101 protein-coding genes and 2 tRNA genes (2 of these 103 cut by a window edge) are annotated in these 115343 nt (G+C 70.6%); 49 read left to right on the forward strand and 54 right to left on the reverse strand.

Annotation, left to right across the window (positions count from 1 at the left end; all coding sequences use genetic code 11):
* A protein-coding gene (locus tag G401_RS0118645) for an alpha/beta hydrolase (RefSeq protein WP_211240774.1) crosses the window boundary here: on the reverse strand, positions 1-112 show its start. 887 nt of this gene lie to the left of the window's left edge; only the first 112 of its 999 coding nucleotides appear in the window; the start codon lies at positions 110-112; the stop codon falls past the left edge of the window.
* Positions 113-227: 115 nt separating this feature from the next.
* On the opposite strand from G401_RS0118645, the gene G401_RS57130 reads away from it, so the two are divergent.
* From G401_RS57130 to G401_RS0118670, 5 genes are all read left to right on the forward strand, one after another.
* Positions 228-1097: a single-stranded DNA-binding protein gene (locus G401_RS57130; protein ID WP_027343704.1), complete on the forward strand. Its 870-nt coding sequence runs from the start codon at positions 228-230 to the stop codon at positions 1095-1097.
* A gap of 148 nt (positions 1098-1245) precedes the next feature.
* Entirely contained in the window at positions 1246-2196 is a 951-nt protein-coding gene (locus G401_RS0118655) for a cobalamin biosynthesis protein (RefSeq protein WP_027343705.1), read from the forward strand.
* Positions 2193-3749: a cobyric acid synthase gene (locus G401_RS46670; protein ID WP_051366821.1), complete on the forward strand. Its 1557-nt coding sequence runs from the start codon at positions 2193-2195 to the stop codon at positions 3747-3749. Before G401_RS0118655 ends, G401_RS46670 begins: the two co-directional genes overlap by 4 nt.
* Positions 3746-4375: a uridine kinase family protein gene (locus G401_RS46675; protein WP_051366822.1), complete on the forward strand. Its 630-nt coding sequence runs from the start codon at positions 3746-3748 to the stop codon at positions 4373-4375. The genes G401_RS46670 and G401_RS46675 overlap by 4 nt, the downstream gene beginning before the upstream one ends.
* A 10-nt stretch (positions 4376-4385) precedes the next feature.
* Positions 4386-5756, forward strand: a complete 1371-nt coding sequence (locus G401_RS0118670) for a dipeptidase (RefSeq protein WP_027343706.1) — start codon at positions 4386-4388, stop codon at positions 5754-5756.
* A gap of 54 nt (positions 5757-5810) precedes the next feature.
* On the opposite strand, the gene G401_RS0118675 is transcribed toward G401_RS0118670, so the two are convergent.
* Together G401_RS0118675 and G401_RS0118680 are read right to left on the reverse strand one after the other, a co-directional pair.
* The gene (locus G401_RS0118675) at positions 5811-6425 is read right to left on the reverse strand and encodes a hypothetical protein (RefSeq protein ID WP_034592147.1); all 615 of its coding nucleotides are present in this window, start codon (positions 6423-6425) and stop codon (positions 5811-5813) included.
* A gap of 10 nt (positions 6426-6435) precedes the next feature.
* Positions 6436-7233, reverse strand: a complete 798-nt coding sequence (locus G401_RS0118680; protein ID WP_027343708.1) for an SURF1 family cytochrome oxidase biogenesis protein — start codon at positions 7231-7233, stop codon at positions 6436-6438.
* A gap of 288 nt (positions 7234-7521) precedes the next feature.
* Here G401_RS0118680 and G401_RS0118685 point away from each other — a divergent pair, with 288 nt between their 5' ends.
* Positions 7522-8088, forward strand: coding sequence for a GNAT family N-acetyltransferase (locus tag G401_RS0118685; RefSeq protein ID WP_034592149.1), 567 nt, complete (start codon positions 7522-7524; stop codon positions 8086-8088).
* 189 nt (positions 8089-8277) lie between these two features.
* Here the strand turns inward: G401_RS0118685 and G401_RS0118690 are convergent, their stop codons facing one another.
* Positions 8278-10503: a transglycosylase domain-containing protein gene (locus G401_RS0118690; protein WP_157545862.1), complete on the reverse strand. Its 2226-nt coding sequence runs from the start codon at positions 10501-10503 to the stop codon at positions 8278-8280.
* Between the two features lie 69 nt (positions 10504-10572).
* Here G401_RS0118690 and cobC point away from each other — a divergent pair, with 69 nt between their 5' ends.
* From cobC to G401_RS46680, 4 genes are all read left to right on the forward strand, one after another.
* Complete coding sequence (cobC, locus tag G401_RS0118695; protein ID WP_027343711.1) at positions 10573-11631, forward strand: Rv2231c family pyridoxal phosphate-dependent protein CobC; 1059 nt, start codon at positions 10573-10575, stop codon at positions 11629-11631.
* 13 nt (positions 11632-11644) lie between these two features.
* The gene (gene cobT / locus G401_RS0118700) at positions 11645-12694 is read left to right on the forward strand and encodes a nicotinate-nucleotide--dimethylbenzimidazole phosphoribosyltransferase (protein WP_027343712.1); all 1050 of its coding nucleotides are present in this window, start codon (positions 11645-11647) and stop codon (positions 12692-12694) included.
* Positions 12695-12778: 84 nt separating this feature from the next.
* Positions 12779-13924, forward strand: coding sequence for a uroporphyrinogen-III C-methyltransferase (cobA, locus tag G401_RS0118705; protein WP_245601768.1), 1146 nt, complete (start codon positions 12779-12781; stop codon positions 13922-13924).
* A gap of 114 nt (positions 13925-14038) precedes the next feature.
* The gene (locus tag G401_RS46680; protein WP_051366823.1) at positions 14039-14962 is read left to right on the forward strand and encodes a polysaccharide deacetylase family protein; all 924 of its coding nucleotides are present in this window, start codon (positions 14039-14041) and stop codon (positions 14960-14962) included.
* A gap of 106 nt (positions 14963-15068) precedes the next feature.
* Here G401_RS46680 and G401_RS0118715 read toward each other — a convergent pair whose 3' ends face one another.
* The 9 genes from G401_RS0118715 to G401_RS0118755 all read right to left on the reverse strand — a co-directional run bounded on the left by G401_RS0118715 (position 15069) and on the right by G401_RS0118755 (position 27550).
* Positions 15069-16616: an asparagine synthetase B family protein gene (locus G401_RS0118715; protein WP_027343714.1), complete on the reverse strand. Its 1548-nt coding sequence runs from the start codon at positions 16614-16616 to the stop codon at positions 15069-15071.
* Between the two features lies 1 nt (position 16617).
* Positions 16618-17436 carry a hypothetical protein gene (locus G401_RS46685; protein WP_051366824.1) on the reverse strand — a complete coding sequence of 273 codons (819 nt, stop codon included), beginning with the start codon at positions 17434-17436 and terminating at the stop codon, positions 16618-16620.
* Positions 17433-18890, reverse strand: coding sequence for a murein biosynthesis integral membrane protein MurJ (murJ, locus tag G401_RS46690; protein WP_051366825.1), 1458 nt, complete (start codon positions 18888-18890; stop codon positions 17433-17435). The genes G401_RS46685 and murJ overlap by 4 nt, the downstream gene beginning before the upstream one ends.
* Positions 18891-18909: 19 nt before the next feature.
* Positions 18910-20067 (reverse strand): YncE family protein, encoded by a 1158-nt coding sequence (locus G401_RS0118730; RefSeq protein ID WP_027343715.1) that lies wholly within the window; start codon positions 20065-20067, stop codon positions 18910-18912.
* 50 nt (positions 20068-20117) lie between these two features.
* A complete protein-coding gene (gene otsB, locus G401_RS0118735; RefSeq protein WP_027343716.1) occupies positions 20118-22649 on the reverse strand; it encodes a trehalose-phosphatase in 2532 nt (843 codons plus the stop codon).
* Positions 22646-24040: an alpha,alpha-trehalose-phosphate synthase (UDP-forming) gene (locus G401_RS0118740; protein WP_027343717.1), complete on the reverse strand. Its 1395-nt coding sequence runs from the start codon at positions 24038-24040 to the stop codon at positions 22646-22648. The genes otsB and G401_RS0118740 overlap by 4 nt, the downstream gene beginning before the upstream one ends.
* A gap of 63 nt (positions 24041-24103) precedes the next feature.
* Complete coding sequence (locus G401_RS0118745) at positions 24104-25873, reverse strand: NAD+ synthase (RefSeq protein ID WP_027343718.1); 1770 nt, start codon at positions 25871-25873, stop codon at positions 24104-24106.
* Positions 25874-26014: 141 nt separating this feature from the next.
* Complete coding sequence (locus G401_RS0118750; RefSeq protein WP_027343719.1) at positions 26015-26767, reverse strand: hypothetical protein; 753 nt, start codon at positions 26765-26767, stop codon at positions 26015-26017.
* 45 nt (positions 26768-26812) lie between these two features.
* Complete coding sequence (locus G401_RS0118755; protein WP_027343720.1) at positions 26813-27550, reverse strand: hypothetical protein; 738 nt, start codon at positions 27548-27550, stop codon at positions 26813-26815.
* Between the two features lie 119 nt (positions 27551-27669).
* Between G401_RS0118755 and glnA the strand changes: the two genes are divergently transcribed.
* The 3 genes from glnA to G401_RS46695 all read left to right on the forward strand — a co-directional run bounded on the left by glnA (position 27670) and on the right by G401_RS46695 (position 30477).
* Complete coding sequence (glnA, locus tag G401_RS0118760; protein ID WP_027343721.1) at positions 27670-29022, forward strand: type I glutamate--ammonia ligase; 1353 nt, start codon at positions 27670-27672, stop codon at positions 29020-29022.
* A gap of 160 nt (positions 29023-29182) precedes the next feature.
* Positions 29183-29503 (forward strand): PadR family transcriptional regulator, encoded by a 321-nt coding sequence (locus G401_RS0118765; protein WP_027343722.1) that lies wholly within the window; start codon positions 29183-29185, stop codon positions 29501-29503.
* Positions 29503-30477, forward strand: a complete 975-nt coding sequence (locus tag G401_RS46695; protein WP_051366826.1) for an HAAS signaling domain-containing protein — start codon at positions 29503-29505, stop codon at positions 30475-30477. The genes G401_RS0118765 and G401_RS46695 overlap by 1 nt, the downstream gene beginning before the upstream one ends.
* Here the strand turns inward: G401_RS46695 and G401_RS46700 are convergent.
* Positions 30467-31336, reverse strand: coding sequence for a hypothetical protein (locus G401_RS46700; protein ID WP_051366827.1), 870 nt, complete (start codon positions 31334-31336; stop codon positions 30467-30469). The two genes, G401_RS46695 and G401_RS46700, sit on opposite strands and share 11 nt — an antisense overlap.
* Positions 31337-31394: 58 nt before the next feature.
* Here G401_RS46700 and G401_RS0118780 point away from each other — a divergent pair, with 58 nt between their 5' ends.
* On the forward strand, positions 31395-32195 hold the full coding sequence (locus G401_RS0118780; RefSeq protein ID WP_084557360.1) for a fumarylacetoacetate hydrolase family protein: 801 nt from the start codon (positions 31395-31397) through the stop codon (positions 32193-32195).
* 54 nt (positions 32196-32249) lie between these two features.
* Here G401_RS0118780 and G401_RS0118785 read toward each other — a convergent pair whose 3' ends face one another.
* A complete protein-coding gene (locus G401_RS0118785) occupies positions 32250-32930 on the reverse strand; it encodes a DUF1345 domain-containing protein (RefSeq protein ID WP_034592153.1) in 681 nt (226 codons plus the stop codon).
* A gap of 116 nt (positions 32931-33046) precedes the next feature.
* On the opposite strand from G401_RS0118785, the gene G401_RS0118790 reads away from it, so the two are divergent.
* Together G401_RS0118790 and G401_RS0118795 are read left to right on the forward strand one after the other, a co-directional pair.
* A tRNA-Gln gene (locus G401_RS0118790) sits at positions 33047-33118 on the forward strand.
* Between the two features lie 106 nt (positions 33119-33224).
* Positions 33225-33297 (forward strand) — tRNA-Glu (locus G401_RS0118795).
* 102 nt (positions 33298-33399) lie between these two features.
* Here the strand turns inward: G401_RS0118795 and G401_RS0118800 are convergent.
* Positions 33400-33870 (reverse strand): GNAT family N-acetyltransferase, encoded by a 471-nt coding sequence (locus G401_RS0118800; protein ID WP_027343725.1) that lies wholly within the window; start codon positions 33868-33870, stop codon positions 33400-33402.
* A 43-nt stretch (positions 33871-33913) separates the two neighbouring features.
* Positions 33914-34615, reverse strand: coding sequence for a hypothetical protein (locus tag G401_RS0118805; protein ID WP_027343726.1), 702 nt, complete (start codon positions 34613-34615; stop codon positions 33914-33916).
* A gap of 164 nt (positions 34616-34779) precedes the next feature.
* Between G401_RS0118805 and G401_RS0118810 the strand changes: the two genes are divergently transcribed.
* Entirely contained in the window at positions 34780-35622 is an 843-nt protein-coding gene (locus G401_RS0118810) for a hypothetical protein (RefSeq protein WP_027343727.1), read from the forward strand.
* A 106-nt stretch (positions 35623-35728) separates the two neighbouring features.
* On the opposite strand, the gene G401_RS0118815 is transcribed toward G401_RS0118810, so the two are convergent.
* Complete coding sequence (locus G401_RS0118815) at positions 35729-36415, reverse strand: IclR family transcriptional regulator (protein ID WP_027343728.1); 687 nt, start codon at positions 36413-36415, stop codon at positions 35729-35731.
* Positions 36416-36464: 49 nt separating this feature from the next.
* Here G401_RS0118815 and leuC point away from each other — a divergent pair, with 49 nt between their 5' ends.
* From leuC to G401_RS0118830, 3 genes are all read left to right on the forward strand, one after another.
* Positions 36465-37913 carry a 3-isopropylmalate dehydratase large subunit gene (gene leuC / locus G401_RS0118820; protein WP_051366828.1) on the forward strand — a complete coding sequence of 483 codons (1449 nt, stop codon included), beginning with the start codon at positions 36465-36467 and terminating at the stop codon, positions 37911-37913.
* Between the two features lie 11 nt (positions 37914-37924).
* A complete protein-coding gene (leuD, locus tag G401_RS0118825) occupies positions 37925-38512 on the forward strand; it encodes a 3-isopropylmalate dehydratase small subunit (protein ID WP_027343730.1) in 588 nt (195 codons plus the stop codon).
* Positions 38513-38700: 188 nt separating this feature from the next.
* Positions 38701-39363 carry an HU family DNA-binding protein gene (locus tag G401_RS0118830; RefSeq protein ID WP_027343731.1) on the forward strand — a complete coding sequence of 221 codons (663 nt, stop codon included), beginning with the start codon at positions 38701-38703 and terminating at the stop codon, positions 39361-39363.
* Between the two features lie 76 nt (positions 39364-39439).
* On the opposite strand, the gene G401_RS0118835 is transcribed toward G401_RS0118830, so the two are convergent.
* Positions 39440-40105 carry a TetR/AcrR family transcriptional regulator gene (locus G401_RS0118835; RefSeq protein ID WP_034592155.1) on the reverse strand — a complete coding sequence of 222 codons (666 nt, stop codon included), beginning with the start codon at positions 40103-40105 and terminating at the stop codon, positions 39440-39442.
* 111 nt (positions 40106-40216) lie between these two features.
* Here G401_RS0118835 and G401_RS0118840 point away from each other — a divergent pair, with 111 nt between their 5' ends.
* A complete protein-coding gene (locus G401_RS0118840; protein WP_027343733.1) occupies positions 40217-40573 on the forward strand; it encodes a DoxX family protein in 357 nt (118 codons plus the stop codon).
* A 42-nt stretch (positions 40574-40615) separates the two neighbouring features.
* On the opposite strand, the gene G401_RS46705 is transcribed toward G401_RS0118840, so the two are convergent.
* The 4 genes from G401_RS46705 to cofC all read right to left on the reverse strand — a co-directional run bounded on the left by G401_RS46705 (position 40616) and on the right by cofC (position 45107).
* Positions 40616-42664, reverse strand: a complete 2049-nt coding sequence (locus G401_RS46705; protein ID WP_245601770.1) for an RNA degradosome polyphosphate kinase — start codon at positions 42662-42664, stop codon at positions 40616-40618.
* Positions 42665-42829: 165 nt separating this feature from the next.
* On the reverse strand, positions 42830-43027 hold the full coding sequence (locus tag G401_RS0118850; RefSeq protein ID WP_027343734.1) for a hypothetical protein: 198 nt from the start codon (positions 43025-43027) through the stop codon (positions 42830-42832).
* 4 nt (positions 43028-43031) lie between these two features.
* A complete protein-coding gene (locus tag G401_RS0118855; protein WP_027343735.1) occupies positions 43032-44507 on the reverse strand; it encodes a CYTH and CHAD domain-containing protein in 1476 nt (491 codons plus the stop codon).
* 9 nt (positions 44508-44516) lie between these two features.
* Positions 44517-45107 carry a 2-phospho-L-lactate guanylyltransferase gene (cofC, locus tag G401_RS46710; protein ID WP_245601772.1) on the reverse strand — a complete coding sequence of 197 codons (591 nt, stop codon included), beginning with the start codon at positions 45105-45107 and terminating at the stop codon, positions 44517-44519.
* Positions 45108-45288: 181 nt separating this feature from the next.
* Between cofC and G401_RS46715 the strand changes: the two genes are divergently transcribed.
* From G401_RS46715 to G401_RS0118875, 3 genes are all read left to right on the forward strand, one after another.
* Positions 45289-45978, forward strand: a complete 690-nt coding sequence (locus tag G401_RS46715) for a lysophospholipid acyltransferase family protein (protein WP_407636886.1) — start codon at positions 45289-45291, stop codon at positions 45976-45978.
* Positions 45975-46967, forward strand: a complete 993-nt coding sequence (locus tag G401_RS0118870; protein WP_027343736.1) for an NAD(P)H-dependent glycerol-3-phosphate dehydrogenase — start codon at positions 45975-45977, stop codon at positions 46965-46967. The genes G401_RS46715 and G401_RS0118870 overlap by 4 nt, the downstream gene beginning before the upstream one ends.
* A gap of 63 nt (positions 46968-47030) precedes the next feature.
* Complete coding sequence (locus tag G401_RS0118875) at positions 47031-48137, forward strand: cystathionine gamma-lyase (RefSeq protein WP_027343737.1); 1107 nt, start codon at positions 47031-47033, stop codon at positions 48135-48137.
* A 557-nt stretch (positions 48138-48694) separates the two neighbouring features.
* On the opposite strand, the gene G401_RS0118880 is transcribed toward G401_RS0118875, so the two are convergent.
* Complete coding sequence (locus G401_RS0118880; protein WP_027343738.1) at positions 48695-49834, reverse strand: D-alanine--D-alanine ligase family protein; 1140 nt, start codon at positions 49832-49834, stop codon at positions 48695-48697.
* Positions 49835-49920: 86 nt separating this feature from the next.
* Here G401_RS0118880 and G401_RS46720 point away from each other — a divergent pair, with 86 nt between their 5' ends.
* The gene (locus tag G401_RS46720; protein ID WP_051366831.1) at positions 49921-50487 is read left to right on the forward strand and encodes a hypothetical protein; all 567 of its coding nucleotides are present in this window, start codon (positions 49921-49923) and stop codon (positions 50485-50487) included.
* Here G401_RS46720 and G401_RS0118890 read toward each other — a convergent pair.
* Together G401_RS0118890 and G401_RS0118895 are read right to left on the reverse strand one after the other, a co-directional pair.
* Positions 50400-50939, reverse strand: coding sequence for a DUF3515 family protein (locus tag G401_RS0118890; RefSeq protein WP_169734210.1), 540 nt, complete (start codon positions 50937-50939; stop codon positions 50400-50402). The genes G401_RS46720 and G401_RS0118890 overlap by 88 nt on opposite strands.
* Positions 50936-51169, reverse strand: coding sequence for an Lrp/AsnC ligand binding domain-containing protein (locus G401_RS0118895; protein ID WP_027343740.1), 234 nt, complete (start codon positions 51167-51169; stop codon positions 50936-50938). The genes G401_RS0118890 and G401_RS0118895 overlap by 4 nt, the downstream gene beginning before the upstream one ends.
* 48 nt (positions 51170-51217) lie before the next feature.
* Here G401_RS0118895 and G401_RS0118900 point away from each other — a divergent pair, with 48 nt between their 5' ends.
* The 5 genes from G401_RS0118900 (at position 51218) to G401_RS46725 (ending at position 56618) form a co-directional block, all read left to right on the forward strand.
* Positions 51218-52156 (forward strand): thiamine-phosphate kinase, encoded by a 939-nt coding sequence (locus G401_RS0118900; protein ID WP_027343741.1) that lies wholly within the window; start codon positions 51218-51220, stop codon positions 52154-52156.
* Between the two features lie 58 nt (positions 52157-52214).
* Positions 52215-52655, forward strand: a complete 441-nt coding sequence (locus tag G401_RS0118905; RefSeq protein WP_034592156.1) for a GNAT family N-acetyltransferase — start codon at positions 52215-52217, stop codon at positions 52653-52655.
* An 89-nt stretch (positions 52656-52744) separates the two neighbouring features.
* Positions 52745-53497, forward strand: coding sequence for an ABC transporter ATP-binding protein (locus G401_RS0118910; RefSeq protein WP_051366833.1), 753 nt, complete (start codon positions 52745-52747; stop codon positions 53495-53497).
* Positions 53497-56010, forward strand: a complete 2514-nt coding sequence (locus tag G401_RS0118915; RefSeq protein WP_027343744.1) for an ABC transporter permease — start codon at positions 53497-53499, stop codon at positions 56008-56010. Before G401_RS0118910 ends, G401_RS0118915 begins: the two co-directional genes overlap by 1 nt.
* Complete coding sequence (locus G401_RS46725; RefSeq protein ID WP_064741795.1) at positions 56010-56618, forward strand: VanZ family protein; 609 nt, start codon at positions 56010-56012, stop codon at positions 56616-56618. The genes G401_RS0118915 and G401_RS46725 overlap by 1 nt, the downstream gene beginning before the upstream one ends.
* Here the strand turns inward: G401_RS46725 and G401_RS0118925 are convergent.
* Positions 56582-57250, reverse strand: a complete 669-nt coding sequence (locus G401_RS0118925; RefSeq protein ID WP_027343745.1) for a response regulator — start codon at positions 57248-57250, stop codon at positions 56582-56584. The two genes, G401_RS46725 and G401_RS0118925, sit on opposite strands and share 37 nt — an antisense overlap.
* Positions 57247-58425: a sensor histidine kinase gene (locus G401_RS0118930; protein ID WP_027343746.1), complete on the reverse strand. Its 1179-nt coding sequence runs from the start codon at positions 58423-58425 to the stop codon at positions 57247-57249. Before G401_RS0118930 ends, G401_RS0118925 begins: the two co-directional genes overlap by 4 nt.
* 123 nt (positions 58426-58548) lie before the next feature.
* Between G401_RS0118930 and nicT the strand changes: the two genes are divergently transcribed.
* Positions 58549-59718, forward strand: a complete 1170-nt coding sequence (nicT, locus tag G401_RS46730; protein WP_245601773.1) for a Nickel transporter NicT — start codon at positions 58549-58551, stop codon at positions 59716-59718.
* Here nicT and G401_RS0118940 read toward each other — a convergent pair.
* Both G401_RS0118940 and G401_RS0118945 read right to left on the reverse strand, forming a co-directional pair.
* Entirely contained in the window at positions 59690-60268 is a 579-nt protein-coding gene (locus tag G401_RS0118940) for a TetR/AcrR family transcriptional regulator (protein ID WP_027343747.1), read from the reverse strand. The two genes, nicT and G401_RS0118940, sit on opposite strands and share 29 nt — an antisense overlap.
* 35 nt (positions 60269-60303) lie before the next feature.
* On the reverse strand, positions 60304-61545 hold the full coding sequence (locus G401_RS0118945; protein ID WP_211240775.1) for an alpha-L-fucosidase: 1242 nt from the start codon (positions 61543-61545) through the stop codon (positions 60304-60306).
* Positions 61546-61645: 100 nt separating this feature from the next.
* Between G401_RS0118945 and G401_RS0118950 the strand changes: the two genes are divergently transcribed.
* Entirely contained in the window at positions 61646-62434 is a 789-nt protein-coding gene (locus G401_RS0118950; RefSeq protein ID WP_027343749.1) for an AraC family transcriptional regulator, read from the forward strand.
* Here G401_RS0118950 and G401_RS46735 read toward each other — a convergent pair.
* Positions 62396-62920 carry a potassium channel family protein gene (locus tag G401_RS46735; RefSeq protein ID WP_051366836.1) on the reverse strand — a complete coding sequence of 175 codons (525 nt, stop codon included), beginning with the start codon at positions 62918-62920 and terminating at the stop codon, positions 62396-62398. The two genes, G401_RS0118950 and G401_RS46735, sit on opposite strands and share 39 nt — an antisense overlap.
* Positions 62917-64200: an ion channel protein gene (locus G401_RS0118960; protein ID WP_084557332.1), complete on the reverse strand. Its 1284-nt coding sequence runs from the start codon at positions 64198-64200 to the stop codon at positions 62917-62919. Before G401_RS0118960 ends, G401_RS46735 begins: the two co-directional genes overlap by 4 nt.
* Before the next feature lie 101 nt (positions 64201-64301).
* Between G401_RS0118960 and G401_RS0118965 the strand changes: the two genes are divergently transcribed.
* Complete coding sequence (locus G401_RS0118965) at positions 64302-65471, forward strand: AAA family ATPase (RefSeq protein ID WP_027343751.1); 1170 nt, start codon at positions 64302-64304, stop codon at positions 65469-65471.
* 148 nt (positions 65472-65619) lie between these two features.
* Here the strand turns inward: G401_RS0118965 and G401_RS0118970 are convergent, their stop codons facing one another.
* From G401_RS0118970 to G401_RS0119025, 12 genes are all read right to left on the reverse strand, one after another.
* On the reverse strand, positions 65620-66489 hold the full coding sequence (locus tag G401_RS0118970; protein WP_027343752.1) for a transglutaminase-like domain-containing protein: 870 nt from the start codon (positions 66487-66489) through the stop codon (positions 65620-65622).
* Positions 66482-67225, reverse strand: coding sequence for a hypothetical protein (locus tag G401_RS46740; RefSeq protein ID WP_051366837.1), 744 nt, complete (start codon positions 67223-67225; stop codon positions 66482-66484). Before G401_RS46740 ends, G401_RS0118970 begins: the two co-directional genes overlap by 8 nt.
* Positions 67226-67290: 65 nt before the next feature.
* Complete coding sequence (locus tag G401_RS0118980; protein ID WP_027343753.1) at positions 67291-67629, reverse strand: hypothetical protein; 339 nt, start codon at positions 67627-67629, stop codon at positions 67291-67293.
* A gap of 32 nt (positions 67630-67661) precedes the next feature.
* The gene (locus G401_RS0118985) at positions 67662-69056 is read right to left on the reverse strand and encodes a serine/threonine-protein kinase (RefSeq protein ID WP_027343754.1); all 1395 of its coding nucleotides are present in this window, start codon (positions 69054-69056) and stop codon (positions 67662-67664) included.
* A gap of 96 nt (positions 69057-69152) precedes the next feature.
* The gene (locus tag G401_RS0118990) at positions 69153-70217 is read right to left on the reverse strand and encodes an ABC transporter ATP-binding protein (RefSeq protein WP_051366838.1); all 1065 of its coding nucleotides are present in this window, start codon (positions 70215-70217) and stop codon (positions 69153-69155) included.
* Between the two features lie 10 nt (positions 70218-70227).
* On the reverse strand, positions 70228-71376 hold the full coding sequence (locus G401_RS0118995; RefSeq protein ID WP_245601775.1) for an ABC transporter ATP-binding protein: 1149 nt from the start codon (positions 71374-71376) through the stop codon (positions 70228-70230).
* Entirely contained in the window at positions 71373-72362 is a 990-nt protein-coding gene (locus G401_RS0119000) for an ABC transporter permease (protein ID WP_027343757.1), read from the reverse strand. Before G401_RS0119000 ends, G401_RS0118995 begins: the two co-directional genes overlap by 4 nt.
* 110 nt (positions 72363-72472) lie before the next feature.
* Positions 72473-74218, reverse strand: a complete 1746-nt coding sequence (locus G401_RS46745) for an ABC transporter substrate-binding protein (protein WP_211240776.1) — start codon at positions 74216-74218, stop codon at positions 72473-72475.
* Positions 74219-74267: 49 nt separating this feature from the next.
* Positions 74268-75275 carry an ABC transporter permease gene (locus G401_RS0119010; RefSeq protein ID WP_027343758.1) on the reverse strand — a complete coding sequence of 336 codons (1008 nt, stop codon included), beginning with the start codon at positions 75273-75275 and terminating at the stop codon, positions 74268-74270.
* A gap of 378 nt (positions 75276-75653) precedes the next feature.
* Positions 75654-77348: a DUF7927 domain-containing protein gene (locus tag G401_RS0119015; protein ID WP_169734211.1), complete on the reverse strand. Its 1695-nt coding sequence runs from the start codon at positions 77346-77348 to the stop codon at positions 75654-75656.
* A gap of 76 nt (positions 77349-77424) precedes the next feature.
* Positions 77425-78129 (reverse strand): DivIVA domain-containing protein, encoded by a 705-nt coding sequence (locus G401_RS0119020; protein ID WP_027343760.1) that lies wholly within the window; start codon positions 78127-78129, stop codon positions 77425-77427.
* A 136-nt stretch (positions 78130-78265) separates the two neighbouring features.
* Positions 78266-78523, reverse strand: coding sequence for an acyl-CoA-binding protein (locus tag G401_RS0119025; RefSeq protein ID WP_027343761.1), 258 nt, complete (start codon positions 78521-78523; stop codon positions 78266-78268).
* A 407-nt stretch (positions 78524-78930) separates the two neighbouring features.
* Here G401_RS0119025 and G401_RS0119030 point away from each other — a divergent pair, with 407 nt between their 5' ends.
* Entirely contained in the window at positions 78931-79233 is a 303-nt protein-coding gene (locus tag G401_RS0119030) for a DUF4193 domain-containing protein (protein WP_027343762.1), read from the forward strand.
* Positions 79234-79353: 120 nt separating this feature from the next.
* Here the strand turns inward: G401_RS0119030 and G401_RS0119035 are convergent, their stop codons facing one another.
* Positions 79354-79704 (reverse strand): DUF2203 domain-containing protein, encoded by a 351-nt coding sequence (locus G401_RS0119035; protein ID WP_084557336.1) that lies wholly within the window; start codon positions 79702-79704, stop codon positions 79354-79356.
* Between the two features lie 23 nt (positions 79705-79727).
* The gene (locus tag G401_RS46750) at positions 79728-80237 is read right to left on the reverse strand and encodes a gluconokinase (RefSeq protein WP_034592162.1); all 510 of its coding nucleotides are present in this window, start codon (positions 80235-80237) and stop codon (positions 79728-79730) included.
* A gap of 110 nt (positions 80238-80347) precedes the next feature.
* On the opposite strand from G401_RS46750, the gene G401_RS52920 reads away from it, so the two are divergent.
* The 5 genes from G401_RS52920 to G401_RS55925 all read left to right on the forward strand — a co-directional run bounded on the left by G401_RS52920 (position 80348) and on the right by G401_RS55925 (position 85641).
* A complete protein-coding gene (locus G401_RS52920) occupies positions 80348-81046 on the forward strand; it encodes a hypothetical protein (RefSeq protein ID WP_027343764.1) in 699 nt (232 codons plus the stop codon).
* Positions 81047-81246: 200 nt separating this feature from the next.
* The gene (locus tag G401_RS0119050) at positions 81247-82680 is read left to right on the forward strand and encodes a M1 family metallopeptidase (protein ID WP_027343765.1); all 1434 of its coding nucleotides are present in this window, start codon (positions 81247-81249) and stop codon (positions 82678-82680) included.
* 376 nt (positions 82681-83056) lie between these two features.
* Complete coding sequence (locus G401_RS0119055) at positions 83057-83500, forward strand: HNH endonuclease (protein WP_027343766.1); 444 nt, start codon at positions 83057-83059, stop codon at positions 83498-83500.
* Between the two features lie 56 nt (positions 83501-83556).
* Positions 83557-84657, forward strand: coding sequence for an ABC transporter substrate-binding protein (locus G401_RS0119060; protein ID WP_027343767.1), 1101 nt, complete (start codon positions 83557-83559; stop codon positions 84655-84657).
* Positions 84658-85488: 831 nt separating this feature from the next.
* Positions 85489-85641, forward strand: coding sequence for a hypothetical protein (locus G401_RS55925; RefSeq protein ID WP_157545864.1), 153 nt, complete (start codon positions 85489-85491; stop codon positions 85639-85641).
* Between the two features lie 172 nt (positions 85642-85813).
* On the opposite strand, the gene G401_RS46760 is transcribed toward G401_RS55925, so the two are convergent.
* Positions 85814-86566 (reverse strand): tryptophan 2,3-dioxygenase, encoded by a 753-nt coding sequence (locus G401_RS46760; RefSeq protein WP_034592165.1) that lies wholly within the window; start codon positions 86564-86566, stop codon positions 85814-85816.
* 102 nt (positions 86567-86668) lie between these two features.
* Here G401_RS46760 and G401_RS0119070 point away from each other — a divergent pair, with 102 nt between their 5' ends.
* Positions 86669-87115, forward strand: coding sequence for an Lrp/AsnC family transcriptional regulator (locus G401_RS0119070; protein ID WP_027343768.1), 447 nt, complete (start codon positions 86669-86671; stop codon positions 87113-87115).
* On the opposite strand, the gene kynU is transcribed toward G401_RS0119070, so the two are convergent.
* Entirely contained in the window at positions 87108-88382 is a 1275-nt protein-coding gene (gene kynU, locus G401_RS0119075) for a kynureninase (protein ID WP_027343769.1), read from the reverse strand. The genes G401_RS0119070 and kynU overlap by 8 nt on opposite strands.
* Before the next feature lie 52 nt (positions 88383-88434).
* Here kynU and G401_RS0119080 point away from each other — a divergent pair, with 52 nt between their 5' ends.
* Positions 88435-89055 (forward strand): GNAT family N-acetyltransferase, encoded by a 621-nt coding sequence (locus tag G401_RS0119080; protein ID WP_027343770.1) that lies wholly within the window; start codon positions 88435-88437, stop codon positions 89053-89055.
* Positions 89056-89174: 119 nt separating this feature from the next.
* Here G401_RS0119080 and G401_RS46765 read toward each other — a convergent pair whose 3' ends face one another.
* Entirely contained in the window at positions 89175-92399 is a 3225-nt protein-coding gene (locus G401_RS46765; protein WP_051366839.1) for an efflux RND transporter permease subunit, read from the reverse strand.
* 118 nt (positions 92400-92517) lie between these two features.
* Here G401_RS46765 and G401_RS46770 point away from each other — a divergent pair, with 118 nt between their 5' ends.
* The 3 genes from G401_RS46770 (at position 92518) to G401_RS0119100 (ending at position 96834) form a co-directional block, all read left to right on the forward strand.
* Positions 92518-92985 (forward strand): MarR family winged helix-turn-helix transcriptional regulator, encoded by a 468-nt coding sequence (locus G401_RS46770; RefSeq protein ID WP_034592167.1) that lies wholly within the window; start codon positions 92518-92520, stop codon positions 92983-92985.
* 86 nt (positions 92986-93071) lie between these two features.
* Positions 93072-95324, forward strand: a complete 2253-nt coding sequence (locus G401_RS58350) for a glycosyl hydrolase family 18 protein (protein ID WP_084557339.1) — start codon at positions 93072-93074, stop codon at positions 95322-95324.
* Positions 95325-95349: 25 nt separating this feature from the next.
* Positions 95350-96834: a carbohydrate binding domain-containing protein gene (locus tag G401_RS0119100; RefSeq protein ID WP_064741797.1), complete on the forward strand. Its 1485-nt coding sequence runs from the start codon at positions 95350-95352 to the stop codon at positions 96832-96834.
* Between the two features lie 95 nt (positions 96835-96929).
* On the opposite strand, the gene G401_RS0119105 is transcribed toward G401_RS0119100, so the two are convergent.
* On the reverse strand, positions 96930-97637 hold the full coding sequence (locus G401_RS0119105) for a Clp protease N-terminal domain-containing protein (RefSeq protein ID WP_027343773.1): 708 nt from the start codon (positions 97635-97637) through the stop codon (positions 96930-96932).
* 219 nt (positions 97638-97856) lie between these two features.
* Complete coding sequence (locus G401_RS0119110) at positions 97857-101171, reverse strand: carbohydrate binding domain-containing protein (RefSeq protein ID WP_027343774.1); 3315 nt, start codon at positions 101169-101171, stop codon at positions 97857-97859.
* A 247-nt stretch (positions 101172-101418) separates the two neighbouring features.
* Here G401_RS0119110 and G401_RS46775 point away from each other — a divergent pair, with 247 nt between their 5' ends.
* Positions 101419-102621, forward strand: a complete 1203-nt coding sequence (locus G401_RS46775) for a cation:proton antiporter (RefSeq protein WP_211240777.1) — start codon at positions 101419-101421, stop codon at positions 102619-102621.
* A 662-nt stretch (positions 102622-103283) separates the two neighbouring features.
* Here the strand turns inward: G401_RS46775 and G401_RS0119120 are convergent.
* The 3 genes from G401_RS0119120 to G401_RS0119130 all read right to left on the reverse strand — a co-directional run bounded on the left by G401_RS0119120 (position 103284) and on the right by G401_RS0119130 (position 108427).
* Complete coding sequence (locus G401_RS0119120) at positions 103284-104144, reverse strand: sigma-70 family RNA polymerase sigma factor (protein ID WP_027343775.1); 861 nt, start codon at positions 104142-104144, stop codon at positions 103284-103286.
* A 126-nt stretch (positions 104145-104270) separates the two neighbouring features.
* Positions 104271-106376, reverse strand: a complete 2106-nt coding sequence (locus G401_RS0119125) for a glycosyltransferase family 39 protein (protein WP_169734212.1) — start codon at positions 106374-106376, stop codon at positions 104271-104273.
* Between the two features lie 110 nt (positions 106377-106486).
* On the reverse strand, positions 106487-108427 hold the full coding sequence (locus tag G401_RS0119130; protein ID WP_245601777.1) for a penicillin-binding transpeptidase domain-containing protein: 1941 nt from the start codon (positions 108425-108427) through the stop codon (positions 106487-106489).
* A 164-nt stretch (positions 108428-108591) separates the two neighbouring features.
* Between G401_RS0119130 and G401_RS0119135 the strand changes: the two genes are divergently transcribed.
* From G401_RS0119135 to G401_RS58595, 4 genes are all read left to right on the forward strand, one after another.
* Positions 108592-113472: an NAD-glutamate dehydrogenase gene (locus tag G401_RS0119135; protein WP_084557341.1), complete on the forward strand. Its 4881-nt coding sequence runs from the start codon at positions 108592-108594 to the stop codon at positions 113470-113472.
* Positions 113473-113675: 203 nt separating this feature from the next.
* Entirely contained in the window at positions 113676-114143 is a 468-nt protein-coding gene (locus G401_RS52925; protein WP_051366840.1) for a hypothetical protein, read from the forward strand.
* A 33-nt stretch (positions 114144-114176) separates the two neighbouring features.
* Positions 114177-115037, forward strand: a complete 861-nt coding sequence (locus G401_RS0119145; RefSeq protein ID WP_027343779.1) for a DegV family protein — start codon at positions 114177-114179, stop codon at positions 115035-115037.
* Between the two features lie 130 nt (positions 115038-115167).
* Positions 115168-115343: the 5' end (the start) of a helix-hairpin-helix domain-containing protein gene (locus tag G401_RS58595; RefSeq protein ID WP_051366841.1), read on the forward strand. The gene runs 1321 nt beyond the window's last position; the window shows 176 of its 1497 coding nt (coding positions 1-176); its start codon is at positions 115168-115170; the stop codon falls past the right edge of the window.

Here is a 115343-nt window from a genome sequence, read left to right on the forward strand (position 1 = left end):
TCGGCCCCGGGGCGCGGTGGCGCACGAGGGTCGCGACGACCTGGCCCTCGTCGTCGTCGGGCAGCTCGATCGTGTGCTGCTCGTAGGGTGCGCCCAGGATGTCGGTCTCCACGTCGTCAACGGTACCGCCGGCTGAAGCGATGAAGTTCTCCACACGCGTCCGTCGTCCACAATTTCGATGATCGTCACTTGTTCGTCAGCCGCCCCGGTACGCCAGGCTCATCGGCATGAATGAAACCTACGTAACGCTCTGCGGGAACGCGCTCACCGCACCGGATTGGCGGCGTACGACAGGGTCGGGGCAGCTCGTGGCGAGCTTCAAGGTGGCCGCCTCGACGCGCCGGCTCGACCGGAACACCGGGCAGTGGAACGACGGGCACGGGCTGCGGATCCGGGTCACCTGCTGGCGGGGGCTCGCGGGCGGGGTGGCTGCCAGCGTCATGGTCGGCGATCCGGTCATCGTCTACGGGCAGATGTTCACCCGCGACTGGGTGGACGCCGCCGGGGTCAAGCGGACCCTCTACGAGATGGAGGCGCTCGCCGTCGGGCACAACCTCGCCCGGGGCCGCGCCCGCTTCGCCCGCAACCGGCCCGTCTCCGCCAGCGCCGTCGAGGAAGACCCCACCGAGCCGCTGCGCCTGGGCGGCCAGGACACGGAAGCCGCGCCGGAACAGCGGATCGGCCTCGCGCCGGACGATCCGCTGAACGCGCTCGACGAGCCCGGATTCGGCGGCTACGCGCTCGGCGACGACCTGGCCGAGTTCGACCCGGCCGCGATCCTGCGGGACGGCGGCTTCGGTACGCCGGACAGCCTGGCCGGCCTGAACGCGGCCACCGGCGCCGGCGCGATCGGCGGCATGACCGGCGGCATGACCGGCGACACCGCCGACGACACGGACGACGGCGACGTGTCCGGCGACGGTGACGACGACACGGACGACGACACGGACGACGACAGCGACGACGTCCCCGGGGACACCGACACCCCTGGGGACGGCGGAGGTGAGGCGGACGGCGACCTCCTGCACGCCGGCCACCTCACCGACGCGTTCGCGGGACCCGGTACGCGACGCAGGCGTACGCCTGCGCGGGTCTAGCGGACGCGCCGGGCCGGAGTGCTCCCTCGCCGGCCCGGATCGCCTACGGGTGGCGCCCGCCGGGGCTCGGAGCTGCCGCCCGTAGGCTGATCACGAGGAACGGCCGATCGCTGGGAACGCCTGATCGCCGAACGAGAGGAGAGCCGTCGTGCGAACGGTCGACGCCGCCGGAATGGCCGCCGGGTACGCCTTGGACGCCCTCGTCGGCGACCCGCGCCGCTACCATCCCGTCGCCGGGTACGGGCGGGCCGCGACCGCGCTGGAGCGGCTGCTCTACGCGCCCAGCCAGGCCGACGGGGCGATCTTCACCGGGGTGGCGGTCGGCGTACCGGTGCTGGCCGCGGTCGCGGCGGCGCGCGCGACCCGCCACCGGCCGGTGGCCCGGTTCGTGCTCGTCACCGCCACGACGTGGGCCGTGCTCGGCGGGCGATCACTGCGCCGCGAGGCCGAGCACATGGCCGACGCCCTGGAGGGCCATGACCTCGCCGCCGCCCGCGAGCGCATCACGCACCTCGTCGGCCGCGATCCCGCCGCGCTCGACGCCGCCGGACTCGCCCGGGCCACCGTCGAGTCGGTCGCCGAGAACACCTCCGACGCCGAGGTCGCGCCGCTGTTCTGGGGCGCGGTCGCGGGCCTGCCCGGCCTCGTCGGCTACCGCGCCGTCAACACGCTCGACGCCATGGTCGGTCACAGATCCCAGCGGTACGCGCGTTTCGGCACCGCGTCCGCGCGACTCGACGACGCCGCGAACCTGATCCCGTCGCGGCTGACCGCCGTCCTCACCGCGCTGCGGGCGCCGGTGGTCGGGGGCGGCGTACGCCGGACGGCCGACGTCTGGCTGCGGGACGGGTCGCGGCATCCCTCGCCGAACTCTGGTCAATGCGAGGCGGCCTTCGCCGGCGCCCTGGGCGTACGCCTCGGTGGCGAGAACGTCTACTTCGGACGGACGGAGACCCGGCCGCATCTCGGCGACGGCGGGAAGCCCGCGGCCGGCGACGCCCGGCGGGCCGCCCGGCTCAGCGCGGCGGTCGGCGTGGCGGCACTCGGTGTCGCGGTCGCGGGACGCCTGCTGTTCGGCGGCCGGCGGAGCGGTCGATGAGCGGCGGGCTGCTCGTCGCCGGGACCACGTCCGACGCGGGCAAGAGCGTGGTGACCGCGGGGATCTGCCGCTGGCTGGCCCGGCAGGGCGTCCGCGTGGCCCCGTTCAAGGCGCAGAACATGTCCAACAACTCGGCCATCGCGATCGGCGCGGACGGCACCGGCGGCGAGATCGGCCGGGCGCAGGCGTTGCAGGCGGCCGCCTGCGGCCTGGAACCGGATGTGCGCTTCAATCCCGTGCTCCTCAAGCCGGGCAGTGACCTGTCGAGCCAGGTCGTCCTGCTCGGCGAGGCCGTCGACCACATCACCGCGGCCAACTTCCGGGAGCTGAGGCCGCGGCTCGCGCGTACGGCGTTCGAGACGCTGGCGAGCCTGCGGGCCGAGTACGACGTGGTCGTCTGCGAAGGCGCGGGCAGCCCGGCCGAGATCAACCTGCGCGACACGGACTTCGTGAACATGGGTCTCGCCCGGGAGGCCGGGCTGCCGGTGATCGTCGTCGGCGACATCGACCGCGGCGGCGTCTTCGCCTCGTTCTACGGCACGCTCGCCCTGCTCGACGCGGCGGATCAGGCGCTCGTGTCCGGCTTCGTGGTGAACAAGTTCCGCGGCGCGCTCGATCTGCTCCGGCCGGGTCTGTCCACTCTGGAGAGTCTCACCGGCCGCCCGGTCCTCGGTACGCTCCCGTTCGACCTCGATCTGTGGCTGGACGCGGAGGACTCGCTCGCGTACGGCCGGGTGCTGGGCCGGCCCGCCGCACCCGTCGGCGACCAGTGGCTGCGCGTCGCGGTCGTACGCCTTCCGCGCATCTCCAACGCCACCGACGCCGAGGCGCTGGCGCTCGAACCGGGGGTGAGCGTCCGGTTCACGATCGAGCCGGCCGAGATCGCCGAGGCCGACCTCGTCGTGCTGCCCGGTTCCAAGTCCACAGTGGCCGATCTGGAATGGCTGCGGACCAACGGAATCGACGCAGCCGTACGCGAGCACGCCGCGGCCGGCAAACCGGTGCTCGGCATCTGCGGCGGCTACCAGATGCTCGCGAGGACGATCCGCGACACCGTCGAGAGCCGGGCGGGCGAGGTCGGCGGGCTCGGCCTGCTCGACGTCGACGTCACCTTCGAGGAGCGCAAGGTGCTCGGCCGGCCGCACGGCGAGGCGTTGGGCGTACCGGTGGCGGGCTACGAGATCCACCACGGCCGGGTCGTGCGGATCGGGGAGGGGCTGAGTCCCTTCGTGGGCGAGGACGGCACCACCGACGGATCCGTCTTCGGTACGCACTGGCACGGCGCCTTCGAGTCCGACGCGTTCCGCCGGGAGTTCCTGCGCCTGGCGGCCTGGCTGGCGGGCCGGCCGGGATTCGTGGCGGCCGCGGACGTGTCGTTCGCCGCGGCCCGGCAGGCGACCGTGGACCGGCTGGGGGACATGGTGGCCGAGCATCTCGACACGGACGCGTTGTGGCGGCTCATCGCGCAGGGAGCACCGGCGGGGATGCCCGCCCTGCCACCGGGCGCCACACAGACCACCGTTCACAGTGGCGCGGGCGAGGGCCGGGCATGACCGGTCCGGGCTGGTTCAGATATGTCCTCCGCCTGGGTCCGGAGACGCCTGGCCGCCTCGCGGAGGACGTCCTCGCGAAACCGCCCCGGGCTGGGCTTACGCGGATCGTCGCCGTGGACGGCCAGAGCGGCGCGGGCAAGACGCGCTTCGCCGCCGATCTCGCGGCCGCCGTCCGCGACCGCGGGCACACCGTCGACGTCGTACACACCGACGACCTGCTCGACGGCTGGGACGACCAGTTCACCTTCTGGGACCGACTCGTGGTGCAGGTGCTGACGCCGCTGCGGGCCGGCCACGCCGGGCACTACTTCCGCTACGACTGGATCGCCGGCCGGTTCGTCGACGAGCCGACCACGGTGGCGGCCGCCGACGTGGTCATCGTCGAGGGCGTCTCGGTGTCCCGGGCGGCCATGCGGGCGGTCGCCGACCTCACCGTCTTCTTGCAGATCCCGGCCGAGCTGGCCTGGGAGCGCCTGATCGCGCGGGACCCCGCCGACGCGCTGCCCTTCCTGCGCGCGTGGAAGGCGGCCGAGGGACCCTTCTTCACCGCCGACGGGACGTTCCCGGAGGTAGACGTCATGATCGATGCCAGGTTGCCGCATGAACGGCGAAGGCCGACCCCATAGGATCGAGGTCATGACAACACCCTCCTTCAGCGACGAGGAGCTGCGCACGGCGATCGCCCGCGAGCTGCCGGGCGTCCGCGCCGATCTCGAACGGCTGGCCCGTATCCCGGGCATCGCCTTCGAAGGCTTCGACTTCACGCCGCTCGAGCGGTCCGCCGAGGCGGTCGCCGAATTGCTGCGCGGGCTGGGCCTGCAGACCCAGATCGCGCGGATCGGTGACGGCCACCCGGCCGTGATCGGCGTCAAGCCCGCCCCGCCCGGCGCGCCGACCGTGCTGCTCTACGCCCACCACGACGTCCAGCCCGTCGGCGACCTGTCCCGCTGGGAGAGCGACCCGTTCGAGCCCGTCGAGCGGGATGGCCGCCTCTACGGCCGCGGCTGCGCCGACGACAAGGCCGGCATCATGGCCCACGTGGCGGCGCTGCGCGCCTTCGGCTGCGGCACGGCCGACGATCGCGTACCGGTCGGGGTCGTGGTGTTCGTCGAGGGCGAGGAGGAGTTCGGCTCCGCGTCCCTGCCGGACCTGCTGGAAGCGCACAAGGACACGCTGTCGAGCGACGTCATCGTCATCGCGGACTCCGGCAACTGGGACATCGGCGTACCGGCGCTGACGACCTCGCTGCGCGGCATCGTGAACCTGTTCGTCGAGGTCAAGGTGCTCAAGCAGGCCGTGCACTCGGGCATGGCCGGCGGCGCCACCCCGGACGCGCTCATGACGATCGCGCGGCTGCTGGCCACGCTGCACGACGACAACGGCGACGTCGCCGTCGACGGTCTCGTGTCGACCTCCGCCGCGCCGCTGGACTACCCCGAGGACCGGTTCCGCGAGGAGACCGGCATCCTCGACGGCGTCGAGCTCATCGGCACCGGCCGGATCGTCGAGCGGCTGTGGACCAAGCCCGCGATCTCCGTGCTCGCCATCGACGCGCCGCCGACCGCGGGCGCGCCCAACGCCGTGATCCCGACGGCCAAGGCCAAGATCAGCGTACGCCTCGCGCCGGGGGACGACCGCCGCCGCGCGTACGCGACTCTGAAGGCGCACCTGGAGAAGCACGCGCCCTGGGGAGCCCGGGTGACGGTGAGCTTCGAGCACGACGGCGACCCCATCGTGATCGAGGCGACCGGGCCGGCCTACGACGCCGCCCGCTCGGCGTTCAAGGCGGCGTGGGACGGCACCGAGCCGGTGGACATCGGCGTCGGCGGGTCGATCCCGTTCATCGCGACCTTCAAGGAGGCGTTCCCCGACGCGGCGGTCCTGGTGACCGGTGTGGAGGACCCGTTCTCCAAGGCGCACGGCCCCAACGAGAGCCTGCACCTCGGTGAGTTCGAGAAGGTCTGCCTGGCCGAGGCCATGCTGCTGCGCAACGTCGCGGCGCTCTGACGCGCGAGCGTTCCGAGCCCGGTGCCCTCGTGGAGGGGACCGGGCTCGCCGCGTCTACAGGGCGGCCAGCGACCGCACGTAGTTGATCTGGCTGTTCAGGCTCGCGGCCTGCGCCTGATTCGCGACCGGGATGTAGGCGACGTAGTGCCGCCCGCCACTGGTCACGCTGACCACCGACTGTCCTGTGTAGTACGTCTCCCGGGCCAGCAGGAACAGGAAGTTCAGCAGCGGCATGCAGAAGAACGTGAGGATCGTCAGCACGATCGCCCAGGTCGGGATCTTGGTGTGGGCCTGGCGCTGGTCGGTGACGAGCCACTGGGAGCGGCGCAGCGGCATCTCGCCGGCCGGCGTGTAGATCGTCGTCGAGCTGACCGCGATCTCGCCGATCCGCGCCACGATCGGCGGCGGCGTGCCGGGTGCCGGAACCGGTGCGGGGACGATCGCGTTCGACGGCCGGGCCGGCGGCGGGGCGGCAGGAGCCGGCGGCTGCACGGGCGGAGCCGGCGGCTGTACGGGTGCGACCGGTGCGGCCGGCGGCGGCGCGTACGGCCCGATGGCGTACGCGGGCATCGTGTCGGCGTACGGGTCCTGGGGTGGCAGGTGCCCGTGCGGCTCACCGTGCGACGGCGGTATCGGCTCGGTGGGCAGCGGGAGGGTGGGCTCGGGCATGCCTCACAGGTTAAGCGACGGGCGCCGCCGTGCGAGAGGCCTCGGTGGGCGTACCCGCGAGACCTTCCAGGTGCTCCTTGCGCAGCAGGTAGCCGAACCCGAACAGGGTCAGGCCGGCGAAGAGCCACCACTGCACCACGTACGCGGCGTTCTGCCAGGCGTTCTCGTCGTCGACCGGGATCGGCTGCGACGTCGCGCCCGGGCTTCCGTCGACCGCCAGGAGGTAGCCGTCGTAGACCGCGTACTTGTCGAGGAACCGGGCGACGGGTCCGGTCGCCACCCGGCGGATCTCGGTCCGGCCGTCGACCTGGACCGTGTCGGTGCCACCGCTCTCGGACGGGTGCACCCGGGCGGTGATGGTCACGGACCCGGTCGGCGCCGCCGGGACCGAGGGCGCGACGGTCGGCCCCTTCGGGCTCGGCGGGATCCAGCCCCGGTCGACCAGGAAGGTCGTACCGTCGGCGGTCACCAGCGGTGTGATCACCTCGAAGCCCACCGTGCTGTCCACCGTCCGGTTGCGGACGAGCAGCTCACCGGCACTGTCATAGGTGCCGGTGACGGTCACCCGCCGCCAGGCCGCGTCGTCGGGCAGGGCCGGTCCGACCGAACCGGGCCCGTCCGCCGGGCGGGGGAGCAACCGGTCCGCCGGGACGGCCGCGCCGGTCTCGCCCGCGTGGATCCGATCGTTGATCGCCGACCGCTCCTCGTAGCGGTGCAGCTGCCACCGGCCGAGGAAAACCATCGTCGCGGCGAGCGCGAGGGCGGCCAGCAGCAGCCCGAGCCACCGGGGGGTCAGCAAGGTACGCACCGGTCGAGCGTACCGACACGCCGGAAATTGCCGGACGGTGCCAGGGCTCGGCCGTCAAGACGTCGAGATATGTGACCCGTATCACCGATTGCCAGTACTCTCACAGCGCACCTTAGGCTGACCTACCGGCATCGTCCGGAACAGTTGGGTAAGGTGCCCAGTGGCCTCCCAGGTCGCCGGTCTGCCAAGGCCCGACGGGTCTTCGAGGCCACTCGAAGTCATGGGCGTACAGCGTCACCCATCAACGGCCTGGCGGCCCACGGCGCACCCCGAGCGATCGGAGCTGGCATGTCGGAAGTTGCGATCAGGCGCTTCCCCACCCTCACGGTGGCGACTCCACGGCTGGACGTGCGCCCCCTCGACGCCGACGACGCGAAGCCCGTCGGCGAGGTGTTCGGCGACAAACTGGTCCAGCGGTGGCTGCCGTTCCCCAGCGAGTTCGGCCAGATCGAGGGCCGGGCGTGGTGCACCGAACTGGCCACCGAGCGGCGCGACAGCGGCCAGGGCGACCACTACGGGATCGTCCGGCGCGAGGACGGCGCCTTCATCGGCTGCCTGTGGACGAAGCGCACGGACTGGGCGTCGCGGGTGACCGAGGTCTCGTACGCGATCTCCTCCGACATGCGCGGCTTCGGCTTCGCACCGGAGGCGGTGGACGCGCTGAGCCTCGCGCTCGTCCTGGAGCACGGCTTCCAGCGGATCGAGCTGCGAGTGGCGCCCGGCAACCTGCCCTCGCGCCGGGTGGCGGAGAAGGCGGGCTTCATCTACGAGGGGCTGCTGCGCAACGCGGGCTTCGTCCACAGCGGCCGGGTCGACCTCGAAGTCTGGTCCCTGGTCGCCGCCGACCTCAAGTAACCCCGGCGCACGCCCGACCCCCGCGCACGCCCGACCCCGCGCACGCCCGACCCCGCGTACGCCCGACCCCGCGTACGCCAAGATCCCGCTTGGATCAGGGAAATCACCCGAATCTTGGGCCATGATTCGGGTGACAACCGTGATCCAAACGGGATCTTGCCTTCGGGCCGTCTTCGGGCCGTCTTCGGACTACCTGGGCTTCTTCTTGGGCTTGGCCGGCGACTTGGGCGCCTCGACATACTTGGCCCCGCCGACGATCGCCCCGGACGGCGGCGTGAAGTAGTGCACCGGAGTGTTCGCCAGCGCGTCCTTGAGCGTCAGGACCGCCGCGTTGATCGGCACGTTGTAGTTCCAGTCGCCGACGACGTTGAACGGATTGTCCGGGTCGGCCATGAAACTCGCCGCCGCCAGCTCCGGCGTGAACCCGACGAACCACGCCGCCCGGGTGTCGTCCGTCGTACCGGTCTTGCCGGCGATCGGCCGTCCGAGCAGGTTGTACGGGAGGCTGCCGGTCGTGTTCCAGCTGCCGCAGCTGGCGCGGGCGGCGCCGTAGCCGGTGACGCAGCGGGCGGCGTCGGTGGCGGCCCGGGCGACCTGGGGGTCGACGACCTGCTTGCACTGCGGCGCGGCGGCCATCACCGAATCCCCGTCGGCGTTGGTGTACGTCGCCGGCGTACCGTCCGGCTTCCAGATCTCCATGACCGGGCGGGCCTTGCAGTAGAGGCCGTCCCCGGCGACGGCCGCGTACGCGGTGGCCATCTCGAGCGGCGTCGTGTCGGCCACGCCCAGGGTGAACGCGCCCCAGGTCCGGCTGCGCGGGTAGGTCGCCATCATCGTGTCGACGTCGTTGTGCCACGTCAGGCCCAGGCTCTCGGCCATCTTCACGACGTTGTCCGCGCCGACGGCCTGTTCCAGCTGGACGAAGTACGTGTTCACCGACTTGCCGAAGCCGGTCCACATGTTCTGCGTACCGGTCATGGCCGCGGAGGCGTTGGACGGGCACCAGTGGCCGCCGCCGCACGAACCGCGTTCACCCCAGCCCGCGAAGTACTTGGAGACATAGGTGTTCGGCGCGTAGAACGACTGCGTCAGCTTCATGCCGGACTGCAGCGCGGCGAGCATCGTGAACATCTTGAACGTCGAACCGGCCTGGTATCCGGCGGGGGACAGGCCACCGCCGTCGAGCGGGTTCACGGTGTTGGGATAGTTGCCCTTGATGTTGGCGTTCGCCTTGTTGTAGTCGGAGTTCGTGCCGTTCTGGGACTGGTCCAGCGAGTAGTAGCGGTTGATCCCCATCGCCTTGATCAGCCCGGTACGCGGCTCCACCAGCACCACGCCGTTCGCGAACACGCTGCTCTTGCTGACGCCGATGTTGCGTTGGGCGGCCGCCTGGATCCTGGGATCGATGCTCGTGACGACGCGGTAGCCGCCGCGGCGCAGGTTGCTCTCGCGTTCGGCCGCGTTCTTGCCGAAGGCCGGTTGCTCCATCCACCACTCTTTGAACACGTCGCAGAAGTAGCCGAAGCTGTTGATGTTGTTGGGGATCGAGACGCAGTCGTTCGGCGGGTTCGTGATCTTCAGCTTGATCGGCTGCTTCTCCGCCGCCGTCGCCTCGCTCGCCTGCAGGTAGCCGAGGTCGACCATGCGCTTGAGGACGTAGTTGCGCCGCTCGGTGGCCGGACCCGGGTCGGAGTTCGCGGGGTCGTAGAGCGAGGGCGCCTGCACCAGGCCGGCCAGGGTCGCCGCCTCGGACGGGGTGAGGTCCTTCGGGCTCTTCGAGAAGAAGATCTGCGACGCCGCGAAGATGCCGTACGCGCGGTGCCCGAAGTACGCGACGTTCAGGTACCGCTCGAGGATCTCCTGCTTGCTCAGCTGCTTCTCGAGCTCGATGGCGAGCCGGATCTCGCGGATCTTCCGGCCGGAGGTCTGCTCGGTGGCGTCCTTGACCTCCTCGGGCGTCTGCGCCCCGTCGCGGAGAGTCGCGCGGACGTACTGCATCGTCAGGGTGGACGCGCCCTGCGTGACCTCGCCGTTGTTGTGGTTGGCCACGAACGCGCGGGCGATGCCCTTCACGTCGACGCCGTTGTGCTCGTAGAAACGGGCGTCTTCGGCGGCCACGATCGCATGCTGGATGTTCTCCGACATGTCGTTGATCGACGTGTACTTCCGGTGCTCTTCATAGAACGTCGTCAGCAGCGTCTTGTTGTCGCTCGCGTACACGTAGGTGGTCTGGGCGGGCGGCTGGACGTGCAGGTCGCTCGGCAGCGAGGTGTACCAGTCGACACCGGATTTCACGCCCAGCCCGCCGACCGCGGCCAGCGGGTAGGTCACCGCGGCGACGATCACGCCCGAGATCAGGCCGGCGCGGAGGATGGGAGCTAGTCGGCCGCCAGCGGCGAGGGTGCGCTTCATCACTCGTCCAAGGTAGGACATGTCACGGTATGAAGTGATTGAAAGCGACAAACGGCGCGGAGGAAACAACGCCTGGGTCAACTTGTCGACACAGCATCTGGTTACCCTCCGATCGTGGATCTCCACCATCACGGTGACGCCGAGGTCGGCGACGGTCTCATCGACCTGGCCGTCAATGTGCGTACCGAGCCAATGCCCGACTGGCTGTCCGGACCGCTCCTGCGATCCCTGTCGCAGCTTTCGGCGTACCCCCGCGACGACGCGGCGCGCGAGGCCGTGGCCGCCCGGCACCGGCGCGCGGCGGGTGAGGTGCTGCTGACCGCGGGCGCGGCACAGGCATTCACGCTGGTCGCTCAGGCTCTGCGGGTACGCGTACCCCTGGTGGTCCATCCGCAGTTCACGGAGCCGGAGGCGGCGCTGGCCGCGGTGGGCCACGACGTGCGGCGGCTGGTGCTGGAGCCGCCGTGGGTGCTGGACCCGGCGGCGGTGCCGGACGAGGCGGATCTGGTGGTGCTCGGCAACCCGACCAACCCGACCTCGGTGCTGCACCCGGTCGAGACGATCGAGCGGCTGGCCCGGCCCGGCCGGGTGCTGCTGGTGGACGAGGCGTTCGCGGACACGGTCCCCGGCGAGGCCGCGTCCGTGGCGCACCGAGCTGACATCCCCGGCCTGCTGGTGCTGCGGAGTCTGACGAAGACGTGGGGCCTGGCCGGGCTGCGCATCGGCTACCTGCTCGGCGCGCCCGAACTGCTGAAACCGTTGCGCCGCATGGCTCCCCTGTGGCCGGTGAGTACGCCGGCCCTCGCGGCCGCCGTCGCCTGCTCCCAGCCGGACGCGCTCGCGGCGGCCGACGCGTACGCGGTCCGTCTGGTGGCCGAGCGTGCCCACCTCGTGGGAGGACTGCGTGACATTGGTATCACCGTCCCGGGCGAACCCGCGAGCTCTTTCGTGCCGGCGTACCGCCCCGGCGCCGAACAGATCCGGGCGGAGCTGCGTGTACGCGGCTGGGCCGTCCGCCGGGGCGATACATTCCCAGGGCTGGGCGCGGACTGGCTGCGCATCGCGGTACGCGACACTGCGACGACGGACGCGTTCCTCGCGGTCCTGAAGAGGGTGATGGCGGATGACTGAGCCGACGAGCGAGTTGCTGAACCGGACGATCGCGTCGATCGTGCCGCCCGACGTCGCCGCGATGGAGGCGGCCCGGGCGTTGCAGGGGCGGCTGACGAAGCCGGCGGGTTCGCTGGGCGTCCTGGAGGAGCTGTCGATCCGGCTCGCCGGGCTGGCGCGTACCTGCCCGCCGCCGCTGCTGGATCCGGCGACGGTCGTCGTGTTCGCGGGCGACCACGGGGTCCACGCGCAGGGCGTCACGCCGTGGCCGCAGGAGGTCACCGCGCAGATGGTCGCGAACTTCCTGGCCGGCGGCGCGGTGGTCAACGCGTTCGCCCGGCAGGCCGGTGTGCACGTGACCGTCGTCGACGTGGGCGTCGCGGCCACTCTCGAAGCCGGCCCGGGCCTGATCCTCGCCAAGGTACGCCCCGGCACCCGCGACCTCGCGGTCGAACCGGCGCTGACCCGGGCGGAGGCCCTGCAGGCGATCGAGGTCGGCATCACGGTCGCCGACCAGCTCGTCGACGCGGGGACGAGGGCGCTGCTGACCGGCGACATGGGCATCGCCAACACCACGCCGTCGGCGGCGCTCATCGCCACGTTCACCGGCGTCGACCCGGGCCGAGTGACCGGTCTCGGCACCGGTATCGACAGCGCCACCCACACGACCAAGATCGACGTGGTCCGCCGGGCGCTGGCCCTGCACTCGCCCGAGCCGACCGATCCGGTCGGCGTCCTCGCGGCGGTCGGCGGCCTGGAGCACGCCGCCCTCGCGGGGCTGATCCTCGGCGGCGCGGCGCGTGGCGTACCGGTGGTGCTGGACGGGGTCATCGCCGTCTCGGCGGCCCTGGCGGCCGTCGCCCTGGCCCCGGCCGCGCTCGGTGCCCTCGTCGCCGGGCACCGCTCGGTCGAGCCGGGCGCCACCGTCGCACTGTCCCATCTGGACCTCGAACCCCTGCTCGACCTCGGCCTGCGGCTCGGCGAGGGGACCGGCGCGGTCCTCGCGCTGCCGATCGCCGCCGCGGCCGTCCGGGTCCTGCACGAGGTGGCCACCTTCGACACCGCGGGCGTCAGCGAGAAATGACGTCCGGGTGCGGCTTCGTACGACTGCCCCTCTCGACACCGGAGTGAGCGAGTGAGTTCCCCCGATTACCCTCTCGGCCTTCGGTTGGCCGGTCGCCGCGTCGTCGTGGTCGGCGGCGGCGCGATCGCCACCCGGCGCGTACCGGCGCTGCTCGACGCGGGCGCCGACGTCGTGCTCGTCTCGCCCGCCCTCAGCCCGGCTCTGCAGGGCCTCCTGCCCCGCTTCACCTACCACGAGCGCGTCTTCACACCGTCCGATCTCGACGGTGCGTGGCTCGTGCACTGCGCCGTCGACGATCCGACCGCCGGCGCCGCCGTCTCCGCCGCCGCCGAGGAGAGGCGCATCTTCTGCGTACGCGCGGACGACCGGCATGCCGCGACGGCGTGGACTCCGGCCGTCACCCGGCACGGCCAGGTGACCGTGGCCGTCCTGGGCGGCGGATCACCTCGCCTGTCGATGGGCGTACGCGACCGCATCGCCGGCCTGCTCAGCGAGATCTCCGCCGACCGCCTGGCCGGGACCGTGGCCCTCGTCGGCGGTGGCCCGGGCGATCCCGAACTGATCACCGTCAAGGGCCGCCGCCTGCTCAACGCCGCCGACGTCGTCGTGGCCGACCGGCTGGCGCCCGGCGTACTGCTCGACGAGCTGCGGCCCGAGGTCGAGGTGCTCGACGTCGCGAAGCTGCCCTACGGCGCGGCCGCCGCCCAGTCCTTCATCAACGAGACCCTGGTCGACCGGGCCCGCGCCGGCAAGTTCGTCGTACGCCTCAAGGGCGGCGACCCGTTCGTCTTCGGCCGCGGCGGCGAGGAGGCGATCGCGTGCTCGGAGGCCGGCGTACCGGTGCTGGTGGTGCCCGGCGTGACCAGCGCGATCTCGGTTCCGGCCCTGGCCGGCATTCCGGTCACCCATCGCGGCGTGACCCACGAGTTCACGGTGCTGTCCGGGCACGTGGCCCCCTCGTCGCCCGAGTCGCTGGTCGACTGGCCGGCGCTGGCCCGGGCGCGCGGGACGATCGTGGTGCTCATGGGCCTGCGGCACCTGGCGGAGATCGCCGACGTGCTCATCCGGGGCGGCCGGAATCCGGAGACCCCCGCCGCGGCCGTCCAGGAGGGCAGCACCTCCCAGCAGGTGGTCGTCCGCGGGACCCTGGCGAGCATCGCGAGCGCCGCCGCCGACCTGCGTACGCCGGTCGTCACGGTCATCGGAGAGGTCGTGACGGTCCTGGGGTGAGCGTGCGGGTTTTGCGAGTTTGATCCAAGTCTGGGAACTCTCACCGTTAAGTCCGATATAACACACTAAGGGCGACGAATGGCGTTGCGGGGTGTGTGAGGCGGTGCGTGCGCGGTGCGCAGACTCGGGTGGCTCAAGTGGGGCGGTGTCCTCGCGATCATCGCGGTGCTGCTCGGCAGCGGGCACATGCTGGGGCAGATGTCGTCCAAGTCGCGCACCAAGCCGCCGGCCGCCGGTACGCACAGGAACGCGACCGCCGACGGCATCACCGACACGGCCCGGCAACCCGAGGCGGCGAAGCCCCGGCTCGTGGCCGCGCCGCCGCTCGCACCCCGGTCGGTTCCGATCACCGGACCCGACCACCCGCCGCTGCCGCGCGAGCCCAGCGGGCCGTACGGCAGCCGGATCACGACCGGCTACCCCGACGTGGCGCTCACGTTCGACGACGGGCCCGACCCGGACTGGACGCCGCAGGTGCTCGACCTGCTCGCGCGCTACCACGTGAAGGCGACGTTCTGCCTGATCGGGGTCAACGTCGTGCAGTTCCCCGCGCTGGTACGCCGGATCGTCGCCGAAGGCCACACGATCTGCAACCACAGCTGGATCCACGACATCGCCCTCGGTACGCGTACTCCTGAGTGGATCCAGGCGGACCTGCGGCGGACGAGCGACGCGATCCACGCGGCCGCGCCCGACGCGAAGATCTCGTACTACCGCCAACCCGGCGGGGCCTGGACGCCGGGGATCGTGGCGATCGCGACCCGGCTCGGCATGACGCCGCTGCACTGGCAGGTCGATCCGCGGGACTGGATGAAGCCGGGCACCGGAAGCATCCTGTCCACGATCCTCGGTGACACCCACCCCGGCTCGATCGTGCTCATGCACGACGGCGGGGGCAACCGTTCGCAGAGCGTGGCGGCACTCCGCACGATCCTCCCGAACTTCGTGGCCCGGTTCCACCTGGAGGCGCTGCCGCCCGGCGTGGACCCGCCGAAGCTCTACGGCATCCAGCTCCCGCTCCACGCCGGCCAGCAATAGCCGCCCTGATGATCCGGTTTGGATCAGGGAAATCACCCGAATCATGGACCAAGATTCGGGTGGAAAACCTGATCCAAGCCGGATCATGGGAGCGGGAGGGGCGCTGTCAGGAGGGGCGGCGGGGCGGGAAGGCGTTCCAGCGCAAGGCTCCCAGCAGGTCCCGGGCGTGCTCCCAGACCGTGTAGTCCGGCGCCACCGTCGCGAGCCGGTCGAGGTCGTAGCCGCTCCGCGCGAGCAGCGTGTCGAAGTCCCGGCGTACCGGTTCGAGCAGGTCGTAGCCGTAGGACCGGTGCAGCCGGGCGAACAGCGGCTTGTACAGCCGGGCCCGTTCGTGCAGCCCCGACGAGTAGGACATCGGGTTCTTGGGCCGGTTCAGGATGTACTCCGGCAGTTCGCCCCGGAACGCCTGCCGCAGGATCCACTTCTCCACGCCGTCGCGTACCTTGACGTCGACCGGGAGGCGGAGCGCGAGGCGTACCAGGGCGAGGTCGAGGAACGGTACGCGTGCCTCCACCCCCTGGCCCATGCTCGCCCGGTCCACCCGCTGCAGCTCGGTACGCGACAAGTTGCGGATCTTGTGCAGGAACAGCCGCCGGGCGGCCACCGGCGGTACGCGGCGGTACATGGAGTAGCCGCCGAACAGTTCGTCGGAGCCGTCGCCGGTGAGCACCACCTTGACGCCGGCCTCGTGGACCCGGCGGAACAGCGGTACGGAGACGACCGCGTTGATGATGTCGCCGTACTCGGTCAGCTCGCCGAGCCGGATCGCCTCCCGGATGTCGGGCAGGCGGATGTCGCCGGGGCGCACTTCGATGATCTCGTGGCGTACGCCGAGGTCGGCCGTGAGCCGCCGCGCGTACGCGAGATCCGGGCTGTCCGGCGCCCCGATCGTGAAGGCCACGCAGTCGGGGTGGACCTTGCGCACCTCGTGCAGGGTCAGTGAACTGTCGAGCCCGCCGGACAGGATGACGCCGACGGTGAGATCGGTGTCCACGCGTACGCGGATCGCGTCCACGACGGCCGCGCGGACCAGCGCGACGGCCTCGTCGAGATCTTCGATCAGCGGCTCGTCGAAGCCGAGGTCGATGTAGGGCGCCAGCGCCGGACCGTCCACCGCGGACGCCCAGCCGTGGTGGCCGGGCGGCACCTCCCGGATCGGGGCGCCCGCCGGTACGAGGGCCTTGGCCTCCGACGCGATGTGCAGCCGGTCGCCCGTGCGCGACCAGTACAGCGGCTTCACGCCCAACGGGTCCCGGGCGAGGTAGACGCGGCCGGTCGGGCGCTCGACGGCGGCGAAGGCGTACTCGCCCCGGAAGTGGCGCACGGCTTCGGCGCCCCAGTGCCGGAACGCCTCCAGCACGACCTCGGTGTCGCTCTCGGTGCCGAACAGCCGGCCCGCCGCGGTCAGGTCGGCCCGCAGCTCACGGTGGTTGAAGATCTCACCGTTGAAGCACAGCAGCCAGGTGCCGTCGGGCGAGGTCCACGGCTGCACCGCGTGTTCACGGTCGACGATCCGCAGGCGCTGCGTACCGGCGAGCAGGTCGTCGGCGCAGGCCACCTCGGAGACCTCGCCGCGGGCCGCGAGCGCGCCGAGCATGCGGTCGAAGAGGTCCGCGTCGGCGCCGGCCCCGAGGACGAGGGCGATTCCGCACATGTCAGGCTCCTGCCTTCCCGCCGGCAAGCGCCGCCGCCGCGTCCGGGCTCACGCACACGTGCCACGCCTGGCCCTCGTCGATCACGTTCAGGTCGCCGGCGGCCTGCCGCTCCCGTAGCACCGCGGCCAGCTCGCCGGCCACGCCGAGGCGCGCGTACCAGGCCATCTCCAGGTCGGCGGCGTATCCCGTGCAGTGCGCGCTCGGCGACAGCGCCGCGTACCCCAGGCTCTTCAGCCGCTGCTGATGCTCCAGGCTGCGGGTCAGGCTGGTCACCCACAGCGGCCGCGTGAAGGCGGCGGCCATCTGCTCCACCAGCTCCGCGACCTCCATCCGCGTACGCGTGGACAGCAGCCCCGAAGTCCGCGGAGTGTGGTCCGGGAGGGCCCGGCGGGCGACGGCGCGGACGGCCCGCCCGGCGTAGGTCCGCGGCTGCCGTCGATAGTGGACGATCCCGCGCGCGCGGAGCGGGGCGATGTCGGTCAGCTCGGCCGCCGTGGCGATCTCGTCGTCCGTCGCGTAGGGCCGGACGTCGCCCCACCAGGCGGCGTCGATCTGCGCGTACCACCAGATCCGCAGGAACGCGAGGAGATCCGCGGCGGAGCTGCGCCGGTTCGGCTGGTAGGCGTGTACCTCGGTGGCGAGGCGGTCGAGGGCGGCGAGGGCGCCGCCCGGCGTGGCGGTGAGGACGATGGCGAGCTCGGCCGTGTCCTCGACCCGGTCGCGGGCGACGATGTCGATCTTGTGGTGGTCGCCGCTCGCCGCGTGCGGGGCGAGGTCGAGCAGCAGGTCGGCCACGGCCTCGCGGTAACGGGCGATCACAAACGGAGATTCTGTGGCAAAGAATGCGAATTGTCCATTTCTTGCGGCTGGGCGCGCCGGAATCGACGGCCGAGTACGCCCAGCTCAGCCGCCACGGCTCGGGCCACGGCCGCCGGCCCGGCCGCTCCTCGCAGCGGCCGCACGAGATTCCCCGCGTACCAGCCGGCCACTGTGGACAATCCCGTCACCGCGCCGAGGGCGGGCACGACCCAGCCGGCCGGCAGCAGCAGCGGCGCGGCCAGGAACAGCGGCACCCGTACGCCGGTCATGACGAGATTGAGCACGACCGGCGTACGCGCGTCCTTGAGCGCGTACAGCGCCTGCCGTTGCAGGGTGCTGACAGCCAGCGGGACGAGGCCGAACGCGGCGACGGCCAGCGTGACGCCGACCGAGCGGGCCTGCCCGGCGTCGACGCGGCCGCGGGCGAAGGCGAGTTCGGCCAGCCACGGGCCGAGCGTCACGAAGACGAGGGTGACGGGAAGCAGGGCGAGAGCCGACCAGGCCGCGCCGCGCCGCAGGTCCGACCGCAGCGCCTCGGCGTCGGCGTCGGCCGCGTGCCGGCTCATCCGGGGCAGCAGGGCCGACTGCAGGGCGACCGCGAGAACGCCGTAGGGCATCTGGAACAGCAGGTTCGCGTTGGCGTACACGGCCGAACCCGTGCCCGACGCGCGGCCGGCCGTGTTGGCGGCATAGGTCAGCACGAGGAAGCCGAGCTGGCTCAGGGCGCAGTCGGCCAGCACCCAGGCGCCGAGCCGGCCGGCCTCGCCGAGTCCGGTGCCGCGCCAGTCCCAGCGCCACCGCCACCGCACGCCGGCCCGCCGCAGGAACGGCAGGACGACGGCCGCCTGTATCCCGATGCCCAGAGCCGTTCCGAGGCCGAGCAGCCAGGCGCCGCTGCCATGGCTCGGAATGTCACCCCTCCGCAGGAGAATGACGCCCGTGGCGATGACGACGAGGTTGTTGGCGACCGGAGCCCACGCCGCCGGGCCGAACAACCCGCGGCTGGCGAGGACCGCCCCGGCGAGACCGCCGATCGCATAGAACACGATCTCCGTCAGCAGGAGCCGGGCGAGCAGCGTACCGAGGGCTACTTGATCGGCGTTTCCGGTGATGCCGTAAAGCCGGACCAGCGCCGGTGCGCAGAGGATCGCGATCACCGTCACGGCTGCCATCGCGACCGTGACGAGCGTCAGCAGCCGCTGGGCGTACGCGACCCCGCCGTCGGCGTCCCGGGTGGACGCGTGCACCAGCAACGGGACCGCGGTCGCGGCCAGCATGCCGCCGAGGAGCAGCTCGAAGACGACCGTCGGCAGCACGTTCGCGGTCGCGTACGCGTCCCCGGCCGCGCCCACGCCGACGGCCGCCGTGATGACGAGGGTGCGGGCGAAACCGGTGACGCGGGAGACGGCACTGCCGGCCGCGAGGACGCCCGCCGCCCGGCGTACCGAGATCACTGGAGGATCACTGGGGGGATCACCGGATGTTGCTCGTGTGCCCCAGCGAGTACCGGCCCGGCTGCGGCCAGACGAGCAGCCCGTGCGGGCCGTCGCCGACCGGGATGCGGGCCTTCAGATGACCGGTGGTCGTGTCGAAGGCGTACACCTCGCCGTTGTAGCGGCCGGCCAGCCACAGCGTCTTGCCGTCGGCGGAGACCCCGCCCATGTCCGGCGAGCCGCCGCCGGGGATCACCCACTTGGTGACGGGTTTGCGGGTGGCGACGTCGATGACGGAGATGGTGCCTTCGTCGCGATTGGACACGAACACCCGCTTGCCGTCCCGGCTGAAGTAGATGCCGTGCGCCCCGGCTCCCGTCGGGATGAAGCCGGTCCGCTTGTGTGCCTGGTTGTCGAAGACGTAGACGCCGTTGGCGTGCATGTCGGCGGTGAAGAAGGCCGAGCCGTCCGGCAGCAGCCGGGTGTCCTGCGGCATGCCGTCGGCCACCACGTCCAGCGGGATCTCCCGGATCAGGTTGCCGGTGGCCACGTCGATCACCATCATCCGGTTCGCGAACTCGCAGCTGACCAGCGCGATCTTCTCGTCCGCCGAGAAGTCCATGTGGTTGATGCCCGCGCAGGCCGGGAAGTGCACGGACTTCACCCGCTTCCACGTCGTCGGGTCGTAGAAGTCCAGCCGCTGGTACGCCTCGGCGACGACCCACGCGTACTTGCCGCCGGGGGTGAAGTAGAGGTTGTAGACGTCCTCGACCGGGATGATCTTCCCTGGCTTCCCGGTACGCGGATCGATCGGCCGGACCGACCCGCCCGGTACGCGGCTCGCCGTCACGTAGAGCGTCCGCATGTCGTAGGACGGCACGATGTGCTGCGGCTCGCCCCCGCCCGCGAAGTGGTCGACGATCTTGTAGGTCGCCGGGTCGATGACGTAGACGTCGTCGCTCAGCGTGTCCGGCACGTAGATGAGCGCCTTGTCCTGGGCGACGTCCGGCCGGATCCGGCCGGCTTCGGCCGCGGCGTACACATTGAATGGTCCGCTGGGACTCGGACTGGGGCTCGGCGCGACGGAGACCGCGACGGCCGTGTTCGGCGCGCGGTCCGCGGGCTTCGAGCAGGCCGCCGGCAACGCGGCGAGCGGCAGAGCGGCGGCGAGAGCGAAAAGTGTGGTGAGGCGGCGCACGCCTCACCACACTAGTTACTCAAAAGGGATATGTATCCCGAACCGGCAGATTAAGCATCAAGCAACATCGCGCACCGGATCAGTCCCAGGTGGCTGTACGCCTGCGGATGGTTGCCGAGACCGCGCTCGGAGTCCGGGTCGTACTGCTCGGGGAGCAGCCCCGTCGGCCCGGCCGTGTCCACCATCAACTCGAACAGCTCCTCGGCGTCGGTACGCCGTCCCGTCCGCAGGTACGCCTCGATGAGCCAGGCGGTGCAGATGTGGAAGCCGCCCTCCCGGCCCGGCAGGTTGTCGTCCCACCGGTAGCGGTAGACGACGGGGCCGCTGCGCAGGTCGGCCTCGATGGCCAGGACCGTGGACAGGAACCGGGGGTCGTCGTCCGCCAGCAGCCCGGACAGCCCGATCCACAGCGACGAGGCGTCCATCTCCGGGTGCCCGTACGCCACGGTGTAGGCCCCGGCCTCCTCCATCCACCCCTGCGTGAGGACGTTCTCGGCGATCTTGTCGCGGAGCGCGACCCACTCGCTCGTGTCCTGCTCGCCGAAGTGCGCGGCGACCGCCAGGGCACGGTCGACCGTCATCCAGCACATGACCTTCGAGTAGACGTGGTGCCGGGGGGCGATACGCGCCTCCCACAGGCCGTGGTCGGGCTCGTGCCAGCGGCGCTCGACCGCCTGCACCATCGCCTCCAGGACCCGCCACTCCTCGTCGCGTACCTTGCCGCGCTTCTCGACCACGGCCGCGAGCAGGTCGGCGATCGGGCCGAACACGTCGAGCTGCAGCTGCGCGTCGGCCGCGTTGCCGACGCGTACCGGGCGGGAACCGGCGTAGCCCGGCAGCGTGTCGATGACCGCCTCCGGCCCCAGCGGCAGGCCGTCGATCCCGTACAGCGGGTGCAGGCGCTCGGGGTGCCCGCCGGTCCGCTCCACGCAACCGTCCACCCAGCGCAGCAGGGCCTCGGCTTCCTCCAGCGAGCCGAGGTCCACGAGCGCGCGGGCGGTCATCGAGGCGTCCCGCAGCCAGCAGTAGCGGTAGTCCCAGTTGCGTACGCCGCCCAGCTCCTCGGGCAGCGACGTCGTCGCCGCGGCGAGGATGCCGCCGGTGGGCTTGTGGCACAGCCCGCGCAGGGTCAGGGCGCTGCGCATCGTCAGGTCGCGGTGCTTGGTCGGCAGTTTCAGCGTCGCCGCCCACTCCCGCCACGGCCGCTCGGCCGACTCCAGCCGGTCGTTCACGCCCAGCGGATGCATCTCGGACACCTTGGTGGAGATCAGGCGGAGGTCCAGCAGGACGTCGCCGCCCATCGCCGCCAGGTCGACCAGGGCCCGCGCGGCGCCCCGGTCGTCGTCGATCTCCCAGTCGATCCCGGGCGAGTGCAGGGCCGACGGCTCGTTCGAGCCGAGGACCAGCAGGCCGCCGTCGCCGACGGGCTGCAGGCTCACGGCCACCTGCCCGAAACCGGGCCGCGGCGCGAATTCGATCACCACGGGAACGTTTCCGGTCAGCCGACGCAGCAGCGAGCCGTCCGCCAGCCAGTCCGTCACGGTCAGGCCCGACCAGCGGGTCTCGACCGTCATCGTGCCCGGCCGGTAGCGCTGCCCGAGCGGCAGGCCGCCCTTCTGCGGCGCGATCGAGAAATGTCCGGCCGGCGTACCGCCGACGAGATCGGCGAAGATGGCCGAGGAGTCCGGCCGCGGGTGGCACAGCCAGGAAACCCGGGCATCCGGGGTCACCAGGGCCACCGTGTTGCCGTCGGCGATCATCGAGTGCCGCTCGATCGGCACCGCCCGCTCGCCGAACAGCCAGTGCCGCCGGGTTTCCAGCAGAAGCCCGAGTACGCGGGCCGCCTGCATCGGATCGGCCACCCGGAAGTGCGCCTTGGTCTCGCCGGGGCCGATCTTCACGCCGAGATCCGGCCCGTGCAGGTGCGCGAAGGCGTTCTCGTCGGTGACGTCGTCCCCGAGGAAGATGACGGCGCTCGCCGACAGCTGCGTACGCAGCGCGTCGATCGCGGTGCCCTTGTGTGTCGAGATCACCGACAGTTCGATGACCTCCTTGCCGGACGTCACGTGCACGTCGGGCCAGGCGGCGGGTCCATTGCGGACCTCGTCCAGCGCGGCGGCACTGACCGCGGGGTCGAGGCCCCGGGTGTGCACGGCGATCGACGCGGGCTTCGCCTCCAGCCGGATGCCCGGATGCTTCTGGGCGATGGCCGTCAGCTCCGACTGCAATCGCGTACGCAGTGCGACGAGCTCGGGGGCGAGCCGTTGCACGAAGCCGACGTCGAACTCCGATCCGTGCGAGCCCACGAGATGCACCTCGCTGGGCAATCGGGAGAGCGCCGCCAGATCGCGGAGCGCCCGGCCGGAGACGACGGCAACTGTCGTCTGCGGGAGGGCGGCCAGTGACCGGATCGCGGCCACGGCCTCGGGCAGGGGTTTCGCCGCCGTCGGGTCCTCCACGATCGGCGCGAGCGTGCCGTCGTAGTCGCAGGCGACGAGAAGCAGCGGCACCCGGGCGATCCGGGTCACCGCCGCTCGCAGATCGGGGTCGAATCCGTCCACGATGGTTTGAGCAGAATTCATGTCAGGCTGCCTAGCTCGGTGAGGAACGATCGCGCCCAATGGGACACGTCATTGCGGCGCAGGTGTCGTTGCATGATGGACATCCGCTTGCGAGCTTCGTCCGAATCGACGTGGACGGCCCGCACCAGCGCGTCCTTGACTGCGTCGAGATCATGGGGATTACAGAGGAACGCCTGGCGCAGCTCGGAGGCCGCGCCCGCGAACTCGCTCAACACGAGCGAACCGCCGGCGTCACCGCGGGCGGCGACGTATTCCTTGGCGACGAGGTTCATGCCGTCCCGCAGGGGAGTGACCATCATGACGTCAGCCGCACGATACAGCGCCACCAACTCGCTGCGACTGTACGACTGGTGCAGATAATGCACCGCGGGTACGCCGACGCGGCCGAAATCGCCGTTAATCCGACCCACTTCCCGCTCCACCTTGACGCGGAGGGCCTGATAGTGCTCGACGCGTTCCCGGCTGGGCGTGGCCACCTGGACCATCACCGTGTCGGGTACGCCGACCCGGTTCTCCTCCAGCAGCTCGCGGAACGCCTTGAGCCGGTGCTCGATGCCCTTGGTGTAGTCCAGGCGGTCGACGCCCAGGATGATGGTCTTCGGATCGCCCAGCTCGGCGCGGATCTGCTCGGACCGCGTGAGGATGAGCGGGTTGTCGACGAGGCGGTCGATCTCCTCGATGTCGATCGAGATGGGGAACGCGGCCGCCTTGACGCGTCGCCCCTCGTGCTCGATGACGCTGCCGGAGGTCTGGCAGCCCAGCACGTGGTGGGCCAGCCGGACGAAGTTCTGGGCGGCCAGCCGCTGCTGGAAGCCCACGAGGTCGGCGCCGAGCAGGCCGCGCATGATCTCCGCGCGCTGCGGGAGTTGCATGAACAGCTCGATCGGCGGGAACGGGATGTGCAGGAAGAAGCCGATGCGCAGGTCGGGCCGCAACCGCCGGAGCATGTCCGGGACCAGCTGCAGCTGGTAGTCCTGGACCCACACGGTCGCGCCGGGCGCGGCCACCTCCGCCGCGGCCTCCGAGAACCGCGCGTTGACCTCGCGGTACGAGGACGCCCAGCGGCGGCGGAAGATCGGCGGTTCCACGGCGTCGTGGTACAGCGGCCAGATGGTCGAGTTGGACTGCCCCTCGTAGTAGCGGGCGATCTCGTCGGCGTCGAGCGGCACCGGATGCAGGTTGATGCCGTCCACCATGAATGGCGCCGGTGCCGGGCCGGCCGAGCCCGCCCAGCCGATCCAGGTGCCGTCCCGCTGGACCAGCACCGGATGCAGCGCGGTGACCAGGCCGCCCGGGCTGCGACGCCAACGGCGCTCACCCGACTCGTCGCTGGGCATCTCGTCGACCGGTAGTCGATTAGCGACCACCACGAACGAGCTTTGTCCCGTCATACCAAGGATCCTATCGTGGCGATCTTGTCCTATTTATTCCTGTCCGCCCTATGGACTCGCAGGTCAGCTGCCCTCTCTCCGGCGACTCGTGATCGGCAGGCGGCGATCGCGTCCGAACGCCTTATAGCTGATCTTGGTGCCGGGGGCGGACTGGCGCCGCTTATACTCGGCGGCGTCGGTCAGGCCCAGCACCCGGTCGACGGTCGCCGGGTCGTGTCCGGCCGCGACGAGCTCGTCCCGGCCAAGGTCACGTTCGACATACCCGGCGAGAATCGCGTCCAAAACCTGGTAGTCCGGCAGTGTGTCGGAATCCAGCTGGCCCGGGCGCAGCTCCGCGCTCGGTGGCTTGGCGATCGAGTTCTCCGGGACGGGTGGTAGCCGGCCCGCCGCGGCCGCGGCCGCGTTGCGCCATCGGGCCAGCTGCCAGACCAGCGTCTTGGGCACGTCCTTGAGCGGGTTGAAGCCGCCGACGCTGTCGCCGTAGAGCGTCGAGTAGCCCACCGCCAGCTCGCTCTTGTTGCCGGTCGTCAGGACCAGATGCCCCTCCTGATTGGACAGGGCCATGAGGACCACCCCGCGGCACCGCGCCTGCAGGTTCTCCAGGGCGACGCCGGCGAGGTTCAGGTTGCTCGCGAACGCGTCGACCATCGGCCCCACCGGCACCACCCGGTAGTCCAGGCCCGTACGTTTAGCCAGCTCAGCGGCATCGTCCTGAGAATGATCCGAGGAGTACGCGCTGGGCATCCCCACCCCGACGACGTGCTCGGGACCGAGGGCGTCCACCGCGATCGCGGCCACGACGGCGGAGTCGATCCCGCCCGACAGCCCCAGCACGACGGAGCGGAAGCGGTTCTTCTCGGCGTAGTCGCGCAGGCCGAGCACGAGGGCGGACCACACCTCGGCCGTGTCGGAGAGGTGCTCGGCCACGCCGCCGTCCACGCGTACGCCGGGCGCGCTCCAGCCGGTCGACAGGTGGACCCGGCGCAGGGCCAGGCCCAGGGCGGCGGCCGGCGTACGCCGGTCGGGGTCGGCCGCGGGCAGGTCGACGTCGTGCACGAGCAGCTGCTCGGCGAACTGCCCGGCCCGGGCGAGCAGGGTCCCGTCGGCCGCCACGATCATCGAGTCGCCGTCGAAGACGAGTTCGTCCTGGCCGCCGACCATGTTCACGTACGCGACCGCGGCCCCCGCCTCCTCGGCGCGGCGGGTGACGAGCGGCAGGCGTACGTCGGCCTTGCTGCGCTCGTAGGGGGAGGCGTTGATGTTGACGACCAGGGCCACCCCGGCCTCCCCGGCGGCGGCGAAGGGCCCGCCCGGCTGCCAGATGTCCTCGCAGATCGTGAAGGCGACGTCGACCGCGCTCCCGTCGGCGTACGCGGCCCGCACGACGGTCAGCGTGTCGCCGGCGACGAAGTAGCGGCTCTCGTCGAAGACCCCGTAGTTGGGCAGGTGGTACTTGTCGTAGGTGACCGCGACCCCGCCCCGGTGCAGCAGGGCCAGCGAATCCCGGGGGCCGTGCCGGGCGACCGTGTCGGCGCCCAGCCGGGCCGGTCCGTCGGCGTCGAGATAGCCGACCACCACCCCGAGCTCGCCGTGCCCGTCGTCGGCCAGCTGCGCCGCGAGCTGGGCCAGGGCCGATCGCGAGGCGCGCACGAAGGAGTCGCGGAAGGTCAGGTCCTCGACGGGATACCCGGTCAGCATCATCTCGGGGAACGCGACCAGGTGAGCCCGGGCTTCGGCGGCCCGCGCCGACCACTCCCGGACCAGATGGACGTTGCCCGAGATGTCGCCGACGGTCGGGTTCACCTGAGCGAGGGCGACGCGCAGTGCCGGCATGGCTACATTCTGCCGCCGATCCGGCCGCTGGGGGCCGGAGTCGGCAGGTGCCCAAAGTCACTCAGATTGGCCTGTCAGGTGGATTTACCACCATAGACCCACATTAGCGAAGGAATACGGCAACCCTCGCGTATCGTGCGTTCAGCGCTGGACGCCGAGTTCCTCACGCAGGTCGTCGGCGAGCAGGGCCAGCTTCGCGTCGGTCGTGCGCACGCGGTCGCGGACCACGGTCGCGGCGACCAGGTAGCGGCCCGCCTGCCGGTCGACGACCTGGAAGAACAGGGTCGCGTCCTCGCCGTCCAGGACGAGCCGCTCCAGCTGGCCGGAGTGCGGCGACGCGAAGGTGCCGACGAAACCGTCGAGGGCCCGCTCGATCCGGGCTCCGCTGTCGTCGTACGCCGTCCGGCGGCCGGCGACGTCGCTCGCGCCCACCCGGCCGTCCTCCAGCAGGTCGACCGCGAAGACCTTCCGATGCCCGGCGCAGTACATGACGTAGTGCAGATCGTCGGCGTCCATCCGGGCGCCGACGAGCGACGCCATCCGCTCGTGCGACTCGGGCCGGAAACCGTCGAACCGGCGTACGCGGATCTCGGGGCGGCGGGCGGCCCGGCGGGCGCTCAGGGCCCGGGCGGCGGCCCGGCGGCGCTGCTCGTCGAGGATGAAGACGCCGACGAGGGCCGTCACCAGACCGGCCGCGGCGACGAGCGACCCGGCGACCGGATGCGCGGCCGCGATGTCGGTGACCGACGGAAGCACCGCCAGCAGTACGCCGTAGACCGTCAGGAAGACCCCGGTCGCCAGCAGCAGTACGCCGGTGGCGAGATGGGTCGCGGCGGGACGCGTACCGGCCGCGTTCAGCGGGATTCGCCGGTTCCAGGTCGGCAGCATCGTCATGGCCCACACACCTTGCTCAGGCACGCTCGTTCGGCGTGAGTGCCGTCATCGTAGGGGTGATCGGCTCTCCGTGGGGTGCCCCGTGTCGGCCAGATTTCCGGCACCCGTTCCGAGGACGTCACGCAATGTTCCGTCCAGCAGATCGTGCAGGTCACGTTGCAGATCAGGGAGGCTGTGGCCGGTCTCGGGGCCGCCGGCCCGCAGCACCGAGACCACGTCGCCGACCCGGCCGACCGCCAGGAATCCCGCATCGTCCCCGTCGATCGTCATCCGCACCGTGTACGCCTCGCCCAGCAGCAGGTCCCCGGCGTCGACCGCGGTCAGCCGGACGCGTACGCGCGAACCGTCGGGCCGTCGGGCGGTGAAGGAGCGGCACGCTTCGGCGGTCTGGCGCAGCTTGGTGACGGCCTCCTCGGCACCGCCCCCGAGCAGGATCTGCGTCGCGCGCCCGGGTCCCGGCGACGGGCTGGCCCCCGGATGCAGCCAGCTCAGCACCTCGTCGGGGGCCGCGATGAGCCGCTCGCACGGCGACGTGACCGGCTTTCGGCGTACCGGCGGAGGGCTTGCGGCGGGCCGGGACGAGGCCGCCAGGACCGACCCTTCCAGCTGTGCCGTACGCAGCCGGGTCGGCCCCGCAGACGGTGCGCCGACCACGGGCGGCGGTGCGTGCGGGCGCAGGCCGACAGCGGCGAGGACGCTCAGGGCGGCGACCCCGACGACCCCGGCGGCGGCGCCGGTGAGGGCCGCGTTGCGGCGGGCCGGCGGCAGGAGGCGGGCGGACACATCACGATCAACGTGCGATGGTGTTCATGGGGTGCGAGCGGCCGATGTAACACACGCGTAACGTCATCGGTGTTGACTCGGCGCGATACGGACGGCAGCACCAGAGGGGTCTTGAGACAGTGGATCGTCAGCAGGAGTTCGTGCTCCGTACGCTGGAGGAGCGCGACATCCGTTTTGTCCGGTTGTGGTTCACGGACGTCCTCGGCACCCTGAAGTCGGTGAGCGTCGCCCCGGCCGAGCTGGAGGCGGCCTTCGACGAGGGGATCGGCTTCGACGGCTCGGCGATCGAGGGCTTCGCCCGGGTCTACGAGTCCGACATGGTCGCGATGCCGGACCCGACGACCTTCCAGGTGTTCCCGTTCGAGGGCGGCGCCAGCGGCGAGAGCGCCCGGATGTTCTGCGACATCCTGCTGCCCGACGGCAACGCGAGCTGGGCCGACCCGCGCCACGTCCTGCGCCGGTCGCTGTCGCGCGCGGCCGAGAAGGGCTTCACCTTCTACACCCACCCCGAGATCGAGTTCTTCCTGCTGGAGGACCGGCCGAACGACGGCTCCGCGCCGATCCCGGTCGACGCCGGCGGCTACTTCGACCACACGACGCACGCCGTCGCGCGCGACTTCCGCCGCCAGGCCGTCCTCGCGCTGGAGCGGATCGGCATCTCGGTCGAGTTCTCCCACCACGAGGTCGCGCCCGGGCAGCAGGAGATCGACCTGCGCTACGCCGACGCGCTCACCACGGCCGACAACATCATGACCTTCCGGCATGTGATGCGGGAGGTGGCGCTGTCGCACGGCGTACAGGCGACGTTCATGCCCAAGCCGTTCACCGAGCAGCCCGGCAGCGGCATGCACACCCACCTGTCGCTGTTCGAGGGCGAGCGCAACGCCTTCCACGACCCGGCCGACCCCTACAAGCTGTCCGATGTGGCCCGCTCCTTCATCGCCGGCATCCTCACCCACGCCCGCGAGTTCACCGCGGTCACCAACCAGTGGGTCAACTCGTACAAGCGGCTGTTCCCGCAGCAGTTGCCGGACCGGATCACCGAGGCGCCCGCGTACGTCTGCTGGGGGCACCGCAACCGGTCCGCCCTCGTGCGGGTGCCGGCCTACGGCAAGCCGAACTCCGCCCGCGTCGAGGTCCGCTCGCTCGACTCGGCGGCCAACCCCTATCTCGCGTACGCGGTGCTGCTGGGCGCGGGCATGCGCGGCATCGAGGCGGGCTACGAGCTGCCGCCGGGGGCCGAGGACGACGTGTGGGCGCTGTCCAACGCGGAGCGCAAGGCGATGGGGTACGAGACGCTGCCGGAGAACCTCAGCGAGGCGATCGACGTGATGGCGGGCTCGGAGCTGGTGGCGGAGGTGCTCGGCGAGCACGTCTTCGACTTCTTCCTGCGCAACAAGCGGGCGGAGTGGGAGGAGTACCGGCGCGAGGTCACGCCCTACGAGCGCCGCCGCTACCTCGGCGTCCTCTGAAACTTTCCGCTTCCGCACCAGGTTTCAAGATCCCGTTTGGATCAGGTTTTCGCACGTAATCTTGGGCCAAGATTCGGGTGATCTCCCTGATCCAAACGGGATCTTCGCGTACGGGGTGGTGTGTTGACGGTATTTCGGTTTGCACAGTAGTGTGCGATGCGTGGATACCACCCAACTGCTGAAGGGTGTCCTCGACCTGGCCGTGCTCGCCGTCCTCCGCGAGGAGGACGGCTACGGCTACGACATCCTGCGGCGCCTGCGCGCGGCGGGGCTGGAGGAGATCGGCGACGCCTCGGTCTACGGCACCCTGCGGCGGCTCTTCGCCGCCGGCTATCTCACGACGTACGTCGTCCCCTCCGAGGAGGGGCCGCACCGCAAGTACTACGCCCTCAACCCGGCCGGTCGCAGCCAGCTCAAGCAGGGCCGCGAGATCTGGCGGGGATTCGCCTCCACCATGGACAGTCTGTTGCAGGAGAGCTGATGAACGAGGACATCGCCCGATACACCGCGGCCGTGACCGCCGCGCTGTCCGACCTGCCGGTGGCCCAGCGGGAGGAACTGCTCGAAGACCTGCCGGCCCACCTCGCCGAAGTGGCCTCGGAGGGCGGCTCCCTCGTCGACCGGCTCGGTACGCCGACGGCGTACGCGGCCGAGCTGCGGGCCACCCTGGCACCGGTGCCACGGGGGCACCGGTTCACCGTCGAGCCGCTGCTGGCCCGGTGGCGACCGGTCGACCGGCGGCTCGGTCCGCTCTTCGGGCACGAACGGTTCACCGATTTCGCCGTGCTGCTACGGCCGGCCTGGTGGATCCTGCGCGGATACTTCGCGGCCTTCCTGCTCGCCGCGCCGCTCGGCGGCGGCGGACCGCAGGCGCTCATTCCCCGGCTGGGCAGCAGCCTGCTCGGGGGACTCGTGCTGACCGCCGGCTGCGTCCTCGGATCCCTCTGGTTGGGCCGGACGACAGCCGTGAACCGGCGCCGGGGACTGCGGGTGTTCGGCGGGATAGCCACCGCCGTCACGGCGCTCTTCGGATTCGTCTACCTGCTCAACGCCGACGGGAACCTGTCGGGCAGCCGGCCCGCCCCCGCGTACGCGGAGCAGTCGTCGACCTCCAACGTGGTCCTGGTCGACGCGCAGGGCCACCTCGTCACCGGCGTACGCGTGCTCGACCTGGACACCGGCGACTGGGCGGCGGTACGCGTCTACACCTGCGACGACGGCGGCATTGCGGCCGGCCTGCTGTCCCAGGACGACTGGAGCTGGCGGTATCCGGCGCTGGCCCAGTACTGCGCCCGGCTGCGGGGCCAGAACGGTTTCCCCACACCGGACCTCTCGGCGACCGGCTCGCCGGCTGGCTCTCCGGCTCCCGGCCCGTCGGTCAGCCCGTCGGCCGGTGCGGGTCCGAGTGCCGGCCCGAGCGCGAGTCCCAGCCCCGGACCGAGCGCTACGCGCTGACGGCCGTCTCGCTGAGGAGAGCGTCGCAATAGGACAGGAGGCGGTGCCGCAACGGGGCCGCCTCCTCCGCGTACGCGCGCTGTTCGGCCGCGTACGCCGCCCGGCCGTCGGCGGTCTCGATGCGTACCGGGGCGTAGCCGAGATCGGCGAGATCGTAGGGGCTGGCCCGCATGTCGAGTTCGCGGACGCGGCGCGACAGCTCGAAGCAGTCGGCCACGAGCTCGCTGGGCACCAGCGGCGACAGCTTGTACGCCCATTTGTAGAGGTCCATGTTGGCGTGCAGGCAGCCCGGCTGTTCGAGGTCCGCCTGCCGGTCCCGGGTCGGGGCGAGCACGTTCAACGGCCGGGCGGGCTCGGTGAAGAACCGGTACGCGTCGAAGTGCGAGCACCGCACGCCGCGCTCCTCGACGACCGCGGCGGTCGCCGACGCGGACAGCCGGAGCGGCCAGGCGTTGTGGCGTACCTGCTCCTGGGTCTGGCGGTAGACCATCGCCCACTCGTGCAGCCCGAAACAGCCGAACTGCGCCGGGCGGGACGCCGTGGCGGCCAGCAGATCGCGGATCCACGTCACGGTGCCGGCCCGCCGGGCGCTCAGGGCCGGGTCGAGCGTGACGCCGTCCGGGACGCGTACGTAATCCTTGTCCGGTTCGCCGCCCGCCAGCACGACTCCGTGGCCGGGATGCCACCGGCGCAGCTGACCGGGGCGGTACGAGTAGTACGTGAAGAGGAAGTCCTCGACCGGATGCTTCACGCCGCCCTGCCGCCGGGTGAGATGACCGCCGACCCAGGAGTCGACGCGGCTCTCGTGGGCAGCCCGCCGGGCGCGCCACTCGCCGGTGCTCAGGACGGTCTCGCTCACCGCACCAGCGTACGGGGATAGATTGGGGGCGGCATAACGGTGCGTGAGGGGAGTGGGCGTGCGGATCGCGCGTTTCGTACATTCGGGCGGGATGTCGTTCGGCGTCGTGGAGGGCGAGGCGGGCGCGGGCCCGGAGGCGCTGACGGTGGCCGCGATCAAGGGGCATCCCTTCGGGGAGCTGGACTACACCGGCGAGCGCTGGGCGCTGGCCGATGTGCGCCTGCTCTCACCGATCCTGCCCAGCAAGGTCGTGTGCGTGGGGCGCAACTACGCCGCGCACGCCGCGGAGCTCGGCCACGAGGTGCCCAAGGAGCCGCTGCTCTTCCTCAAGCCGACCACGTCGGTCATCGGCCCGATGGACCCGATCCGGCTGCCCCCGCAGTCGCACCAGGTCGAGCACGAGGCCGAGCTCGCCGTCGTGATCGGCGCCACGGGTGCGCGCCGCGTCGACCGCGCCGACGCCCTCAAGACCGTCTTCGGCTACACCTGCGCGAACGACGTCACCGCCCGCGACCTGCAGAAGGCCGACGTCCAGTTCACCCGGGCCAAGGGCTTCGACTCGTTCTGCCCGCTCGGCCCGTGGATCACCACCGGCGCCGACGTGTCCGACCTCGAGGTCCGCTGCGAGGTGGGTCCCGCCCCCCAGGACCAGGATGTACGCCAGCTCGGCCGCACGAGTCAGTTCATCTTCGACGTCGCGACGGTGGTGTCGTACGTGTCGCACGTCATGACGCTCCTGCCGGGCGACGTGATCCTCACCGGTACGCCGGCCGGCGTCGGCCCGCTCACGGAGGGCGACTTCGTCTCCGTGACCGTCGAAGGCCTCGGTACGCTCACCAACCCGGTCCTGAAGCTCTGATCCGCGCCGGCTCCGATCCCGTGCCGGTGGTCAGGTGCTGAGGTGCTCAGGTGCTCAGGTGCTGAGGATGTTCACCGACCGGGCGATCACGAGCGCGATGAGCGCCACGGAGACGCTGGACTGGAACATCATCGTCAGCTTCGCCCACCGCGTCATCGGCATGGTGTCGGTCGGGCTGAACGCGGTCGCGTTGGTGAACGCGACGTAGAGGTAGTCGATGAACCCCGGCTCCCAGTCGTGCCGGGCCAGATCGGGCGCGGTCATCTGCGGGAACAGGAAGTCGGGCCGGTCACATCGGGCGTTCGCCCGCGCGGCCGGCCCGCCCGAGTCCAGCTCCCAATAGACGAGGGCGAACACGATCACGTTGGTGAGCCACACCGCGCCGCCGGTCAGCAGCAGGTCGGACGGGCTCATCCCGTGCACCGGCGCCTTGCCGGTCGCGATGCCGTAGATGAGTTCGAGGGCGGCGTACCCGTTGGCGATCGCGGCGGCGCCGACGAACGTGAGGCCGAGCACCCGCAGGTACTTCTCCTCGCGGTTCATCCGGCCCGGGTCCAGCGCCAGCAGCAACAGCAGCAGCGCCCCCTCGACGACCGGCATCAGCCAGCCCGGCTCGAGATTGAGCGCGTCCGCGACCATGATCTGCAACGAGATCATGACGAGGACGGTCACAGCCGCCGGCCACCGGTGCTCACCATCGGTCTTCCGCAGCCACGCCGGGATCAACTCCGCCACGCGAGCAGCGTAATGGCATACCGGTTTGGCGCTGCCCGGGCCGGTCGGGTAAAGTTCCACCTCGGCACGGCGAGCGGCGGTGAGCCTTCGGGTAAAGCCTCCGTGAGCGGCGCCGATGGGGTATGGGGTAATTGGCAGCCCAACTGATTCTGGTTCAGTTAGTCTAGGTTCGAGTCCTGGTACCCCAGCGTTGACCACGATTTACTGTGGGAGACCTGGATCTGGTAAGGTTCAGACGCCGCCGCGAGGCGGCACAAGTGTGAAAAAGGAAGATCTGCGCGAGCAGAGTTCTAGGGCCCCGTCGTCTAGCGGCCTAGGACGCCGCCCTCTCAAGGCGGTAGCGCCGGTTCGAATCCGGTCGGGGCTACAGCGAATTCACGGCGAGTCACCATCGGTGGCCCGCCGTTTTCCTTTCCCGGCCGTCTGGCGATCAGGGCCTGCCTCACCGTCAGGGCCCGCGGGTTCCCGGTTATCCGAGGTGCTTGGCCATGACGGTGAGGGTCGTCTCGTACAGCCCGTCGTCGGTCTCCCATGACTCGGGCACCTCCGCGAACGCCAGGTACCCGAGCCGTGCGTACAGCGCCTGGGCCCGGGGGTTGTCCACCTCTACGCGGATCTCGGCGCTGTGGCATCCGCGCTCGCGGATACGGTCCTCCATCGCGCCGATGAGCAGTGTCCCGATCCCCAGCCCCTGCAGGGCTGGATGAACGGCGAGCTGCCAGATCGTTCCGCTGCCCGGTGCCAGCTGGTAGGTGATCCCGCCCTTGGCGACCGGCAGCCCCGAGGGCGGGCACGCGACGAAGTAGTCCGCGCGGTCGCGTGCGGCCAGGAGCAGTTCCTTCTCCACCGCCCGCAGGTGCGCCGGGCTGCCGGACCAGGCGCACTCCGCCAGGTCCGCGTGCACCATGTCCCGGATCGCCACCGGCATCACGACGTCCATGTCCTGAGATTACGGGTACGCCGCCCGGCGGCTGAAGAACCCGTCAGCTCGCCAGCAGCCAGGGGTCGCGCAGGACCACGAGATCCGTCGTGGAGTCGCAACGGATCTGCAGCCGCAGCGACCAGACGCCCTCGATCGACACGTCGACCGGCACGGCCTTGCCGGCGGTGGACTCCCGGCTGACCGGCGGCGGATTGGTCTGCGTGTTCGCGTCGTCCTTGCGCGGATCGGAGTAGACCCACAGCTGCATCCTGGCGCCGAGGTCGCCCGACCGGGCCGGTACGCCGAGCATGGTCGTGCCGAATCTCGCGTACGCGCCGCGGATCTCGTAGACGACCTCGGCGTACTTCTGTCCAGGTGAGACACACGCGACCGCGAGGGCGTGCTCGAATCCGGGCTTCCCCCGGTACGCCGACGGCAGCTGCTTCAGGTTCCCTGCGCCCCGTTCGGGCGTCGCCCCGTCGAGGAACACCGCGCCGGAAGGGATCGCCGGATCGGTGGAGGCGGCGGGGGAGACCGGGCCGGACGGGGCTGCCGAGACGGTCGGGGATGCCGCAGCCGCCGGGGACGACGGAGCGGCCGCGACCGAGGAGGAGGTGACCGCCACTGTCTCGGGATGGTCGGGCTTCTTGAGGGCCAGAAAGGCCGCGACCGTGCCGCCGATGGCGGCCAGCGCGGTGACGCCGGCGATGAGAAGAGCGGTCCAGCGCTCGGCCGGCCGGGCGGACGAAGGGTTGTCGGTCACACGCTTTTCCCTGCTCGGAGATGGTCGGCGGGGCGATTTTGTCACCGGAGTCGATGAAAGCGGAACATCGGCACCATAGCGGATATCCGACTCGGTACGGCGTGCCCGGGCATGGATCTCCGGGGGAGAATGCCGCGACAGGAACGCCGGATCAGGAGAGCGCGATGACCGATTCCACCCCCGACAACTCGGCGGAGCCGACGAAGGTGATGCCGCCGGCCCCCGCCCCGGCGCCCGCTCAGCCGAGCCCGAAGTTCACCGCCGGCAAGGCGACCCCGCCGCCCACCCCGGCGCCCGAGCCGACCGGCCAGTTCATGACGGAGGCTCCGCGGCGCGGCGGTGGCTTCGCGCTGTTCGTCGCGGTCGTGGCCGTGCTGCTGGCCATCGTCGCCAGCGGTGTCGCCGTCTACGCGGCCAAGAAGGCGTCCGACGCGACCGACAAGCTCGACAAGACACTGGCCGCGGCGGGACTGCGGCCGGAACCGTCGGCGGCCGCGCAGAGCCCCGCACCGGCGTCCTCGCCGACCTCGGGCGGGCAGGGCACGGTTTCGCCCGCCCCCTCGGCCAGCGCGGGGGATCCGCTGGACCCCAAGGCGGTCTTCGGCGAGCACTACACCAACAAGGAACTGATGCCGACGGCGTCGGGCAACACGGCGTACATCGACCTCGACACCCCGAAGATCCAGCATGACCGCAGCGGCTCCGAGGTGGGGCTGAACAGCAGCTACAGCAGCAATACGCCGTCGTTGTCGTTCCAGGACGGTGTCCAGGTCGCCCTGGCCCCCAGCGACAGCGCCGGCGCCGCCGACTGCCTGGACGCGCTGCGTACCTCCCTGCTGAACATCAATACGACGATCGCGGCGTCCCGGGACACGAAGCTGTGCATCCTGTCGTCGGTCGACCAGGCCAAGGCGGACGGCGTACCGGTCCGGCTGACGCTGCTCTACGTGGAGTCGCTGGACAACGACAAGGTGACGCTGCGGCTCACCTCGTGGGAACAGCACTGACGTTCCGCGAACACCGCGGCCGGAAACACAGCGGCCCGAAAACACAGCGGCCCGCCCCGGTACGCCGGGACGGGCCGCTTTTCGTCGATAACAGACGCGGTCGGTGTCAGAGGCCGGAGAGGCGCTGTCCGGCGCGGACGACCGCCATCGCGTGCCGGTCACCGGGGCGCCGGCCGAGCCGCTCGATCGGCCCGGAGACGCTGATCGACGCGATGACCCGGCCGGTGCGGTCGCGGATCGGCGCCGAGACGCTCGCCACACCCGCCTCCCGCTCGGCCACCGACTGGGCCCAGCCGCGGCGGCGTACCTCCGCGAGGGTCTTGCCGGTGAACTTGCAGCGCGGCAGGAGAGGCATCACGGCCTCGGGCGGTTCCCAGGCCAGCAGCACCTGGGCCGCGGACCCGGCGGTCATCGGCAGTATCGAGCCGACGGGCACGGTGTCCCGCAGGCCGGATGCGCGCTCGGCGGCCGCGACGCAGATGCGCTCGTCGGCGCGGCGCAGGTAGAGCTGCGCGCTTTCGCCGGTGTTGTCGCGCAGCGCGGCGAGAAGGGGCTCCGCGGCGGTGAGGAGCACGTCGGGCGCGGCATTGGCCAATTCGCCCAACCGGGGACCCGGACGCCAGCGTCCCTGCGTGTCCCGAACCAGCATCCGATGGATTTCCAGCGCTTGCGCCAGCCGGTGCGCCGTTGCTCTCGGCAGCTTGGTGCGATCGACGAGTTCCGCGAGGCTGGCGCCGTCGACACAGGCGGCAAGTATCACTACCGCCTTGTCAAGGACGCCCACGCCAGACATACTGTGTCCCACACACCGAAACATACCTCCCAAAACTTGGGATGTCCAGATGGTGGGAGAAACACCGATGAGCGCTGGCGCCAAGAGCCAGGAAAGCGGTCAGGACAGGACGCTTGCCCAGAAAGTCTGGGACGCGCACGTCGTCAGGTCGGCCGCTGGGGAACCGGATCTTCTCTATATCGACCTGCATCTGCTCCATGAGGTGACCAGTCCGCAGGCCTTCGACGGGCTGCGGGTGGCGGGGCGCACGGTTCGGCGGACCGATCTCACGATCGCGACCGAGGACCACAACACGCCGACCGACAACCTCCTGACCATCGCCGACCCGGTGAGCCGTACGCAGATCGAGACGCTGCGGCGCAACTGCGCGGAATTCGGCGTGAAACTTCACCCGCTGGGCGATCCCGAGCAGGGTGTGGTGCACGTCATGGGTCCGCAGCAGGGCCTGACCCAGCCGGGTATGACGATCGTCTGCGGCGATTCGCACACCTCGACCCACGGTGCCTTCGGCGCGCTGGCCTTCGGCATCGGTACGAGCGAGGTCGAGCACGTGCTCGCGACGCAGACGCTGCCGCAGAACACGCCGAAGCAGATGGCCGTCAACTTCGTCGGCGACCTGCAGCCGGGCGTGACCGCCAAGGACCTGATCCTGGCCCTCATCACGCAGGTCGGCACGGGCGGCGGGCGCGGCCACGTCGTCGAGTACCGCGGACCGGTCATCGAGCAGCTCTCCATGGAGGGCCGGATGACCATCTCCAACATGTCGATCGAGTGGGGCGCCAAGGCCGGCCTCATCGCGCCGGACGAGACCACCTTCGCGTGGCTCAAGGGGCGTACCTTCGCGCCGCAGGGCGACGCCTGGGACGCCGCCGTCGAGTACTGGCGGACGCTGCGTACCGACGACGGCGCGGTCTTCGACACCGAGATCACGCTGGACGTCAGCAAGGTCACGCCCTTCGTCACCTGGGGAACCAACCCGGGACAGGGCGCGCCGCTGGCCGGCGAGGTACCGGCGCCGGAGTCGTTTGAGGACGAAGCCGAGCGGGCCGCCGCCGAGCGCGCGCTGGCGTACATGGACCTGACTCCGGGTCAGAAGCTGCGCGACGTGGCCGTGGACGTGGTCTTCGTCGGCTCGTGCACCAACGGCCGCCTGGAGGACCTGCGCGCCGCCGCGGGCGTCATCAAGGGCCGCAAGGTCGCCGAGGGCGTACGCATGATGATCGTGCCCGGTTCCGCCGCCGTCCGCGCGGCCGCCGAGGCCGAGGGGCTCGACCAGGTCTTCACCGATGCGGGCGCGGAATGGCGGTTCGCCGGCTGTTCCATGTGCCTCGGCATGAACCCGGACACGCTGAAGCCCGGTCAGCGCTCGGCGTCGACGTCCAACCGCAACTTCGAGGGCCGGCAGGGCAAGGGCGGGCGTACCCACCTCGTCTCGCCGCCGGTCGCCGCCGCCACCGCCGTCCTGGGGCACCTGGCCGCCCCGGCCGACCTGAACTGAGGACACCGGACATGGACAAGTTCACCGCGCACACCGGGTCCGCGATGCCCCTGCGCCGCTCTAACGTGGACACGGACCAGATCATCCCGGCCGTGTACCTCAAGCGGGTCACCCGGACCGGTTTCGAGGACGGGCTCTTCGCCGCCTGGCGCGAGGATTCCGCGTTCGTGCTCAACGATCCGGCGTACGCCGGGGCCACGATCCTGGTCGCCGGGCCGGAGTTCGGCACCGGTTCGTCGCGCGAGCACGCCGTCTGGGCCCTGCGGGACTGGGGCTTCCGGGTGGTGATCGCTCCCCGATTCGGTGACATCTTCCGGGGGAATTCTCTGAAGCAGGGCCTGCTGACTGTGGAGCTGCCGATCGATGCGGTAGAGGAGCTGTGGTCGCTGACGGAGAAGGATCCGAGCGCCGCGGTGACTGTGGACCTGGCCGCGCGTGAAGTCCGCGCCGGCGGCTCCACCTGGGCTTTCTCGCTCGACGATTTCAGTCGCTGGCGCCTGATGGAGGGCCTGGACGACATCGGCCTGACCTTGTTGCATGTAGAGGAAATCAGCGCCTTCGAGGCCTCCCGGAAGGCTTTCGGGCCGGTCGTCGCCTGACGCCACAACGACTTCGGGTCCGCGCTCAACGAGCGCGGACCCGTTTTCTGTTGCACACTGCGAGATGAAGGCCAACGCGCGACACAAATGCTCTTTTTCCGTCACCTGCTTGGAAATGGTGATACCAGGGCTTAGCGTGCGCGAAGAATGACTGGTAGAAGTCCAGTGAGAAACACTTGGAGGGAACCGTGAACAAGGCCGAGCTCATCGAGGCGCTCGCCGCCCGGTTGGGGGACAAGAAGACCGCCACCGCCGCGCTCGACGCCGTACTCGCGGAGATCGAGTCCGCCGTGACGCGTGGCGACAAGGTGTCGCTCACCGGTTTCGGCGTTTTCGAGAAGCGGCAGCGTGCCGCGCGGACCGCCCGCAACCCGCGTACGGGCGAGGCGGTGAAGGTGCCGAAGACGGCGGTTCCGGCGTTCCGGGCCGGCGCAGGCTTCAAGGACGCCGTGTCGTCGGGCAAGTTGGCCGGACCGGCCAAGAAGACGGCGGCGGCCGCGAAGAAGACCGCCCCGGCCAAGAAGGCCACCGCGACGGCGCCGGCGAAGAAGACGGCGCCCCCGACGAAGAAGGCCGCCACGGCGCCGGCGAAGAAGACGGCGACCGCCGCGAAGGCGGCTCCGGCCAAGAAGGCCGCCGTCGTCAAGAAGGCCGCTCCCGCGAAGAAGGCCGCGCCTGTGAAGAAGGCCGCCGTCGCCAAGAAGGCGCCGGCGAAGGCCGCTACGAAGGCCGCTCCGGCCAAGAAGACCACCGCCAAGGCGGCTCCGGCCAAGGCGGCCGCCGCGAAGAAGACCGTCGCCAAGAAGGCTCCGGCCAAGAAGGCTCCCGCCAAAAAGGCCGCACGCCGCTAGACGACCCCCGAAGACGCGCCCGCCGGACCAAGCCCGGCGGGCGTGTCGCGTTCGGACGGTCCGGGCCGGAACCCGCTCACCGGGCGTCGGGCGCAGATCGGCCGTGGCAGGCCGTTACCTGTTGCATGGAACGCATCATCTGCCGCGGCGTCGGCGCCGGCGGCAGGTCCTCGCGCTGGTGGGAGGCGCAGAACGCCTGCAACATGTACGCGACGAAGCGCTTCCACGCCCCCGGAGCGGTCTCGGCCGTCGCCCGCAGTACGCCGGCGTTGGCCATCAGCAGCACCGGCAGGTCCTCGGGGGAGTAGTCCGCCCGGAGCGCACCGGCCGCCTGGGCGTCGCGTACGAGGGCGAGATAGCCGTTGTAGAGCGCCATCCGGCGGGCCTCGAACTCCCGCGCCGCCGGGAACACCATCGTGAGGATGTCGGCGAGGCGGCCGTCGGCGGCCTGGGCGGCGCAGAAGTTCTCGACGTAGGAGGCGAACGCGGTCCACGGGTCCGCGATCGCCTGGGCCGTCCGGAGCACCTGTTCGTACGCGTCCATCTTCCGGTCGGCCACGGCCAGCAGGAGATCCTCGCGGGTGGGGAACCGGCGGTAGAGCGTGGCGACGCCCACTCCGGCCGCGGCCGCCACGTCTTCGAGGGGCGCGTCCGGTCCCCGTGCGGCGAAGAGGCGTACGGCACTGTCGAGGAGCAGTTCGCGGTTGCGGGCGGCATCGGCGCGCAGCGGCGTCTCGCTCATGCCGCCCAGCTTATCAGCGGATCTGGAGGATCTCCTCCGGTTGTTGTACGCTCAACAACCGGAGGATACCCACCACTTAGCCCCTGACCCGTGAAAGTACAAGGTGACACCGTGAACGTCGTGCTCTGGATCGTGCAGATCCTGCTGGGCGCCGCCTACATCCTGGCCGGTCTCATGAAGGCGACACAGCCCAAGGAGAAGCTGGCCCCCAACATGCCCTGGGTCGACCACTACTCGGCCGGCTCCGTGAAGCTCATCGGGACGGCGGAGCTGCTGGGCGGCATCGGCCTGATCCTGCCGTGGGCCCTGGACGTCGCGAGCTGGCTGACGCCGGTGGCCGCCGTCGGCCTGGCCGTCGTCCAGGTCGGCGCGATCGTCCACCATGTACGCCACGGCGAGCTGAAGGTCCTGCCGGTCAACATCGTCATGCTGGCGCTGGCCGTCTTCGTGGCGATCGGCCGCTTCTAGGCCGCCCGGCCCCGGCCGGAACCCGGCCGGGGCGCGGAGAACTCAGGAGGTCAGCAGGACCAGCTGCGGGTCGGCGCCCTCACGGCGTACCCAGCTGCCGTCGGCGCGCAGCTCGAAGCCGCCGGAGGTGTCCGCAAGGTACAGCTCCATCGCGTCGGACAGCTGCTGTACGGCGACCTGGTCGGTCACCTTGACCAGGGCCTCGACCCGCTGATCGAGGTTGCGCAGCATCACGTCGGCGGAACCGAGCCACCACTGGGCCACGGCGCCCTGGCCGAACCGGAAGACCCGGGAATGCTCCAGGAACCGGCCGAGCACCGAACGTACGCGGATCCGGTCGGACAGCCCCTTCACGCCCGGCTTGAGCGTGCACATGCCCCGGACGACGAGGTCGACCTGGACACCGGCCCGGGAGGCGGCGTAGAGCGCGTCGACCATCTCGTCGTCGACGAGCGAGTTCACCTTCATCTGGATGAGGCCGCGGCGGCCGCGCTTGATCTGGCCGTCGATGAGCTCCAGCAACCCGCCGCGTACGCCCTCCGGCGCCACCAGCAGCCGCCGGTAGGACGGCGGCCGGCCGTAGCCCGTGAGCCGGTTGAACAGCTCGGTCACGTCCGACCCGACCTCCGGCGCGGACGTCAGCAGGCCGAAGTCCTCGTAGAGGCGGGCGGTCTTCGGGTGGTAGTTGCCCGTGCCGACGTGGCAGTAGCGGCGCAGGATCGCACCCTCCTGGCGTACGACGAGGGCGATCTTGGCGTGCGTCTTGAGCCCGACGAGGCCGTAGACGACGTGGCAGCCCGCGCGTTCCAGGGTGCGCGCCCAGCCGATGTTGGCCCATTCGTCGAACCGGGCCTTCACCTCGACCACGACGACGACCTGCTTGCCCGCCTCGGCCGCGTCCACGAGCGCGTCCACGATCGGCGAATCGCCGCTGGTGCGGTAGAGCGTCTGCTTGATGGCGAGCACGTTGGGGTCGGCCGCGGCCTGCTCGATGAAGCGCTGGACGCTCGTCGAGAACGAGTGGTACGGGTGGTGCAGCAGGATGTCGCCGTCGCGGATGACCGAGAAGACGCTGCGGTCGCCGTCGCGCAGGCGCGGATGCGTCTCCGGGACGAAGCGCGGCTCCTTCAGCTCCGGGCGGTCGGACTCCTCGTAGACCTGCCACAGCGCGGAGAGGTCGAGCACGCTCGGGATGCGCTGCACGTCGCGGCCGTCGACGTCCAGCTCCCGGATCAGCGTCTCCTCGATCTCGGCGGTCATGTCGTCGGCGACCTCGAGGCGTACGGGCGGGCCGAACTTGCGCCGGGCCAGCTCCCGCTCCAGGGCCTGCAGGAGGTCCTCGTCGCGGTCCTCCTCGATCTCGACCTCGGCGTTGCGGGTCACCCGGAACAGGTGGTGGTCCACGATGGACATGCCCGGGAACAGGCGGTCGACGTGCACCGCGATGAGCTCCTCGACGGCGATGAACCGGCCCGGGGAGACGGTCGCGAAGCGCGGCACGTTGGCCGGGACCTTCACCCGGGCGAAGAGGTCCGGGCCGCCGTCCGGGTCGCGGACGACCACGGCCAGGTTGAGCGAGAGACCCGAGATGTACGGGAACGGGTGGGCGGGGTCGACGGCGAGCGGCGTCAGGACCGGGAACAGGTACTCCGCGAAGTACGTGTGCAGCTTCTCCTGCTCGGACTCGGAGAGCTTCTCCCAGCTCTCGAAGACGATGCCGGCATCGGCCAGCAGCGGGCGCACGTGCTGCTCGAAACAGGTGGAGTGCCGGGCGACGAGGTCGGAGGCCTTCTGGGTGATGAGGTCCAGCTGCTGGCGGGGCGGCTTGCGGTCGACCCCGCGCAGCGGCAGGCCGGTCTGCCAGCGCCGTTGCAGCGCGGCGAAGCGGACCATGAAGAACTCGTCGAGGTTCATGGCGAAGATGGCGAGGAACTTGGCCCGTTCGAGCAGCGGCGTCGCGGGATCCTCGGCCAGGGTCAGGACGCGCGCGTTGAAGTCGAGCCACGTCAACTCGCGGTTGAAGAACCGGTCGTCGGGCAGATCGGGCTGCCGGTCGTTGGAGGGGCTGTCCGGCCGGTCGGAGGTGCTCACCTGCATATTGTTTCCAGTTCAGGGTGATGCGATGGTGAACTTCCCATTTCCCGCCGGTTGCCGGCGGGATCAGGAAAGCAGTCCGCCGGTTGCCGGCGAGCTCAGGGAAGCAGTCCGCCGGTTGCCGACGGGATCAGGAAAGCAGTTCGCCGGTTGCCGGCGAGCTCAGGGAAGCGTGGGGATGGTGACGCGTACGACGACTCCGTTGCCGTCCTTCTCCAGGCGTACCCGCTGGCCCAGCCGGACGAGCCGGAGACCGCCGGCCACGAACGCCGCGCCCCCGAACGGGACGCGCTCGCCGTCGTCGAGAAGGACCGCGCCGCTGCGGTCGTGCGGGTCGAACTCGGAGACAGTGCCCTGCATCGGATCAGCGTAGCCAGTCCGTGAGCCGGGCGGAACCGCAGTCGGCCCAGGTCTGAGGGTACGCGGCCCGGATACCGCGGACGGCCGCGCGCTCCCGCTCGGCCAGCCGGCCCGCGGTCACCGGCGCGGGGCCGGAAAGTTCCAGCCACGTCGACTCCGCCACGGCCGCGTCCTGGTGCTCGCCCAGCAGCGCCTGCACCTTCTTGATCTTCTTGGCCGCCCGGCCGGCGCCGGGAACGCCGGGGCTGACCGCTTCGAAGGCGTACCGGGCCTTCTTGGCGAGGATGCGGACCTCGTGCCAGAACACGTCCGGCGCGGTGGCCCGCAGCATCGGCGCGGCGGCGGCCAGGTCCCGCCACGGACGGCGGGCCAGCCGGGGCAGCACGGCCTCGGCCGGGTCCTCGGCGAGTTCCCGCAGCGGCAGCTGCCCGGTCGCCACGGTGAGCCGCTCCACCAGGGCCAGGTAGCGCTGCGCGCGCATCGCCGCGTCCACGCCGGCCAGCGCCCGTTCCTCGCGGTCGCGCAGGGCCGCGTCCAGCGCCGCGATCCCGCCGGGGTCGGCCACCGCCAGGTCCGCGAGCGGGTCGGCCCGCGCCGTCGCGTGCAGGCGGGCGCGCAGCACCTCGGCGTCCCGCGCGTGCCCGAGCACGTCCGCGAACCACTTCAGCTCCGCGCGCAGGTCGCGGCCCCAGTCGGCGTCCAGGAGCCTTCTGAAGGTACGCAGATCGGAGCGCAGCCGCCGGCAGGCGACCCGCATCCGGTGCACCGGGGTGTCCCCGTCGTCGAGCGGCTGCTTCAGGCGTACGAGGGGATCGTTGCGCAGGAACCGGTCGACCGCGCCGCGGACGGAGAGGGCGACCACGTCGGCGGCCGTGGGGTGGGGTCCGACGTCGCCGGGCGGCACGAGGTCGGGCGGCCCGAGATCGCCGAGGGCCCGGTGCAGCTTGGGCACGAACGCGCCGGTACGCGCACCCGCGGCGACCAGGTCGTCCTCGATGCGGTCCAGGGCGCGCCGGGAGCCGTCGCGGCGCTCGACCTCGATCTCGCGGAACCGGCGGGCGACCCGGCGGCCGTCCAGGACGCTGACGGTGTCGTCGTCGATCTCGGCCAGGACGCGGTTCCCGTCGCGGACCTCGTGCGCCCGGCGGACGCTGCGCAGGGTGGCGACGGGGGCCAGCGGGGCGCCCCGGGACAGCGAGGCGACGAGCCAGACGAGGTCCTCGGGCGGGGCGTCGGCCGGCCCGAGCAACGAGATCTCCTCCCGTACGCCGGTGGTGGCGGTCGGCAGCTTCACGGTCCACGGCTCCAGGTCGCCGCTGCGGTAGCGCAGGCTCGCGCCGGAACGGGCCAGCCGGAGGTCGCCGGTGTCGTAGTAGGTGGCGGTGAGGGTCCGCGGGGTGGCGGCGCGTACGCGCAGGCCGCGCAGTTCGGGCAGCCGGAAGGCGGGGGGCACCGCGTACTTGCGTTCCTCTTCGGCCATCTTCCGACCCTATGCCCGAACGGCTGGTGCCTTCCACCCCAGAAGGAGGACCCGGTCGAGGTCGGCCGCGGTGTCCACGTCCCGCCGCAGGGTCGGCCAGTCCTTCTCCAGCCGGGCGGCCCCGGACAGTTCGTGCGCGCGCGCCGAATCCGGCCCGAACAGCGGCGCGAGCGGTACGCCGGCCGGCGCGGCCAGCAGAACCGTCCCGGTGCCGGGCTCGTCGGGGACGAAACTGCGGCCGCCGCGGGCGTACCGGAGGGCGTCGGCGAGTTCGGCCGGCCGGAGCGCCGGGACGTCACCGGTCAGCGCCGCCGTGTACGCGTCGTCCCGCGCCGCCGACCGCAGAGCCGCGTTGAGGCCGCCCCCGGGGTCGACGGCGTACCGGGCGCCGGTCGGCCGGAGCGCCTCGCGGACCAGGGGATCGCCGGTGACCACCACGACCTCGTCCACGCCTTCCGCGGCGGCGGCCGCGCTGACGGTCGCGTACGCCATGGCGAGGACGAGGGCGGTGTGCTCGCCGGGACCGCCGGGCCGGCCGGCGCGCAGCCGCGACTTCGCCGAGGCGAGGTTCTTCAGCGGCACCAGTACGGTCCATCCCACTCGTCGAAGTGTGCCGGACGCCCGTTGACTGGCCTGCCGGCGGGTCGGGCAGGCATGATGTCGTCGGCGGCTCGTCGTCCCGGTGAGGTTTTCCTCCGGCGGGCGGCCGGCGGCGCCCTGGCGGTGGGAGGCTGAGCAAGTGCGGAAGATCGGGTTCTGGCCCCGGTTCGCGGTGTGCATCGTGAAACCGTTGATGACGGTGCTCACGGCGCGGGACTGGCGCGGGATGGAGCACATCCCGCAGACCGGCGGCGTGATCCTCGCCTTCAACCACATGTCGCACGCCGACCCGTTCACGTCCGCGCACTACGTCTACGACGCCGGCCGGTGGCCGCAGTTCCTGGCCAAGGAGAGCGTCTTCCGCGTACCGGTGGTGGGCAAGATCCTCATCTGGTGCCGGCAGACCCCGGTCAGCCGCGGCACGGTGGACGCGGCCCGGGCCCTCGACGCGGCGATCACGGCGGTACGCGGCGGCGACTGCGTCGTCATCTACCCCGAGGGCACGACGACCCGTGAACCGGACCTGTGGCCGATGCGCGGCAAGACCGGTGTGGCCCGGCTCGCGCTGGCGACCGGCGCCCCGGTGATCCCGATCGGCCAGTTCGGTGCCGAGCGCCTCTTCGACCCGCGGACCAAGAAGCTGCGGATCTGGCGTACGCGTTCCGCCGTCTACGCCGGCCCGGCGGTCGACCTGAGCAAGTGGGCGGGTGCCGATCCGACGGCCGCCGTGCTCAACGAGATGACGGACGAGATCATGAACCACATCCGCGTACTCGTGGGGGAGATCCGGGGCGCGACCCCGCCGCCGCTGTACACGCCGGCCGCGCGCAACTCCGCGGCCGCGCAGAAGCCGGCGGGGGCGGCGCAGTGAGGGCCACCATCCTGGGCGCCGGTTCGTGGGGCACCGCGTTCGCCAAGATCCTCAACGACGCCGGCAACGACGTGACGCTGGTACCCCGTCGCGAGGAGATCGCCCGAGCGATCCGGGAGACCGGCTCCAACCCCGAGTACTTCGCCGAGTACCGGCTCGGCGAGCGGGTCACGGCCACCACCGACGCCGCCGAGGCGCTCAAGGGCGCCGAACTGGTCGCGCTGTCGGTGCCGTCGCAGACGCTGCGGGGCAACCTCGCGGCCTGGGCGACCCACATCGACGGCGACGCGACCCTGATCTCCCTGATGAAGGGCATCGAGCTCGGCACCCTGCAGCGGATGAGCCAGGTCATCGTCGAGGTGACCGGGATCGCTTCGGACCGCGTGGCCATCGTGACCGGGCCCAACCTGGCCCCCGAGATCGCCGCCGGTCAGCCGACCGCGACCGTGGTCGCCTGCGAGGACATGGACCGGGCGACCCGCGTACAGCGGGCGATCTTCACCCCGTACTTCCGGCCCTACACGAACGACGACGTGATCGGGTGCGAACTGGGCGGCGCCGTGAAGAACGTCATCGCGCTCGCGTACGGGATGGCGCACGCGATGGGCCTCGGCGACAACACGAAGGCCAGCCTCGTCACCCGGGGCCTGGCCGAGATCGCCCGGCTCGGGGTGGCCCTCGGCGCCGACCCGCTGACCTTCGCGGGCCTGGCCGGCCTCGGCGACCTCGTCGGCACCTGCGTCTCGCCGCTGTCGCGCAACCGGACCTTCGGCGAGCACCTCGGCCACGGCAAGACCCTTGAGCAGGCCGCGGCGGCGACGAAGTACACCGCCGAGGGCGTCAAGAGCTGCCTGTCGATCCGGGACCTGGCCCGTGCGCACGGGGTCGAGATGCCGATCACCGAGCAGGTCGAGCGGGTGTGCCACGAGGGCGTGGATCCGCGTACGGCGGTGTCGGCGCTGATGCTGCGCGAGACCAAGCCGGAGTAATCCAGGCCGCTTTGCGCCCGGTGGCTCTTCGAACGTGGCGGCCTGCTGGGTATCGTCCCGGCCATGGGTGATCACCTCGGCGATTCCACGCTGTGCGTCCACGCGGGCCAGCCCGCAGCCGTTCCCGGCCAGCCGTTGATGCCTGGTCCCGTCTTCGCCGCGCCGTACCATCTCGATCCCGCCGGCTGGCAGCCCGGTGTCGACGGCTACGGCCGTGGTGACAACCCGACCCGGCGCGTCCTCGAAGCCGCCCTGGGCGAACTGGAAGGCGGCGACACCCTCGCCTTCGCCAGCGGCCAGGCGGCCGTCACGGCGGTCCTGCTGTCCGTGCTGCGCCCCGGCGACACGGTGATGGTGCCCAGCGACGGGTACTACAACGTGCGTACGTTCGGCGAACAGTTCCTCGCCGGGCTCCAGGTCACCATCGTCGAGGCCCCGACCGCCGGCCCCTACCCGAGCTTCGACGGCGTACGCCTGGTGTTGCTGGAGACCCCGGCCAACCCCTCGCTCGACGTCGTGGACATCGCCGACGTCGCCGCCCGTGCCCACGCCGCGGGCGCGCTCGTCGCCGTGGACAACACCGCCGCGACCCCGCTCGGCCAGCGCCCGCTCGACCTCGGCGCGGACGTCTCCTTCGCCTCCGGCAGCAAGGCCATCAGCGGCCATTCCGACCTGCTGATCGGCTACGTGTCCACCCGGAACGCCGAACTGCTGGCGACCATGACCTCCTGGCGTACGCTCTCCGGCGCCATCCCCGCGCCCTTCGACTGCTGGCTCGCCCGCCGCTCGATGTCCACCCTGGACCTGCGGCTCCGCCAGCAGAGCGCCACGGCGGCCACTCTCGCCGCGTACCTGTCGCAGCACCCCGGCGTACGCGCGGTCCGCTGGCCCGGCCTGCCCGGCGACCCGTCGTTCGAGGTGGCGAAGCGGCAGATGCGGCGCATCCCGGGCCTGCTCGGCTTCGAACTGCCGAGCGTGGAGCACGCGGCGGAATTCCTGCGGAAGGCGGAGTTCGTCGCGGCGGCGACCAGCTTCGGCGGGACGCACACGAGCGCGGACCGCCGCGCCCAGTGGGGCGACCGGACGGCGCCGGGCTTCATCCGCCTCAGCGTCGGCATCGAGGACGAAGCAGATCTGATCCGGGACTTCGGGAGGGCGTTGCAGCTCTAGATCAAGACCTTTTATAGGCATTTTGTCCCGGGTTCGTCGATCTCACCTCCGCTCCTCCCGCGGGAGACCGTCATTCCGGCCGCTGTGGATCACTCCCATGCCGTCCCGCCGAGAGCCATGGTCCGTGATGCGGGAACGATCTTCCGCCAGGTGAGCACGGCGTGCTGGTTCCTTGATCGTTTACGGGTGGGGTGTCAATCCGGCCCGATCTGCATGATCAATTACGTGTCAGGTGTAGCAGAACCCGGTCAGCGCGCTCCGGAACCGTAAACGATCATGCATCGGGTGGCCATTTCCACACCACAGCCGTAAACGATCATCCCGCCGACCCCCGCCCAGCGCCTATATCGGACAGTCGCGACAAGGGCCGGTCGGGGGTTGGGGCGAAACGGTGACCGGAGGACGGTGGACGATGCGTCGCCCCACTCGGGTGGCAGTGGAGGCCTCGGAGCGAAGCGGAGGGGCCGGAACGGTCTCCCGCGCGAGGAGCGGAGGTGAGATCGGCGAACCCGGGACAAAATGCCTTAAAAGAAACTTATAGACTATTGATCTTGGGGTTAGTGGAGGCCGACACCTCGGCGGAGGGCGGTCTTCACCAGGCGGGTGACCAGCTTCGAGTAGTCCACGCCGGTCGCCGCCCACATCCGGGGGAACACGCTCGTCGAGGTGAACCCCGGCATCGTGTTGATCTCGTTGAGGAAGATCTCCCCCTCGTTCGAGACGAAGAAGTCCACCCGGCCGAGCCCCGCGCAGTCCAGCGCCGTGAACGTACGCGTCGCGTACTCGCGGATCCGGGCGGCGACCTCGGCGGGCAGGTGGGCCGGGATGTCGAATTCCGTGGCGTCTTCCAGGTACTTCGCCTCGAAGTCGTAGAACACGTAGTCGGCGGAGACGCGTACCTCGGCGAGGACGGACGCCTCGGGGGCGCCGCCGAATTCGCCTTCGAGGACGCCGCACTCGACCTCGCGGCCGAAGATCGCGGCCTCGACGAGCACCTTGGGGTCGATGGCCCGGGCGGTCGCGACAGCCGCGTCGAGGTCGGCCCAGTCCGCAACCCGGGTGATGCCGAAACTGGATCCGGCCCGGGAAGGCTTGACGAAGACCGGGAGGCCGAGGCGCTCCTTGTCGGCCTCGCTGAGCGACTGACCGGCCCGAAGGACGGCGTACGCGCCGACGGGGATGCCGGCCGCGATGGCGAGCTTCTTGGTGAACTCCTTGTCCATGGCGGCCGCGGAGGCGAAGACGTTCGCGCCGACGTAGGGGATGCCGGCCATTTCCAGCAGCCCCTGGATCGTGCCGTCCTCCCCGTACGCGCCGTGCAGCACCGGGAAGACGACGTCGATCCCCTCGAAGGCGCTGGAGCCGTGGGTCGGTTCGAGTGTGCGCAGGTCGCCGCCGGTGACGGAGAGGAGCGCGGAGCCGGTCGGGTCGGCCGCGAGGACCACCTGCTCGCCCGAGGCGGCGGTGATCTCGGGCAGCCGCGGCCGGTCGCCGTCGCGGTTGATCGCCAGCTGCGACGGGTCGGCGGAGGCGAGCAACCAGCGGCCCTCGCGGGTGATGCCGATGGGCACGATCTCGAACTCGGCCGGGTCGAGCGCCGCCATGACGCTGCCGGCGCTGAGGCACGAGATGGCGTGCTCGGTACTCCGGCCGCCGAATACGACGGCTACCCGGATCTTGCGGGGGCTCTCGCTCACGGGCCGACCATACCTTTTTTGTGTTCCTGGATCATGTCGAGGCGCCGGTAGACGCAAACTGAACACGTTCAGGTACGCTCGGCCGCGTGACCCCTCGACAGCGCCTGCGGCGTACGCGGGTTTGGTTGGTGCTGTTCCTGGTCGGACTCGTACTGTCCGGCATCACTGCGTTCCCGCTCGTGTCCGAGGTCCGGCTGCTGCACGACACGCTGCACTCCTGGTCGGTCGGAGATCGACTGCCGGCCCTCGTGGCCTGGATCGACCGTGTGACCACCGGTGTGACCGAGACCGGCGAGCGCTACCCCTTCATGGCGTACGGGACGGACTGGCTGGCCTTCGCCCATCTCGTGATCGCGGTGGCGTTCCTCGGCCCGCTGCGCGACCCCGTCCGCAACATCTGGACGCTGCAGTGGGGGATGGTCGCCTGCGTAGGCATCGTCCCGCTGGCCCTCATCGCCGGCCCGGTACGCGGCATACCCGGCTGGTGGACCGTGATCGACATCTCGTTCGGGGTGTTCGGGATCGTGCCGCTGCTGTTCGCCTACGGGCACGCGCGAAAACTGGCTCAGGAGGCGGCGGTCGTGCAGCCGGCGGGCGCCTTCGCGCTCGGTACGCTGGCGGCGACCGTGGCCGAGAAGCCGATGACCCACTGAGCGGCGCCGTTCGGGTCGCCCGGGATGCTGACCTTGACGGGCACCTGCCGGTCGACCGTGGTCCACTCGGTGCCGCCGGTCTGCTGGACGGCGTGCCAGCAGACGCCGTCAAGCAGGTAGACGTCGTCGGTCGAGTCGAACGAGGCTGCCGGATGCCCGCACTGCACGATCTTGGCCGGCTCCCCGTACGCGGCGTTCTGCTCGGTCCCGGCCGTCACGGGGCGGCGGACCGCGTCGCGTACGCGATCGGGAAGCTTCGCGATGAGCGCCCGGCAGACGACCGCGGACCTGTCGTCGAGCGGTGGCGCGTCGACGGTGACCGGAGTGGTGGCCTGAGCGTTGGGAGTGGCAGGGGGTGCGGAAGATCCCGGTGTGCCCAGATTGAAGACGACGACGCCGGTCAGTACCGCGACCGGCAGGGCGATGACGGTCGCGAGCACACGAGGATTCACAGCTTGACCACCGAACAGGTGAGCGTGCGGGTGATGCCGGACACCGCCTGCACTTTGCTGATAATGAGGCGGCCCAGCTCGTCGACGTTCTGGCTCTCGGTGAGCACGATGACGTCGTACGGGCCGGTCACCGCGTCGACGCGGACGACACCCGGGATCGACTCGATCTCGACGGCCACGTCACGGGCCCGACCGACCTCGGTCTGAATCAGGATGTACGCGTGGACCACGACGTTGAAGCTACCGCACGCGACCGGCGGACATCTTCGGGTGTCCGGTTGAGTGGCACAGGCGAGTTCGGCCTGATCGACCGGGTCACGGCCCGGCTGCCGCAGGGGCCGACCAGCCTGCTCGGCCCCGGCGACGACGCCGCCGTGGTCGGCGCGCCCGACGGCCGGGTCGTGGCCTGCACGGACGCGCTGGTCGACGGCCGGCATTTCCGGCGCGACTGGTGCGAAGCGGTCGACGTCGGGCACCGGGCGGCCGCCGCCAACCTGGCCGACATCGCCGCGATGGGGGCCGTCCCGACCGCCCTGCTGGTGGCGGTGTGCGCCCCGGCGGACCTCGCCGCGGACTGGATCGAGGACATGGCCGAGGGGCTGGCCGAGGAGGCCGACCTGGTCGGCGCCTCGGTCGTCGGCGGGGACACGACCTCCTCGCCGGTCCTCGTGATCGTGGTGACGGCCCTCGGCGACCTGCAGGGCCGGCGGCCGGTCGTCCGCTCCGGCGCGCATCCCGGCGACATCGTCGCGCTGGCCGGCCGGCTCGGGGTGGCGGCGGCCGGCTACACCGTGCTGTCCCGCGGCTTCCGTACGCCGAAGGTGCTCGTGGACGCGTACCGGCGGCCGGTGGTCGCGTACGGTGCGGGGTTGAAGGCGGCCCTGGCCGGGGCGAGCAGCATGATCGACGTCTCGGACGGGCTCATCGCCGATCTCGGGCACGTGGCCAAGGCCAGCAAGGTGCACATCGACCTGTCCCGGGAGGCGTTCGCGCTGCCGGCCCAGCTCAAGGACGCGGCCCTGGCCCTGGGCGTGGACCCGTACCGGTGGATTCTCGCCGGCGGCGACGACCACGCGCTGGCGGCGACCTTCCCGCCCGACGTCGAGCTGCCGGACGGCTGGCGGGCGGTCGGCAAGGTGTCGCGGGGCGAGGGGGTCACGGTCGACGGCCGGGAATGGTCCGGACCGCGGGGCTGGGACCACTTCCATCGCGGCTGACCGGGCGCTACCCTCACACTCTGTGAGCGATCTTGGAACCGGTCTCGACATCCGTCCGATGCGTTATGGCTCGCCAGTAGCGCAAAGACTCGTCGCGGCGATCTACGCGGACCAAACAGAGCGTTACGGCGGCCCGGACGCAACGGTCGTCGAGGCGTTCGAATTCGACCCGCCGGACGGCGGCTTCCTCGTCGCGTACGCGCAGGGGCAGCCGGTCGGTTGCGTGGGCTGGCGCAGCCACGAGGGTTCGGAGGAGGTCGCCGAGCTCAAGCGCCTCTACACCGCCCCCGAGGTACGCAAGACGGGCGTGGCCCAGGCGCTCATGGCGGCCGTCGAGGCGAACGCCCGCGACCACGGCCGGACCCGCATGGTCCTGGAGACGGGCGCGAAGCAGCCGGAGGCGATCGCGCTGTACACGAAGCTCGGATTCCAGCCGATCCCGCACTTCGGGCACTACAAGGACGCCGACGGCGTCGTCAGCATGGGCCGCGACCTGTAGAGCCCGCGGGGCGCGTGCTACCTGAGGCGTACGAGGATCGCGACTCAGGCCCGACGACGGGGACGGCCGCGCTGCCTAGCGTCGGCGGGATGCAGACGATTGTGCGGCCGGCCGTGGCCGTGACCGACCTGACGAAGGTCTACGGGACCGGTGACACCGCCGTACGCGCGCTCGACGGGGTCAGCGTGACCTTCGCCGCCGGCGGGTTCACGGCGATCATGGGACCGTCCGGCTCCGGTAAGTCGACGCTGATGCACTGCGCGGCCGGCCTGGACACGGTGACCTCGGGAACCGTGCAGCTGTTCGACGGCCGGGGCGAGGCGACCGACCTGACCGGCCTGGGCGACACCGCGCTGACCAAGTTGCGGCGTACCCGGATCGGCTTCGTCTTCCAGCAGTTCAACCTGCTGCCGACGCTGACCGCCGCGCAGAACATCACGCTGCCGCTGGAACTGGCCGGCGCCCGCCCCGACCCCGAGTGGTACGCGACCGTCGTCGACGTGCTCGGCCTGCGGGACCGGCTGGGGCACCGGCCGAACCAGCTCTCCGGCGGCCAGCAGCAGCGGGTCGCGTGCGCCCGGGCCCTGCTGGCGAGGCCGGACGTCGTGTTCGCCGACGAGCCGACCGGCAACCTCGACTCGAAGACCGGCCAGGAGGTGCTGGACTTCCTGCGGCGCAGCGTCGCCGAGCTCGGCCAGACCGTCGTCATGGTCACGCACGACCCGACCGCCGCCGCGTACGCCGACCGGGTCGTGCTGCTCGCGGACGGCCGGTTGGTGGACGAGATCGCCCGGCCGACCGCGGACAGCGTCCTCGACCGGCTCAAGCGGCTGGGGGCGTGATGATCCGCACCACCCTCGCCGGGCTGCGTACGCACCTGCGCCGGCTGCTCGCCACCGCCATCGCGGTCGTCCTCGGCGTCGGCTTCGTCGCCGGCACGCTCATCTTCACCGCGACCGCCCGCGCCGGGTTCTTCGACACGTTCGCGCGTACGGCCAAGAACGTCGACGTGTCCGTGCTCGCCGGCGGGCAGCGGCTGCCTCTCGCCGACCTCGATCGCGTACGCGCGCTGGCCGGAGTCGCCGCCGCGGACGGCCGGCTGGCGGACTCCCTCGCCCTGCTCGACCGCGAGGGCAAGCCTGTCACCAACTTCAGCCGGGCCGGGTACGCGGTCTCCACCGACGGCGATCCGCTCCTGCGCCCGTTCGACGTGGTGGGACGCGTACCGGCGGGGGACGGGGAGGCGTTGCTGGACAAGGAGACGGCCGGGCATCAGCATCTCGTCGTCGGCGACACGATCACCGTTCTCGACCGCGCGGGCGCCCGGCATCCGCTCACCCTGGTCGGCCTCCTCGACTTCGGCGTGTCGAAGACCTACTCCGGCTGGTCGGTCGTGGGCCTGCCGGCCGCGCGGATCGCCGCCCTCACCGGCGCCACGGGTTATGACGAGATCGTCGTACGCGCGGCCGCCGGCACCGATCCCGGGAAGCTCGCCGGCTCGGTGCGCCCGGCGGTGGCCAAGGGCGCCAAGGTGTCCACGGGCGACAAACGCCGCGAGCAGCTCGCCAACGACGCCACGTCGGTCGCGACCCAGTTCTCGATCATCCTGCTCGTGTTCGGAGCCGTCTCCCTCGTCGTCGCCGTCTTCGTCATCTACAACACCTTCGCGATCCTGCTGGCCCAGCGCGTACGCGAGACGGCCCTGCTGCGCTGCGTCGGCGCGACCCGCGGGCAGGTGTTCGGGGCCACCGTCCTCGAATCGGCCGTCGTCGGTCTCGGCGGCGGCTTCCTCGGCGTACTGGCCGGGGTCGGCATCGCCTACGGCCTGTTCGCGCTGCTCAACGGGGTGCTCAACGCCGGCGTGCCGGCCCACTCCATCGTCCTCGGGCCCGCCCCGGTGCTCGCCGGGCTGACGCTCGGCGTGGTCGTGACCGTCCTCGCCGCACTCCTCCCGGCGGTACGCGCGACGCGTACGGCACCCCTCGCGGCACTCCGGGACCTGGCGCCCCTGACCGAGACCGGCCGCGTACGCCGGATCGTGCGGCTCGCCGTCGCCGTCCTGTTCGTCGCCGCGGGTGCCGCCGTCACGGTCGCCGGGCACGACTCGGCCGACTCGCAGGCCGGCACGTTCCTGGTGGTGGCCGGCGGGATCGTCGCCTTCCTCGGGCTGCTCGTCGCGGCGCCGCTGTTCGTCGGGCGGCTGACGGCGGCGGTCGGCGTACCGGTGCGGTGGATCGCGGGCACCCCGGCCCGCGTCGCGGTGGCCAACGCCCGGCGCAACCCGGGGCGTACGGCGGCCACCACGGCCACGCTGATGATCGCGATCGGGCTGATGTGCCTGTGCGCCGTGGTGCTCGCCAGCATCAAGGCGACCGCCCGGGACCAGCTGTCCGGCCACTACCCGGTCGACTACGCAGTGACCGGACTGTCCTATGAGGATGGCAAGCGCGCCGATCTGCCGCCGGAGTTCGCCCGGTCCCTCCGCGCCCGCCCGGAGTTCGCCGGCGTCGCCGAGGTACGCGTCCTCGACGTCCGCATCGACGGCAGACCGGCGCGGATCGGCGCGGTCGACGCGGCGGCACTGGGCGGCCTGATCACGCTCGACATGACCACCGGCGACGCGGGCGCCCTCGGCACCGGAACGGTGATCATCCCGCCCGGGACGCCGCAGCCGTCGATCACCGTGACGGCCGGCGGCCGGGCGACCTCGTTACGCGTCGTCGGCACCGCGAAAACGACCATACCCGGCTCCGGGCAGCTCGCCGCGCTCGTCTCCTGGGATCAGCTCACCGCGCTCGGTGCGGGCCCGGCGGACGCGGTCGTCATGGCGAAGGCCGCGTCGGGCGTGGCGCCGACGGCCTCCCGGGACGCGATCGACGCGGTGGCCCGGCCGTTCCCGCTCGCCCAGGTGAACAGCGTCGCCGACCTGAGCAGCGATCTCGACAAGGCCGTCAACGGGTTGATCGGGCTGTTCGCGGGGCTGCTCGGCACGGCCGTCGTGATCGCCCTCTTCGGCGTCGCGAACACGCTGTCCCTGTCGGTCGTGGAGCGTACGCGCGAGTCGGCGACCCTGCGCGCGGTCGGCCTCACCCGGGCGCAGCTGCGCGGGACGCTGCTCGTCGAGGCCGTCCTCATGGGACTCGTCGGCGCGGTCGTCGGCATCGCGTACGGGATGATCTATGGTCCGCTGGTGGTGGCGACGGCGTTCCGGGCGATCGATCCGCGCGTGGTGGTGCCCTGGGCGTGGCTGGCCGGACTGATGGCGCTGGCCGCGCTGGCGAGCTGCCTCGCGGCGGTGCTGCCCGCCCGCAAGGCGGCCAGCGCCTCGATCGTCGCGGCGCTGGCGGACGTCTGATGGTCACCTTCACCGCGATAGTGCTCGTCACCGTGGCCGCGCTGCCGGTGGCCGTGACCACGGTGTGGGCCCTGGCCCGCCGCCGGAAGGCCCGAGGCGTCGAGTACGCGGTCCGGCTGTCGCTGGCGGAGGTCGCCATCGTCTACGGGACGGTGCCGTGGGTGTGGATGATCCTGCTCCCGGGTCACCGGGCCGGGGCGGCCACCGGGCGGGTGAGCCTGGTGCCGCTGCACGACCTGTCGAAGATCATCGCTGTGGGGCCGCCGCCGCTGGCGGCCCGGCAGATCATCGGCAACCTGCTGGTGTTCGCGGCGCTGGGATTCTTCGGCCCGATCCGGTTCCGGGCGCTGGCCTCGGTATGGCGGGTCCTGGCGCTCGCGGCGGCCCTGTCGATCCTGGTCGAGGTGGCCCAGTACGCGTTCCGGCTCGACCGTGTGTCCTCAGTGGACGACGTGCTGCTGAACGCCACCGGCGCCGCGCTGGCCGCCCTGGCCGCCCGCCCCTGGCGCCCCCACCCGTCCCCGCCCGCCCTTTCCTCACAATCCCCGAGGGAGCCCGGGGCGGTGCAGGGTTACGGGGTGCCGGGGCGGACCAGGCCGGACTCGTAGGCCAGGACCACGATCTGCACCCGGTCGCGGAGGTCCAGCTTGGTGAGGACGCGGCCGACGTGCGTCTTGACGGTCGCCTCGGCGAGGAAGAGCCTGCCGGCGATCTCGGCGTTGGTCAGCCCGGCCGCCACCAGCAGGACGACCTCGTGTTCGCGCTCGGTGAGCTGGTCGAGGCCGGCCGGCGGGCGGGCCGGGGTGAGCTGGCCGGCGAACCGTTCGAGCAGCCGCCGGGTGATCCGGGGCGCCACGACAGCGTCGCCGGAGGCGATCGTGCGTACGGCGCTGAGGAGGTCTTCGGGCGGGGCGTTCTTGAGCAGGAAGCCGCTCGCCCCCGCCTGGAGGGCCGCGAAGGCGTCCTCGTCGGTGTCGAACGTCGTCAGCACCATCACCTTCGGCGCTCCCGGTACGCGGCTCAGCTCCCGGGTCGCCGTCACGCCGTCCATGACCGGCATGCGGATGTCCATGATCACGACGTCGACGGGCGTACCGGCGGTGGCGAGGGAGGCGATCTCGCGGAGGGCGGCGGCTCCGTCGGCGGCTTCCCCGGCGATCTCGATGTCCGGCTGCGACGACAGGATCATGGCCAGCCCGGTACGGATCAGCGCCTGGTCGTCGACGAGGAGGACTCTCATGCCGCGACCTCCGAGGGCAGCACCGGGATGTGCGCCCGGACCGCCCAGCCCCGCCCGGTACGCGGTCCGGCGTCGAGCGTGCCGCCGTGCACGGCCACCCGTTCGCGCATGCCGATCAGGCCGTGCCCGGTGCCTTCGGCGAGCCGGGGAGCGGGGATCTCGGCGGTGCCGCCGTCGTCGGTGACGCTCACGGTCACCGAGTCTGCCGAATGCCGGAGGGACAGCGCCACGCAGGCCCCCGGGCCGGCGTGGCGCAGCACGTTGGTCAGCCCTTCCTGGGCGATGCGGTAGACCGCCAGCTCGATCGCGGGCGGCAGCGGCCGGGCCAGCTCCGCGTCCAGGTCCACGCTCAGCCCCGCCGAGCGGGCGCCGTCGACGAGCGTCGTCAGCTCGGCCAGCGTGATCCGCCGGCGGTCGGCCTCCGCCTCGGCCGGCCGGCTGCCGCGCAGCACGCCGACCAGGCGGCGCATGTCGTCCAGGGCGCCCCGGCCGGTCGCGGCCACCGTCGTCAGGGCCGTGCGCGCCTGGTCGGGGTCGCCGTCGAGCGCGTACCGGGCGCCGTCGGCCTGCACGATCATCACCGCCAGGCTGTGTGCGATCACGTCGTGCAGCTCCCGCGCGATCGCCGCCCGCTCGTCGGCCACCGCGATCCGGGCCAGATGCTCCCGCTCCCGTTCCAAGGTCGCCGCGCGCTCCTCCAGGCTCGCGACGTACAGGCGCCGCTGCCTCATCGTGTACGCCATCAGCCAGACCCCGCCGCACACGCCCAGGTACCAGAGGGCGAGCAGCCACCAGGTCTGTTCGTTGCCGTGCCGGACGACCTCGATGACGATGCCGATCCCGACGACCACGGCGGCCACGTAGCCGCCCGCGAGCCGCCGGGCGTACTTGACCACGCTGAACATGCCGATCAGCACGGCCAGGTCATAGGGGAGCGGGTCGGTGGACGCCGAGAAGAAGACCACCTGGGACAGCGCGGCCAGCGAGATCGCCGCCATCGTCCACATCGGATGCCGTCGCCGGAGCAGCAGCGCCGCCGCCATGACGAACCCGGCCCACATCAGCGTACGCGGGGTCTGGCGCATGAAGACGCCGAGCGTCGTCAGGCCGACGACTCCGATCGATATGAAGAGGTCGAACGCGATCGACCGGCGACTCGGCGGTTCCGGGAGCACCCGCCAAGAGTAACCAGCCGGTGAAGTTCGTTCGAACACGCTTGCGATTCGAATGCTATTGCCACTAGGTTGCAATAAGATGAGAAGTGCCCGAGGGGGGACTTCTCCGGGGAGGAAATCGTCGTGACCACCACAACAAGCGCGCCACCTACCGCGCGCGCCCGCGTACGCGGCCTCGGCGGGGCGGAGAAGCGCAGCCTCTGGGGGATGGGGCTGTTCATCGCCGCGCTGCACATCGTCGGCTGGTTCACCCTCGTGGGAATCATCGCGCCCGAGAAGTACAACGTCGGCGGCCAGGTCTTCGGGATCGGGCTGGGCGTGACGGCGTACACGCTGGGCATGCGACACGCGTTCGACGCCGACCACATCGCGGCGATCGACAACACCACGCGGAAGCTCATGGCCGACGGCCAGCGGCCGCTCTCGGTCGGCTTCTGGTTCTCGCTCGGCCACTCGTCGGTCGTGTTCGGCCTGTGCCTGCTGCTGTCGATGGGCGTGCGCGCGCTGGCCGGGGAGGTCTCCGACGACAAGTCGTCGCTGCAGCAGACCACCGGCCTCATCGGCACCGCGGTGTCGGGCGTGTTCCTGACCCTGATCGCGATCCTGAACCTGGTCGTGCTCAAGCAGATCCTGCGCGTCTTCTTCCGGATGAAGAAGGGCGACTTCGACGAGGCCGAGCTGGAGGAGCACCTCAACAAGCGCGGTTTCATGAACCGGATCCTCGGCGGCATGACCAAGGCCGTCTCGAAGCCGTGGCACATGTACCCGCTGGGCATCCTGTTCGGCCTCGGCTTCGACACCGCGACCGAGATCTCGCTGCTGGTCCTGGCCGGCGGCGCGTCCGCCTTCCAGCTGCCCTGGTACGCGATCCTCACCCTGCCGATCCTGTTCGCGGCCGGGATGAGCCTGCTCGACACGATCGACGGTTCGTTCATGAACTTCGCGTACGGGTGGGCGTTCTCGAAGCCGGTGCGGAAGGTCTACTACAACATCACGATCACGGCGCTGTCGGTGGCCGTGGCGCTGATCATCGGCGGCATCGAGCTGCTCTCGATCCTGGCCGACAAGATCGGTATCGAGTCGGGCCCGCTGCGCACGATCGCCGACCTGGACCTCAACTTCGTCGGGTACGCGATCGTCGGCCTGTTCGTCGTCACCTGGATCATCGCGCTGGCCGCCTGGAAGTTCCTGCGCATCGAGGAGAAGTGGTCGGTCAACCTGAAGGCGGCCGACCAGCCCGACGGCGAGGCGGATCAGCCCGGGATCACGAAGTCGGTCGCGGAGCCGGCGTGAGCGTACGCATCGCCGCGAGCATCTGTGCTCCGGTGATGGTGTCGCCGGGGTCGAGCAGCCATTGGGCGGCGACCCCGGCGAGCAGCGCCTGATACAGGGCACCGAGCCGCAACCGGTCCGCCCCCTCGGTCCCGTACGCGCCGAACAGCTCGACCAGGCCGAGGCGGCCGGCCTCGGTGGCGGCCGTGAACGCCTGCCGCAACTCCTCGTTCGCGTCGAGCTGGGGGATCAGCTCGAACTGGAGCTTCCACAGCGGACGGTTGCGCTCGAAGGACGCCAGGACGGCCGCCCAGGCGTGCTCGAACCGCTGCTCCGGGGTTGCCACGGGGTCGGTCTCCCGGGCCATGAGCCGCGCCAGATCCTCGCCCCACTCGGCGAGCGCCTCGGTCAGCGCCAGGTGCAGCAGGGCGTCCTTCGTCCCGTAGTGGTAGCCGATGGCCGCCAGGCTGACCCCGGCCGCGGTGGCGATGTCGCGGGCGGTCGTCCGCGCGTACCCCTTGTCGTAGAGGCAGCGCTTGGCGCCTTCGAGGAGATCTTCGCGGTTGCCCATCCGGGAAGGTTAGCACGTTCGTGTGAGACGGTTGTTCAACTGTCCCGGCCCTGGCCGGTGTAGAGGTCCAGCGGGCCGTCGAGTTCCACGGCGATCACGGTCGCGTGCGGATCGACGTCGGCCGCCGGGGGAGCGTCGATCCAGGTCAGCCCGGGGACCTCGCCGTGCCCGCCGGTCACCCGATGGCCCAGTCGCGTACCCGTGGCGAGGACGCTGGCCGCGCGTACTCCCGTGCGGAGCCCGCGGAGGGCGAGGGCGTCGCGGACCGGATCGAAGCAGAAGAGGTAGAGGGTGCGGCCGTCGGCGGACAGCGTGCTGGGGCCGTAGTGGTGGCCCGGCGGCAGGCCGCGGACCGTGCCGAAGACGGCGCTGTCGTGCCGGCGGATCCAGTCGCCCAGGCCGATGAGGCGATCGGCCTGCTCCTGCGGGATCGTGCCGTCCTCGCGCGGGCCGACGTCGAGCAGCAGGTTGCCGCCCATGCCGATGGTCTCGGCGAAGTAGCGCACGAGCATGCGCACGGACTTGTGGTTGGTGTCCGCGTGCTGGTAGCCCCACGAGTCGTTGACCGTGAGGCACAGCTCCCACGGGCCGTCCGGCGCGCGCATCGGCAGGCCCTGCTCGGGCGTCGCGTAGTCGCCGTGGCTCAGCATGCGCGCGTTGAGGACGGTGTCCGGGCGTACCGCGTAGATGTCGGCCGCCAGCTTGCCGAGACCCCACTGGCTCTCGGCCCGCTCCCACTCGCCGTCGAACCACAGCAGATCCGGCCGGTACGCGCGCGTCAGCTCACCCACCTGACCGTCGCGGTACGCGAGAAACCGTTGCCACGCCTCGGGATCGTCCGTGCCGGCCGGGGTGACGTAGGGGCTGTCGACGACGAGGGCCGGGTCGGCGTGGCGTACGGAGGCGTAGTCGGGGTGGGCCCAGTCGGAGTGCGAATAGTAGAAGCCGACCTTCAGATCCTTGTCCCGCAACGCCTGCGCGTACGGGGCGAGGAGATCGGCCGCCGTGTGCCGGTCCGAGTACGCCGTCGGCCACAGCGCGTACCCGTCGTGGTGGCGGGCGGTGAGGACGGCGTACCGGGCGCCCGCCCGCTGGAACAGCTCGGCCCAGGCGGCGGGGTCGTACTTCGCTGCCGTGAAGCCCTCGCGCTGGCGCATGTAGTCGTCGAAGGAGATCCGGCCGAGGTAGAACGACCACGACTCGGCCACGCCCTCGACCGCGTAGATCCCCCAGTGCAGGAAGATGCCCAGTTTGGCCTCGGCGAACCAGTTCTGCATGGTCATCTTCGTGCTCCCGTCTGGTTGTGATCGCTCACGCTAGCCCGGCGCACCCCTGTCAGGCGTGGGTTGGAGCCACCACTACTGGTAACTTTCGACCATGAGTGTGCTGCCGCTGGCCGGGCCGCCGGTCGTGAGCGCGGTCGGTGTGGGACTGCACGGCGTCACCTCCGACCGCGACACGTACCTGCTGCCGCAGCACTGGCAGTTGCACCTCTACAGCTACGAGGGCACCCTGACCGCCGGCGGCACCGCGTACGCGATCCGGCCCGGCCATGTCAGCCTCGTCCCGCCGGGAACGCGGGTGGACTTCGTCTATCGTGGACGGTCGGAGCATCTCTTCTGCCATTTCCAGCCGGGCGTCTGCGATGCGGCGACCGCACCGGAGACGGCAAGCCTGCCGGTGATGCAGGACGCCGGACCGGTCGCCGCGACCTTGTCGGCCGCGTTCCACGCCGCCATCGGAGCGTTCGGGCGCCGCCCGGCGCAGGTGGCGGCCGAGATCTGGGCCGCGCTCTGGCGGGTGGCCACCCTTCCGGCGGTCCCGCCCGAGCGCGCGGAGACCCATCCGGCCGTGGCGGTGGCGATCGCGTACGTGCAGGCGCGGCTGGGGCAGCCGTTGACGGTCGCGGGGATCGCCCGGCACGCCGGGGTCTCGCAGACCCACCTGCTGCGGCTGTTCCGGGCGGCCACGGGCGAGACCGTGGTCGCGTACGTCCGGCGGCGGCGACTGGAACAGGCCGGGCACCTGCTGCGCCAGTCGACCCTCTCCATCCCGGCGATCGCCGCGACGGTCGGGATCCCCGACCTTCAGGCGTTCAACAAAGCCTGCCGCCGCGAGCTGGGCGGGTCACCCCGGGCCGTCCGCGCCCGAGCCGTTCTGGCCTGAGCGCCGCCGGCGTACCTTCTCCGAGAGCCGGCGGCCCAGCACGCTCGCGGCCGTCGCGATGATCGCCACGTTGAACACCAGCTGTACGCACATCAGTCCGCGCGCGAACTGTCCCTGGGCGTGCACGTCCCCGTACCCGACGGTGGCCAGCGTGGTGAGCGCGTAGTAGAGGCCGTCGATGCGGGTGTTCAGCTCGGCGAACTCGCCCGGCTCGGTCGTGGCGACGACGAAGTCGGCGAGGGCGAACACCAGGACGCTGCTGATGATGGCGAGCAGCAGGCCGAGCAGGGGCGCGTCGCCGCCGTCGAGCTGGCGCCCGATCTGGCGGAGGGTGAGCCAGGCGGCCAACGCGACGCCCACGCACGTGATGAGGCCGCGGGCGACGAGGGCGATCGGCCCGCCGCTGAGGTCCACCGGCACCACGAAGTACGCCACCACCAGCAGCACGGTGGAGAAGAACGTGTGCAGCTTGGACCGGCGGCTCATCCCGGCGCCTCGGGCCTGCCCGCGGCGGCTGCCAGGGGTTCGGCGCGGGCCGGCGGCGAAGGCGGGATGATCATTTCGGGCTTGCCGGTGACGAGCAGCCACACCGGCAGGATCGTGATGCACAGCAGCGGGATGAGCTTCATGTCCTGCACGATCGCGACGGCGAGGAAGAAGCTGAGCCAGCCCTGCTGGGTGATCGCGATGGTGACCCCGAGCAGCGCGCTCGCCACCGCCACGGCCAGCGGCATCGACGGGATGAGCCGCTGCGCGAACAGGCCCAGCGCGACGCCGATGAACGCGCCCGGGAAGATGCGCCCGCCCCGGAAACCGCAGCTGGCCGCCGTCAGCAGGGCGACGGTCTTGACCGCGAGGATGAGCAGCAGGCCGGCGGTGGTGTACCCGGCCGCGCCGGAGACCAGCTGCCCCATCTGCTCCTCGCCCTTGAAGAGCGTGATCATGCCGCCGACCGCGCCGAGCAGGCCGAGCACGAACCCGCCGGCCACCAGCCGGGGCAAGGCGTTCGGCACCTTCTCGAACAGCCGGTACGCGTACGGGAAGGCGTAGACGAGACCGAGACCGAGCAGCGCCCCGGCCATGCCCACCACCGACGACGTGAGCAGGTCGGCGAAGTGGAAGGTGTCGTAGGGCGGCAACGACACCGACATGGTGGGAGCGTTCAGCACATCGGTCGTGAGGGCACCGGCCCCGGCCGCGACGAGCGGGGCGAAGAGCTTGTCCCACAACGGCTGCTTGCGGTCGCCGCCGATCATCTCGGAGAGCAGCAGGGCGGCGCCGACCGGCGTGCCGAACAGCGCTCCGACGGTGCCCGCGATGGCCAGGCCCATCCAGCCCTGGACCGAGTCCTTGCCCGTCAGGCGTACGCCGACCGCGCACGCGAGCGCGACGTTCGCCATGGTGATCGGGTTCTCCGGACCGAGGCTGACGCCGCCGGCGAGCGCGAGGACCGCGGCGAGCAGGATCGTCGGCACCAAGCCCACCGGCACGGGCGGGCCGCCGAGCCCCTCCTTCGCGGGGTCGGGTCCGGCGTGACCGGGCAGGAAGACGACGACCAGGCCGACCGCGGCGCCGGTGACCGTCAGCAGGATGATCCGCCACCACCACGCCTCGCGCCCGTCCCACAGCACGTGCTCGATCTTGTCCGCGACGTACGTGAGCAGCAGCAGTACCAGGCTGCTGACGACGCCGACGACCAGCGCCGCCGGGGCGGTGGCGAGCAGCCGGCGGGCGGTGGAGCGGACGGGGGCGGCGGCGGCCGTCATGCGTGCGGGTTCGGCCGGAAGCGCGTAGTCAGCGGCGTCATGCCATCAAAATAGATGAAACCGGACAGACGTGATGGCAGAACTCCGGATAACCTGTACCGGTGATCAAGACCCTCGCGGTCGAGAACTACCGGTCGCTGCGTCGCCTGGTCCTGCCGCTCGGCCGGCTCACGGTGGTCACCGGCGCGAACGGCACCGGCAAGTCCAGCCTCTACCGGGCGCTCCGGCTGCTCGCCGACGCCGCCCGCGACGGTGCCGTGGCCGCGCTCGCCGCCGAGGGCGGTCTCCCGTCGACCCTGTGGGCCGGCCCGGAACAGCCCGTCCGCGACGGGAAACGGGCACAGGGCACCGTGCGTACGGGGCCGGTGCGGCTGCTGCTCGGCTATGCCGGGGACGACTTCGGCTACGCCCTCGACCTCGGCCCGCCGGTCGGCGGGGCGTCCGCCTTCGCGCTCGACCCCGAGATCAAGTGCGAGTCGATCTGGGCCGGGCCGGTGCTGCGGCCGGCGACCCTGCTCACCGAGCGGACCGGCACGTCCGTACGCCTCCGCGACGACAAGGGCGCGTGGCGCAAGGGAGTCCTCCGCGTCCCCTTGTTCGACAGCATCCTCAGCGAACTGGCCGACCCCGGCAACGCCCCGGACGTCCTGCGCGTACGCGAGCGGATGCGGTCCTGGCGTTTCTACGACCATGTACGCACCGACCGCGACGCGCCGGCCCGCGTACCCCGGATCGGGACGCGTACGCCGGTGTTGAGCCACGACGGTGCGGATCTCGCGGCGGCCTGGGAGACGATCCGGGAGATCGGCGACCACGCGGCGCTCGACGAGGCGGTCGACCGCGCCTTCCCCGGCAGCCGGGTCGAGGTACGCGCCGACGACGCCCGCTTCGAACTCCTGCTGCGCCAGCCGGGGCTGCTGCGGCCGCTCTCGGCGGCCGAACTGTCCGACGGGACGCTGCGCTACCTGCTGTGGGTGGCGGCGTTGCTGACCCCGCGGCCGCCCGCGCTGCTCGTGTTGAACGAGCCGGAGACGAGCCTGCACCCGGACCTGTTGCGGCCCTTGGCGGGGCTGGTCGCCGGCGCGGCCGCGACCACCCAGCTGTTCGTGGTGACCCACGCGCGGGCGTTCGCGTCGGCGCTGGAGGTCGAGGCCGAGCGGGCCGGGGTGGACCTCGCCCTGCGGGAGCTGGTCAAGGAGGGCGGCCGGACGCTCGTCGAGGGCCAGGGCCGCCTCGACGAACCTCTCTGGTACTGGCCCACCCGCGCCTGACCCCCGCGTCTCGCCCTCCGGGCGCGCCCCTCCAAGATCCCGTTTGGATCAGGTTTTCGCACGTAATCTTGGGCCAAGATTCGGGTGATTTCCCTGATCCGAACGGGATCAAGGAGCGGGCTCAAGAAGCGGGGTCAAGGGAGCGGGGTCAAGAGAGCGGAGTCAGGGTGTCGATACGGGGGCCGGTGGCCGGGGAGTGACACTCCACAGTGGCCGGTACGCGTAGCCGCTCATCCGCCCGGTACCACTCGCCCAGTTCATCGTACTTCTCCGCGACCAGCAGGTCCGCCAGCCGGTCGAGGAGTTCCCCGTCGACGTCTCCGGGGCCGTCCTCGGGCGACGGCATCGCGCCCCAGCCGTCCCAGAGCAGCGTCTCGTCACGCATCACGTGGGCCGCTTCGAGGTACACGTACATCCCGATCAGCCACACCCCGCACAGATGCGGCAGCGTGGGCGAGACGCCGTACCGGGCCGGGTCGAGGGCGCCGGACCGGTATCCCTGCCACACCTGCGCGGCGGTGGCGAAACGCGTACCGAACGGGGGCATGTCCTGCGGGTCGAAATCCCAGTCCCCGGCCGGATCGAGCTGCGGGTCGGCGCGTACCCAGCGGTCGCCGTCCCAGACCTCGGCGATCACGTGGTCGTGGTGGAAGCCGGCCTCGAAGTAGTCGGCGAACCCGATCCGGCTGCGCGCGGGTACGCCGTGCGCCCGCAGGATCGCGACGGTCAGCAGGGTGAAATCGCGACAGCAGCCCGCCACCCGGTCGGCGAGCGGCCGGGGCACGTCCAGCGCGTACGCGTGCCGGGCCTGGTCGGTCGCGAGGATCCGGCTGACCCAGCGGTTGTCGATCTCGGCGAGCCGCTCCGGTGACAGCGCGACCTGGGATCCGACGTAGTGCAGCAGGATGTTGCGGGCCACGGCCGACGCGCCGGCCAGGTCGGCCGGGGCGGCTGCGAGCAGTCCGGCGTACGGGCCGGGGTCGCTGAAACGGGAGTGTCCGGCGTAGTTCTCAGGCATGCACGAAGCCTCGACCCTGCCCCAGGGGCAAGGTAAAGGCCCGCAGCCGAGGGCTCAGCACCCGCGCGTTCTCCGCCGCCGCCGCGGCTTCGGCGCGCAGTCCCACCGCCCGCTCGTGCGCCTCCTCGGCCGCCGTCCATGCGGCCCGCTCCCGCTCGATGCTCGCCGCGTGCGCGCTGCGCGCCGCGTCGCGTACGGCCAGGCGCAGGACGCGCTCCTGCTCGACCGGGTGCAGCTTCGGGTTCCATCCGTTGCGGCCGGCGAGGGCGTCGCTGAGGGCGAACAGCGGCAGCTCGTTGCGCGAGCACGCCGCCATCGCCGCGCGGTGCAGGAAACGCTCGCGGCTCGCGTACTCCGCGGGAGTGCGCGCGGTCCGCGGCACCGGCAGCCGGCTCGCCGCGGTCAGCCGCCCCGCCGCGCGGTCGGCGGCGTCGAAGACCCGCCACGCCCGCTCCACGTCCGCCTGCGCCGCGAGCCACTTGCCACGGTGCAGGCGCGCGCCCGTCGTGGCCCGGTCCGCGGCCGCCGTCATCTCCTCCGCATAGCGCTCCCATTCCCGTGTACGCGTAGCCAGCCGCTCCAGATCCGGCGTCACCGGCCGCACGGTGACGCGGTTGCGGCGGAGCGGGACGACGATGCCGGCGATGCCGACGGCCGCGACGGCGAGCAGCAGGAGCCAGAGCCCGGCCAGACCGGGTACGCCGAGCAGGAACTGGTGGACGAGAGTACGCGTCATGGCGAAGACCTCAAGGGGTGAAGGGGTGTGCGGTGACAAGGGGGACGTGCATGAAGGGGAGCTGCTCAGCGCTCCGGAGGTCCCCTGACACCCCATGCCGCGACGGCGATGCCCGCGACGGTCTTCTTGAGGTCCACAAACGACGGACGGGCCGGCTCCGCGGTCCGTCCGGACGGGACGGCCGGCTCCAGGTCGGCCGCGACGTTCGCCAGGCGCACGGCGACGACGGCCGCATTCCTTGTGGCGGTGGGATTCTGGGCGGCGGTCGCCGGACCGGCGGCGAGTCCCACAGCGAGGGTGGCGGTGGCCAGTCCGGTCAGCAACCGGCTCACGAGTCGCGCCATCACCCGCGCCAGACGGCGCGCGGGACGAGCGGACAGCGCGGAGACCACGAACGCGAACATACCTCGCCCGTGCGCCCCGCGCATCTTTTCGGTCAGGAGATGCGATCCAACAGGGCGATGAGGATCTGGGCCGTGGTCTGGTTCAGCTTGCCCTGGTCGGCCAGATCCTGAATCTTGCCGCGCAGGTCCGCCACCTGCTTCGGCAGCCGGGATCCGTTGCGGTCCAGCTCTTTGCGAACGTCGGAGACCTTGTCCCGCAACTGGTGCGCGGCGTCGTCGCGGACCGCGCCGGCCAGATCGGCCGTGTCGAGCACGTTCTCGAACTGGCCGATGACGTCGGCCACAGTGGCCGGATTCTTCGACGGGCTCGGCGAGGTCCGCGGTTTCGCCTTGGCCGACGGGCTCGTGGCGGCCGGCGGCTTCGCCGTGCCCGTGGAGCCCGACGGGCCGCCCGACAACGCCCCCATCACGGCCAGGACGGCGGCCGCCCCGATCACGGTCACCAGGAACGTCGGCAGGAAGCGGCCGCGGCGGCGACGGCGTACCGGCCGGGTGTAGTCCACAATGGAGGTACGCTTCGGCGCCGCCGGCGGGGGCCGGTGGGGCGAGGTCGCGTTCGGAGCGGCCGGCATCGGAGCGGTGGGGATCGCCGCGGTCGCCGTCACCGTCGGGTGCGCCGTGGTGCCGGGCTGCGCGGCGATCTCGGCGGCGAGGGCGGCCACCTGGACGGCGGCCGGCCGCTGGGCGGGATCGGGCTGCAGGCACGCCCGCAGCAACCGGTCCAACGACGTCGGCGCGGGTACGCCCAGCGGCGGCACCGGTCGCGGCGTCGTGGCCAGGGACCGCGCGTCCTCCCACGTGTTCACCGGCCACGGCGGCCGTCCGGTGAGCATCTCGTGCAGGACGATGCCCAGCGCGTACACGTCGGCGGGTGTGCCCTCGGTGCCGGAGAGCTGTTCGGGGGCGGCGTAGCCCGGCGTGCCGTAGAGCGGGCCCTCCGGGCCGGGCCCGTACGCGGCGATGCCGAAGTCGAGGACCTTGACGCCGGTCGGCGTGAGCATGATGTTGGCCGGCTTGACGTCGCGGTGCCGGATGCCGCGCTGGTGCGCCTCGGCGAGGGCGGCGGCGACCTGGCGGGCGACGGTGGCGGCCTCGCGCCAGGGCAGCGGGCCGCGCTTGAGCCGGGCGGCGAGGTCCTCGCCCGGCGCGTACTCCAGCACGAGATAGGGGATGTCGCCGGTCTCGCCGTAGTCGTGGACCTGCGCGACGTTCGGGTGCGACAGCTGGGCGACGGCGCGGGCCTCCCGCAGCACCGCCTGCCAGAGGGCAGGATCGGCCGCGGTGGCGGGACTGAGCGCCTTCACGGCGACCGGGCGGCCGAGCACGTCGTCCTGGGCCCGCCACACCTCGGACATGCCGCCGCTGCCGATCCGCTCCACGAGAACGAAGCGGTCGTTCAGCCGAAGGCCCGGGACGAACGCTGGCATACGCCCAGTTTGCCCCGTGCCGTCAAACGATGCGGCACATTCAGGTCACGGTCATGCCGCGAACCGAATGTGCCGCAGTCGGGTGTTTCGGGTATCTCAGTCGACCTGGGCGGTCAGCGATCCCGCCGGCGGGGCCGCGAAGTGGCACGCGGACAGCAGGCCGTCGGCCTTGCGCTCCAGCTTCGGCTCCACCTGGGCGCAGATGTCCTCGGCCTTCCAGCACCGGGTACGGAACCGGCAGCCGGACGGCGGGTTGATCGGGCTGGGCACGTCGCCGCTCAGCCGGATCCGCGCCTTCGGCGGCGTGCCGCGGGCCACCCCGAGGTCCGGCACGGCCGACAGCAGCGCCTGCGTGTACGGGTGCTGCGGCGCGCCGTAGACGACGTCCCGGGCCCCCTGCTCCACGATCCGGCCGAGGTACATGACGGCGACCGAGTCGCAGAAGTGGCGTACCACGCCGAGGTCGTGCGCGATGAAGATGAAGGCGATGCCGAACTCCTTGCGCAGATCCTCCAGCAGGTTCATGACCTGCGCCTGGATCGACACGTCGAGCGCCGAGACCGGCTCGTCGGCCACGATCACCTTCGGCTTGACCGCCAGCGCCCGGGCGATGCCGATGCGCTGGCGCTGACCGCCGGAGAACTCGTGCGGGTAGCGGTTGTAGTGCTCCGGGTTCAGGCCGACGATGTCCAGCAGCTCGCGTACGCGGGGAAGCTCCTCGCCCTTCGGCACCAGATCGTGTACGCGCAGCGCGGTACCGATGATCGTGCCGACGGTGTGCCGCGGGTTCAGCGACGAGTACGGGTCCTGGAAGATCAGCTGGAGTTCGCGGCGGTAGGGCCGCAGCTTGGGCTCGGACAGCTTGGCGATGTCGTGGCCCCGGTAGAGGATCTGCCCGGCGGTCGGCTGCAGCAGCCGGGTGATCAGGCGGCCGGTGGTCGACTTGCCGCAGCCCGACTCGCCGACGAGGCCGATGGTCTCGCCCTCGCCGAGGGTCAGCGAGACGCCGTCGACGGCGCGGACCTTGTTGTTGGCCCGGATGAGCATGCCCTCGCCCTTGACGTTGAAGTGCATGACGAGGTCACGCAGCTCCAGCAGGGGGGCGCCGGGGACGGCGGGGATCCGCGAGCGCGCGGCGGATTCGGTGGCGGTGGTGGTCATCGTTCGTCCCTCACGGCAGCCGGGGCAGGATCTCGGACTGGAACATCTCGTCCGGGTGGACCAGGTGGCAGCGCGACGCCCGGGAGGCGTCGCCCGTGCGGGCCGCCAGGTCCGGCAGTTCCTTCTCGCACAGGCCGTCCGGTACGCGCGTGCGGAACTCGCAGCGCGGGTTGAACGAGCAGCCGGTGGGCAGGGAGAGCAGGCTCGGCGGCGAACCCGGGATCGGGTGCAGCCGGGTCGGCTCGCCGGAGACGGCCGGGATGCTCTCCAGCAGGCCCCAGGTGTAGGGGTGCAGCGGCGAGCCGAGGATCGAGGCGACCGCGCCGTGCTCCACCGCGCGACCGCCGTACATGACCAGCACGTCGTCGGCGATCTCGGCGACCACGCCGAGGTCGTGCGTGATGAACAGGACGGCCGAGCCGAAGTCCTGCTGCAGGTCCTGGATCAGATCGAGGATCTGCGCCTGCACCGTCACGTCGAGCGCGGTGGTCGGCTCGTCGGCGATCAGCAGCTTCGGGTCGTTGACCAGGGCCATCGCGATCATCACGCGCTGGCGCATGCCGCCGGAGAACTGGTGCGGGTAGTCGTCGAGCCGGCGGGCGGCGTTCGGGATGCCGACCCGGCCGAGCAGGTCGATCGCGCGCTGCCTGGCCTGGCGCTTGGAGGCGTTGTTGTGCGCCTGGTACGCCTCCATGATCTGGTTGCCGACCGTGAAGAACGGGTGCAGCGACGACTGCGGGTCCTGGAAGATCATCGCGCTGGAACCGCCGCGGTGCTTGCGCAGTTCCTGCTGGGACAGCCCGATGATCTCCCGGCCGCCGACCCGGATCGAGCCCGTCATGCGGGTCGACTTCGGATCGTGCAGGCCCATGATGGCCATGCTCGACACGCTCTTGCCGGAGCCGGACTCGCCGACGACCGCCAGCGTCTTGCCCAGCGGCAGCGAGTAGCTGAGGCCCTGCACGGCGTGGACGATGCCGTCCGCCGTCGGGAAGGCCACCGACAGGTCGCTGACCGTCAGGTACGCGTCGCCCTCGGCGTCCGCGCCACGGGTGCGCTGGCCACGGGTGACGGTCTGGGGGCCGCGAGCGGCCGGAACGGCGGCCGGCCCGTTGGCGATCTGGGACGCGTCGACCGCGTCACCCCACATGTCGGTCATGAAAGCCTCACGCGCGGGTCGAGGATGGTGTACAGGATGTCGACGAGCAGGTTCATGATGACCAGCACCACGGCGCCGATCAGTACGCCGGCCATGAGCACGGGCAGGTCGTACTTGTCGAACGCGCGCAGCGTCACGACGCCGAGCCCGGGCAGGCCGAAGATCTGCTCGGTGAAGATGGCGCCGGTCAGGGCGAACGCGACGTCGAGGCCGAAGATCGTCGCCAGCGGCGTGACCGCGGCGCGCAGACCGTGACGGTAGACGACCCGGCGCTCGCTGATGCCCTTGGCGCGCGCCGTGCGGACGTAGTCCTCGCTCAGCGACTCGATCATGGAGGCCCGCGAGTACCGCGTGTAGGAGGCGGAGTTCACGATGCCCAGCACGATCCACGGCAGCAGCAGGCCCAGGAACCACTTCAGCGGGCTTTCGGTGAGCGGCACCCACTTGGCCTGCGGAACGATCGGGATGAGCGTCGGGATGTAGAGCGCGGCCAGCAGGGCGACCACGAAGTAGGGGACCGAGCCGATGGTCAGCGTGCCGCCGACGATCGTGCGGTCGAGGTAGGTGCCGCGGCGACGGGCGGCGAAGATGCCGGACAGCGTGCCGATGCAGAGGTATGCGATGGCCGAACCGAAGACGATCGAGATGGTCACCGGCAGGGCGTGCATGATCAGCGTGGTGACGGGCACCCCGAAGACGTATGAGTAGCCGAGGCAGGGCGCTGCGCAGTGGACCGTCTGGCCGCCGGAGACGACGTCGGTGCCGAGCACGAGCCCGTGCAGGTACTCCCAGATCTGCTGGTAGACCGGCCGGTCAAGGTGCAGGCTGTCGGCGATCTCCTGGTACCGGGCGGGCGGGCACTTGGCGCCGCAGATCACGCCGGCCGGATCGCTGGGCGCCAGGTAGAAGAGCCCGAAGCTGGCGATGAGTGTCACGACGATGACCGAGATCGCGCTTGCGATTCGCCGCAAGATATAGAGCACCACGGCGCTTCTCCTCGGGGCTCGGGAACTGGTGGCTCAGGAATGGGGAGTTCGGTGCTGGTGAAGCGGGCCCGGGTGGCGCCCTGCGGCGCCACCCGGGATGGTGCTAAAAATCAGCTCGCGCTGTTGACGAACATGTTCGGGAAGAACGGCATGCCCATCGTGGCGTCACCCTCGGCGCCGCCGATCTGCGTGCCGACGATGATCGCCATCTTGTCGTAGTAGCGCGGGATCGCGATGTACTGCGACAGGATCTCCTTGTCGAGCTCGCCCCACTTGGCCGTGGCCTGGTCGGCGGGGAGGGCCGCGATGTCGTCGATCTTCTTGTCCAGCGCCGAGTCGGCGAGCATGCCCCAGCTCTGTCCATCGGTGATGGAGTGCGTCTGGAACAGGACCGGGAACCAGCTACCGCCGGACGGCCAGTCCGAGCACCAGCCGGCGGGCGACTGGCCCATGTTGACCGGAGCGTCGTAGTTGGACGTCTTCTTGCGCAGCTCGGCGGTGGCGACACCGATCGGCTTCGTGGTGAAGCCGGCCTTCTCCAGCGCGTCCTTGCGGATCTGCATGGTCTGCTGGGCGATCGGCTTGGTGTTGTCGTAGTACCAGCTGACCTCGAAGCCCAGCTTGCCGGCGGCCTCCAGGATCTTCTTGGCACCCTCCGGGTCGCCCGGGCCCTTACCGGTCAGGTCCGGAACCGGGTCGTACTTGGTGTAGCCAGGAACGCTGGGCGGCAGGATCGTGCTGGACGGCTCGGCGATGTAGGAGTTCAGGCCGCCGGCCTTCCAGATCTGGTCCGACGGGTACGCCTTGGCGATCGCCTTGCGGACCTCGAGCGGGATCTTGCGGGTGTCCAGGTTGACGACGATGTTGCAGGGGCTGTCGCCCTGGACCAGCTGCTTCATCTTGTCGCCGGTCAGCTGCGGGATCAGCGAGGCGTCGACGTTGCCGTAGTTCAGCGACGCCGCGTCGGCACCGGCGCTGTTGAGCACCTGCTGCTGGCTCTTGACGTCGTCGACGTTCCACTTGAAGTCCCAGGCGTCCGCGTACTGGTGGCGCACCGCGTCGGTGGCCGGGTCCCAGTTCGGGTTCTTCTTGAGCTTCAGCTCGGCACCCGCGGTGTAGCCGTCGAACTGGTAGGGACCAGTCGCCAGCGGGTTGTTCTGGTAGTTCTCCTTGGTGTCCTTGTCCTTCGGGATGGGGGTGAACATCGGGAAGGTCATGTAGAACGGCAGGTCGGAGAACGGCTTGACCAGGTGGATGATCAGGGTGTCGGTGCCCTGGGTCTCCACACCGGCGTACGAGTCACCGCCCGTGTACGGGCCCTTGTACTTGTCGCCGTCCTTGAAGTAGATCGTCTGGTACGTCGGGCCGTTCGCGTACACGTCGTGCGCGAAGGAGCGCTTGATGGCGTAGGCGAAGTCCTCGACCTTGACCGCGCTGCCGTCCGAGTACTTGATGTTCGGCTGCAGCTTGAAGGTCCAGGTCAGGTTGTCCGACGAGACCGTGCCCAGGTCCGTGAGGTCCGGAACCAGGACGGGCTTGCCGTCACGGATCGCGAACTGGGTGGGCGTACGGAAGACGAGCTTCTCGATCTCGTTGGAGTCGACGTAGTACGTGTCCGTCGGGTCGAACCCGGTCGGCGTCGACTGGGAGTAGACCGTGATGGTCCCGCCCTTCTTCGCGCCGGCGATCTCCGGCGCCGGACCCTTCGCGGTGGGGTCGAGCGCGCTGTGCTGCGTGCCGATGCCCGACGAAGGACCGTTGCTCCCCTTGTTGTTGTTCGAAGACGGGCTACCGCATCCAGTCGCCGCGAGCGCGACGACGGCGGCTCCCGCGACGATCAAGTTCAATCGCCTCACGAACCTGCTCCCCTCAATATTTTTCGTTGTTCTTCTGGACGGTCCGTCGTCACCGACGGGTCCGGGGGTCGAAGGCATCCCGGATGGCGTCGCCGAGCAGGCTCAAGGCGAGGACCAGGATGGTGATACCGAGTACGGGCAGCCACAGGTACAGCGGGTCGGCCCGGTAGAAGTTCTGCGCGGCGGCGATCGTGACGCCCCAGGACGGCGTGGGTTCCAGCAGCCCGACGCCGAGGAAGGTGAGGCCGGCCTCGGCGACGATGTAGCCCGGCAGGGCCAGCGAGGCGGAGACGACGATCGGCGCGATGATGTTGGGCAGCAGCTCCTTGAAGAGCACCCGCCGGGTCGGTACGCCGAGCACCTTGGCCGCGGCGATGAACTCCCGCTCGCGCAGGGACAGCACCTGGCCGCGGATGAGGCGGGCGAGGCCGGCCCAGCCGAAGATCGACAGCACGGAGATCAGCGAGATGAACCGGACCCGGCCGACCTGTTCGGGGGTCGCCCCCTCCTCGTTGCCGTAGATGATCGACAGGATCACGGCCGGGAAGGCGATCGCGAACAGCAGGTAGGGCAGGCTCAGCACGAAGTCGATCACCCAGGAGATCACCCGGTCCACCCAGCCGCCGAGGAAGCCGGAGACCAGGCCGGCGACGACGCCGACGAAGGTGGTGATGAGCGTCGTGATGATCGCGACGAGGAGCGACGGCCGGGCGCCGTACGCCCAGCGGGCGAACAGGTCGCGGCCGATCCGGGGCTCGACGCCGAACCAGTGCGTGCTGCTCGGGCCGACGGTCGGGTAGCCGAAGTCGTCGATCAGATCGAAGTTGCGGGTGGTGTAGTCCTGACCTTCCAGCTTCGCCAGCAGCGGGGCGAAGATCGCGATCAGGAGAAATGCCACGAAGATGCCCAGGCAGATCATCGCGACGCGGTCCTTGCGCAGCCGCGCGAGGGCGATACGGGTCGGCGACTTGCTGACCGTCTTCACACCCCCGGGAGCGGTTCCCGCTTGCGCCATGGGTTCGGCGATGGGGTCGGTCCCAGTGATCACTGGTTCCACAGCAGGTCCCTCCTCCGGAATACACGTTGCGAACCGGACCTGCGACGGTGCTTCCGCGGTGATCTGGTTCCGGAAAAAACTACTGGGTACTGGATCTCGGCGGAGTAACGGCTCAATCACGAATCACCCGGCGAACGTCACCGTCGGCGTCGCGAACGGACGGCGTTTGCTGACCGACTGGCCAGCAAAGCGGTAACGCCGCTGGTCACGGTGATCGATGCTCTACATTAGATAGACGGTGGCCGAGGCGGCGAAATGCCATCGACGTCATCAACTCGTTACACGACATCGTCGTGCCGGTCCGAAGGCGTCAGAAGTGTCGCCTTAAGTAGGTTTCCTGAGGGAACTCAGCAGGTCAACGCGGGTTTACCGGTTCGGCTACCGCGGGCCGGCCGACGGCGTACGCGGACCGCGACGGAAGCGCCCGGCGGCCATCAAGATCCCGCCAAGCACCACGAGTCCGACCGCTCCGACGATCTCCGGCAAGAGCCGCGTACCGGTTGCCGGCAGCGCCGTTCCGGCGGGCTCGGCAGACGCTGAGGGCCGGATCACGGCCGGGATGACATTCGTCACAGGGGAGACGATCAGGCAGGTCGGATCGGACGAACCGGCATCGCAGTTCGTTATCCGGCGGTTGGCCGCGACGACCTCGTTCAGCAGCCGGCCGTCGCCGCGTACCGGGTCGCCGACGATCACGGAGTACCGGATCGTCACCGTCTGTCCGGCCGCGATGTCGCCCACGTAGTTCATCATCGGCGCCGCGTACGTGACCTGGCCGCCGGTCGCGGTGGCGTCCCCGGCGTAGACGGCGTCGTCGAGCGCCCCGGTGAGGTCGTCGCTCAGCTTCGCGTCCGGGAAGTCGACCGCGCTGACGTTGGTGACCGTGATCTCGTAGGTGACCGTGTCGCCCGGGTGCACCACCTTCTGCGCGGCCCGCTTGGTGATCTGGAGATCCGGCACCGGCACGGACACGGCCAGCTGCTGGGCGACGTAGGTGTCGCCGCGCGTACGGAAGGTGAGGGTCGCCGAGGTCGAACCCTGCGCAAGGGTGCCGAACGGCGGGCTGAAGTTCTCGGCGTCGATGCTCAGATTGTTCTTGTACGCCGGATTCAGGTCGCCGTCCGCGTGGCTGTTGAAGAAGTTGTTCGTGGCACCGGTCTGCGGTTCGGGGATGTTCACGTTGTTGATCAGGAACTGGTCGCCGGTGGTGGCGAAGTCCCCCTCGTACGCCGTCACGGACGCGTGCACGGTCTGCGTACCGCTGCGGTAGAAGCCGCTGATCGGGATCGTGGTCGCGGGGTCGGCCGAGCGCTGCAGCACGTGGCCGCCGAAGAGGAAGACGTCACGGCGCGCGGGCGCGTTCGGGTTCGGCGCGGGATAGGAGTAGACCAGCGTCAGCGACCAGCCCGCCACGCAGCCGAGACCGTCGGCCGCCCAGACGTCCCCCACGTCGACCTCGATCGGCGTACCGGTGGGCGCTCCGGCGAACGCGCTCGTCACCTCCGCCTCGGCCGTGTAGTAGTGCGGCCCGCCGAGGGTCACCGGGTCGATCGCCGATATCTGCGGCGGCACCGCGGTCACCGCGCCACCGGCCACGCGGATCAGCGCCGGCGCCGTCGCGGGATCGCCCGGCGAGAGCGTCACGCCGCTCGTCTGGCTGATGTCGCAGCGGGTCAGGATCGTCCCGCTCGGCCCGCGCAGCTCACCGTTGTTCCCACCCCAGAACAGCCGGGCGTACGCGACGGTCGCCCCGGCCGGCACCGTCAGCCGCCCCGAACTGGAGTCGTACGCGCCCGGCAGCGGCACGTAGTTCGCCCGGGACATGATGAAGTTGTTGTTCACCATGCTTCCGATGCCCGCCGTGGTGTTCGCGCAGTCGGCCGCGGTGGCCGGGGGAGCCGCCGGGCAGGCGAGCACCGTGTTGCCGACGGTGATGAAGTCGCCGTAGAGCGACTGTTCGTACCGCTTCTCGAACGGCTGGATCACCACCGCGTGGGCCGGCATGACCGGTCCCAGCCCGCCGGTCATCGCCGCACCGCTCGCCAGGACGCCCGCGAGGAGGCGGCCCAGCACCCGCTTCCGCATAATCTGCCCGCCCGATTTGCACGAATTGTTCCGTGCTGACTAACGGCGTACGGGCGGATTGGTTTCAGCTCTTCGCAGGTGGGCGGTGCTTTGCCGGGCCGTTGCCGCCCGGCTCGGCCGGTCCGGTCGCGGGTCCCAGGTTGCGGACCGGCGCCGTGGCCTTGGTCGGGCCGCCGGCCGGGCCGCTGTTCGAGGGCATCCCGTTCACGGCACTGCCGTTCACCGCAGCCTCGTTCACCGCAGCCCCGTTCACCGGAGCCCCGTTCATCGGAGTTCCGTTCATGGGCGTCCCGTTCGCCGGAACCGCCTTCTTGGCCATGCCGTTCGGGCCGACCGCGAACGCGCCCGCCCGGGCCTGCGCCTCGGCGATGATCTTGGCCGCCTCCGTACGCGCGTCCGCCATGACCTTCTCGGCGTTCTGGCGTTGCTCGCGCAGCCGGGAGCCGGCGGCGATCTCGGAGTCCTCCTGGGCCGCGCGGCGGATCCGGTCGGCGTCGGCGTGCGCCTTCTCCAGGGCGGCCCGCGCCTCGTCGCGCAGTGTCGTCGACTCCTCCTCGGCCAGCCGGAGCATGTCCTGGATCCGCGTGGTCGCCGACGACGTCGTCGTGCCGCTCGCGAGATCGTGGCGCAGCCGGGTGTTCTCGTCCCGTACGCGTACCACCTCGTCCTCGACCGGCAGCAGGCGGCGCACGGTGCCGGACAGTACGCGCAGCTCGTCGCAGAGCGCGTTGACGTAGTCGTCGACTTCCGAGCGCTCGTAACCGAACATCACGGTATGGAAGAGGTCATCCTCCTCATATCCGGTTTCCGGTATTTCCTGCACATTTTTCACTTTTGCCATGCGTAAGAGATTAGGACGTCGCTCCGGTACGCACCGGGAGTTTGCCGATAAAGGGGCCGACTCTTCAGCGTCCGAGAAGCTGGTTCGCGAGCGCGACGTACTCCGCCTGGGCGGTCTCGGGCGCCTTTCCGGCCAGTCCCTTCCAGGCGTCGTACTTCGCCCGGCCGACCAGGTCGAAGACGCCGGGCCGGCTGCCGGTCGCGTCGCCCTGCGTACCTTGCTTGTACAGCGCGTACAGCTTGAGCAGCGTCGCGTTGTCGGGGCGCTGGGCGAGGCCCTGCACGTCGGCCTGGGCCTGGGTGAATTGCTCCTGCACGGACATGCGGGCGACCCTACCGCCCGGTGCCGCCGGCGCGGGGGAGGCGCGGAGGCCGAGCTTGAGTGAGGACGCGTGAACGGCTCCGGATCCGCCGTTTACTACCTAGAGTGACCACATGACCACGGCACACCTAGCGTGACGGCGTGAACACGGTTATTGTCGTACCCCCGGACCGGCCGCACTCCCGGGCGATCCACCGGCTTCGGCAGGGATGAACGGCTGGATTCGGGGCACGGGTGGCCTGGCGGCAACGCCTGGCGCTACTGGTAATTTGTCCCAGATTGTCCGATCGGCGTGGCGCGAGTCACGTCACAGAAATTGGTCATCGGGTACGCCAAGATCGGGGAACATACCCGCCGGCGTTCTTGTTCGTTAAGCCACCCAGACGAAAAGGGGAGGGGGACACTTCAATGGCCACCATTACCGACTACGACGCGCCACGTCGCCCTATGGTCGACCTCGAAGAGGACAGCCTGGAGGAGCTCAAGGCCCGGCGGTCGACTTCGGGTTCGCCGTCGGTCGACGTCGACGAGACCGAGGCAGCCGAGGGCTTCGAGCTGCCCGGGGCAGATCTGTCCGATGAGGAGCTGACGGTGACGGTCGTGCCCATGCGGGCCGACGAGTTCCGCTGCTCGCGGTGCTTCCTGGTGCATCACCGCAGCCAGTTGGCCCGACAGAAGGACGAGCAGCTCATCTGCTCCGAGTGCGCCTGACGACGGCCGGCCGGCCCGGGGGGAACGGGCCGGTCCGACCGGGTCCGGCGGGGTGAGGTCCGACCTCGCTCCGGCCGGCAGGCCGTCGGCGCCGCGCGTCGCACTCCCGGCGGCGGGCGGTCAGATCCGCCGCCGGCCGGGAAATCCACACTCGACACGGTGGTACCACCCGATGTCGGGATCGCCTTCCAGCCAGCACCACAGCACGGGTCGCCCGTCACGCTCGCCGGGGAAGTCGAGCAGGACGGGCGCGTACCCTTTGACCTGGACATCGAGCTCGGCGATCTCTTCCAGCGTCGCGTAGACCCGCGCCTCCAGGGCCTTGGCCTCCGCGAGCCCGCCGAGCGGGCTGGCGCCGTCGGCGTCGAGGTCGGCCCGCAGTTCGGCGAGGTCGGCCCGGGCCGTGATCAGTTCGTCGATGCGCGGGCGCAGGGCCGCGAACCGGCGCCGCGCCTCATCCAGGGTGAACACGCACTCAGTATGCGCGGCGGCCGTCATTCCATGCGTACGCTGCGGGCCGCGATCTCGGCGACCAGATCGTCGACCGGGAGCCGGGCGTCGACGGTGAGCACGTCCTCCTCGGGCGCCGGCTCCTCCAGCGTGGCGAACTGGCTGTCCAGCAGCTTCTCGGTGAAGAAGTGACCGACCCGCGCGGCGACCCGGCTGTGCGCCACGGCCCGGTCGAGGTGCAGGTAGACCAGCAGGGTCCGGCGGCCGTCGCGCAGTTCGTCGCGGTACGCCCGCCGCAGCCCCGAGCACGCCACGACGCCCGATTTCCCGGCGGCCAGTTCGGCGTCCATCCAGGACGCGATGCGGGCGAGCCACGGGCGGCGGTCGTCGTCGGTCAGCGCGATGCCCTGCGCCATCTTCCGGACGTTGGCCACCGGGTGCAGATCGTCGCCGTCGACGAAGGCCGTGCCGAGCTTCTGCGCCAATGCCTTGCCGACGGTCGTCTTGCCGCTGCCGGCCACGCCGAGCAGGACGATGATGTGCGGTGCGGTCATGGGTTCATCATTCCGGGTGCCCGTCGGCCGCGCCTCACGTGGCGGGCAGGCCGCGCTGCGTACCCTCATAAGTAGTGAGAAAAGCGGACAGAGTGTATGCGGCTGCGGCGATGATCGCCGTGGCCGCCGGTGTGCTCGCGCTGCCCGCGGCCGCTCTGGCCGACACGGGGGTGAGCCTCGCGGCGGGCGACGCGCCCGCGACCGCGTCCGCCGCGGCCAGGGGCTGCCCGGACGGCGGCCCCGTGACGGGCCGGGACACGTGGTTCTTCGCGCTGCCGGACGCGGGCCGGACGTTCGTGTCCGTCTCGGCGCAGTTCACCACGACCTCGGGGACGGCCACCACCGTGTCGACGGCGCCGGAGTCCGGATCGCACGAGGCCAGCGTCACCACCGACGCCGGCTGGACGCTCATCGGCGCGACCGCGACCGTGAGCGGGGACCCGGCCGACGGGCTCGCCTTCCGCCTCGACCACGCCTGCCCGGCCGCCCCGCCGCCCAGCCCGAGCCCGTCACCGAGCGCGCCGCCGAGCGCGAGCCCGATCGCCGTGCCGCCGTCGTCGGCCAGGCCGTCGGCGAGCGCGACGCCGTCCCGTTCCGCGGCCGCCACGCACGTCGCCGGCGCCCGCGAGGTACCGGCCCGGCCGGCGCACGCGTACGCCTCGGCCACGCCCTCGGCCTCGGCGGACCTCGCGGCGGACGGGTCGATCCCGCGGCGGGTGGCGCTCAGCGGCCTGCTCATCGGTGCGGGCGCGGTCCTCGCCGCGATCACGGCCGCCGGCCTCATCCTCGTCAACCGCCGCCGCGCCTGACCCACACCCCACCCTCCCGCCTCCAAGATCCCGTTTGGATCACGGTTGTCACCCGAATCATGGCCCAAGATTCGGGTGATTTCCCTGATCCGAACGGGATCAACGGGCTGGGCCGCACCGGGAGCGCGAGAGCGCGGGGCGGGGCGGCGGGACGAGTTCCAGGGCGGACGGATGTCGGACGGGGCCGCTACCGTGGCGCGGTGCGTCTCACCCCTCTCACACTCCTCACGCTGCTCGCGGTGGCCGGCTGCACCGCCACGCCCGCCCCCGTGCCGACGCCGGCGCCGGTCACCTCGGCCGCCTCCTCGCCCAGCGCCGCCGCCGCGCTCGACTACGGCGCCTTCGCGGCGGGCAGGTCCCAGCCGGTCAAGGACACCGTCTACCCGAAGCACGGCAACCCCGGGCTCGACGTCCTGCACTACGGCCTCGACCTCGACTGGTCGCCCGCCACCCGCAAGCTCACCGGCACCGCGACCGTCCAGGTCCGCGGGGCGGTCGCGCTCTCCTCGATCCAGCTCGACTTCTCCAGCGCGTACGCGATCCAGGGCGTGACGGTCGACGGATATCCGGCCGAGGCCGACGACAGCGCCGACAAGCTGACCATCCACAAGGGACTGGACGCGGACGCGTACGCGACGCTCGTGGTGAAGTACGCCGGTACGCCGAAGCCGACGCCGATGCCCTCACACCGCAGTGACGCCGAGCCGCTCGGCCTGACAATGACCGCAGACGGTTCACTGTGGACGATGCAGGAGCCGTTCGGGGCCTTCACCTGGTACCCGGCCAACGACCAGCCCTCGGACAAGGCGCTCTACGACATCGACGTGACGGTTCCGGCCGGCTGGACCGCGATCGCCGGCGGTACGCCGCGGCCGCGTACCGGCGACACGTTCCACTTCACGTCGGAGCATCCGGTCGCGAGCTACCTGACGACGCTGGCCGTCGGCAAGTACCAGCAGGAGACGGCGAAGGGGCCGCACGGCATCCCGTTGACCTACTGGTACCGGCCCGGCAAGGACGACGCCGCGATGAAGATCGTACGCAAGTCGCCGCAGTACCTCTCCTGGCTGGAGCAGCACTTCGGGGCGTACCCGTTCGCGACCGGCGGGGTGCTGCTGGTGCCGTCGGCCTCGGGCATGGAGACCCAGCAGATGATCACGATGGGCACCAAGTTCGAGGCGGGCGACCTCCTGCACGAGTACTCGCACCACTGGTTCGGCGACACCGTGGGCCCGACGACCTGGTCGGACGTCTGGCTGAACGAAGGCTGGGCCATGTACGCGCAGCTGCTGTGGCAGGCCGAGCAGGAGCACATCACCGACGCGCAGCTGACGACCTGGCTGCGGGCGACCGACGCCAAGCTGCGCAAGTCCGTCGGGCCGCCCGGGAAGCCGCCGGCGGACAGCTTCGCCGAGGGCAACGTCTACATCTGCCCGGCCGCGATGCTGCACACGATCCACCGTCAGATCGGTGACCAGGCGTTCTTCTCGCTCGCGAAGGACTGGGCGCAGCAGCACAGGGACGGTACGGCCGACCGTGCCATGTTCATCGCGTTCGTGAACCAGCACACCGGCCGGGATTTCACCAAGCTCATCACGACCTGGCTGGACTCGCCGACGACCCCGGCGGCCTGACCCGTACAGGTTGATCCCAGGAGAAACGCGCCGGTTAACCGATTGCCGACCCGTGCGGCGGCACTTATCTTGATCTCCGTACCGGTCGCGTCCCGCGGCCGGCCCGATCGATGGGACGCGCCATGACACGACTGCTGGGCACCGGTTCGCCGTGCCGCCCCGGCCTGTCGTGGGCGGCGTACCCGATGGCCGATCGGGAGGCGCGCGATCGCCGGGACATGGGACAACAGCGCTAGAAGCGCATGCGGCTCCGACGCCGCCCGTCCCCGGGTTCCGGCCGGGTACGGGCGGCGTTTTGGCGTCCACCGGACCCCATCGACTCGAGAAGGACCCGAAGAAGGTGACGATTTCCAGATAGAGGGGAGTGTGCGACCCGATGAGCGGAGTACTCGTTCTCAACGCCGATCTCGGTCCGCTGCACCGGGTCAGCCTCCGGCATGCGATACGCATGCTGCTGCGGCAGGTCGCGGTGGTGCACGAGGCGGATCACGACCGGGCCATCGGCGCGTACCCGAAGCCGACCGTCGTGCGGCTCGTCCACTATGTAGTGACCCGGTGGCGGCACAGCCGCGGCCCGGCCTGGTCGCGTTCGGGCGTGCACGCCCGTGACGGCCACCGCTGCGGTTACTGCGGCCGGCCGGCGTACACGATCGACCACATCGTGCCGAGGTCGCGGGGCGGGCTGAACACGTGGCTCAACACCGTGGCCGCGTGCGGGGTCTGCAACCAGCGCAAGGCCGACCGCACCCCGGCCGAGGCCGGCATGACCCTGCGGATCGTGCCGTCGGCGCCGACCTGGTACTCCCTCGCCCCTCGATAAGGAAGCCCTCGCACGCGGTATTGCCGGGCGAATCCACCAAATCGGATTATTTACGTATGGATGGATTCTCCCGGCGTACCGCGCTCGGTGGCGTACTCGCCCTCGTCACCGCACCCGTTCTCGGTGGCGTACGCGCCGACGCGATGGACTCGCCCGTCCGCGTCGGCGTCCTCACCGACCTCACCGGCCCGCTCGCCCCGTACGCCCAACGGCTCCTCGCGGGCATGCGCTACCGGGCGGACGAACTCGGCGGCGGCCACGGCGGCATGCCCCCGATCGAACTCGTCGTCCAGGACGCGGCCGGCGATCCGAAGACCGCCCAGGACGCCACCGCCGCGCTGCTCGACCAGGGCGTCCACGCGCTCGTCGGGGCCAGCGTCCCCTGGCTGTGCGCGCCCCTCGTCGAGATGGGCCAGACCGCCTGTACGCCGGTCGTCCTGCCCGTCTCGGGTACGCCGCCCACCGAGTCCTTCGTCTTCCAGAGCGGGCCGACGGCGCAGCAGGTCGTCAAGGCCGCGCTGCGGAACGTGCAGAGCGCGGGCCTGACCAAGGTCGCGCAGCTGGCCCTGGACAAGGCGGCCGCGCCGGACCTGCTCGGCGCCGCGGCGAGCGATCTCGGACTCCAGGTCGCCGGGGTGGAGACGTTCGCCCTGGACGCGACCGACCTGTCCGGCCCGGCCGGGAAGATCGCCGCAGCGAAGCCCGAAGCGGTTCTCGTGAGCGCGCTGCCACCCCAGTCAGGGCCGGCTGTACAGGCCCTGAAGGACGCCGGCTTCACCGGGCCGGTCCTGGTCTCGCCGGAAGGCGTACTCCCGGATCTGCCGGAGGGGACGAAAGCGGTGGCGCCGTGGGTGATCAACGCATCCGGTACGCCGGAGACCGTGCCCAACGTCGCGACCCTGCGCCGGTTCGCGGCCGGGTACGCGACGGCGAACGGGCCGGTGACCCCGGCGGCGGGCTTCGGCGCGGACGCGATCACGTTGGTGCACCAGGCATTCCTCGGTACGCGTGACCGCAAGGCGGCGCGGGCGCAGCTGGAGGGCCTGTGCTGTCTGGGAGTCTGCGGAGTGTTCACGGTGACGCCGGAGCAGCACGCGGGCCTGGCGCCGGACGCGCTCGCGGTGGCCACGATGACCAAGGGGGTCTGGACGTTCTGACCCTCGCCGCCAACCGCGCGGGAAAGGAGAAATTTACTCGTCAACAGATATGGCGAAGGCTGGGAGTGCGCGGTAGAGTTCCGTCAACGCTCGTCCCGACGGTTTCCCCCGTGATCGCCGGGACGAGCTTTTCTGTGTTCGCTGAGGGTTTCTAAGATCAACGGGGCTTCTAAGATCAAGTTCAGGATCCTTATTTCCCGGGTTCGTCGATCTTATTTCCGCTCCTCCCGCGGGAGACCGTTCCGCCCCTATCGCTGCGCTCCGGGGACTCCACTGCCAGGTGAGTGGGGCGACGCATCGTCCACCGTCGTCCGGTCACCGTTGCACCCCTCACCCCCGGCCTTTGTCGCGACTGTCCGATATGGCGGTTGGGTGGGTCGGCTGGTCGGTGATCGTTCGCGGCTGGGATGTAGTTTCCGTGCTCCTCCTCTCGATCCATTGCGGGCGGGATGTAGGTAGGGGCCGTTTTCCTGCATCCCGACCGCTATTGATCTTGGGGAGGGGCGCGTTTTGACATCTCGGCTGTTGTGGATCACGTCCACGCCGTCCTGCTTCCAGCCGTTGTCCGTGATGCGGGAACGATCTTCCGTCAGGCGGACACGGCGCGCTGATTTCTTGATCGTTTACGGCTGAGGTGTCAATCCGGCCCGATCTGCATGATCAATGACGCGTCAGGTGTAGCAGAACCCGGTCAGCGCGCTCCAGAACCGTAAACGATCATGCAGATCGGGCCGTTTCTGCGCCTCAGCCGTAAACGATCACCCCGTCGACCGCCGCCCAGCACCCATATCGGACAGTCGCGACAAAGCCAGAACCAGCCAGGGTCGGACGGTGGCCCCGATCTTCAAGGTGGTCGACGATCTTGCGCGAATGCCTCGAATTTCGTCCGATACGCCCGAAAAGCCCGAACATTCGCGCAAGATCGTCGACCGTGACGGGCGCAAGCCGGACAGTCGGGACAAAGGCCAGGCGGAGGGTGGGTGAGGCTGGTTGGGGGTGGGGTGAGACGGTGACCGATCCGCGGTGGACGATGCGTCGCCCCACTCACCTGGCAGTGGAGGCCCCGGAGCGCAGCGATTGGGGCGGAACGGTCTCCCGCGGGAGGAGCGGAGGTGAGATCGACGAACCCGGGACAAGAAGATCGTGATCTTATGTCTCAGAGCTGGTTGCGGACTTCCCAGAGCTCGGAGAACGCCCGCTCGTGGACCGTCTTCTCCAGCCATCGCGCCCCCGAGGACCCCCCGCTGCCGGGCTTGTCGCCCATGACCCGCCAGACGGCCGTCAGGTGCAGCTGCTTCCAGCGCAGGAACCGCTCGGCGACCGCGAGCAGCGTCTCGCCCAGCTCAACCAGCCCGTCATCCTGTCCTCTGTAGACGGACAGCCAGTCCTCGTGGCCGCGGCGCCGGATGAAGGCGCGGGCGGTCTCGTCCAGGCTCGGCTGCTCCAGCTGCTTGTCGAGGTCCGCGACGACGGCCGGCATGGCCGCGTGCGGGCAGACGAGTCCGGACCGCTTGTTGCCGAGCAGGAACTCCAGGTGCCGGTAGCCGTACGACTGGAAGCCCGACGCCTCCCCGAACGAGTCGCGGAACGAGGCGAACTCGGCGGGGGTGAGCGTACCGAGGAGGTCCCAGGACTTGATCAGGACGTCCTGGGCGCCGGTCGAGCGCCGCAGGGCCTGGAGCGCGCCGCGGAGATCGTCGGCGTCCAGCCGCGTACGCGCGTCCTCCCATTCGTGCCGGATGAGCGCGAACAGCAGCTCCATCACCTGCGTACCGACGATGAAGGAGAATTCGGCCGGCGCCTGCGTACGCGGAGTCTGCAGCGACAGGAGCGTCTCGATGTGCCCGTACTCCGCGTAGGGAGTACTCCCGTCGAAGGTCGTCTTGGGGGCGCCAGTGCCGTACACCATGACACCATCAAACCTCGGTCGGAGCCCCGGATTGAAGGGCCGTCGAACCCCAAACCGGGCCGCTGACCAGCATGATCGACGGAGAACGGGTACAAAGGCTTTATGAACGTCAAGGACCCGGTCGACTGGCACCTGCTGGCCCTTCTCCAGGAGGACGCGCGGCTGTCGTTCAACGAGCTGTCCCGGCGGGTGAACCTGTCGGCCCCGGCCGTCGCGGAGCGCGTACGCCGGCTCCAGGAGAGCGGGGTGATCTCCGGTTATCACGCGCACATCGACCTGGAGAAGGCCGGCCGGTCGGCGACCGCGCTCATGACGATGCACTGCTACGGGCCGACCTGCCTGCTCAAGGAGCCCGCCGTGCGGACCTGGCCGGAGGTGCTGCAGCTGCACCGGGTCAGCGGCGACTCGTGCTGCGTCCTCGTGGTCAGCGTCCCGGGCATGGCCGAGCTGGAGCACTTCATCGACCGGCTGGCCGCGTACGGGCGGCCGTCGACGGCGATGATCCTGTCCAGCCCGGTCACGTGGCGGGCGGTCGAACCTCTTACGTGACGCGGGACCGCTCGACGGGGAACGCTTCGTAGGACCGGGATTCCACGATCGTCCGCAGCCGGGCGAAGCCCTCGTGGATCTCGGCGAACGTCGTGTACAGCGGGGCGAAACCGATCCGCAGCCGGTCGGGCGTACGGAAGTCGGGGATGACTCCGGCGGCCTTCCACGCCTGGCACAGCTGCCATGCGGCCGGGTGGTGCAGCGTGATGTGGGCGCCTCGGTCACCCCGCGGGGACGCCAGCTCCAGGCCGTGCGGTGCCAGCCAGGCGTCGAAGAGCTGCTCGGCGTACGCGCCCATCGCCCGGGTCTTCGCCCAGATCCGGTCCATCCCGGCCGCCTGGGTGACGCGGATGCCTTCGAGGGCCGCGTACCCGGCCAGCACGGGTGTCGTGCTCACCTGGAACCGCTCGATCGCGGGCACCGGCCGGTAGTCGAAGCCCATCGCGAACTGGTCGGTCTGCCCGAACCAGCCCCAGATCGGCTGGCGCAGCTGCTCGTGCAGGTCACCCCGGACGTACAGGAAGCCGGGCGCGCCCGGACCGCCGTTCAGATGCTTGTAGGTGCAGCCCACCGCGAGGTCCGCGGCCGCCTCCCGCAGCGGCGTCGGCACCGCGCCCGCCGAATGGCACAGGTCCCAGAGCACGAGCGCGCCCGCGTCGTGGGCCAGCCGCGTGACCGCCACCATGTCCGCGACGTTTCCCGACCTGTACGCGACGTGCTGGAGACTGATCAGCGCCACGGAGTCCGGGGCGCACCGGGCGATCGCCGCGGCCACGTCCTCGGTGGTGGTGCCGCGGTCGAGATCCGCCCGGATGACCTCCAGCCGCAGGCCCCGCCGCTGCGCGACGCCCTGCAGGACGTACTGGTCCGAGGGGAAGTTGTCGTCGTCGGTGATGATCACGGTGCGGCCGGGCCGCGCGTCGCAGGCCGCCTCGGCGAGCTTGTAGAGGTTGATGCTCGCGGTGTCGCAGAGCAGCGCCTCGCCGGGATCCACCCCGAGCACGCCGGTCGCCAGCGCGTCGCCGGCCTCGCGGGCGAGGGTGATCCAGTGGTCCCAGCCCCGGACGAGTTCCGCGCCCCACTCGTCGTCCAGCGCGGTACGCATCCGCTCACGGGTCGCCTTCGGCAGCCGGCCCAGCGAATTGCCGTCCAGGTAAATGAGATCTTTCTGGGGAGCGGCAGCCGGAGAGATCACGAAACGGTCCCGGAACTCCGCCAGCGGGTCGGCCGCGTCGAGCTCCTTCGCCTGCGCGAATAGGTCCTTCACCTGCGGAAGATTAGCCGATGGGCGGGGCCGCGAGATGATCTACGGTGGGCGCATGAGTTTTCCCGGATCGGCGCCGACGCTCGAAGGCGCCCTCGTCCGTCTTGAACCGCTCGGCCACCAGCACGCCCCGGACCTCGCCGTCGCCGCCGAGGAAGATCGTGGAACCTACGGATTCACGTGGGTGCCGCCGGCCGCCGAGGTCGACGCGTACATCGACGGGCACCTGGCCCGCGTGGCGGCCGGCCGCCTGCTCCCGTACGCCCAGATCTCGCTCGCGACCGGGAAGGCGGTGGGCGTGACGTCGCACTGGGACCCCCGCGTCCTGGACTCCGGCCGCCTGTACGCCGTCGAGGTCGGCTTCACGTGGCTGGCCCGGTCCGCCCAGGGCACCGGGATCAACGCCGAGGCCAAGCTGATGCTGTTCCGCCACGCCTTCGAGGTCTGGCGGGTCGACCGGGTCGATCTGAAGACGGATGCGCGCAACGCCCGGTCCCGGGCGGCCATCGAGAGCGTCGGAGCGCGCTTCGAAGGCGTACTGCGGAACTGGTCGCAGTCGTGGGCGCCGGGGGAGGCGGGCCGCCTGCGCGACTCGGCCGTCTTCTCCATCGTGGACACCGAATGGCCCGAGGTACGCGCCGCGCTGGAACAGCGCCTGACCCGCTACCCCCGCTGACCCTCAGCCCTCGCACCCCGGCTCGATGATCCGGTTTGGATCAGGGATCGCCACGTAATCTTGGTCCAAGATTCGGGTGATTTCCCTGATCCAAACCGGATCTTTGCTAGTCGACCCTGCTACTCAGTGGGGCGTGAGCGGGCGATCGGGGCGGGGTACTCGCCGGTCTCCAGCGACAGGGCGCCGTGGCCCTGCTTGCCGGCGGAGACCGGGACGTGCGTGACCGCCGGCGCCGGGATCGGAGCCGGGGTCGGAGCCGGGGTCGGAGCCGGGAGGCCCAGCCGCGCGGCCCGCTTGGCGGCCCGCCGCTCCCGGCGCCCCTCGACCATCGTGTAGAGCGTCGGCACCAGGATCAGCGTGAGCACCGTCGAGCTGATCAAGCCGCCGATGACCACGACCGCGAGCGGCTGCGAGATGAATCCGCCCTGGCCGGTGAGGCCGAGCGCCATCGGCAGCAGCGCGAAGATCGTCGCCACCGCGGTCATCAGGATCGGCCGCAGTCGCCGGCGACCGCCCTCGATGACGGCTTCGCGTACGGAGGCGCCCTGTTCGCGGTACTGGTTGATGAGGTCGAGCAGCACGATCGCGTTCGTGACCACGATGCCGACCAGCATCAGCATGCCGATGAGCGCCGGTACGCCCAGCGCCGTCCCGGTGACCAGCAGCGCCAGCAGCGCGCCGGTGGCCGCGAACGGCACCGAGACGAGCAGGATGAGCGGCTGGATCAGGCTCTTGAAGGTGGCCGCCATGATCAGGAAGACGATCGCGATGGCCGCCAGCAGGGCGAGGAACAGGTTGCCGAAGGCGTCCGCCTGGTCGGAGCTGGCGCCGCCGATCGAGTAGCTCGCCCCGGCCGGCAGCTTCAGGTCCTGCAGGGCCTTGGTCAGGTCCTGCGTCGTCTTGCCGAGGTTGCTGCCGGTGGCCGTGCCGCTGACGGTGACGCTGCGGTCGCCGTCGATCCGGGTGATCTGGGTCGGGCCGTCGACGGTCTCGACCGTGGCGACCTGGTCCAGCGTCACCGGACCGGCGACCGGTACCTTCTTCAGCTCGTCGACCGAGGCGGGAGCCTGGACGCCGAACGTGAGCAGGACCGTCTGCTTGTGACCGTCCAGTGTGTACTGGCCGAGCGGCGCGCCCCGGAACAGGGCCGCCACGCTCTGCGCGACCTGCGCCTCGGTCAGGCCCAGGGCCGTCGCCTTCTGCCGGTCGACGGTCACCCGCACCTGCGGAGCGCTGGTCGACAGGTCGCTGCTGACGTCGGTGACGTCCGCGATCCCGGCCATCGCCTGGCGTACCTGGTCGGAAGCGGTCTTCAGGGCCGCCTCGTCGTCGGCCTGCACGATCACCTGCAGCGCGCTGGCCGAGAACCCGCCGCCGCTGCCCGCGTCGACCTTGATCTCACCGGCGCCGCTCAGCGCGTCAAGCTCGGTACGCAGCTTGTCCTGCACGTCCAGCGCCTTGGCGTCCTTGTCCAGGGTGACGCTGAAGTTGGCCTGGTTGCCGCCGCCCAGGCCGAAGCCGAGCGCGCCGCCGCCGGAGCCGATGGTCACCTGGTAGGTGTCCACGCCGTCGGTACGCGACAGCACGTCCTCGACCTTCTTCGCGGCCGTGTCCGTGACCGTCATCGAGGTGCCGACCGGCAGCTTCTGCGCGATCGAGAGCGTGGTCTGGCCGGACTGGTCGAAGAAGTTGGTCTTCAGCAGGCCGCCCATGCCGACGGTCACGAAGAAGACCAGCACCGCCAGGATCAGCGTGATGACCCGGTGGCCCGTGGCGAACCGGATCACCGGCACGTACGCCCGCTGCAGGAAGCTGTTGCGCTCCTTGGCCTCGGCGGCCTCGCGTACGGCCTCGGCGTCGGGGCCGGCCGCCTGCCTGAGGAACCAGTACGCCAGCACCGGGATCACGGTCAGCGACACGGCGAGCGAGGCGAGCAGGGCCACCGTGACGGTGATCGCGAAGCTGGAGAACAGCTCGCCGACCAGGCCGCCGACGAGGGCGATGGGGGAGAAGACGGCGACCGTCGTCAGGGTCGAGGCCGTCACGGCGCCCGCGACCTCCTTGACCGCCGTGATGACGGCGTGCCCCTTGTCCTCCCCGTACGCCAGATGTCGCTTGATGTTCTCGAGGACCACGATCGAGTCGTCGACCACGCGTCCGATGGCGATCGTCAGCGCGCCGAGGGTCAGCACGTTGAGCGAGTAGTCGCCGACCTTCAGCGCGATCAGCGCGACGATGACCGACAACGGGATCGAGACGGCGGTGACGATGGTCGACCGGACCGAGAGCAGGAAGATCAGGATCACGATGATGGCCATGACGAGGCCGAGCAGGCCCTCGGTGGTCAGGCCCTCGATCGACTTCTCGACGTAGGGCGCCTGGTCGAACACCGCGTCGATCTGGGCGTTGCCGCCGAGCTTCGACTTCAGGTCGGGCAGCATGTCCCGGATCTCGTGGGAGATGCCGACCGCGTTGCCGTCCGGCGTGGCCAGGACCTGGATGCCCAGGCTCGGCTTGCCGTTCGTCCGCGTGATGCTCGTCGCCGGGGCCAGTTGCTCGGACACGTTCGCGATGCTGGACAGCTGCACCGGGGCCGGAGCGGTGGCGCCCTTGACCCACAGGCCGCGGATGTCGTCGACGGTCTTCAGCGGCGTACCGACCGAGACGGTCAGCGACTTGTCGCCGTCCGGCACGGTGCCGGCCGGGATCGAGATCCCGTTGACCTTCAACACGTTGAGCAGGTCCGGAACGCTCACGCCGGCCGGGCCGAGCTTCTCCGGCAGCGGCGTGATGACGACCTGCTGCTGGCGCTCGCCGCTCAGGCTGGCCTCGCGTACGCCGTCGATGCCCTGGATGGCCGGGATGACGTCGTGATTGATCTTGTCGGCGAGCAGTTGCTCGTCGGTGTCGCTGCTCACGGCGAGGACGACGACCGGGAAGTTGTCCGTGCTGCCGGCGAAGACCTGCGGGTCCACGCCGGAGGGCAGGGTGGCCGCGATGCGGTTGAGCGACGACTGCATCTTGGCGGTGGCGTCGTCGAGGTTCGTGCCGAAGTCGAACTCGATCTGGACCGTCGCCATGCCCTCACGCGAGGTCGACGTGACGCTCTTCAAGCCGGGCGTGCCCTGCAGGGCGTTCTCGATCGGCTCGGTGACCTGGGCGGCGACCACGTCGGGCGACGCGCCGGCGTAGGTGGCCGAGACGAACGCGGCCGGGAAGTCGAGGGAAGGGAACAGCTGCTGCTTCAGTTGGGGGATCGTCAGGAGGCCGAAGGCGGTCACGATCACCGCCACGAGCGCGGTCAGTCCGCGGTTGGCGAGGCTGAGCCTCGAGAAGAACGACATCAGAGACTCCGGGGAGGTTGGGTCCTACCCGGTTAGTTTGCCTTACGCTAATATTTCGCACTGAACCGGGGTAACTGTTACGCTCGGGTTACCGTTACGGAGATTCTCGGGAGCTGCGGTGACCAGCAAGGACTTGGTGATCGCCCGGATCATGGCCGGTCAGCGCCGGTTTCAGGCCGCGATGGCCCGCGACCGGTCCAGCCCGTTCTTCTCGGTCAACCTGACGATGCAGCAACTGAAGATCCTCTTCACGCTGCGCCTGCACGGCGGCACGGGCGGTCAGGAACTCGCGCACCTCATGGGGGTCAGCCCCGCGACCATGACCGGCATCGTGGACCGGCTGGTCGCCGCGCACTACGTCACCCGCCGCGAGGATCCCCAGGACCGCCGCGTACGCCGAGTCCAGCTGACCCCGGCCGGCGACGAGCTCATCGACGGGCTGATGACGGCGGGCGAGGAGCACCAGACGCGGATCCTGAGCCGGCTGTCGGTGGACGAGCTGACGGTCGTCGCCGATGCCATGGAGATCATGCAGCGGGCGCTGGCCGAGGACGAGGCCGCCGGCACCGAGCCTTCGAGGCATTGACATTTACCGTTAAGGAAACTTAACTAAAAGCTCCTACGAGAGAACAGCCCTGGGGTTCTCGCGCCTCTCTCTCCTGGAGCGTCCACATGCGACGAATGCTCGCAGCTCTCGCCGCCCTGGCGATCGTCCCCCTGGGCGCGGTGGCCTTCCCTGCCCCCGCTTCCGCCGCCAGTGGTCTCGTTGCCACGTTCTCGGCCGCGAACAACGGTTCCTGGTACCTCGACAAGTACGTCGTCAGCAACCCCACCTCGGCCTCGATCACGGGCTGGACGATCGAGTTCGACCTGCCCGCCGGAGTGACCTTCGGGCAGGCGTACAACGCGACGTCGACGGTCACCGGCCAGCACGTCAAGCTCGTCAACGCCTACTACAACGGCACGGTCGCCGCCGGTGCCACGACCGAGCCGTACTCGCCGTGGTTCGTCGCGTACAACTCGGGGGCGACGCCGACCGGGTGCACGATCAATGGCAACAAGTGCGACGGCAGCGCCGACGTGCCGCCGGTCGCGCCCGCCAACCTGCGGGCCACCGGCAAGACGACGACACAGATCGCGCTCGCGTGGGATGCCGCGGCCGGGGGCGATTACCCGGTCAGCAGCTACGACGTCTACCGGGGGACGGTGCTCGCGACCTCGGTCACCGGCACGTCGGCCACCATCACCGGACTGACGGCGAACACCGCGTACACGTTCACGGTGAAGAGCAAGGACACGCACGGCAACGCCTCCGCGGCGAGCGCGCCGCTGACCGTGAGCACCAACAATCCGGCGAACGACACGACGCCGCCCACGGTGCCGGGCAACGTGCACTCGACGGCGAAGTCCTCGACGACGGTCAGCCTCGCCTGGAACGCGTCGACGGACGCCAACGGCGTGTTCGGCTACGACGTGTACCGGGGCTCGACCCTCGCGGCGTCGGTCACCGGCACCTCGGCGACCGTCGCGAACCTGGCGCCGTCGACCGCGTACGCGTTCACGGTGAAGGCCCGCGACACCTACGACAACGTCTCGGCCGCGAGCACTCCGGTCTCGGTCACGACCGACGACGTCGTCTCCGGGTACGCCAAGATCGGCTACTTCGTGCAGTGGGGCATCTACGGCCGTCAGTACTTCGTGAAGAACCTCGACACGACGGGCGCGGCCGGGAAGCTGAACATCGTCAACTACGCCTTCACCAACATCGACCCGGTCAATCTGACCTGCATGAACGGCGTCACCAAGGGCACGACGGCGAACCCGCAGGATCCCGACCAGGGCACCGGTGCCGGTGACGCGGACGCCGACTACGGCCGCCCGATGGCCGCCGCGCAGTCGGTCGACGGCGTCGCCGACACGGGCTGGGAACCGCTGCGGGGCAACTTCAATCAGCTGAAGAAGCTCAAGGCGAAGTACCCCAACCTGAAGATCGTGATGTCGATCGGCGGCTGGACGTACTCGAAGTACTTCTCCGACGCCGCCGCCACCGACGCGTCCCGCAAGAAGTTCGTGTCCTCCTGCATCGACATGTACCTCAAGGGCAACCTGCCGCTCTACAACGGCGCGGGCGGCGCGGGCGTCGCGGCCGGGATCTTCGACGGGCTCGACCTCGACTGGGAATGGGTCGGCAGCCCCGACGGCCACGCCGGCAACCACTACAGCGCCAACGACAAGGCGAACCTGACCGCCCTGCTCGCCGAGTTCCGTACGCAGATGGACGCGTACGGGGCCACGACCGGCAAGCACTACCTGCTGACCGCGTTCACTCCAGCCGACCCCGGGAAGATCAATGCCGGCTGGGACCTGTCGCACATCTTCACCTCGCTCGACATCGCCAACGTGCAGGGCTACGACTTCCACGGCGCGGGCAGCGACAACTCCTGGGAACCGAACCGCACCGGGCACCAGGCGAACCTGTACAACGACACCCAGGACCCCTACTCCTTCCACTTCTCGGCGGACTCCGCGGTGCAGGCGTACCTGTCGGCCGGCGTCAGTCCTCGGAAGATCACCATCGGCCTGCCGTTCTACGGGCGGGGCTGGCAAGGGGTGGCCGACGGCGGCGTACACGGCGAATGGCAGAGCGCGACCGGCGCGGCGCCGGGCCAATTCGCGGAGGAAGCCGGTACGCGCGGCTACTCCAACCTGGTCGCGGGCGTCCCCGGCTGCACGGTCTACCACGACACGCAGTCCGTCTCGACCTACTGCTTCACCGGATCACAGTGGTGGACCTTCGACGACGCCTGGTCCCTCGGGCAGAAGACCGCCTACGTCAAGTCCAAGGGCCTGCTCGGCGTCATGATCTGGGAGATGTCGGGCGACACCGGCACCCTGATGACGGCGGTGAACTCGGGCCTGTCCTGATCCTTCCTTCCTTAAGGAGAAAGCGATGAGAGCACGCGGGACGATCCCCCGGCGGGCCTGGCTCGCCGGTCTCGCGGCGACGCTGGCGGCGGGGGTGATCGCCGCGGGTGCCGTGGCGACCCCCGCCGCCGCGGCGAACGTCGTGGCCAACCCCGGCTTCGAGTCGGGCCTGTCCGGCTGGAGCTGCTCGCTCGGCACGGCCGTCAGCTCACCCGTCCACAGTGGAGCCAAGGCGCTGCAGGGCGCCGCGAGCGCCTCCGACAACGCCCAATGTACGCAGACCGTCACCGTCGTGCCGAGCAGCAGCTACACGCTGACGGCCTGGGTGCAGGGCGCCTACGTCTACCTCGGCGTGACCGGCGGCGTGAGCACCTGGACGCCGTCCGCGGGATCCTGGACCCAGCTGTCGACGACCTTCACGACGGCGGCCGGCCAGACCAGCCTGCAGATCTACCTCCACGGCTGGTACGCCCAGGGCACCTACTACGCCGACGACGTGGCCCTGAACGGCGCGGGTACGACACCTTCGTCACCGGCGGCGTCCCCCACGCGGTCGGCCTCTCCGTCGGCCTCGCCGTCCCGGTCGGCGTCCCCGTCCCCGTCGACGTCGACCAGTCCGCCGCCGGCCGGTGGCAAGCACGCCTGGCCCTACATCGACATCACGTTCAGCTCGCCGTCGATGGTGTCGGTGGCCAACGCGACCGGCCAGAAGTACTTCACGCTGGCCTTCATCCTCGGCTCGTCGGCCGGCTGCGACCCCAAGTGGGGCGCGCAGATCGCGCTCAACGACTCGCGGATCATCAACGACATCCACGGCATTCAGGCGATGGGCGGCGACCTCAAGGTCTCGTTCGGCGGCGCGGCGGCCCCCTATCTCGAAGGATCCTGCTCCAGCGTGGCTTCGCTGGCGGCCGCGTACGAGAAGGTCATCGACACGACCGGGATCAAGCACCTGGACATCGACATCGAGGCGTCGTTCAACATCGACCAGATGAACAAGGCGCTCAAGCAGGTCCAGAGCGAACGCCCCGGCACCACGGTCAGCTTCACGCTGATGGTCGTCGGCGACACGTACGGCATCATCGACTCGCTCGGCGTCGACGTCCTCAAGAACGCCAAGTCCAACGGTGTCACGGTCAGCACGGTCAACCCGATGACCATGGACTACGGCGCGTCGGTGGGGGACTGGGGCGACTCGGTCATCATGGCGGCCGGCAAGGTCGTCGACCAGATGAAGACGGTCTGGCCGGAGAAGTCCGACGCCCAGATCAAGGCGATGCTCGGAGTCACGCCGATGATCGGCCGCAACGACACCGGGCCGGTCTTCACCCAGGCGCACGCGAACAAGCTGCTGGCGTGGGCGCGTACGAACCACATCGACTCGATCGCGTTCTGGTCGGTCGGCCGCGACAACGGCGGCTGCCCGGGCGGCGGAGTGTCGCCGACCTGCAGCAGCATCAGCCAGTCGACCTACGAATTCACCAACATCTTCAAGGGCTACACCGGCTGACCCGCCTCTTCATGATCCCGTTTGGATCAGGGAAATCACCCGAATCATGGCCCAAGATTCGGGAGGAAACCCTGATCCAAACGGGATCTTGGGGGCTACTGGGCGGCCTGCTGCCGTTCGGCCTTCTTGCGGGCGTAGGCGGCGAGCGCCTCGATCGTCCACTGCTCCACGCCGGCCTTCGTGACCCCGAGCCCGGCGAGCACCCGCGCTCCCGGTTCCGTGTCGTTCTCCAGCAGCCCGATGAGCACGTGCTCCGTGCCGACGTAGTTGTGCCCCATGCGCAGCGCCGTACGCACGATCAGCTCGTGCGTCTTCTTCATCCCGGCCGAGTACGGCACGTGGTAGTGGATCGGCTCCGCGTCCGGTGGCAGCGCGGCGACGGTGGCCGCCGCGACCTGTTCCTTGGTGGCGCCGGCTGACTCGATGGCCTGGCCGGCGAAGCCCTCCCACTCCGCGAGCAGGCCGAGGACGAGGTGGAGGCTTGTCACCTCGGCGTGTCCCCGGTTGCGGGCCTCGTTCTGGGCTTTGAGGGCGACGACCTTGGCGCGGTCGGTGAACCGCTCGTAGGAGCCGTCGCCCGGTACCGAGCGCTTCTGGGCGGCCTGTTTGGTCATGCCCATGCTCTGGCCGATCATCGTCCAGGAGGCGCCCGAGCGCCGGGCCTGGTCGACGAAGTGCCCGACCAGGTGGTCGGCGAGCTCGTCGAGGTGCTGGGCGACCTGGGTCGCCGCGGCCAGGTGGTCGAGAGGAGTGCCGTCGGGGCTGCTCCCCTTGACCTCTGCGATCAATTCATCGAGCGTCATAGCGTCAACTGTAGGTTGACGGTGTGGCCATCGTCAACCACTGGTTGACGGCGTTGCGCTGATCGCTCCGACGATCTTGCGCGAATGTCTCGGATTTCGCGGCTTATGCAACGAATGCCCGAACATTCGCGCAAGATCGTCGGAAAGGAAGCGTCGCGCAAGATCGTCGGAAAGGAAGCGTCGGAAAGGAAGCGTCGGGAAGGAAGCGGCGGGAAGGAATCAGTTCAGGTAGGGGCCGTTGGTGCCGATCTTGCCGGGTGCCGGGTTGCCCGGCAGGGACAGGACGTAGACCTTCATGTCACCCTGGGCCGAGACCGTGGCGGTCAGCGTCCCGTTGGTCACCACCTGGACGTCGCCGGTCACGGCGTCGGTGTACGTGCCGTTCGGAACGCCGGTGAACGTCGAGCTCGACGAGACCGCGACCAGCGCGAAGCTGTCCACGCTGCCGTTGGTGTACCGGCGCTTGTACGCGATCGGCCCGCTCACCCCGTCCGTCGAGTACTGACCCATCTGCAGGGCCGGGATCGCGCGGCGGATCAGGTTGAGCCGCTGGACGTGCTGGACGAGCGGCATGCTCATCGTCGAGGCGACCGCGCCGGTGGCCGAGCCGACCACGCCGTAGCCGGCCGCCGTGATCGTGCCTTCCAGGTGGTCGCCGTAGTACGCCCGGCCGGTCGTGGCGAGCGGGCACGTGGGACCGCAGTCGATCTGCTTGCCGGCCTGGAACTCGATCTCCGAGCCGTAGTACAGCGTCGGTACGCCCCGGAACGTCCACATGAGATCCATGTTCTCCGCCCAGGCGGTGGTGCCGCCGGCGTAGCGTACGGAGGATTTGTTGGGGCCGTAGTCGTGCGAGTCGACGTAGACCACGTTGTAGGTGGCGTCATTGGTCGAGTCGTCGGAATCCTTGCCGTTGCGGAACGCGTTGCCGGCGTCGCCGAAGTTCATGTGCATCCGCATGTCGATGATGTTCATGCCCGACGCCTGGCTGTGGTCCGGCGCGTGGTAGGTGTTGCCCGACAGGAAGGCGTTCGTCGACGTCGGCTGGCTGCCGGTGCCGAGCTGCTCCTCGTAGTTGTACTGGTCGAGCGCGGCCTGCACGTCGTCGTCGACGTACGTCTTGCGCTCCTTCCAGGTGTAGAACTGGGCGGAGTGGTTGACCGAGCCGCGGTTCCACTTGTCGTTGACGAACGCGGCCACCTCGGCGAAGACGAAGAAGTCCTGGGCCTTGGCCGCGCCGTACTTCTGCACGAGATGCTGCTGCAGGGCGGGCAGGAAGCGGCGGTTCCAGGTGACCCGGGGAATGTGCACCGCCGTGTCGACGCGGAAGCCGTCCACGCCCATGTCGATGTACTTGTTGTACGCGCCGATCAGGTAGTTCTGCACGACCGGGTTCTCGGTGTTGAAGTCGGCCAGGTCGTCGGCGAGCCAGCAGCTGCGCGAGTCCTCGCCTTCCCAGTTGCCGATCCAGCACTGGTGGTAGAGGTTCGCCGGGAACATTCCCGAGGTCGGGCTCGGCCACTGGCAGTTGTGCAGCGCGAAGCCTTCGGGGGAGTAGGTGCCGGTGGGCGTACCCCAGTTGCGGCAGGTGTTGCCGGCGGGCTCGGTGGTCGTCCACAGATCACCGTTGTAGGCGCGGCCCTGCGCCAGCGCGTTCTGGGTGGGCGTCATGTTCGGGTCGGTGCCGTGGAACTCGACCATCGGGTCGTAGACGCCGCCGGCGACCTTGGTGCTGTAGAGCCAGTCCCACTGGCCGTCCTTGGCACCCCAGACCTTCGGTACGAACAGGCCGTTGGCGCCCCACCGGGAGCTGTGGTTGTAGACCACGTCCTGGAAGATCTTCAGGCCCTTGGCGTGCGCGTCGTTGATGAGGTCCTGGTAGCCCGCGCCAGGCGACTCCAGCCGGTCGTCGACCCGGTAGAAGTCCCAGCCGTGGTAGCCGTGGTAGTCGTAGTCGGAACGGTTCAGCACCACCGGCGTGATCCAGATCGCGGAGAAGCCCAGGGCCTTGATGTAGTCCAGCTTGTCGATCAGGCCCTTGAAGTCGCCGCGGAACATCGGGTCGTTGTTCGCCGCGTTGCCCGACGACACGTTCTGGCTGCCGCCTCGGTCGTTGCTCGTGTCACCGTCGTAGAACCGCGCGGTCAGCACGAAGTAGATCGACTCCTTGCGCGGATCGCCGCCGAGCATCGTCCCGCTCGACGCCGGCGGCGGCGTGTCACCCGTCGTCGCCGACACCGCCGCGCTCGCCGCGCTCAGGTTGCCCGCCGCGTCCACCGCCTTGATCACATAGGTGTACGCGGTCAGCGCCGCCAAGCTCGCGTCGATGTACGTGTTGTACGCGGTCGTCAGCACCACGGAACCGCCACTGCCACCGGTACGCGTGATCTGGTACCCGGTCACGCCGCGGTCGTCGGTGGACGGAGTCCAGGCGAGGGTGATCGTCACGTGGTCGGCCGAGGCCGTCACGTTGGCAGGCGCGGTCGGAGCCGTCGTGTCCGGCGGCACCGCGGCACACGGGTCCGTCGCGCTGCCGGTGACCACCCCGTCGCGTACAAGGGAAGTTCCTGCGTTGATGCTGTAGTTGGCGCCGTTGTTGTTGTCCCAACTGCCGGAGCCGTTGTTGAACACCGCCTGCATCTTGGTCGCGGAGCCGAGGGCGACGGTCTTCTTGACCCAGTCGGTGCAGGCGGTCTCGTTCATGGCGACGCCGGGGACGGTGGTCCACGCTTCGCCGTCGGGCGCGTAGTGGATGTCGACAGCGGACCATGCGCGGGTCTTGGTGTAGTAGAAGACCGTGGCCGTGTTGCTGCCGGGCGTGGGCGGTACGACGGTGCAGGGGTCGCCGGTGCCCACGACGCCGTTGTTGACGGTGACGGTGCCGGTGCCGACGCTGTAGTTGGCGCCGGAGTGGTTGTCCCACGTGCCGGAGCCGTTGTTGAAGACGACCTGGGCGCCGGTGGCGGTGCCGAGGTTGATCGTCTTGACGTACCAGCCGCTGCAGCTCGCCGCCGCCATCGGTACGCCCGGCGCGGTGGTCCAGCTTCCGCCGGTGGGCGCGTAGTGGATGTCGACCGTCGTCCAGCCGGACGGGGCGTGGTAGAAGACGGTCGCCTGGTTGCCGGCGGTGCTCGGGGACGGGCTGGGGCTGGTCGTCGCGCACGGGTCGGTGGTGCCGACGACGCCGTTGTTGATCTGCGCGGTGCCGGTGGCGACGCTGTAGTTGGCGCCGGAGTGGTTGTCCCACGTGCCGGAGCCGTTGTTGAAGACGACCTGGGCGCCGGTGGCGGTGCCGAGGTCGATCGTCTTCACGTACCAGCCCGTGCACGCGGCCGTCATCGGTACGCCGGGCACGGCCGTCCAGCTTCCGCCGGTGGGGGCGTAGTGGATGTCGACGGTCGTCCACGATGACGACGGGTGGTAATAGACGGTCACCGCGTTGGCGGCCACCGACCGGCCGGCGAGGGCCGTCAGCGGCACCAGCACGAGGGCCAGCAGGGCAGCGAGGAACGCGGCCGGGTATCTCGATCGCATGAGGACTCCAGCGGGGCATGATCCGGGCGTGATCGGGACACAAGACCTGCGCAGTTCTGTGTGACGAGCAGGTTGCCGCCAGATTGCAAGATCTGTCAATACTCTTGCAAAGAAATCCGGCGATGGATGCATGCCGCCTTGCCTAGCTGCCTGTATCGATGGGTGGCGTTGCAGGCTCTTGCAATGATCAACAGACGGTACGGGCGAGTTGTCGCTTTGGTCCGAGTCGGTCGGCCATCATGTGGACGTGCAGTCGACCATCCAGACGCTGACGCTCATCGCGCTCGCGGCCGTGCTCTCGCCGATCATCGCCGACCTGCTGGCGCGCTGGGTCGCCGTCCCCGCGATCGTGCTGGAGCTGCTGTTCGGCGTACTGATCGGGCCGTTCGTGCTGGGCTGGGCCGCGCTGGACAACATCATCAGCGCGTTCAGCAGCCTCGGCCTCGCGATCCTCATGTTCATGGCCGGGTACGAGATCGACTTCCCCGGACTCAAGGGTCGGCCGCTCCGGCTCGCCGTCGAGGGCTGGCTGTGCTCGTTGGTCCTCGGCCTGGCGCTGGTGGCCGTGCGTACAGGGTGGACGGAGAAGACCCTCGTCATCGGGCTGGCGCTCACGACCACCGCGCTCGGGACCCTGCTGCCCATCCTGCGCGACCGCGGCCAGCTCGGTACGCCCTTCGGCAACCGCGTCATGGCGGTCGGCGCGATCGGGGAGTTCGCCCCGATCGTGACCATCTCGATCGTCCTGACCACCGACAAGCCCGGGCGCGCGCTCGTGCTGCTGGCCCTGTTCGTCCTGCTGGCCGTGGTCGCGGCGGTGCTCGCCCGGCGTCCGGCGCCGCCCCGGATCGGTGCTCTCGTCACGCGTACGCTGACCACGTCGGCGCAGTTCGCCATCCGGCTCGTGATGCTGGTGCTCGTCGTGATGGTGTTCATCGCGTACGAGTTCGGGCTGGACACGCTCCTCGGCTCCTTCGCGGCCGGCATCGTCGTGCGCCTCGCGACCCGGGCCGCACCGGAGCACCACGTGGCGACGGTCGAGTCGAAACTGGACGCGGTCGGCTTCGGTTTCCTGGTGCCGATCTTCTTCGTCGTGAGCGGGCTGAAGCTCAACCTCGACGCGCTGTCGACCGGGACCGGACTGCTCCTGACCGGCCTGTTCCTCCTGGCCCTCCTCGTCGTACGCGGCGGCCCGATCATGGTGCTGCACCGGCGCGACCCCGGCCGGGAACGGGTGGCGCTGGCCCTGCTGGGATCGTCGGCCCTGCCGCTCATCGTGGTGATCACCGGCATCGGTACGGACGACGGAGTGCTCACGACACTCGTCGCGGCAGCGCTGGTGGCGGCCGGAGCACTGTCGGTCCTCATCTACCCGCAGGTCGCGCTGCGGCTGGTCGTGCCGGGCGACGCGGAACCCGCGCGCGTTCCCGCCGAACCCGAAGCTCTTTAGAGCGTCCCGCAGGAGGATTGCAAGATCAAATTCATGTCCCGGTACGGGCGAAGCATCCATCACGCGTTTGGGTCGCCGTTTCACGGTGCGGATGTAGGGTCCTCCCGGCCTTTGTCCCGACTGTCCGATACGAACCGCGGTGGATCGTGGCGAGAGTGCAGCTATGACGTCCCACGCGCTGTGGATCACGTCAGAGCCGCTCCGCTGTCGGCTGTTGCCTGCGATGCGGGAACGATCTTCCGCCAGGTGAACCATGGCCGCCGATTTCCTGATCGTTTGCGGCTGGGGTGTAATTCCGGCCCGATCTGCATGATCGTTTACGCGTGAGGTGTCGCCAGGGGCGGTCAGCGTGCTCCAGAACCGTAATTGATCATGCAACCGCCGCCGTATTTACACCCCAGCCGTAAACGATCAACCCCGCCGGGCACCCACCGGCTGTCACCGGCTACCGCCGGCTACCATCGGCCGTCCATATCGGACAGTCGCGACAAAGGCCGAACGGGCTGAAGCCGGCGGCGGACTTGATCTTCAGTGGTCCTCGGCCGCATGCGGCGATCTTGCGCGAATGTCCGGGCATTTCGGGTACACCGGACGAAATTTGAGACATTCGCGCAAGATCGTCGGGGTCGGGCGCTCGGGTGCCCCGTCCTACATGCTCACCGTCAGGGGAGGAAGGTGAAGGTGACCTGGTCGAGGACGGCGCGGTCGGCGACCACGTCGATGGCCGTGATCCTGTCTTCCACCACCGTGAACCGCAGCATGATCTGCGCCTTGTCCCCGTCGGCCCACAGCCCGGCGACGTGCCCGTCGACCAGCGCCGGCCGTACCGCCTGGGCCCGGCCGAGGAAGTTGGCGACCGCAGCCTCGGTGCCGTGCAGTTCCGGGGAGCCGCCCATCCGGGTCGCCGTCGCGTCGGCGCGTACCACGATGTCGGGGTCCAGCAGGGCGAGCAGTCCGGCGAAGTCGCCCTCCCGGGAGGCGTTGAGGAATGCCTCGACCACCCGGTGCTGGCGTTGCAGGTCCGCCTCCGGATCCACCGTCCGGCCCTGCACGCGGCGGCGGGCCCGGCTGGCGAGCTGGCGGGCGGCGGCCGGCGTACGCCCGAGGATGCCGGCGATCTCCTCGAACGGGACGGCGAACATGTCGTGCAGCACGAACGCGAGCCGCTCGGCCGGATCGAGGGTGTCGAGCACCACGAGCAGGGCGAGCCCGACGGAGTCGGCCAGCACCGCCTCGTTCTCGGGATCGTGCGTACCGCCGGCCGGGTCGGCCGCGATCTCCAGCGACTCCTCCCGCCGCGACGTACGCGAGCGCAGCATGTCCAGGCAGACCCGGCCGACCACGGTCGTCAGCCAGCCGCCGAGGTTCTTGATCTCGTCGGTGTCGGACCGGCTGAGCCGCAGCCACGACTCCTGGACCGCGTCCTCCGCCTCGCTCGCCGAGCCGAGCATGCGGTACGCGACGGCCCGCAGGTGCGGCCGGTTCTCCTCGAACCGTTCGGCCAGCCAGTCATCCGGATCCACGATGATGCCTCCTTACGCGGTGGTACCCCACCCGGCTGACGGATGGGGTACCCCGGATGTGACAGGACGAGCGTATCTACCTGATCAGACCCACTTGTTTGATCAGGCCTACTTGTTTGATCAGACCTACTTGGTCAGGTCGTAGACGGTAGCGCCGCCCACGGTCTGCGCGGTGTAGTTCTCCGCGACCCAGCTCGCGATCTCCTGGGCCGAGTTGCTGCCGCCGCTCGACCGGCCGCCGAAGCCACCGCCGCCGCTGCCCAGGAAGTAGTGCACCTTCTTCGCCGCGACCAGCTTCTGGAAGTCCGCCAGCGAGATCGACGGGTCGCTGCCGTTGAAGCCGCCCAGGCTCATCACCGGGTCGCCGGTCGCGAGCTGGTAGCCCGCCGCGTTCTGCGAGCCGACCGCCGCCGCCACCCAGGTGTACGCGCTCGAGTCGTCCGCCAGCAGCGTCACGAGTTCGGAGCTCGGGGTGGAGGCGTTGAGCAGGCCGCCCGCCCCGCCCATGCCGCCGCCCATGCCGCCACCGGGGAATCCGTTCCCGCCCGCGCCGTTCTGCGTAGTGCCGGTGGACCCGGTGCCGTTCTGCGACGTGCCCGTACCCGTGCCCGCACCGTTCGGGGTCGTGCCCTGCGGCGCGGTGCCCGTCTGTCCACCGGGGAACTGCCCGCCGTTGCGGCCGCCGAAGCCGCCCGCGCCGCCGGGTCCGCCCATCCGCCCGCCGCCGAAGCCGCCCGCGCTCGCCGGTCCGGCCGTCGGGATCGAGCCGGTGTGCGGCGTACTCGCGGTGTCGACGGCGTACGCCGCCGGGCCGGCCAGGGCCGCCGCGATGCCGAGGCCGGCGACGACCGGCAGGACGACCTTGGGCAGCACGTGGCCGACGAAGAGGGCCGCCGCGCCGAGCAGGCCCGCCGCGATCACCAGGTAGCGCAGCCACGGCAGGTAGTCGGAGCTGCGGCCGAGCAGGACGAACGACCAGACGGCGGTGACCGCGAGGGTCACGGCGAGCACCGAGCGGGCGATCGGGCTGGTCCGGTGCTGCCACAGCGAGGCGGTGCCGATGCCGACGAGCGCGCCGACGGCCGGGGCGAGCGCCACCGTGTAGTAGGCGTGGAAGATGCCCGCCATCAGGCTGAACGTGACGCCGGTGACGATCAGCCAGCCGCCCCAGAGGATGAGGGCCGCCCGCAGCCGGGAGGTACGCGGTGCCCGCAGCGTCAGCGCGAGCCCGGCGACCAGCAGGATCAGCGCGGCCGGGAGCAGCCAGGAGATCTGGCCGCCGATCTCGGAGTTGAACAGCCGGCCGATGCCGGTCTCGCCCCACATCCCGCCGGCGGTGTTGCCGCCCCCGCCGCCGCCGACACTGCCGACCTCGTCACCGGTGATGCGGCCGAAACCGTTGTAGCCCAACGTGAGTTCGAGAATGCTGTTGCTCTGCGAGCCACCGATGTAGGGGCGGCTCGACGCCGGCCACAGGCTCACGGCCGCGATCCACCAGCCGGCCGCGACGATCATCGAGCCCAGGGCCGCGAAGAGCTGCCAGATCCGCGTGCGTACGCGTACCGGGGCGGCGAACAGGTAGACGAGGCCGAAGGCGGGGATCACCAGGAAGGCCTGGAGCATCTTGGTCAGGAAGCCGAATCCGACGAACGCGCCGGCCAGCAGCAGCCACGTGGTCCTGCCCCGCTCCACCGCGCGGGTGACGGCGTACGCGCCCGCGACCAGGAGCAGCACCAGCAACGCGTCGGGGTTGTTGAACCGGAACATCAGGGTCGCCACCGGCGTCAGCGCCATCACCGACCCGGCGATCAGGGCGGCGCCCGGCGTGAACCAGCGGCGGACGGTCGCGTACAGCAGGGCGACGGCCGCCACCCCGCACAGCGCCTCCGGTACCAGGATGCTCCACGAGTTCACCCCGAAGATCCGGGCCGACAAGCCCATGAGCCACATCGAGGCCGGGGTCTTGTCGACGGTGATGAAGCTCGACGCGTCGAAGGAGCCGAAGAACATCGCCTTCCAGCTCGCCGACGCGGCCTGGGCAGCCGCCGAGTAGTACGCGTTCGCCCAGCCGGATGCGCCGAGCCCCCACAGGTAGAGCAGGGCGGTCCCGACGACGAGGCTGATGAACGCCGGCCGCTCCCAGCGGGGATGCCGGGCGGAAGGCGGTGTCGGGGCCGGGGCGACACGCGTCTGATCTGCTGTTTCGCGTACGTCTGTCACGGTCATGTCCATGAGAGTGACGCCCCGTGATCGGCGATCCGTCCGGTCCGGCTGGGTGTCACCTGGAAAGGCCCGCAACCCTGGCTGAGGGTTGCGGGCCTGGGAACTCGCCGGTCAGACCGTCAGCGTCGGACGGTCTGCGGCTGGAGACCGCGCAGGAACGCCTCGGCGAGCGGGACCGCCGTGGCGGTCGAGTCGCCGCCGTTCTCGACGAACACGGCGAAGGCCAGGTCGCCCTGCCAGCCGATGAACCACGCGTGGGTGTGCGCCGGGTCGGCGTCGTACTCCGCCGTACCGGTCTTGCCGCTGACCGGGCCGCCGGGAACGTCCTTGAGCGAGACCGCCGTCCCGTTCGTCACCACCTCGCGCAGGCCCGTCCGCAGCTGCGTCAGGGTCGACTCCTTGAGCTGCGGCCCGTCCGCGGCCGGGGCGGCGGGGGCCGGGTCCAGCAGGAGGACGGGCTGCTTCCACCGGCCGCGGGCGACCGCGCCGATGGCGCCGAGCATCGCGACCGGGGAGACCACCGTCGTGCCCTGCCCGAACGCCGCGGCCGCCTGCTCGGCCTGCGAGCCGCCGGAGGAGACCGCGCCGGTGAAGCAGTCGACGCCGAGGTCCCACTTCGTGCCGAGACCGAGCGCGGTGCCCGCGGCCGCGAGCCCGGTGTCGCCGAGCTTCGGGGCCAGCGACGCGAACGCGGTGTTGCACGACTTGGCCAGATCGGTGTGGAACGGCACCGGGCCGAGCGCCATGTCGTGGGCGTTCTTGAAGGTCCGGCCGTCGACCGTGTAGGTGGCCGGGCAGTCGACCACCGAGTCCGCGGTCACCGATCCGCCGTCCAGCACCCCGTACGCCGTCACGACCTTGAACGTCGAGCCGGGCGGGACCTGGGCGACCAGCGCGAGGTCGTCGCCGCCGCCGTCGGGACCGTTGGCCACGGCCAGCACGTGCCCGTCGCTGACCCGCATGGCGACGATGGCCGTCCGCTGGGTCAGCTTCGAGCCGGCGATCGCCCCGTCGGCCGCGTTCTGGACCTTCGGGTCGAGCGTGACCGACAGCGCCTGACCGTCCTTCGCGTCGGCCCCGAAGACCTTCTGCGTACGCGTCGTGCCGTCGGCGTTCTTGCTCGTGATGTCCACCTCGACGCCGTCGGAGCCGCGCAGCCGGGCGTCGTACTGCTTCTGCAGCCCGTAGAGGCCGACCTGGTCGCCCTGGGCGTACTTGCCCGGGTTGGCGTCCATGATCTCCTTGGTGACCTCGCCGACCGAGCCGAACAGCGCCTTGGCGAACGTCCGCGTCGGGGCGAGGATCCGCGTCTCCTCCCGGAACACCGTCCCGTCGAGGTCGTGGATCATCGGCTTGATCTGGTCGTACGCCTCCCGGCGCAGGGTCACGATCTCGACGAACGCGTCCGGCTTGGCCTGGGCCACCTGCTGGGCCAGGCCGCTCAGGTCGACTCCGCCGGGCACCACGGTCTTCAACGCCGAGTCGAGGACGGGCGTCAGGACGGCGAGATCCTTGATCTTGTCCGGTTCCACCCCGACGACCACCACGTTGCGGGCGGTCGCCAGCGGGTTGCCGGCCGCGTCGTTGATCCCCGCCCGCGCCGCCGCGACCACCTTGGTGTTCAGTGCGGCGTTCTCCTGCAGATCGGGGTGGACGATCTTCGGATCCCAGATCACCCGCCAGGTCTTGTTCTGCTGGGTCAGGCGTACCTGCGAGGGGTAGGTCCAGTGCGTGCCGCCGGGCAGCGTCCAGTCGACGGTGATCTTGCCGGTGGCGGACTTGTCGGAGATCGTGGGCTTGCCGTCGGCCTTGACCGTGACGGTGTCGAGGGTGCCGGACAGGCCTTTGAGGCGGTTGGCGACGTCGGTCTCGGTGAGGGCCTGGTTCTGCGGCCCGACGAAGGTGACCTTGCCGTTCCACTGCGCGTGCGGCCAGCCGGCCACGAAGGCGTCGAGGGCGGGGCCGGGCTCGGGATCCTTGGAGCAGGCGGCGAGCGGCGTCGCGAGCAGGGCGAGCGCGGCGAACAGCGCGATCCGACGGTGCTGTGCGAGGGCTGGCATGCCGACCATTCTGCTCCATGATCACAAACGCGGCGAGGCGCGACGGACCCGGTGTGCGGGTTTCACCTGACCGCCGCCTGCCGCCCGGTTCGGCCGCCCGGAGGTTGTCATAGGGTGGAGACGACGGACGAGCCCACAGCGTGGTGGGTGAGGGGAGCTGTGTGATGTCACCCGAAGGTGGCCTGATGAGCGGCGAAAGCGTGGACACGCCCGCCGACCTGCCCGGCGACATGGTCGTCGAGGCCGACGTGGACGTCGAACTCGACGAGGACCTGCCCAACGCCGAACGGCTCGTCGCCGGCGCCGTGGCGCTGGCCGGCGACAACCTGGACGACGCGCAGCTGGTGGGCCGCTACTGGCGGTTCGCGCCCGACGAGGAGCTGATGGGGCAGACCCCGAGCGCCATGCTCGCGGCCGTCCGCGGCCACCGTGAGCTGGCCGGCCGGCGCGAGCGGGGCGAGCTGATGCTGCGGATCGGGCTGACCCCCGACGGCGCCCACACGTGCATCGAGATCGTCACCGACGACATGCCCTTCCTGGTCGACTCCGTCACCGCGGCGCTGTCCGCGCGCAATCTCGACGTGCACATGCTGGTGCACCCCTTGATCGTCGTACGCCGGGAGCCGGACGGCACGCTCACCGAGGTGTGTGCCGACGTCGAGCCCGACGACGCGATCGGCGGCGACGAGATCGAGTCGTGGATGCGGATCGAGACCGACCCGGTACGCGACGCGGCCGAGGCCCGGCAGCTCTCCGTGGAGCTGGACCGCGTCCTCACCGACGTACGCCTGGCCGTCGAGGACTGGCCGCGGATGCGCGAGCGGGCGCTGGAACTCGCCGACGAGCTCACCTCCGCCGTGCTCCCGGTGCCGGACAAGGACATCACCGACTCGGTCGAGCTGCTGCGGTGGCTGGCCGACAACCACTTCACGTTCCTCGGCTACCGCGAGTACAAGCTGGTCGACGGGCACCTGCTGAGCGCCGTGGCGGAGTCCGGCCTCGGCATCCTGCGGGGGGCGCAGGAGGCGCCGCGCGAGCTCGCGTCGATGACGCCGGAGGCGTACCAGCGGGCGTTGGAGAAGCGGCTGCTCATCATCACGAAGGCGAACTCGCGGGCCACCGTCCACCGCTCGGCGTACCTGGACTATCTCGGCTTCAAGACCTTCGACGAGATGGGCGAGGTCGACGGCGAGATCCGGTTCCTGGGCCTGTTCTCGTCGGCCGCCTACCGGGGCAGCGTACGCGAGCTGCCGGTGGTCAAGCGCAAGGTCCACGAGGTGCTGGAGCGCTCCGGGCTGAGCCCGCGCAGCCACTCCGGCAAGGATCTGCTGGAGATCCTGGAGAGCTACCCGCGCGACGAGCTGTTCCAGATCGGCACCGAGGATCTCTACCACGCGGCCGTCGGCGTCCTGCGGATGGCGGGCCGCCGGCAGCTGCGCGCGTTCCTGCGGCGGGACGCGTACGGGCGGTTCATCTCGTGCCTGGTCTACCTGCCGCGGGACCGGTTCACCACCGCGCACCGGCTGGCCATGCAGGAGATCCTGCTGGACGAGCTGAACGGGATCGGGCTCGACTACACGACCAAGGTCACCGAGGGCCCGCTGGCCCGGGTGCACTTCATCGTCCGGGTGGACCCGCAGGCCCCGCCGCAGCGCGTGGACGCCGACGGGATCGCCGAGAAGCTCGCGGACGCCACCCGCGCCTGGGACGACGACTTCAAGCTGGTGCTCGCCCGCAAACTCGGCGACGAGCAGACCAAGAACCTCTTCCACAAGTACGTCGACGCGCTGCCCGAGACCTACAAGGACGGGTACAACGCGTACGAGGCGATGCAGGACCTGGCCAAGCTGGAGCTGCTGGAGGAGCCCGGCCAGCTGGAGCTGCACCTGTTCCGGCGGCGCAAGGACGACTCCGACGTCCGCTTCAAGATCTTCCGGTTCGGCGACCCGATGGTGCTCTCCTCGGTGCTGCCGGTGCTGCACTCGCTCGGCGTGAAGGTCACCGACGAGCGGCCGTTCGAGATCAGCCGCCGCGACGGCACCGCGCACGTCTACGACTTCGGCCTCACGCTGCCGGAGAACGCCCGCGAGCTGGCCGAGGTCCGCTCGCACGTGGAGAACGCCTTCGCCGCCGCCTGGCGCGGCGAGGCCGAGGTGGACGGTTTCAACGAACTCGTGCTGCGGGCCGGCCTGACCTGGCGGCAGGTCGTCGTCCTGCGCGCGTACGCCAAGTACCTGCGGCAGACCGGAACCGTGTTCACGCAGGAGTCGATGGAGCAGACGTTCATCGCGTACCCGGGGCTGGCGGGGGCGCTCGTCGCGCTCTTCGAGACCCGCTTCGACCCCGCGCTCAAGCTCTCCGACGCCGACCGCGAGACGCAGGGCAAGGAGCTCGTCGCGTCGATCAACCGGCAGCTCGACACGGTCGCCAGCCTCGACCAGGACCGCATCCTGCGCAACTACCTCACCCTCGTGCAGGCGACCCTCCGGACGTCCTTCTACCAGCGCGGCACGGAATCGCGGCCCAAGGCGTACATCTCCTTCAAGCTCGATCCCCAGGCGATCCCCGACCTGCCCGCGCCGCGGCCCAAGTTCGAGATCTTCGTGTACGCGCCGCGCTTCGAAGGCGTACACCTGAGATTCGGTGCGGTGGCACGCGGTGGCCTGCGGTGGAGCGACCGGCGGGACGACTTCCGCACCGAGATCCTGGGCCTGGTGAAGGCGCAGATGGTGAAGAACGCGGTGATCGTGCCGGTCGGTGCCAAGGGCGGGTTCGTGCTGAAGCAGGCGCCGGCCGCGACCGACCGGGACGCGTTCCTCGCCGAGGGTGTGGCCTGCTACAAGCTGTTCATCTCGGCGCTGCTGGACATCACCGACAACCTCGACGCCGGCAAGATCGTGCCGCCCGCGGACGTGGTGCGCCACGACCCGGACGACCCCTACCTGGTCGTGGCGGCGGACAAGGGCACGGCCACCTTCTCGGACATCGCCAACGGCATCTCGGCGGAGTACGGGTTCTGGCTCGGCGACGCGTTCGCCTCGGGCGGTTCGGCCGGCTACGACCACAAGGGCATGGGCATCACCGCCCGGGGTGCCTGGGAGTCGGTCAAACGGCACTTCAGAGGCCTGGGTGTCAACATCCAGGAGCAGGACTTCACGGTCGTCGGCGTCGGCGACATGTCCGGCGACGTGTTCGGCAACGGGATGCTGCTGTCGGAGCACATCCGGCTGCTGGCCGCCTTCGACCACCGGCACATCTTCCTCGACCCCGATCCCGACGCGGCGACGTCCTTTGTGGAGCGTCAGCGCCTGTTCCAGCTGCCGCGCTCCTCGTGGGCCGACTACAACGCCGACCTGATCTCGGCCGGTGGCGGGGTGTACCCGCGTACCGCCAAGTCGATCCCGATCACCCCGGCCGTACGCGCCGCGCTCGGCCTGCCCGCGACGGCGACCGCGATGAGCCCGGCCGAGCTGATGAAGGCGATCCTGCTGGCCCCGGTCGATCTGCTGTGGAACGGCGGCATCGGCACCTACGTCAAGGCGACGACCGAGTCGCACGCGGACGTCGGCGACAAGGCCAACGACGCGATCCGGGTCAACGGCGGCGCCCTGCGCGCGACCGTGGTCGGCGAGGGCGGCAACCTCGGCCTGACCCAGCGGGGCCGGATCGAGTACGCGACCGCCGGCGGGCACATCTACACGGACTTCATCGACAACTCCGCGGGTGTGGACTGCTCCGACCACGAGGTCAACATCAAGATCCTGCTGTCGGCCGTGCCGGAGCTGTCGCTGGAGAACCGCAACGCGCTGCTCGCCGAGATGACCGACGAGGTCGGCGACCTGTGCCTGCGCGACAACTACCTGCAGGCCACGGCCCTGGGCAGCGCGCGCTACCAGGCGCATTCGCTGCTGCCCGTGCACCGGCGGCTGATCAGCGCGCTGGAGCAGTCCGGCCGGCTCGACCGGGGTCTGGAGGCGCTGCCGACCGACGACGAGCTCGCCGTCCGGTTCGGCAACGGGCAGGGGCTCACCGCACCGGAGTTCGCGGTGCTGCTCGCGTACGTGAAGATCGCGCTCGAAGAGGAGATCCTGCACTCGGACCTCCCCGACGAGGAGTGGACGCTCGGGATGCTGCACGACTACTTCCCGGCCCCGCTGCGCGCCCGGTACGCCGACCTCATGACCGGCCACCGGCTGCGCCGCGAGATCGTGACGACCGGGATCGTCAACGAGGTCGTCAACCGGGGCGGCACCTCCTTCGTCTTCCGGGCGATGGAGGAGTCCGGGGCGACCGCGGCGGACGTGCTGCGCGCGTACGTGATCGTGCGGGACGTCTTCGACCTGCCGTCGCTGTGGAAGGCGGTCGAGGAGCAGGACAACAAGATCCCGACGGACGCGCAGACGATCATCTACCTGCAGACCCGCCGGCTGCTCGACCGGGCGGTCCGGTGGCTCGTCCAGAACCGCCGCGTCCTCGACGTCCCGGCCGAGATCGAGCGGCTGCGGCCCGGCATCGCGCACCTCGCGCCCAAGCTCGACACGCTGTTCCTCGGCGTCGAGAAGGACGCGCTCTCGCACTACTCGCAGAAACTCGTCGAGCTCGACGTTCCGCAGGACCTGGCCGACTGGGGCACGCGTACGCTGCACAGCTTCGGCCTGCTCGACGTCGTGGAGACGGCCCGGACCACCGGGCAGGACCTCGACGACGTGGCGGGGGTCTACTTCGTGCTGTCCGAGCAGTTCCTGGTGGACGATCTGCTGACGAAGATCTCGCAGCTGCCCCGGGAGGACCGGTGGCAGACGCTCGCCCGCATGGCCCTGCGCTACGACCTGTACGCGGCCCTCGCGGCGCTCACGTCCGAGGTGCTCACCTCGACAGCGGATCGGAAGCTGACACCGCAGGCCCGGGTCGAGGCGTGGGAGCAGCTCAACGAGGCGGCGATCATCCGGGCCCGCAACGCGATCGGAGAGTTCGACGGGGTACGCGCGGATCTGGCGCCGCTGTCGGTCCTCCTCCGCCAGATCCGCACCCTGGTCGTCCGGTAGGCCGCGGGTCCCGTTCGGCGCTTGATCCCGTTTGGCGCTTGATCCCGTTTGGCGCTTGATCCCGTTTGGCGCTTGATCCCGTTTGGATCAGGGAAATCACCCGAATCATGGCCCATGATTCGGGTGAAAAACCTGATCCGAACGGGATCTTGAGCATCTTTCCAGGGCTGCGTCCGGAGGGCGCGGGGGCTACGCTCGGTCGCATGAGCGCTCGCACCGCCGCGATCGTCGCCTGCTCCGCCGCCCTGCTCGCCGCCGGCCTGGCCGCCTGCGGCAAGTCCCCGGAGGCGGGCGGCCCGACGCCTGCTCCGACATCGTCGAGCCCGGCGGCCACCGCGTCCGGCGTACCGGTGCCGAGCCCGAGCGGCTCCGGGCCGGTGGTGTCGCCGCCGCCGCGTACGAGGCCGAGCATCATCAAGTCCCCGCAGATCCCGCCGCCGGCCCGGGACCAGTCCACCGTCGTCGGGACGGTCGTCTACAAGGAGGTCGAGGGCGGCTGCCTGGGCCTCACTGAGGACGGCACCGGCAAGACGTACGAGCTGGTCGGCGGTGATCACAAGATCCTCTCCGCCGGCGCCCGCGTACGCGTCGTCGGCATCCTGCGCACGGACATGGCGACGGTCTGCCAGATCGGAATGCCCCTCCAGGTGGTCTCGGCAGAACGCCTCTGACATCCGCGCCCCGAGATCGGCTACCTTTCTGGCATGACGATCGCGGTGGTCACGGACTCGACGGCGGGCCTGCCGCCGGATTTCGCGGCCGATGTACGGATCGTCCCGCTGTCGGTCGTCGTCGACGGCCACCCGGCCCGCGAGGGCGTCGAGATCTCCTCCGCTGAGGTCGCCGCCGCCCTGCGCAACCGCCGCGTCGCCATGACCACCTCGCGCCCCGCGCCCGCCGAGTTCGAGGCCGTCTACCGCGAGCTGCTCGACGCGGGCGCCGACGGCGTCGTCTCCGTCCACCTCTCCTCGGCCCTGTCCGGAACCTACGAGTCCGCGGTGCTCGCCGCCGCGCACCTCCCGGGCCTCGTCGAGGTGGTCGACTCCCGCTCCACCGCCATGGGCCTCGGCTTCCCCGTCCTCGCCGCGGTGGCCGCGCGCGACAAAGATCTTCCCGATGTACGCGCGGCCGCGCACGCCGCGGTCGCCGGAACGGACACGTACTTCGTGGTCGACACGCTCGACCATCTCCGCCGGGGCGGCCGGATCGGGGCCGCGTCCGCGCTGCTCGGAACGGCCCTGTCGGTCAAGCCGATCCTGCATGTCGTGGATGGCGCGATCGTGCCGTGCGACCGCGTACGCACGACGTCGCGGGCCCTCGACCGCCTGGTGGAGCTGGCCGTCGCGGCCGCCGCCGACGAGCCGGAGGTCCAGGTGGCCGTGCACCACCTGGACACTCCGGAACGGGCGGCCGTGATCGCCGACGCCGTACGCGCGAAGCTCGGCGACCGGCTCGGCGCGCTGTACGTCACCGAGGTCAGCGGGGTCATCGCCGCGCACGTCGGCCCCGGGGTCGCGGGCGTGGTCGTGCACCGCCCCGGCGCCCAGGCGAAACGGCCCGGCTGAGGCTCGGTCGAGGCTCGATGGAGGCACGGCTGAGGCTCGGTTGATCAGGTTGTCCACAAGCGACGGCTGTCCACAGGAGGCCGCTTCGTCGTCGTAGTTCCGGGCGGGTCGGCGGGCCTACCTTCACGCCGTGCGATCCTCGAAGGACGTTCCCGACGGCCGGGCCGCCGAGCGGCTGGCCGCCCTCTTCCCGCCCGCTCCGATCGAGCTGCCCGATCCCGACTGGATCCGTGATCCGGTGCTGGCCGCCGATCCCGGAGCGGGATGGGGGAGCGGCACTCTTCCGGCCGAGGAGGACTGGCCCGA

The organism is Hamadaea tsunoensis DSM 44101 (assembly GCF_000428945.1).
GTDB classification, from domain to species: domain Bacteria; phylum Actinomycetota; class Actinomycetes; order Mycobacteriales; family Micromonosporaceae; genus Hamadaea; species Hamadaea tsunoensis.

Excerpts from the sequence above, each read along its gene's own strand:
- G401_RS0118995 (WP_245601775.1), bottom strand. The coding sequence starts at position 71,376 with ATGACCGACATGTGGGGTGACGCGGTCGACGCGTCCCAGATCGCCAAC.
- G401_RS0118740 (WP_027343717.1), bottom strand. The coding sequence starts at position 24,040 with ATGACGGGACAAAGCTCGTTCGTGGTGGTCGCTAATCGACTACCGGTC.
- G401_RS46675 (WP_051366822.1), top strand. The coding sequence starts at position 3,746 with ATGACCGGTCCGGGCTGGTTCAGATATGTCCTCCGCCTGGGTCCGGAG.
- G401_RS46695 (WP_051366826.1), top strand. The coding sequence starts at position 29,503 with ATGAACGAGGACATCGCCCGATACACCGCGGCCGTGACCGCCGCGCTG.
- G401_RS0119110 (WP_027343774.1), bottom strand. The coding sequence starts at position 101,171 with ATGCGATCGAGATACCCGGCCGCGTTCCTCGCTGCCCTGCTGGCCCTC.
- leuC (WP_051366828.1), top strand. The coding sequence starts at position 36,465 with ATGGTGGGAGAAACACCGATGAGCGCTGGCGCCAAGAGCCAGGAAAGC.
- G401_RS0118985 (WP_027343754.1), bottom strand. The coding sequence starts at position 69,056 with ATGCCAGCGTTCGTCCCGGGCCTTCGGCTGAACGACCGCTTCGTTCTC.
- G401_RS0119105 (WP_027343773.1), bottom strand. The coding sequence starts at position 97,637 with ATGACGCTCGATGAATTGATCGCAGAGGTCAAGGGGAGCAGCCCCGAC.
- G401_RS0118815 (WP_027343728.1), bottom strand. The coding sequence starts at position 36,415 with ATGTCTGGCGTGGGCGTCCTTGACAAGGCGGTAGTGATACTTGCCGCC.
- G401_RS0118850 (WP_027343734.1), bottom strand. The coding sequence starts at position 43,027 with ATGCAGGGCACTGTCTCCGAGTTCGACCCGCACGACCGCAGCGGCGCG.
- G401_RS0118915 (WP_027343744.1), top strand. The coding sequence starts at position 53,497 with ATGATCCGCACCACCCTCGCCGGGCTGCGTACGCACCTGCGCCGGCTG.
- leuD (WP_027343730.1), top strand. The coding sequence starts at position 37,925 with ATGGACAAGTTCACCGCGCACACCGGGTCCGCGATGCCCCTGCGCCGC.
- G401_RS0119025 (WP_027343761.1), bottom strand. The coding sequence starts at position 78,523 with ATGTCCGTGCAGGAGCAATTCACCCAGGCCCAGGCCGACGTGCAGGGC.
- G401_RS0118810 (WP_027343727.1), top strand. The coding sequence starts at position 34,780 with ATGACCGATTCCACCCCCGACAACTCGGCGGAGCCGACGAAGGTGATG.
- G401_RS46760 (WP_034592165.1), bottom strand. The coding sequence starts at position 86,566 with ATGGTGTACGGCACTGGCGCCCCCAAGACGACCTTCGACGGGAGTACT.
- G401_RS0118715 (WP_027343714.1), bottom strand. The coding sequence starts at position 16,616 with ATGTGCGGAATCGCCCTCGTCCTCGGGGCCGGCGCCGACGCGGACCTC.
- G401_RS0118910 (WP_051366833.1), top strand. The coding sequence starts at position 52,745 with ATGCAGACGATTGTGCGGCCGGCCGTGGCCGTGACCGACCTGACGAAG.
- G401_RS0118960 (WP_084557332.1), bottom strand. The coding sequence starts at position 64,200 with ATGACGGCCGCCGCCGCCCCCGTCCGCTCCACCGCCCGCCGGCTGCTC.
- G401_RS0118745 (WP_027343718.1), bottom strand. The coding sequence starts at position 25,873 with ATGCCGGCACTGCGCGTCGCCCTCGCTCAGGTGAACCCGACCGTCGGC.
- G401_RS57130 (WP_027343704.1), top strand. The coding sequence starts at position 228 with ATGAATGAAACCTACGTAACGCTCTGCGGGAACGCGCTCACCGCACCG.
- G401_RS0118835 (WP_034592155.1), bottom strand. The coding sequence starts at position 40,105 with ATGAGCGAGACGCCGCTGCGCGCCGATGCCGCCCGCAACCGCGAACTG.
- G401_RS46725 (WP_064741795.1), top strand. The coding sequence starts at position 56,010 with ATGGTCACCTTCACCGCGATAGTGCTCGTCACCGTGGCCGCGCTGCCG.
- G401_RS0118855 (WP_027343735.1), bottom strand. The coding sequence starts at position 44,507 with ATGGCCGAAGAGGAACGCAAGTACGCGGTGCCCCCCGCCTTCCGGCTG.
- otsB (WP_027343716.1), bottom strand. The coding sequence starts at position 22,649 with ATGAATTCTGCTCAAACCATCGTGGACGGATTCGACCCCGATCTGCGA.
- G401_RS52925 (WP_051366840.1), top strand. The coding sequence starts at position 113,676 with ATGAGCGCTCGCACCGCCGCGATCGTCGCCTGCTCCGCCGCCCTGCTC.
- G401_RS0119145 (WP_027343779.1), top strand. The coding sequence starts at position 114,177 with ATGACGATCGCGGTGGTCACGGACTCGACGGCGGGCCTGCCGCCGGAT.
- G401_RS0119080 (WP_027343770.1), top strand. The coding sequence starts at position 88,435 with ATGAGTTTTCCCGGATCGGCGCCGACGCTCGAAGGCGCCCTCGTCCGT.
- G401_RS46735 (WP_051366836.1), bottom strand. The coding sequence starts at position 62,920 with ATGAGCCGCCGGTCCAAGCTGCACACGTTCTTCTCCACCGTGCTGCTG.
- G401_RS0118675 (WP_034592147.1), bottom strand. The coding sequence starts at position 6,425 with ATGCCCGAGCCCACCCTCCCGCTGCCCACCGAGCCGATACCGCCGTCG.
- G401_RS0119060 (WP_027343767.1), top strand. The coding sequence starts at position 83,557 with ATGGATGGATTCTCCCGGCGTACCGCGCTCGGTGGCGTACTCGCCCTC.
- G401_RS0119055 (WP_027343766.1), top strand. The coding sequence starts at position 83,057 with ATGAGCGGAGTACTCGTTCTCAACGCCGATCTCGGTCCGCTGCACCGG.
- G401_RS0118940 (WP_027343747.1), bottom strand. The coding sequence starts at position 60,268 with ATGGGCAACCGCGAAGATCTCCTCGAAGGCGCCAAGCGCTGCCTCTAC.
- G401_RS46670 (WP_051366821.1), top strand. The coding sequence starts at position 2,193 with ATGAGCGGCGGGCTGCTCGTCGCCGGGACCACGTCCGACGCGGGCAAG.
- G401_RS0118990 (WP_051366838.1), bottom strand. The coding sequence starts at position 70,217 with ATGACCACCACCGCCACCGAATCCGCCGCGCGCTCGCGGATCCCCGCC.
- G401_RS0119125 (WP_169734212.1), bottom strand. The coding sequence starts at position 106,376 with ATGGACATGACCGTGACAGACGTACGCGAAACAGCAGATCAGACGCGT.
- G401_RS0118685 (WP_034592149.1), top strand. The coding sequence starts at position 7,522 with ATGTCGGAAGTTGCGATCAGGCGCTTCCCCACCCTCACGGTGGCGACT.
- G401_RS0119020 (WP_027343760.1), bottom strand. The coding sequence starts at position 78,129 with ATGTTCGGTTACGAGCGCTCGGAAGTCGACGACTACGTCAACGCGCTC.
- G401_RS52920 (WP_027343764.1), top strand. The coding sequence starts at position 80,348 with ATGATCGCCGTGGCCGCCGGTGTGCTCGCGCTGCCCGCGGCCGCTCTG.
- G401_RS0118670 (WP_027343706.1), top strand. The coding sequence starts at position 4,386 with ATGACAACACCCTCCTTCAGCGACGAGGAGCTGCGCACGGCGATCGCC.
- G401_RS0119135 (WP_084557341.1), top strand. The coding sequence starts at position 108,592 with ATGTCACCCGAAGGTGGCCTGATGAGCGGCGAAAGCGTGGACACGCCC.
- G401_RS0118925 (WP_027343745.1), bottom strand. The coding sequence starts at position 57,250 with ATGAGAGTCCTCCTCGTCGACGACCAGGCGCTGATCCGTACCGGGCTG.
- G401_RS0119030 (WP_027343762.1), top strand. The coding sequence starts at position 78,931 with ATGGCCACCATTACCGACTACGACGCGCCACGTCGCCCTATGGTCGAC.
- G401_RS0118800 (WP_027343725.1), bottom strand. The coding sequence starts at position 33,870 with ATGGACGTCGTGATGCCGGTGGCGATCCGGGACATGGTGCACGCGGAC.
- G401_RS46740 (WP_051366837.1), bottom strand. The coding sequence starts at position 67,225 with ATGACGCGTACTCTCGTCCACCAGTTCCTGCTCGGCGTACCCGGTCTG.
- G401_RS46765 (WP_051366839.1), bottom strand. The coding sequence starts at position 92,399 with ATGTCGTTCTTCTCGAGGCTCAGCCTCGCCAACCGCGGACTGACCGCG.
- G401_RS0118970 (WP_027343752.1), bottom strand. The coding sequence starts at position 66,489 with ATGCCTGAGAACTACGCCGGACACTCCCGTTTCAGCGACCCCGGCCCG.
- G401_RS0118950 (WP_027343749.1), top strand. The coding sequence starts at position 61,646 with ATGAGTGTGCTGCCGCTGGCCGGGCCGCCGGTCGTGAGCGCGGTCGGT.
- G401_RS0118905 (WP_034592156.1), top strand. The coding sequence starts at position 52,215 with ATGCGTTATGGCTCGCCAGTAGCGCAAAGACTCGTCGCGGCGATCTAC.
- G401_RS0119130 (WP_245601777.1), bottom strand. The coding sequence starts at position 108,427 with ATGCCAGCCCTCGCACAGCACCGTCGGATCGCGCTGTTCGCCGCGCTC.
- G401_RS0119070 (WP_027343768.1), top strand. The coding sequence starts at position 86,669 with ATGAACGTCAAGGACCCGGTCGACTGGCACCTGCTGGCCCTTCTCCAG.
- G401_RS46750 (WP_034592162.1), bottom strand. The coding sequence starts at position 80,237 with ATGACCGCACCGCACATCATCGTCCTGCTCGGCGTGGCCGGCAGCGGC.
- G401_RS0118980 (WP_027343753.1), bottom strand. The coding sequence starts at position 67,629 with ATGTTCGCGTTCGTGGTCTCCGCGCTGTCCGCTCGTCCCGCGCGCCGT.
- G401_RS0118875 (WP_027343737.1), top strand. The coding sequence starts at position 47,031 with ATGGGTGATCACCTCGGCGATTCCACGCTGTGCGTCCACGCGGGCCAG.
- G401_RS58350 (WP_084557339.1), top strand. The coding sequence starts at position 93,072 with ATGCGACGAATGCTCGCAGCTCTCGCCGCCCTGGCGATCGTCCCCCTG.
- G401_RS0118945 (WP_211240775.1), bottom strand. The coding sequence starts at position 61,545 with ATGCAGAACTGGTTCGCCGAGGCCAAACTGGGCATCTTCCTGCACTGG.
- G401_RS0118750 (WP_027343719.1), bottom strand. The coding sequence starts at position 26,767 with ATGACGATGCTGCCGACCTGGAACCGGCGAATCCCGCTGAACGCGGCC.
- G401_RS0119100 (WP_064741797.1), top strand. The coding sequence starts at position 95,350 with ATGAGAGCACGCGGGACGATCCCCCGGCGGGCCTGGCTCGCCGGTCTC.